General features: G+C 73.4%; 81 protein-coding genes, 1 pseudogene and 1 riboswitch. Of the genes and pseudogenes, 45 read left to right on the forward strand and 37 right to left on the reverse strand.

Annotated features, from left to right (window positions below; genetic code table 11):
* Positions 1–24: 24 nt before the first annotated feature.
* The 11 genes and pseudogenes from IE99_RS33745 to IE99_RS0126125 form a co-directional block, all read left to right on the forward strand.
* A pseudogene (locus IE99_RS33745) lies at positions 25–273 on the forward strand (AMP-binding protein); the annotation flags it as partial.
* 169 nt (positions 274–442) lie between these two features.
* Positions 443–1,645 (forward strand): thioesterase domain-containing protein, encoded by a 1,203-nt coding sequence (locus IE99_RS32825; protein ID WP_030176439.1) that lies wholly within the window; start codon positions 443–445, stop codon positions 1,643–1,645.
* A complete protein-coding gene (locus tag IE99_RS0126090; RefSeq protein WP_030176441.1) occupies positions 1,642–1,848 on the forward strand; it encodes an MbtH family protein in 207 nt (68 codons plus the stop codon). Before IE99_RS32825 ends, IE99_RS0126090 begins: the two co-directional genes overlap by 4 nt.
* Complete coding sequence (locus IE99_RS0126095) at positions 1,845–3,494, forward strand: ABC transporter ATP-binding protein (RefSeq protein WP_051713273.1); 1,650 nt, start codon at positions 1,845–1,847, stop codon at positions 3,492–3,494. The genes IE99_RS0126090 and IE99_RS0126095 overlap by 4 nt, the downstream gene beginning before the upstream one ends.
* Positions 3,487–5,217, forward strand: a complete 1,731-nt coding sequence (locus tag IE99_RS0126100) for an ABC transporter ATP-binding protein (protein ID WP_030176446.1) — start codon at positions 3,487–3,489, stop codon at positions 5,215–5,217. Before IE99_RS0126095 ends, IE99_RS0126100 begins: the two co-directional genes overlap by 8 nt.
* Positions 5,214–6,035: a siderophore-interacting protein gene (locus IE99_RS0126105; protein WP_051713276.1), complete on the forward strand. Its 822-nt coding sequence runs from the start codon at positions 5,214–5,216 to the stop codon at positions 6,033–6,035. Before IE99_RS0126100 ends, IE99_RS0126105 begins: the two co-directional genes overlap by 4 nt.
* Positions 6,035–7,048, forward strand: coding sequence for a FecCD family ABC transporter permease (locus tag IE99_RS0126110; RefSeq protein WP_051713278.1), 1,014 nt, complete (start codon positions 6,035–6,037; stop codon positions 7,046–7,048). The genes IE99_RS0126105 and IE99_RS0126110 overlap by 1 nt, the downstream gene beginning before the upstream one ends.
* Positions 7,045–8,076 (forward strand): FecCD family ABC transporter permease, encoded by a 1,032-nt coding sequence (locus tag IE99_RS0126115; RefSeq protein WP_051713280.1) that lies wholly within the window; start codon positions 7,045–7,047, stop codon positions 8,074–8,076. The genes IE99_RS0126110 and IE99_RS0126115 overlap by 4 nt, the downstream gene beginning before the upstream one ends.
* Complete coding sequence (locus IE99_RS0126120) at positions 8,069–8,884, forward strand: ABC transporter ATP-binding protein (protein WP_030176456.1); 816 nt, start codon at positions 8,069–8,071, stop codon at positions 8,882–8,884. The genes IE99_RS0126115 and IE99_RS0126120 overlap by 8 nt, the downstream gene beginning before the upstream one ends.
* A gap of 108 nt (positions 8,885–8,992) precedes the next feature.
* Positions 8,993–9,232, forward strand: coding sequence for an EF-hand domain-containing protein (locus IE99_RS31500; protein ID WP_169744484.1), 240 nt, complete (start codon positions 8,993–8,995; stop codon positions 9,230–9,232).
* 17 nt (positions 9,233–9,249) lie between these two features.
* Positions 9,250–9,771 carry a DUF488 domain-containing protein gene (locus tag IE99_RS0126125; protein ID WP_211258929.1) on the forward strand — a complete coding sequence of 174 codons (522 nt, stop codon included), beginning with the start codon at positions 9,250–9,252 and terminating at the stop codon, positions 9,769–9,771.
* Here IE99_RS0126125 and IE99_RS0126130 read toward each other — a convergent pair.
* The 4 genes from IE99_RS0126130 to IE99_RS0126145 all read right to left on the reverse strand — a co-directional run bounded on the left by IE99_RS0126130 (position 9,756) and on the right by IE99_RS0126145 (position 14,532).
* Complete coding sequence (locus IE99_RS0126130; RefSeq protein WP_030176468.1) at positions 9,756–10,886, reverse strand: FAD-dependent monooxygenase; 1,131 nt, start codon at positions 10,884–10,886, stop codon at positions 9,756–9,758. The two genes, IE99_RS0126125 and IE99_RS0126130, sit on opposite strands and share 16 nt — an antisense overlap.
* A gap of 83 nt (positions 10,887–10,969) precedes the next feature.
* Positions 10,970–11,995 (reverse strand): ABC transporter ATP-binding protein, encoded by a 1,026-nt coding sequence (locus tag IE99_RS0126135; protein ID WP_030176471.1) that lies wholly within the window; start codon positions 11,993–11,995, stop codon positions 10,970–10,972.
* On the reverse strand, positions 11,995–13,509 hold the full coding sequence (locus IE99_RS0126140; protein ID WP_030176474.1) for an ABC transporter permease: 1,515 nt from the start codon (positions 13,507–13,509) through the stop codon (positions 11,995–11,997). The genes IE99_RS0126135 and IE99_RS0126140 overlap by 1 nt, the downstream gene beginning before the upstream one ends.
* Before the next feature lie 6 nt (positions 13,510–13,515).
* Entirely contained in the window at positions 13,516–14,532 is a 1,017-nt protein-coding gene (locus tag IE99_RS0126145; RefSeq protein WP_030176478.1) for an iron ABC transporter substrate-binding protein, read from the reverse strand.
* A gap of 67 nt (positions 14,533–14,599) precedes the next feature.
* On the opposite strand from IE99_RS0126145, the gene IE99_RS0126150 reads away from it, so the two are divergent.
* The gene (locus tag IE99_RS0126150) at positions 14,600–17,107 is read left to right on the forward strand and encodes an AMP-binding protein (RefSeq protein ID WP_211258930.1); all 2,508 of its coding nucleotides are present in this window, start codon (positions 14,600–14,602) and stop codon (positions 17,105–17,107) included.
* 129 nt (positions 17,108–17,236) lie between these two features.
* On the opposite strand, the gene IE99_RS0126155 is transcribed toward IE99_RS0126150, so the two are convergent.
* From IE99_RS0126155 to IE99_RS0126165, 3 genes are all read right to left on the reverse strand, one after another.
* Positions 17,237–17,872: a DUF305 domain-containing protein gene (locus IE99_RS0126155; protein WP_051713287.1), complete on the reverse strand. Its 636-nt coding sequence runs from the start codon at positions 17,870–17,872 to the stop codon at positions 17,237–17,239.
* On the reverse strand, positions 17,869–19,335 hold the full coding sequence (locus IE99_RS0126160; RefSeq protein ID WP_030176489.1) for an LVIVD repeat-containing protein: 1,467 nt from the start codon (positions 19,333–19,335) through the stop codon (positions 17,869–17,871). Before IE99_RS0126160 ends, IE99_RS0126155 begins: the two co-directional genes overlap by 4 nt.
* 154 nt (positions 19,336–19,489) lie before the next feature.
* Positions 19,490–20,149: a TetR/AcrR family transcriptional regulator gene (locus IE99_RS0126165; RefSeq protein WP_030176492.1), complete on the reverse strand. Its 660-nt coding sequence runs from the start codon at positions 20,147–20,149 to the stop codon at positions 19,490–19,492.
* 156 nt (positions 20,150–20,305) lie between these two features.
* Between IE99_RS0126165 and IE99_RS0126170 the strand changes: the two genes are divergently transcribed.
* Positions 20,306–21,574, forward strand: coding sequence for a YncE family protein (locus IE99_RS0126170; protein WP_030176495.1), 1,269 nt, complete (start codon positions 20,306–20,308; stop codon positions 21,572–21,574).
* A 57-nt stretch (positions 21,575–21,631) separates the two neighbouring features.
* Here IE99_RS0126170 and IE99_RS0126175 read toward each other — a convergent pair whose 3' ends face one another.
* On the reverse strand, positions 21,632–22,051 hold the full coding sequence (locus IE99_RS0126175) for a pyridoxamine 5'-phosphate oxidase family protein (protein ID WP_030176498.1): 420 nt from the start codon (positions 22,049–22,051) through the stop codon (positions 21,632–21,634).
* Between the two features lie 244 nt (positions 22,052–22,295).
* Here IE99_RS0126175 and IE99_RS0126180 point away from each other — a divergent pair, with 244 nt between their 5' ends.
* A complete protein-coding gene (locus IE99_RS0126180; protein WP_030176501.1) occupies positions 22,296–22,826 on the forward strand; it encodes a hypothetical protein in 531 nt (176 codons plus the stop codon).
* Between the two features lie 12 nt (positions 22,827–22,838).
* Here the strand turns inward: IE99_RS0126180 and dacB are convergent, their stop codons facing one another.
* Together dacB and IE99_RS0126190 are read right to left on the reverse strand one after the other, a co-directional pair.
* Entirely contained in the window at positions 22,839–24,341 is a 1,503-nt protein-coding gene (dacB, locus tag IE99_RS0126185; protein WP_084219961.1) for a D-alanyl-D-alanine carboxypeptidase/D-alanyl-D-alanine endopeptidase, read from the reverse strand.
* A 171-nt stretch (positions 24,342–24,512) separates the two neighbouring features.
* Positions 24,513–25,142: a LysE family translocator gene (locus IE99_RS0126190; protein ID WP_030176505.1), complete on the reverse strand. Its 630-nt coding sequence runs from the start codon at positions 25,140–25,142 to the stop codon at positions 24,513–24,515.
* Positions 25,143–25,299: 157 nt separating this feature from the next.
* Here IE99_RS0126190 and IE99_RS0126195 point away from each other — a divergent pair, with 157 nt between their 5' ends.
* The 3 genes from IE99_RS0126195 to IE99_RS0126205 all read left to right on the forward strand — a co-directional run bounded on the left by IE99_RS0126195 (position 25,300) and on the right by IE99_RS0126205 (position 27,275).
* Positions 25,300–25,962, forward strand: a complete 663-nt coding sequence (locus tag IE99_RS0126195) for a DNA alkylation repair protein (RefSeq protein ID WP_030176508.1) — start codon at positions 25,300–25,302, stop codon at positions 25,960–25,962.
* Positions 25,963–26,131: 169 nt separating this feature from the next.
* Complete coding sequence (locus IE99_RS0126200) at positions 26,132–26,542, forward strand: putative zinc-binding protein (protein WP_030176510.1); 411 nt, start codon at positions 26,132–26,134, stop codon at positions 26,540–26,542.
* Entirely contained in the window at positions 26,511–27,275 is a 765-nt protein-coding gene (locus IE99_RS0126205; protein WP_030176512.1) for a YwiC-like family protein, read from the forward strand. The genes IE99_RS0126200 and IE99_RS0126205 overlap by 32 nt, the downstream gene beginning before the upstream one ends.
* Positions 27,276–27,296: 21 nt before the next feature.
* Here the strand turns inward: IE99_RS0126205 and IE99_RS0126210 are convergent, their stop codons facing one another.
* Positions 27,297–27,878: a hypothetical protein gene (locus tag IE99_RS0126210; RefSeq protein WP_030176515.1), complete on the reverse strand. Its 582-nt coding sequence runs from the start codon at positions 27,876–27,878 to the stop codon at positions 27,297–27,299.
* Positions 27,875–28,915 (reverse strand): PH domain-containing protein, encoded by a 1,041-nt coding sequence (locus tag IE99_RS32165; RefSeq protein ID WP_030176516.1) that lies wholly within the window; start codon positions 28,913–28,915, stop codon positions 27,875–27,877. The genes IE99_RS0126210 and IE99_RS32165 overlap by 4 nt, the downstream gene beginning before the upstream one ends.
* 263 nt (positions 28,916–29,178) lie before the next feature.
* Between IE99_RS32165 and IE99_RS30765 the strand changes: the two genes are divergently transcribed.
* Both IE99_RS30765 and IE99_RS0126225 read left to right on the forward strand, forming a co-directional pair.
* Entirely contained in the window at positions 29,179–29,835 is a 657-nt protein-coding gene (locus IE99_RS30765) for a hypothetical protein (protein WP_051713289.1), read from the forward strand.
* Position 29,836: 1 nt separating this feature from the next.
* Complete coding sequence (locus tag IE99_RS0126225) at positions 29,837–30,097, forward strand: hypothetical protein (protein ID WP_030176521.1); 261 nt, start codon at positions 29,837–29,839, stop codon at positions 30,095–30,097.
* 23 nt (positions 30,098–30,120) lie between these two features.
* On the opposite strand, the gene IE99_RS0126230 is transcribed toward IE99_RS0126225, so the two are convergent.
* The gene (locus tag IE99_RS0126230) at positions 30,121–31,062 is read right to left on the reverse strand and encodes a hypothetical protein (protein ID WP_211258931.1); all 942 of its coding nucleotides are present in this window, start codon (positions 31,060–31,062) and stop codon (positions 30,121–30,123) included.
* A gap of 214 nt (positions 31,063–31,276) precedes the next feature.
* On the opposite strand from IE99_RS0126230, the gene IE99_RS0126235 reads away from it, so the two are divergent.
* Complete coding sequence (locus IE99_RS0126235; protein WP_030176526.1) at positions 31,277–33,781, forward strand: hypothetical protein; 2,505 nt, start codon at positions 31,277–31,279, stop codon at positions 33,779–33,781.
* Here the strand turns inward: IE99_RS0126235 and IE99_RS0126240 are convergent, their stop codons facing one another.
* On the reverse strand, positions 33,782–34,318 hold the full coding sequence (locus tag IE99_RS0126240) for a cysteine hydrolase family protein (protein ID WP_030176528.1): 537 nt from the start codon (positions 34,316–34,318) through the stop codon (positions 33,782–33,784). It lies immediately after the preceding gene.
* Positions 34,319–34,499: 181 nt separating this feature from the next.
* Here IE99_RS0126240 and IE99_RS0126245 point away from each other — a divergent pair, with 181 nt between their 5' ends.
* Positions 34,500–35,279, forward strand: a complete 780-nt coding sequence (locus IE99_RS0126245; RefSeq protein WP_030176530.1) for an SAM-dependent methyltransferase — start codon at positions 34,500–34,502, stop codon at positions 35,277–35,279.
* 6 nt (positions 35,280–35,285) lie between these two features.
* Here the strand turns inward: IE99_RS0126245 and IE99_RS0126250 are convergent, their stop codons facing one another.
* Together IE99_RS0126250 and IE99_RS0126255 are read right to left on the reverse strand one after the other, a co-directional pair.
* Entirely contained in the window at positions 35,286–35,471 is a 186-nt protein-coding gene (locus IE99_RS0126250) for a DUF397 domain-containing protein (protein WP_030176532.1), read from the reverse strand.
* Entirely contained in the window at positions 35,468–36,349 is an 882-nt protein-coding gene (locus IE99_RS0126255; protein WP_030176534.1) for a helix-turn-helix domain-containing protein, read from the reverse strand. The genes IE99_RS0126250 and IE99_RS0126255 overlap by 4 nt, the downstream gene beginning before the upstream one ends.
* 315 nt (positions 36,350–36,664) lie before the next feature.
* Between IE99_RS0126255 and IE99_RS29795 the strand changes: the two genes are divergently transcribed.
* Entirely contained in the window at positions 36,665–37,087 is a 423-nt protein-coding gene (locus IE99_RS29795) for an ATP-binding protein (RefSeq protein ID WP_051713290.1), read from the forward strand.
* Between the two features lie 13 nt (positions 37,088–37,100).
* On the opposite strand, the gene IE99_RS0126265 is transcribed toward IE99_RS29795, so the two are convergent.
* The 5 genes from IE99_RS0126265 to cobF all read right to left on the reverse strand — a co-directional run bounded on the left by IE99_RS0126265 (position 37,101) and on the right by cobF (position 40,545).
* A complete protein-coding gene (locus IE99_RS0126265) occupies positions 37,101–37,619 on the reverse strand; it encodes a hypothetical protein (protein WP_030176537.1) in 519 nt (172 codons plus the stop codon).
* Between the two features lie 182 nt (positions 37,620–37,801).
* The gene (locus IE99_RS0126270) at positions 37,802–38,629 is read right to left on the reverse strand and encodes an SMP-30/gluconolactonase/LRE family protein (RefSeq protein ID WP_030176540.1); all 828 of its coding nucleotides are present in this window, start codon (positions 38,627–38,629) and stop codon (positions 37,802–37,804) included.
* Positions 38,630–38,659: 30 nt separating this feature from the next.
* Positions 38,660–39,265, reverse strand: coding sequence for a PIN domain-containing protein (locus IE99_RS31510; RefSeq protein ID WP_245623346.1), 606 nt, complete (start codon positions 39,263–39,265; stop codon positions 38,660–38,662).
* An 11-nt stretch (positions 39,266–39,276) separates the two neighbouring features.
* Complete coding sequence (locus tag IE99_RS0126280; protein ID WP_030176545.1) at positions 39,277–39,735, reverse strand: helix-turn-helix domain-containing protein; 459 nt, start codon at positions 39,733–39,735, stop codon at positions 39,277–39,279.
* 72 nt (positions 39,736–39,807) lie between these two features.
* On the reverse strand, positions 39,808–40,545 hold the full coding sequence (gene cobF, locus IE99_RS0126285; protein ID WP_030176547.1) for a precorrin-6A synthase (deacetylating): 738 nt from the start codon (positions 40,543–40,545) through the stop codon (positions 39,808–39,810).
* Between the two features lie 62 nt (positions 40,546–40,607).
* Between cobF and IE99_RS0126290 the strand changes: the two genes are divergently transcribed.
* From IE99_RS0126290 to IE99_RS0126300, 3 genes are read left to right on the forward strand one after another with little or no spacing between them, the layout of a single operon-like run.
* Positions 40,608–41,825: a bifunctional cobalt-precorrin-7 (C(5))-methyltransferase/cobalt-precorrin-6B (C(15))-methyltransferase gene (locus IE99_RS0126290; RefSeq protein ID WP_037560118.1), complete on the forward strand. Its 1,218-nt coding sequence runs from the start codon at positions 40,608–40,610 to the stop codon at positions 41,823–41,825.
* A complete protein-coding gene (gene cobM, locus IE99_RS0126295) occupies positions 41,822–42,577 on the forward strand; it encodes a precorrin-4 C(11)-methyltransferase (RefSeq protein ID WP_030176550.1) in 756 nt (251 codons plus the stop codon). The genes IE99_RS0126290 and cobM overlap by 4 nt, the downstream gene beginning before the upstream one ends.
* Entirely contained in the window at positions 42,562–43,287 is a 726-nt protein-coding gene (locus tag IE99_RS0126300; RefSeq protein ID WP_030176552.1) for a cobalt-precorrin-6A reductase, read from the forward strand. Before cobM ends, IE99_RS0126300 begins: the two co-directional genes overlap by 16 nt.
* On the opposite strand, the gene IE99_RS0126305 is transcribed toward IE99_RS0126300, so the two are convergent.
* The 3 genes from IE99_RS0126305 to IE99_RS0126315 are packed head-to-tail and all read right to left on the reverse strand — an operon-like array spanning position 43,278 to position 46,497.
* Positions 43,278–44,765 (reverse strand): precorrin-2 C(20)-methyltransferase, encoded by a 1,488-nt coding sequence (locus tag IE99_RS0126305; protein ID WP_030176554.1) that lies wholly within the window; start codon positions 44,763–44,765, stop codon positions 43,278–43,280. The genes IE99_RS0126300 and IE99_RS0126305 overlap by 10 nt on opposite strands.
* The gene (locus IE99_RS0126310; RefSeq protein ID WP_030176557.1) at positions 44,765–45,385 is read right to left on the reverse strand and encodes a precorrin-8X methylmutase; all 621 of its coding nucleotides are present in this window, start codon (positions 45,383–45,385) and stop codon (positions 44,765–44,767) included. The genes IE99_RS0126305 and IE99_RS0126310 overlap by 1 nt, the downstream gene beginning before the upstream one ends.
* Entirely contained in the window at positions 45,382–46,497 is a 1,116-nt protein-coding gene (locus IE99_RS0126315; protein WP_030176560.1) for a hypothetical protein, read from the reverse strand. Before IE99_RS0126315 ends, IE99_RS0126310 begins: the two co-directional genes overlap by 4 nt.
* A gap of 72 nt (positions 46,498–46,569) precedes the next feature.
* Positions 46,570–46,701, forward strand: a riboswitch (cobalamin riboswitch).
* Positions 46,702–46,754: 53 nt separating this feature from the next.
* Between IE99_RS0126315 and cobN the strand changes: the two genes are divergently transcribed.
* Positions 46,755–50,363, forward strand: coding sequence for a cobaltochelatase subunit CobN (gene cobN, locus IE99_RS0126320; protein WP_051713291.1), 3,609 nt, complete (start codon positions 46,755–46,757; stop codon positions 50,361–50,363).
* On the opposite strand, the gene IE99_RS0126325 is transcribed toward cobN, so the two are convergent.
* The 5 genes from IE99_RS0126325 to IE99_RS0126345 are packed head-to-tail and all read right to left on the reverse strand — an operon-like array spanning position 50,318 to position 55,318.
* Positions 50,318–51,691 carry a cobyrinic acid a,c-diamide synthase CobB gene (locus tag IE99_RS0126325; protein WP_211258934.1) on the reverse strand — a complete coding sequence of 458 codons (1,374 nt, stop codon included), beginning with the start codon at positions 51,689–51,691 and terminating at the stop codon, positions 50,318–50,320. The two genes, cobN and IE99_RS0126325, sit on opposite strands and share 46 nt — an antisense overlap.
* A complete protein-coding gene (gene cobO / locus IE99_RS0126330; protein WP_030176566.1) occupies positions 51,688–52,290 on the reverse strand; it encodes a cob(I)yrinic acid a,c-diamide adenosyltransferase in 603 nt (200 codons plus the stop codon). The genes IE99_RS0126325 and cobO overlap by 4 nt, the downstream gene beginning before the upstream one ends.
* Before the next feature lies 1 nt (position 52,291).
* Positions 52,292–54,352, reverse strand: coding sequence for a VWA domain-containing protein (locus tag IE99_RS0126335; RefSeq protein WP_030176569.1), 2,061 nt, complete (start codon positions 54,350–54,352; stop codon positions 52,292–52,294).
* Entirely contained in the window at positions 54,349–55,107 is a 759-nt protein-coding gene (locus tag IE99_RS0126340) for a CbtA family protein (RefSeq protein WP_030176572.1), read from the reverse strand. The genes IE99_RS0126335 and IE99_RS0126340 overlap by 4 nt, the downstream gene beginning before the upstream one ends.
* 10 nt (positions 55,108–55,117) lie before the next feature.
* Positions 55,118–55,318, reverse strand: coding sequence for a CbtB domain-containing protein (locus IE99_RS0126345; protein ID WP_030176575.1), 201 nt, complete (start codon positions 55,316–55,318; stop codon positions 55,118–55,120).
* Positions 55,319–55,781: 463 nt separating this feature from the next.
* Here IE99_RS0126345 and IE99_RS0126350 point away from each other — a divergent pair, with 463 nt between their 5' ends.
* From IE99_RS0126350 to IE99_RS0126390, 9 genes are read left to right on the forward strand one after another with little or no spacing between them, the layout of a single operon-like run.
* Positions 55,782–56,567 (forward strand): MlaE family ABC transporter permease, encoded by a 786-nt coding sequence (locus tag IE99_RS0126350; RefSeq protein WP_169744486.1) that lies wholly within the window; start codon positions 55,782–55,784, stop codon positions 56,565–56,567.
* A gap of 16 nt (positions 56,568–56,583) precedes the next feature.
* Positions 56,584–57,435 (forward strand): ABC transporter permease, encoded by an 852-nt coding sequence (locus tag IE99_RS0126355; RefSeq protein ID WP_030176581.1) that lies wholly within the window; start codon positions 56,584–56,586, stop codon positions 57,433–57,435.
* Positions 57,432–58,466 carry an MlaD family protein gene (locus IE99_RS0126360; RefSeq protein WP_030176584.1) on the forward strand — a complete coding sequence of 345 codons (1,035 nt, stop codon included), beginning with the start codon at positions 57,432–57,434 and terminating at the stop codon, positions 58,464–58,466. Before IE99_RS0126355 ends, IE99_RS0126360 begins: the two co-directional genes overlap by 4 nt.
* A 1-nt stretch (position 58,467) precedes the next feature.
* Positions 58,468–59,535 carry an MCE family protein gene (locus IE99_RS0126365; protein ID WP_030176587.1) on the forward strand — a complete coding sequence of 356 codons (1,068 nt, stop codon included), beginning with the start codon at positions 58,468–58,470 and terminating at the stop codon, positions 59,533–59,535.
* Positions 59,535–60,566: an MCE family protein gene (locus tag IE99_RS0126370; RefSeq protein WP_030176589.1), complete on the forward strand. Its 1,032-nt coding sequence runs from the start codon at positions 59,535–59,537 to the stop codon at positions 60,564–60,566. Before IE99_RS0126365 ends, IE99_RS0126370 begins: the two co-directional genes overlap by 1 nt.
* Positions 60,563–61,636 carry an MCE family protein gene (locus tag IE99_RS0126375; RefSeq protein ID WP_051713292.1) on the forward strand — a complete coding sequence of 358 codons (1,074 nt, stop codon included), beginning with the start codon at positions 60,563–60,565 and terminating at the stop codon, positions 61,634–61,636. The genes IE99_RS0126370 and IE99_RS0126375 overlap by 4 nt, the downstream gene beginning before the upstream one ends.
* Complete coding sequence (locus tag IE99_RS0126380; RefSeq protein WP_037560119.1) at positions 61,636–62,670, forward strand: MlaD family protein; 1,035 nt, start codon at positions 61,636–61,638, stop codon at positions 62,668–62,670. Before IE99_RS0126375 ends, IE99_RS0126380 begins: the two co-directional genes overlap by 1 nt.
* Complete coding sequence (locus tag IE99_RS0126385) at positions 62,667–63,716, forward strand: MCE family protein (protein ID WP_051713294.1); 1,050 nt, start codon at positions 62,667–62,669, stop codon at positions 63,714–63,716. Before IE99_RS0126380 ends, IE99_RS0126385 begins: the two co-directional genes overlap by 4 nt.
* Positions 63,717–63,741: 25 nt before the next feature.
* Complete coding sequence (locus IE99_RS0126390) at positions 63,742–64,599, forward strand: VirB8 family type IV secretion system protein (protein ID WP_030176602.1); 858 nt, start codon at positions 63,742–63,744, stop codon at positions 64,597–64,599.
* Here the strand turns inward: IE99_RS0126390 and IE99_RS0126395 are convergent.
* Positions 64,577–65,710, reverse strand: coding sequence for an AraC family transcriptional regulator (locus tag IE99_RS0126395; protein WP_051713297.1), 1,134 nt, complete (start codon positions 65,708–65,710; stop codon positions 64,577–64,579). The two genes, IE99_RS0126390 and IE99_RS0126395, sit on opposite strands and share 23 nt — an antisense overlap.
* Positions 65,711–65,799: 89 nt before the next feature.
* Between IE99_RS0126395 and IE99_RS0126400 the strand changes: the two genes are divergently transcribed.
* Positions 65,800–67,275 carry a flavin-containing monooxygenase gene (locus IE99_RS0126400; protein WP_030176608.1) on the forward strand — a complete coding sequence of 492 codons (1,476 nt, stop codon included), beginning with the start codon at positions 65,800–65,802 and terminating at the stop codon, positions 67,273–67,275.
* A gap of 113 nt (positions 67,276–67,388) precedes the next feature.
* On the opposite strand, the gene IE99_RS0126405 is transcribed toward IE99_RS0126400, so the two are convergent.
* The 3 genes from IE99_RS0126405 to IE99_RS0126415 form a co-directional block, all read right to left on the reverse strand.
* Positions 67,389–67,820 carry a pyridoxamine 5'-phosphate oxidase family protein gene (locus tag IE99_RS0126405; RefSeq protein WP_037560133.1) on the reverse strand — a complete coding sequence of 144 codons (432 nt, stop codon included), beginning with the start codon at positions 67,818–67,820 and terminating at the stop codon, positions 67,389–67,391.
* A 5-nt stretch (positions 67,821–67,825) separates the two neighbouring features.
* Entirely contained in the window at positions 67,826–68,479 is a 654-nt protein-coding gene (locus IE99_RS0126410) for a response regulator transcription factor (RefSeq protein WP_030176614.1), read from the reverse strand.
* 85 nt (positions 68,480–68,564) lie between these two features.
* A complete protein-coding gene (locus tag IE99_RS0126415; protein WP_030176617.1) occupies positions 68,565–69,167 on the reverse strand; it encodes a CBS domain-containing protein in 603 nt (200 codons plus the stop codon).
* A gap of 123 nt (positions 69,168–69,290) precedes the next feature.
* On the opposite strand from IE99_RS0126415, the gene IE99_RS33235 reads away from it, so the two are divergent.
* The 6 genes from IE99_RS33235 (at position 69,291) to narI (ending at position 77,255) form a co-directional block, all read left to right on the forward strand.
* Entirely contained in the window at positions 69,291–69,497 is a 207-nt protein-coding gene (locus IE99_RS33235; RefSeq protein WP_245623347.1) for a hypothetical protein, read from the forward strand.
* Positions 69,497–70,381 carry an MFS transporter gene (locus IE99_RS29800; RefSeq protein ID WP_245623348.1) on the forward strand — a complete coding sequence of 295 codons (885 nt, stop codon included), beginning with the start codon at positions 69,497–69,499 and terminating at the stop codon, positions 70,379–70,381. The genes IE99_RS33235 and IE99_RS29800 overlap by 1 nt, the downstream gene beginning before the upstream one ends.
* A gap of 70 nt (positions 70,382–70,451) precedes the next feature.
* Entirely contained in the window at positions 70,452–74,123 is a 3,672-nt protein-coding gene (locus IE99_RS0126425) for a nitrate reductase subunit alpha (RefSeq protein ID WP_030176620.1), read from the forward strand.
* Positions 74,123–75,832 (forward strand): nitrate reductase subunit beta, encoded by a 1,710-nt coding sequence (gene narH, locus IE99_RS0126430; RefSeq protein ID WP_030176623.1) that lies wholly within the window; start codon positions 74,123–74,125, stop codon positions 75,830–75,832. The genes IE99_RS0126425 and narH overlap by 1 nt, the downstream gene beginning before the upstream one ends.
* The gene (gene narJ / locus IE99_RS0126435; RefSeq protein WP_030176625.1) at positions 75,829–76,539 is read left to right on the forward strand and encodes a nitrate reductase molybdenum cofactor assembly chaperone; all 711 of its coding nucleotides are present in this window, start codon (positions 75,829–75,831) and stop codon (positions 76,537–76,539) included. Before narH ends, narJ begins: the two co-directional genes overlap by 4 nt.
* A complete protein-coding gene (gene narI, locus IE99_RS0126440; protein ID WP_030176626.1) occupies positions 76,536–77,255 on the forward strand; it encodes a respiratory nitrate reductase subunit gamma in 720 nt (239 codons plus the stop codon). Before narJ ends, narI begins: the two co-directional genes overlap by 4 nt.
* 13 nt (positions 77,256–77,268) lie before the next feature.
* Here the strand turns inward: narI and IE99_RS0126445 are convergent, their stop codons facing one another.
* Entirely contained in the window at positions 77,269–78,471 is a 1,203-nt protein-coding gene (locus IE99_RS0126445) for a globin domain-containing protein (protein ID WP_030176629.1), read from the reverse strand.
* A gap of 2 nt (positions 78,472–78,473) precedes the next feature.
* A complete protein-coding gene (locus IE99_RS0126450) occupies positions 78,474–78,929 on the reverse strand; it encodes a pyridoxamine 5'-phosphate oxidase family protein (RefSeq protein WP_051713303.1) in 456 nt (151 codons plus the stop codon).
* Positions 78,930–79,053: 124 nt separating this feature from the next.
* Between IE99_RS0126450 and IE99_RS0126455 the strand changes: the two genes are divergently transcribed.
* From IE99_RS0126455 to IE99_RS0126465, 3 genes are all read left to right on the forward strand, one after another.
* Positions 79,054–80,052, forward strand: a complete 999-nt coding sequence (locus IE99_RS0126455) for an Acg family FMN-binding oxidoreductase (RefSeq protein WP_030176632.1) — start codon at positions 79,054–79,056, stop codon at positions 80,050–80,052.
* 20 nt (positions 80,053–80,072) lie between these two features.
* The gene (locus tag IE99_RS0126460; RefSeq protein WP_030176634.1) at positions 80,073–81,785 is read left to right on the forward strand and encodes a sensor histidine kinase; all 1,713 of its coding nucleotides are present in this window, start codon (positions 80,073–80,075) and stop codon (positions 81,783–81,785) included.
* A 237-nt stretch (positions 81,786–82,022) separates the two neighbouring features.
* On the forward strand, positions 82,023–82,514 hold the full coding sequence (locus IE99_RS0126465; RefSeq protein ID WP_030176637.1) for a metallophosphoesterase family protein: 492 nt from the start codon (positions 82,023–82,025) through the stop codon (positions 82,512–82,514).
* 77 nt (positions 82,515–82,591) lie between these two features.
* Here IE99_RS0126465 and IE99_RS0126470 read toward each other — a convergent pair whose 3' ends face one another.
* Complete coding sequence (locus IE99_RS0126470) at positions 82,592–83,065, reverse strand: DUF2752 domain-containing protein (RefSeq protein WP_157610497.1); 474 nt, start codon at positions 83,063–83,065, stop codon at positions 82,592–82,594.
* 23 nt (positions 83,066–83,088) lie between these two features.
* Complete coding sequence (locus tag IE99_RS0126475; RefSeq protein WP_030176643.1) at positions 83,089–83,391, reverse strand: CD225/dispanin family protein; 303 nt, start codon at positions 83,389–83,391, stop codon at positions 83,089–83,091.
* Between the last annotated feature and the right edge of the window lie 579 nt (positions 83,392–83,970).

Here is an 83,970-nt window from a genome sequence, read left to right on the forward strand (position 1 = left end):
CACACGGTGTCGTTCTCGTTCGACATGTCGTGGGAAGAGCTGCTGTGGCTGGTCGAGGGCCATGAGGTCCACGTCCTGGACGAGGAACTGCGCCGCGACCCGGACGACCTCGTCCGGTACTGCCGCGACCACGGGATCGACGTCATCAACGTCACCCCGTCCTACGCCGGTGAGCTGGTCGACCGCGGCCTGCTCGCCGACCCCCGGCCGCCGCTCGTGCTGCTCGGCGGCGAGGCCGTTCCGGAAGCGCTGTGGACGGCGCTGCGCGAGACCGAGGGCGTTCTCGGCTACAACCTGTACGGGCCGACCGAGTACACGATCAACACGCTCGGCGGCGGCACCACCGACAGCGCCACCTCCACGGTCCGCGGCCCTGACCGCCGAACGGTTCGTCGCCAACCCCTTCGGCGAGCCCGGCGAGCGCCGCCTGGTCGCCTATCTCGTGCCCGCCGGGGACGCGGGCATCGACACCGCCGCCGTCCGCGCCGCGCTGGCCGTCCGGCTGCCGCGCCACATGGTGCCCGGCGCGTACGCCGTCCTGCCGCGCCTGCCGCTGACGGTCAACGGCAAGCTCGACCGGCGCGCCCTGCCCGACCCCGAGCCCGTCGCCGCGTCCCGGCCTCCGCGGACGCCCCTGGAGGCGTCGCTGTGCGGCGTCTTCGCGGACGTCCTCGGCGTCCCCGAGGTGGGCGCCGACGACGACTTCTTCGCGCTCGGCGGCCACTCGCTGCTGGCGATGCGCCTGGTCGGCCGGATCCGGACCGTGCTCGGCGTCCGGGTCGCCGTCGCCGACGTCCTCGCCGCCCCCACGGTGGCCGCCCTCGCGCCCGTCGTCGACGACGCGCCCGCCGACGCCGGGACCGGCACCGGCCCGTTCGACCCGGTGCTCGTGCTGCGTCCCGGCGACGGGACGCCGGTGTTCTGCCTGCCCGCCACGACCGGCCTGAGCTGGAACTACGCCGGGCTGGCCGAGCACCTGCCGGCGGACGTGCCGCTGTACGGGCTCCAGTCGCCGCGCCTCGGCGGCGCCGGCGTCCCCGCGGCGTCGGTCGCCGAACTCGGCCGCCGGTACGCCGCCCGGATCCGGGCCGTCCAGCCCGACGGCCCGTACCGCCTGCTCGGCTGGTCCTATGGCGGGCAGCTCGCCCACGCCGTCGCGACCGCGCTGCAGGCGGACGGCCGGGAGGTCGCCCTGCTCGCCCTGCTGGACGCCTACCCGCGGGACGACACCGACCCCGCCGACGTCACCGAGGCCGACGCGGCGCGGTTCCTGCTCCGGCTCGCCGGCCACGCCGGAGCCCCCGCCGCGTCCCTGGCGGACGCCGTCGCGGTCATCGCGGCGGGGGAGGGGCCGATGTCCGCGTTCGACGCCGCGACCCTGCGCCGGATCGCCGACACCGTGCACGAGTCCGTGACCCTGCCGCTCGACTTCGGCGTGTTCGACGGCGACGCCGTCTGCTTCACCGCCGCCGCCGAGTCCGCCGAAGGCGCCGACGCGGCGCTCAGCCCCTCCCTGTGGGCGCCCCACCTGACCGGAGCGGTCCGCGAACACCCGATCGACTGCCTGCACGACGACATGCTCGCCCCCGCGCCCCTGCGCGAGATCGGGGCCGTCGTCGCCGACCTTCTCGGAGGAGACCGATGAGCAACCCGTTCGACGACGCCGACGGCGTCTTCCTCGTCCTCGTCAACGACGAGGGCCAGCACTCGCTGTGGCCGTCGTTCGCCGAGGTCCCGGCCGGGTGGACCGCCGTGCACGGGCCGTCCGGCCGGGAGGACTGCCTCGACCACGTCCAGCGCTCCTGGACGGACCTGCGCCCGCTGAGCCTCCAGCAGGGACGGACGTGACCTCCGCACTCCTCCGTTCCTGCGTCCGCGACCAGTGGCGGCCGGTGTCGGCCGCCACGGCGGGCGGCCTCGTCCGGCAGGCGACGCTCCTCGCCGTCCCGTGGTGCGTCCAGCACGCCCTGGACGACGGCATCGTCGCCCGCGACACCGGTGCCGTCGCGGTGTGGGCGGGGGCCGCCGCCGCGCTCGCCGCCGTCCAGTTCCTCGCCCTCGCCCTCTGGCAGTGGCAGGCCCGCATGGCCGAGGCGCGGACCGGCGCGTCCCTCCGCGACCGGCTCACCGCCCACCTCGCCGGGCTCGACCGGGCCGCCCTCGCCGGATACGGGCACGGCGACCTCGCGATGCGCGCGACCCGCGACGTCGACCAGGTCCGCATGTGGGTCTACGGGCTCCCGGTGTGGGTCGTCATCGGCACGACCTTCGCGATCGTGCTGCCCGCCGTGGCCGCCCTCGACCTCGTGCTGCTCGCCGTCACGCTGCTGATGGTGCCGCTGCTCGCCGCCGTCAACCTCGCCTTCCCCGGCCCGTACGAGCGCGCCGGCGACCGGCTCTCCGACGCGCACGCCGCGCGCGCCGACGCCGTCGAGGACCTGCTGTCGTCCGGCGCCGCCGTGCGCGGCATCGGCGGCGCGCCCGTGCTGCTGGAGCGGCACCACGCCCACAGCGCCGAGGTCGAGAGGCTGACCTGGAACGTGGCGCGGATCCAGTCGGCGTGGGCGGCGCTCGCCCCCGCGGTCCCGCGCCTCGCGATCGCCGCCGGTGTCGGATTCGGGGGCTTCGCGGCCCTGGACGGCCGGATCACCGTCGGCGGGCTCGTCGCCTTCACCGTCTGGATGGGCACCTTCACCCTCGCCGTCACCGTCCTGGTCGACCGGCTCGTGGACCGCGGGAACGCGGCCGTCGCGGCCCGCCGCCTGGAGGAGATCCTGGCGCTGAGCCCGTCCGTCGCCGAGCCGGAGAACCCCGAGCCCGCCGCCGCGCGCGGCGTGCTCGCCGCGTCCGGGGTGGTGGTCCGGCACGAGGACCGCGACGTCCTCGGCCCGCTCGACCTCGAGGTGGCGCCCGGCGAGTTCGTCGCGGTGTCCGGCGCCACCGGCTCCGGCAAATCGTCGCTGCTGCGCCTGCTCGGCCGCCTCGACGACCCCGCCGAGGGCACTGTGACCTGGGCGGGCACCGACGTGCGCCGCCTGCACCTGGACGGCCTGCGCGCCGCGATCGTGCCGGTCCCGCAGCGGCCCGTCGTCCTGTCCGGGACGGTCGCCGACAACCTGCGCCTCGGCCGCGACATCCCCCAGGACGAGCTGGAGCGCGCCTGCCGGGACGCCTGCGTCCACGACGAGGTCGCCGCGCTCCCCGACGGCTACGGCACCGAACTCGGCGAGGGCGGCTCCACGCTGTCCGGCGGGCAGGTGCAGAGGCTCGCGCTCGCCCGCGCGCTGCTGCGGCCCGCCGCCGTCCTGCTGCTGGACGACGTGACGTCCGCGCTGGACCCGGGCACCGAGCGGCGGGTCCTCGACCGCCTCGCCGCCCGCGCCCCCGGCACGTCGATCGTGTTCGTCACGCACCGCGCCGCGGTGCTCGAGGCCGCCGACCGGGTCGTCGACCTGACCCCGGCCCGCGCCGGATCCGGAGGCGACCGTGGCTGAGACCGTGATGCTCGCCGAACGGGCACCGGAGAAGCGGATCTTCCGGCGCGCCCTGCCCTACCTGCGGCCGCACCGCGCCGCCCTCGCCGGGACGCTCCTCATCGTCCTCGCCTACGCCGGCGCCGTCGCCGCGATGCCGCCGCTGGTCGGCCTCGCCGCGGACGCCATCGTCGACGGGGACCGCGACCTCCTCACCGTCGCCGTCGCCGTCCTCGCCGCCGTCGTCGCCGCCCAGACCGTCCTCGCCCGGTACAGCGAGCTGCTGCTCATGCGCGCCGGCGAACGCGTCGTCCGGGACCTGCGGGAGAAGGCCGTGCACCGGCTCGCCCACGCCCCGCTGAGGTTCCTGGAGGCGCACCGGACCGGCGACCTGCTGCGCCGCACCACCGGCGAGGTCGCCGAGCTCGCCCAGTTCGTCCGGCGCGACCTGCCCAACCTCGTCGTCATCTCCGCGACGCTGCTGCTCACCACCGCGACGCTGATCGCCTACTCCTGGCTCCTCACACTGATCATCGCCGTGGTGTTCGTGCCGCCCGCCCTGCTCGCGATGCGGACGTTCCAGCGCGGCGCCGAGGAGGCGTTCGGCGGGCAGGCCGCCGCCGAGGCGACCGTCGCGGCCACCCTCGGCGAGACCCTCACCGCCCGGGAGCTGCTGCGGACCGGCGGCGCCCTGCCGTCCTGGCTCGGACGCGTCCGCGAGGAGAACCGCGACGTCGTCACCGCCGCCCGCAGGACCGCGCGGGTCGAGGTGAGCATCGAGACGGTCGGCCTCATCGAGGGCGTCACGCTCGCCGTCCTGCTCGGCCTCGGCGCGTGGCTCGCCACCGAGGACCGCATGAGCGTCGGCGCCGTCGTCGTGTTCGTCCTGGCCAGCCGCGCCCTCTTCGAAGGGCTCGGCGACGGCTCCCAGCTCATCGGCGAGCTCCAGGTCGCCCGGACGGGCCTCGCCCGCCTCCTCGACCTCCTCGAATCGCCCGGCGCCCGCGACATCCGCGGCGACGCCGGCGCGGACGACCTGCCCGCGCGCGGGGAGCTGCGCGTCGAGGGCGCGGCGTTCGGCTACCGCGAGGGGGAGACCGCCCTGGCCGACATCGACCTGCGGTTCCCGCCCGGCGACCGCGTCGCCGTCGTCGGCGTCACCGGATCCGGGAAGACCACCCTCGGCAAGCTGCTCTGCGGCCTCTACCCGCCGGACGCCGGACGCGTCACCTACTGCGGCACCGACCTGCGGGAGCTGTCCGGCACCGCGCTCAGCCGGCGCATCGCGCTGGTGCCGCAGGAGGTCCACATCGTCACCGGCACCGTCGCCGAGAACCTCGCCCTCGTGCCCGGCCCGCCCGGCCGCGACGAGATCGCGTCCGTGCTCGACCGGCTCGGGCTCCGTGCCTGGGCCGACGGCCTGCCCGACGGCCTCGACACCCGGGTCGGCGTCCGCGGCGAGCGGCTGTCGGCGGGCGAGCGCCAGCTCATCGGCCTCGCCCGCGCCGGCCTCATCGACCCGGCCGTCCTCGTCCTCGACGAGGCCACCGCCGACATCGACCCCGTCACCGCCGCATGGGCGGAGCGCGCCCTGGGCGAGCTCTGCGCGGAGCGCACCCTCATCGTCATCGCGCACCGGCCCGCGACGGTCGAACTGCTCGCGCGCACCGTCCGCGTCGCGGACGGCCGCATCGTCGAGGACTCCGCCCTCACCTCCCCCCGACAGGAAAGGTCCCTCCCGTGACGCTCGAAGACCGGCGGGTCCGCATCGTGGACCATCCCCTCGCCGCCCGCCTCACCGAGGTCGCGCGGGTCGAGCGGCTCACCCCCGCCATGGTCAGGGTCACCCTCTCCGGCCCCTCCCTGGAAGGGTTCCGCGAGGCCGCGCCCGCCGACCACGTGAAGCTGTACTTCGCGCAGGGCGACGACCCGGTCCCCGTCGCGCCGATCGTCAGGGACGACGGCCTGGACGACCCGCCTCCCGGCGCCCCCCGCCCGATCCTGCGCGACTACACGATCCGGTACTTCCGGCCGGACGTCCTCGAGCTCGACATCGACATGGTGCTGCACGGCGACGGCCCCGGCTCGTCCTTCGCCGCGAACGCGAAGCCCGGCGACCTCGTCGGCGTGCTCGGCCCGCGCGGCTCCGTGCTCGTCCCGTTCGCGTTCGACTGGTACATCCTCGGCTGCGACGAGACGGGGCTGCCCGCCCTCGGGCGCTGGCTGGAGGCGCTGCCCGCCGGATCCCGCGCGTTCGCCTACTGCGAGGTCGCCGACGCGTCCGAGGAGCAGGAGCTGCGCTCCGACGCCGGCGTGACCGTCACCTGGGTGCACCGCGACGGCGTCCCCGCCGGACGCTGCGACGCCTTGGAGAAGGCCGTCCGCGCGTTCACCCCGCCCGCCGGGGACGGGTTCGCCTGGTTCGGCGCCGAGGCCACGACCCTCAAGCCGATCCGCCGATTCCTCCGCAACGAGCTCGGCCTGCCCAAGGACCACGTGGACGTCGACGGCTACTGGAAGGCCGGGAAGGCCGACCACGACCACCACGACGGCCGGGACTGATGCCCGCGCCCCCCTCCGCGCGCTTCACCCGTCCGGTCACCGTGCTCGTCCTGATCGCGCTGCTCGCCGCCGTGGCCGTGCTGAGCCTCGCGGTCGGCGCCAAGTCGATCGCGCCGGGCGAGGTGTGGCGCGTCCTGCTGGACAACGACGGCTCCGACGACGCCGTCGTGATCTGGGACCGCCGCGTGCCGCGCACCCTGCTCGGCATCGCGGCGGGCGCAGCGCTCGGCCTCAGCGGCGCCCTCATGCAGGCGCTCAGCCGCAACCCGCTCGCCGACCCCGGCCTGCTCGGCGTCAACGCGGGCGCCGCGGCAGCCGTCGTCACCGCCGGGACGCTGATCCCCGCGGCCGGAGAAGGCACGACGATCTTGTTCGCGTGCGCCGGAGCGGGCCTCGCCACCGCGATCGTCTACACGATCGGCCGCGGCGGCGGACGCCGGGCCACCCCCGTCCGGCTCGTCCTGGCGGGGATGGCGACGTCCGCCGTGCTCGCCTCGTTCACCGCCGCGCTCACCCTCATCGACAACGACTCGGCCGACCGGCTGCGCTTCTGGATGGTCGGCTCCCTCGCCGCCGCCAAGGGCGACGAGGTCGTCCTCGTCGCACCGGTCATCGCACTGGCCGCCGCCGTGGGGATCGCGCTCGGCGCCCGCCTCAACGCCCTCGCCCTCGGCGACGAGGCCGGCCGGGCCCTCGGCGTCGACCCCGGCCGCGTCCGCCTCGTCACCCTCGTCGTCGTGACGGTGCTGTGCGGCGCGGCGACCGCCGCGATCGGCCCGATCACGTTCGTGGGCCTCATGGTGCCGCACGCCGTCCGCCTGTTCACCGGCCCCGACCAGCGCCGGCTCCTGCCGCTGTCGACGCTGCTCGCGCCGATCGTCCTGCTCGGCTGCGACGTCATCGGCCGGGTCGCCGCCCGCCCCGGCGAACTGGAGGCCGGCGTGGTGACGGCGTTCGTCGGCGCACCCCTGTTCATCCTTCTCGTCCGTCGGCGGAAGGTGGCCGACCTTTGACCGCCACCGCGCCGCCGAAGGCCCCGCGCCGCCGCAGGATCCGGCCGCGCGGCGTCACCGTCACGGCCGCGCTCGCCCTGCTGCTCGGCGCCGTGGTCGTCGTCGCGCTCGGCGTCGGCGACTACCCCCTCGCCCCCGGCGACGTCGTCGCCACCCTCCTCGGCGGCGGGCCGCCCGGCGCCGAGTTCATCGTCATGGAGCTGCGGCTGCCCCGCGTCCTGCTCGGCTGCGCCGTGGGCGCCGCGTTCGCGATGAGCGGCGCCGTCTTCCAGAGCCTCACCCGCAACCCGCTCGGCAGCCCCGACATCATCGGGTTCACGGTCGGCTCCGCGTCCGGCGGCATCGCCGTCATCATGGTGTTCGGCGGCGGCGCCGCGCAGATCGCCACCGGTGCCATCGGCGGCGGGCTGCTCACCGGCCTCGCCATGTACCTGCTCGCCTACCGGGGCGGCGTGCACGGCATCCGGCTCGTCCTCGTCGGCATCGGCATCAGCGCCATGCTCGAGGCCCTGAACGCCTTCCTGCTCAGCCGGGCCGAGGTGAACAAGGCGCAGAGCGCGTCGGCGTGGCTCGTCGGCAGCCTGAACGGGCGCGGCTGGGAGCACCTCCGCCCCCTCACGGCGGCGCTGGTCGTGCTCGTCCCGTGCGCGGCGCTCCTCGCCCGGAACCTGCGGATGCTGGAACTCGGCGACACCACCGCCACCGCGCTCGGCATCCCCGTCGAGAGGTCCCGGCTCGCCCTCATGACCGTCGGTGTCGGCCTCACCGCCGTCGCCACCGCCACCGCCGGCCCGGTCGCGTTCATCGCCCTGGCCGCCCCGCAGCTCGCCAAGCGCCTCACCCGCGCGCCCGGCCCGAACCTGCCCGCCGCCGCCCTCATGGGCGCGGTGCTCCTGTCCGTCAGCGACGTGGCCGCGCAGCGGCTGCTCGCCCCCACCCAGCTGCCCGTGGGCGTCATGACCGGTGTGGTCGGCGGCCTCTACCTGGGCTGGCTCATGCTCACCGAATGGAGGGCCGGACGTGCCTGAGCCCGAGAACCGCCTCGCGGCCCGCGGCCTCACCGTCGGCTACGACCGCCGCACCGTCATCGAGGACCTGGACCTCGACATCCCGGACGGGTCGATCACCGTCATCGTCGGCCCCAACGGGTGCGGCAAGTCGACGCTGCTGCACACCCTGGCCCGCGTCCTGAAGCCGCGGAGCGGGAGCGTCCTCCTCGACGGTGAGGACATCGCGCGCCTGCCGTCCAAGGAGGTGGCCCGCCGCCTCGGCCTGCTCACCCAGCAGCCCGTCACCCCCGACGCGATCACGGTCGGCGATCTGGTGTCCCGGGGCCGCCACCCGCACCGCCGGCTCCTGCGCGGCTGGTCCGCCGAGGACGAGGAGGCCGTGAACCGCGCCCTGGCCGCCACCGACACGGAGGACCTGGCCGACCGGGCCGTGGACGAGCTGTCCGGCGGCCAGCGCCAGCGCGTCTGGCTCGCGATGCTCCTCGCCCAGGACACCCCCATCATGCTCCTGGACGAGCCCACGACCTTCCTCGACATCGCCCACCAGATCGACATGCTCGACCTGTGCGCCACCCTCCACCGCGACCGGACGCGCACCCTGGTCATGGTGCTCCACGACCTGAACCACGCCTGCCGCTACGCCACCCACCTGATAGCCCTGAAGGACGGCGCGGTCGTCGCCCAGGGCCCCCCGGGAGAGATCGTCACCCCCGCCCTCATCGAGGACGTCTTCGGCCTGCCCTGCCAGGTCATCCCCGACCCCGTCACCGCGACCCCCTTGATCGTCCCCCTGTCCCGCTCCCACGACACGACCCCCACCGCCTGAGGCGCGACGGGCGGCTCCGTCCCGTGCCCGCCCGTCGCCGCCCCGCGGCCGATGGCCGCCGGGCGGAGTCGTTACGATCGGAAACACGATCATCTGGGGAGGAAGAGCATGTCCGAGAAGTACGAGGCCGTGTTCGCCCGGTTCGACACCGACGGCGACGGGCGGCTCGATGTGGACGAGGTGACCGCCGCGATCGCCGGTATGTTCCCGGCGGCCGAGGTGGACGACCTGTCGCCGCTCGTCGCGAAGCTGTTCGCCGAGTACGACGCCAACGGCGACGGTCTGCTGTCGGCCGCCGAGTTCGTGCCGCTGGCGGAGAACCTGCCCGAGCTCGGCGCCGACGACTGACACCTGAGGGGGGCGCCGTGCCGCCGCTGGTCACGTTCGGGCACGGGACCGCCGGACGTGAGGAGCTGGCCGCCCTGCTCCGCGGCGCCGGCGTCGCGTCCGTCGTGGACGTGCGGACGGCGCCCGGCAGCCGCCGCAACCCCGACGTCCACCGCGACGTCCTGGCGGAGTGGCTTCCCGCCGCGGGCATCGCCTACCGCTGGGAGAAGCGCCTCGGAGGGTTCCGCAGGCCCGCGCCGGACTCCCCGGACACGTTCTGGCGCAACGACTCCTTCCGCGGCTACGCCGGATACACCCGCGACCCCGCCTTCCTGAGCGCCATGGACGAACTGCTGGCCGAGGCCGAGGCGACGTCCACGGCGGTCATGTGCAGCGAGTCGGTGTGGTGGCGGTGCCATCGCCGGATCATCGCCGACTTCGCCGTGCTCATCCGGGGACGGCCCGCGCTGCATCTCGCCCATGACGGGCGCCTCGCGGAGCATCCGCCCACGTCAGGGGCGCGGGTCCAGGACGGGCTGCTGGTCTACGACGGCGATTGAGCCGCCTCGGGCCTGCCGATGGCGCGGTGCAGGGCGGTGAACGCGGCCGTCATCAGGCGGTCCGGGACGGCCGCGCTCATGCGCATCGGCGTCTCGCGCTGCATCAGCGTCTGCGGGCCGGTGAGGGCCAGGGCCCGGCTCGCGAACCGGGACGCGCGGACGGCGCGGCGGCGGCGCGCGCGGCTGTAGGCGCGCACGGCCGTCGCGGGGTCGTCCGCAAGGGCGTCGCGCAGCGCCCGCACGTCCTCCAGGGCCTGGTTGGCGCCCAGGCCGAGGACGGGCGGCATCGCGTGGGCCGCGTCGCCCAGCAGGACGGTCCTCCTCCGGCCCCATTCGCGCGGTATCCGGTGGCGGTGGTGCGGGTACGCGCGCACCTCCGCGGAGGCGAGGGCGTCGAGGAGCTCCGGGATCGGGGAGGCGAACCCGCCGTACCGCTCCTTCAGCATGATCACGGGGTCGGCCGCGGGGTCGGCGAGCGGCCAGGGGACGTCCAGGAACCACTGGGTGAGCCCGCCGCTGGCGGGGCTCAGGCCGGCGTAGCCGGAGGCGCCCACGATCAGGACGCCCCGGGCGCCGAGGTCGACCGGGGCGTGGACCAGGCCCTGGAAGCTGGCGACGCCCGTGAACGGCTCCGGCTCCGCGCCGAACAGGGCGGCGCGGATCGCCGAATGCACCCCGTCGGCGCCGATGAGCAGGTCGGCGGTGTGCTCGCCGCCGTCGCCCGTCCAGACCCGGACGTGGTCGCGGTGCTCCTCGAAGCGGGTGACGCCCGCCGCGAAGCGGAGCGTCCCCGCGGGCAGGCCGGCGGTGAGGACGTCCAGCAGCCGGTCCCTCGTGATCTGGACGAGGGCGCCGCCCCGCTCCACGTCGACCGTCATCACGAGTCGTCCCGAGGCCGTCCTGGTCTCCACGGCGGTCAGCCGGTGACCCGCACCCGCGACGTCGACGCCGAGGCCGGCGAGGACGGCGAGGCCGTTGCTCCAGAGCGAGACCGAGCCCCCGCCCCGGCGCGGAGCGGGCGCCTTCTCCAGCACCGTCACCTCGTGGCCGGCGCCGAGCATCGCCCGCGCCGCCGCCAGGCCGCCGATCCCCGCACCCGCGATGAGCACCCGCATCCGGACTCCCCACGACGTCGTGTAGTACTACAAGTTGTAGTACATGAGGGAGGCGGTGGGAAGGCCCGTCTCCGGCACGATCCTCAGTGGGGGGTGCCTCGCCCGGTCACGTGGATGCCGGTGCGGTCGCCCAGGCGGAGCCGGACCTCGCCGCTCACGCGGATGTCGACCGGGGCGTCCAGGCCGTCGACGGCGACGGTCACCATGGCGTCGTGGCCGTAGTAGCGGACGTCGGTGACCGTGCCGGCGGGACCCGCCTCACCGGGGTCGGTGAGGCGCAGCTGCTCGGGGCGCAGGATCACCGTGCCGGCGGGGGACGCGGCGGGCTTGCTCAGCTCGATCGTGCCGAGGGGCGTCTCGGCCGTCCCGTTCGCGGCCGACGCCGGGAGCAGGACGGCGTCGCCCACGAAGCCCGCGACCCACGGGTCGGCGGGACGGCCGTAGACGTCCTGCGGGGTGCCGCACTGGGCGATCCGGCCGTCGCGGACGACGGCGACGAGGTCGGCGGTCGACAGCGCCTCCTGCTGGTCGTGCGTGACGAGGAGCGCCGTGGCGCCGATGGCGCGGAGGGCGGCGCGGACGTCGGCGCGCACCCCCGCCCGAAGCGCGCTGTCCAGGGCGTTGAACGGCTCGTCGAGCAGAACGAGCGCGGGCTCGGGGGCGAGCGCGCGGGCCAGCGCGATCCGCTGCTGCTGCCCGCCGGACAGCTCGTGCGGCATCCGGTCGCCGTATCCGGACAGCCCGACGAGGTCGAGCATCTCCTCGGCGCGGCGGCGCCGGGTGGAGCGGTCCGTCAGGCCGAACGCGACGTTTCGGGCGACGCTGAGGTGCGGGAACAGCGCGCCCTCCTGGGGCACGATGCCGACCCGGCGGCGCTCCGGCGGGACGTGCGTCCCGGGCCCGGTGAGGACGCGCCCGCCCACGGTGACGGTCCCGGCGTCGGCGCGCAGGAACCCCGCGACGACGCGCAGCAGGGTGGTCTTCCCGCAGCCGGACGGGCCGAGCACGGCGGCCAGGGAGCCGCTGGGGACGGTGAGGTCCAGCCCGTCGAGGACGGTCGCGTCCGGGCCGTACGCCTTGGTGAGGCCCTCGATCCGCAGGTCGGTCATCAGCGCTTCCTCCCGAGGAGGTACGAGGGGACGGCCGCGAGCAGGATCAGCGCGGCCGCGTACGGGGCGGCGTCGGCGTAGGACGCGACGCCGGTCTCGGTCCACAGGCGGGTGGCGAGGGTGTCCATGCCGGTGGGCCGCAGCAGGAGGGTGGCGGGGAGCTCCTTCATGCAGACGACGAACGTCAGGGCGGCGCCCGCCGCGACGCCGGGGGCGGCGAGCGGCACCGTGACGGTCCGCAGGACGTTGAGCGGGCCGCGGCCGAGGGAGCGGGCGACGTCCTCCAGGACGGGCGGCGACTGCAGGACGGCCGCGCGGGTGGCGGCGACGGCGAGCGGCAGGAACAGCACCGCGTACGCGCAGACCAGCAGGGGCAGCTCCTGGTAGAGCGGGGTGGCGTAGCGGACGGCGAAGAACACCATCGACAGCGCGACGGTGATGCCGGGCAGGGCGTGCCCCGCGTAGGCGGCCTGCTCGAGGAGGCCGGCGGCGCGGCCCCGGTGGCGGGCGGCGACCACCCCGACGGGCAGGGCGAGGACGGTGGTCAGCGCGGCTCCGGCGGCGGCGACGCCGAGGGTGGTCAGCGCGGTGCCGAAGAGCCCGGCGGGGTCCCATGTGGAGCGGTTGCCGGTCGCGAGCCAGTAGCCGAGCGTGCCGAGGGGGAAGGCGACGGCGGCCGCGAAGACCGCCGCGGCCCAGGCCAGGGCGGGGGCCGTCCAGCGGCCGAGCCGCGCGGGCACGGCGGGGCGGGCGGTGCCGGTGCCCGTACGGGCGTGGCCGCGCCGCCCGCGCGTCCGAGTCTCCAGCGCGACGAGCCCGACGGTCATCGCCACGAGGACGACGCTGAGCGCGGCGGCCGGCGTGCGGTCGAAACTCGCCTGGTAGGACGTGTAGATGCCGCGTGTGAACGTGTCGTACCGCATCAGCGACACCGCGCCGAAGTCCGACAGGACGTACAGCGCGACGAGCAGCGCCCCGCCCGCCGCCGCCGGGCGGAGCTGGGGGAGGACGACGCGCAGGAACGTCCGGGACGGGCCCACCCCCAGGGACCGGGACGCCTCCTCCTGCGCGGGGTCGATCCCGCGCAGCGCGGCGGCGACCGGCAGGTAGACGTACGGGTAGCTGACCAGGGTGAGCGCGACCGCCGATCCGGTGAACCCGGAGAGGCCCGGGACCGCCGACAGCCACGCGAACGCGGCGACGTAGCTGGGCACGGCCAGCGGCAGGGTGACCGCCACCGACCAGGCGCGCCCGCCGGGCAGGGCGGTGCGGACGGTGAGCCAGGCGAGCGAGATCCCGAGGACGAGGCAGGCCGCCACCACGGCGGCGGCGAGCGCGAGGCTGCGCCCGAGGAGCTGGGCGGTGCCCTCGGTCGTCATGACGCTCCAGGCGAAGCCGGGCCCCCGCTCCAGCGCGCGCACGGCGAGGTAGCCGAGCGGCAGCAGGGCGAGGGCCCCGGCCAGGCACGCCGGTCCGAGCAGGATCCGGGGCGCGCGGGTCGTGGCTGTGGCCATCCGGGGTCAGACCATCCCGGCTTCCCGCAGCATCGCCAGCGTCTGCTCCAGCGACTCCAGCCTGCCGAGGTCGATCTCGGGGGACTTCAGCGAGTCCAGCGGGGGCAGGCCGGGGACGGTGCTGGTGACGCCGGAGGCGAGCGGGTACTCCTTCGTCTCGTCGCTGAAGTACGTCTGGGCCTCCTCGGCGAGGAGGTAGTCGACGGCCTTGAGCGCCGCCGCGTGGTGCTTCGCGCCCTTGAGGACGCCCACGCCCGCCACGTTGATCAGAGCCCCGGGGTCGGCGCCGGGCAGGTAGTGCAGCTTCGCGGTGACCTTGGCCTCGCCCTTCTCGGCGACCCGCTCGTACCAGTAGTAGTGGTTGATCAGCCCGAGCCCGACCTCGCCCTTGTCCACGGCGTCGAGGACGGCGATGTTGTTGTCGTACGCCTTCACGCCGTTGGCCTTGAGGCCCTTGAGCCAGGCGCGGGTGGCGGCGTCGCCGTCGAGGACGCGCATGCCGGTGACGAACGCCTGGAAGGACGCGTTGGTCGGCGCGTAGCCGATCTTGCCCTTCCACTCCGGCCTGACGAGGTCCCGGACGCTGTTCGGCGGCTTGGGGACCGAGGCCGGGTGGTAGGCCAGCACGCGGACGCGGCCGGAGACGCCGACCCAGTCGCCGCCGCCGCCGCGGAACTTCGCGTCCACCTTGTCCAGGGTCGGCTGCGGCAGTTTGTCGAGGCGGCCCTTGCCGGCGAGGGCCCCGAGCGCGCCGGCGTCCTGGGAGAGGAACAGGTCCGCCTTGGTCTTGGAGCCCTCCTCCAGCAGCTGCGCGGACAGTTCGGCGCTGGTGCCGTACCGGACCTCGACGTCGGTGCCGAGGTGCTTCTCGAGCTTCTCGAGGATCGGCTTGACGAGGCCCTCGTTGCGGCCGGAGTAGATGACGAGCCCGGCGTCGGACCCGAAGCCGCAGGCCGCGGCGAGGGGGAGGACCAAAGCCGCCGAGGCGAGGACGGAGGTGATACGGCGCAAGGGGTGTCGCATGGGTTCCTCGTGACGCGGGTTTTGAGGTGCTTTTGGTTGATAGGTTAGCCTTACTTAATATATAGGCGTGAGCAACCCCCACCCAAGCCCGCGGGCCGTTCCGTTCGCCCGTGACCTGGCCGGACACGCCGACCGGACGGCGGTCGTCACCGCCTCCGGCGCGCTGACCTACCGGGAGCTGGCCGCCCGGGTCGCGTCGGCCGCCCGGCGCCTCGGCCCCGAGCGGCGGCTGGTCCTGCTCGCGGCGGGCAACACGGTCGACGCGCTCGTCGTCTACCTGGCTGCGCTGGCGGGGGGCCATCCCGTTCTCCTCGGCCCCGCCGACCGCCCCGAGGCGCTGCGGTCGCTGGCCGCCGCCTACGACCCCGACGTCGTGGCGGGCCCGGACGGCACGCTCGACGAGCGGCGCGACGTCTCCGCTCACACCCTGCACCCCGATCTGGCGCTGCTGCTGAGCACGTCCGGGACCACCGGTGCCCCGAAGCTCGTCCGGCTGTCGCACGAGAACCTGCAGGCGAACGCCGCGTCCATCGCCGAGTACCTGGGAATCGGGGACGGCGACCGCGCCGCCACGACCCTGCCGATGTCGTACTGCTACGGGCTGTCGGTGATCAACAGTCACCTGCTGCGCGGGGCGGCGCTCGTCCTGACCGACCTCTCGGTGACCGACGACCGCTTCTGGACCCTGTTCCGCGACGCGCGGGCCACGACCCTGGCGGGCGTCCCTTACACGTTCGACCTGCTGGACCGGGTGGGCTTCGCCGACATGCGGCTCCCGCACCTGCGCTACGTCACGCAGGCCGGCGGCCGGCTCGGCGCCGACCGGGTGGCGCGCTACGCGGCGCTCGGGCGGCGGCGCGGCTGGGACCTGGTCGTCATGTACGGCCAGACCGAGGCGACCGCCCGGATGGCGTACCTGCCGCCCGACCTCGCCGAGGCGCATCCGCAGGCGATCGGCGTCCCGGTCCCGGGCGGGTCCTTCCGGCTCGAGCCGCTGCCCGACCGGCCCGGCCAGGACACCGGGGAACTCGTCTACTCGGGGCCGAACGTCATGCTGGGCTACGCCGAGGCCCCCGCCGACCTGGCCCTCGGCCGGACCGTCGAGGAACTGCGCACCGGCGACGTCGCGCGGCTCCTGCCGGGCGGCCTGTACGAGATCGTCGGGCGGCGCGGCCGGTTCGTGAAGCTGTTCGGCCTGCGGATCGACCCCGAGCGCGTCGAGGCGATGCTCGGCGAGCACGGCCTGGACGCCTGCTGCGCCGGCGACGACCAGGGCCTCGTCGTGGCCGTGGCGGGGGAGGGAGCCGACGCCGGGCGCGTCCGGCGGCTCGTCGCGGCCGAGTGCGGCCTGCCCGCCCGAGTGATCGCCGTCAGCACGCCGCCCGAGCTGCCCCGGCTGCCCACGGGCAAGCCCGACTATCGGGCCGTCCTGCGGTCGGGGCGGCCCGCGCACGCGTCCACGACCGACCTCTGCCGGCTGTACGCGGAGATCCTGGACCGCTCGGACGTCACGGAGGACAGCAGCTTCGTCGGCCTGGGCGGCGACTCCCTGTCCTACGTGGAGATGTCGATCAAGCTGGAGGAGGCGCTCGGGCCGCTCCCCCCGGACTGGCACACGCGTCCCATCCGCGACCTGCGCCGCCCGGCGCCGCGCGCCCGGCGGCGGACCCTGGAGACGGGCATCGCCCTGCGCGCCGCCGCGATCGTCCTCGTCGTCGGATCGCACATCGGCGTCTTCCAGCTGCGGGGCGGCGCGCACGTCCTGCTCGCGGTGGCGGGCTACAACTTCGCCCGCTTCCACCTCACGCCCGCCGGACGCCCCGAACGCCGCGCGCACGTCCTGAGCGCCCTGGCGAGGATCGCCGTGCCGAGCGTCGCGTGGATCGCCGTGGCGGCGCTTTTCACCGCCGACTACCACCTCGTGGACGCCCTCCTGCTCAAGAGCGCGACCGGGCACGACAGCAACTACTGGTTCATCGAGGCCATCGTCTACATCCTGCTCGCCATGGCCGCGTGGCTGAGCGTCCCCGCGCTGGACCGGGCGGAGCGCCGGGCTCCCTTCCGCTTCGCCTGCGGCCTCCTGCTCGCGGGCCTGCTCGTCCGGTACGACTTCGGCGGGCTCACCGCCCTGCCGGACGCGATCACCGCGTTCTGGATGTTCCCCCTCGGCTGGGCGGCGGCCAAGGCGGAGGGCGCCGCCGGGCGGCTGCTGGTGACCGGCGCGGCGCTCGCCAGCGTCCCCGGCTACTTCGGCGGGGGCGAGCTGGCGCGGGAGGTCCTCGTCATCGCCGCCCTGGCGCTGCTGGTCTGGGTCCCGGCGCTGCCGAGCGCGCGCCCGCTCAACCGGCTCGCCGGCGTGCTGGCCGGCGCCTCCCTCTACATCTACCTCGTCCACTGGCAGATCTACCCGCTGCTGGAGGACCGCTCGGAAACCCTGGCGCTGCCGGCGTCCCTGGCGGGCGGCGTCCTGTACGCCGCCGTCTACGCGGCCGCGGCCGCCAGGGCCGCGCGCTGGGCGGCCTCCGGGCCTCTCACCGCGGCGCGCTCCCGCTCGTCCCCGGCGACAGGCGCGTGAAAGGCGCCCTCCCGATAGAACCGCGCGACACCGCTGGACGGCCGGGGTCAGGTCCGGATCGCGCTGGAGACGGAGTTCAACTTCGTGCTGGAGGCGCGGCCCTGAACGCCGGAGCGGACCGGGGCGCGCTCACCCTCGCCCGTTCCCTGGTGGCGAGCCTCTGAGCGCGGCGAGGAGGCCGGTCATCACGGCGGTCTCCTTGCGCTGGTCGGAGATCATGAGGGTGGCGGTCGCCCGGACGTGGGGGACCGCGGCGCGGGCGACGGCGGCGGCCGCCATGGGGATCGCGCCCTCATGGTGGCGGATCATCAGCTCCAGGAACCGGATGTCGAGGCGCCTCCCCGTGGCCTCGCCCAGGGACGCGATCTCCTGCTGCGAGGCCATGCCCGGCATCTCCCCGTTCCCGTGCCCGTGGTGGCCGTCCCTCATCCAGGTCATCGGCGGGCCGGACGGGACCTGCGGCGCCCTCCACAGCGCCAGCCAGCCCTGCATGTGCCCGATCTCCCGGGTCTGGTTCAGCTCGATCGACAGGGCGAGCTGCGCCACTTGCGGGCTCGTCCGGCCCCGCACCGCCTGCGCCATCGTGACCGCCTGCTGATGGTGGACGACCATGTCCTGCGCGAACCCGATGTCGGCGGGGGAGGGCGACGCCGCCGCCGACGCCGGGGCGGGCCGGTCGTCGGGCAGCAGCATCACCGTCCCCCCGCCGAGCACGAGGAACGCGACGGCGGACAGGACGCGTCCGGCGCGTGGCCGCTCGGTCACCGCAGCGGGTAGGCGCCGTTGCGGAACCTCAGCAGCAGCGCGCCGTTGTCGTCGCACGACACCCACAGCCTGTCGCGGTCGAAGCGGGGCGGCGACATGCACCAGTCGGCGGTCATGTCCATGGGGCCGGTGTAGATGGGCTGGTCCGCGCCGTTCGCGATGTCGGAGAACGATGCCCCGAACGGGACGAACGCGTGCGCCGAGTTCACGAGCCGCTTCTGCCGCCCGACCTGCCCGCCCGGGTTGAAGTAGGCGATCTCGCGGGGCCGCTTCAGGTCCCGGACGTCGAAGACGCGGATCCCCGACTGCACCCAGCCGCAGGCGAGGGCCGTGGGATCGGTGTCGCGGTCGAGGGTGCAGTAGTGCGAGTCGTAGCCGAAGATCCCGTTCCTCGCGGTGTCCGGCGCGCGCACCTTCACGTTCTCCGGGCGGTTGATCTCCAGCTTGAGCTGCCGGACGACCTTCGGGCGCCGCTCGTCGGAGACGTCGACGATGCGGGCGCCGCCGGAACCGAGCTCGTCGACCACGACGAGGTAGGGCCGGCCCCGGTCGGTGAACGGGATCGCGTGCTGGGTGGCGAGTCCGTCCGGCCAGGTGAGCTCGCTGATCCGGCGCAGTTGCGGCCTGGCCTTGCGGCGCTGGACGTCGGTGGCGTCGAACGTGATGATGCCGTTGGGCATGTTCGCGACGTAGATCCGGTTCCCGTCGCGGCTGACGCCGAAGCCGTGGTTCACCAGGCCGGTCGTCCCGTTGTAGAGGACGCGGGGCTTCGCCGGGTCGGTCATGTCGAGGGCGGCGATGGTGCCGCCGACGGTCCCGGTCGTCCAGTAGGTGCGGCCGTCGGGGGACCAGCCCGCCTCGTGGCCGGGGAACAGGCCCGGCACGGTCAGCTGCGTGCCCCGCACCGCGTTGAGCAGGCGGGGGCGCGCGCAGTCGGTCTTCACGTCGTACACCGAGACGAAGAACCCGCCGCTCAGGGCGCCGACCGACACGGCCGCGAGCAGCCCGCGGCCCTCGTGGACCTTGAGCGTCTCCCACGTCCCGCCGACGGTCGCGGGGCTGACGAGGGAGCCGGCCAGGCGGGGGCGGCGCGGGTCCTCGAAGTCGATGACGTTGACGCCCTTGTTCGTCGCGGTCAGCGCGCTCGGCAGGATCGTCCCGAGGTACTGGCAGGTGCCGTAGGACGCGCCGACCGTGCCCTGGCCCTGCCCCTGGTACCGGCCGACCAGCTCCAGGTTGCAGCTGTAGGCGCGCCGGCTGCGCCCGCTCTGCCGGTCGGCGAGGGGGACCTGCCCCTGCAGGCCGGTCTCCGGCGCGGAACCGGGGCCGCACACGGCGCGGTCCACGCGGCTGTCGAGGGGGGCGGCCGCGGCGGCGTCGGCGACGGGCGCGGACAGCAGCGCGGCGGACAGCACCGCCGCCCCCGCGAGCCGAGGTCCGGTCGCCTTGCTCGGTCGGGTCATGACGGCTCCTGGGGGGTGGGGCGTCAGCAAGTGCCTTCTGACTAAAACAGGACTCTAGAAGTGGATTCAATAGCCGGTTAGTCAGCCGGATGAGCGATCGTGGACCGATCTTGTGGGTCCGCGGCACAAGACGTGCGCGGGCGATGACGGTACGTCAGGACGGCCCGTCCAGCGGGGGCGCCTGCAACCGCCCCAGGAGCATCTGCAGGAGCTCCTCGATGACCTCGTCGAGCGTGGCGTCGACCCAGCCGACGGACCAGTCGTGCATGAGGCCGTTGACGGAGCCGATGAACGCGGCGGCCGTGACGCGGAAGTCCCGGGCGGCGATCTCCCCGCGCGCGGCGGCGGCGTCCAGCTCCCCGCACAGGAACGAGATCCACCGTGACCGGCGTTCCAGGCGCTGCCGGTCGAGCCGCGGGCTCACCCCGATGATCTCGACGAACGCGATCCGGGTGTGCCGCGGGTCGCCGGTCGCGCCCCGCGCGTAGGCGCGGAACAGGTGGGCGCAGCGGTCGACGGGGTCGAGGTCCGCCGCGCCGGGGAGGGCGGCCAGGACCGTCCCCTCGGCGGCGTCGTTCACCCGCAGGTGCAGCGCGGCGAGGACGTCCTCCAGCGTCTGGAACTCCTCGTAGAACTGGCGGGTCGACAGCCCGGCCGCCCGGCTCAGATCGGTGACCTTCGTGGCGCGGTAGCCGGGCCCGGCGCCGAACAGCTCCAGGCCGGCGGCGAGGAACCGCTCGCGGCGCTCGGCGCGGCGCTCGGCCGCGGGGCGTCCGCCGTACCGGCCCGCCGCCGGTGTGATCCTGCCCGCCACGTTCCTCCCTCGTCCGGTGGTCTCCGATTTTCCCCTGGATGGGTCTTGTGGCGGTGCGGTTGTTGTCCTACCGTCCAGTAGCCCGAGGTTTGAATATTGGCGTATTCAAACCAGCCGCGGTCTTTCCGCCCATCCCCCCACCCCTGGAGGAAGGCCATGCGCCCGAACCCCTTACGGCGCCTCCCGCTCCGCTCGCGGCGGCTCGCCGCCCTGGCCGTGCCCGCCCTCGCCGCCGCCGCGGTGGTCGCCGCACCCGCCGCTCCCGCGAACGCCGCCGCGCCGCTCCGGCAGGTGATGTTCGTCGGCAACAACTGGGACGGCACCGCCGACGTGATCGAGGCGAGCGGTACGTTCGCCAAGATCGGCCGCGTCAACGTCGTCCCCGACAAGGACGAGCGCCTCCGCGAGATCTACACCAACCCCGTCAAGCTGGTCTACTTCCTGGGCGTCCGGGAGACCGCGGGCGAGGGCCACGACCAGTTCGTGGACGACATGTACTCCACGCCCGACGGCACCGCGATGGTCGTCTCCCGGCCGAGCTTCGCCGACGTCGTGTCGATCGACCTGGCCACCGGTCGGATCAAGTGGCGGTTCCCCGTCTCCGGGTACCGCGCCGACCACATGGCGATCTCCCCGGACGGCACCCGCGTCGCCGTCTCGGCGTCCACGTCCAACACCGTCCACGTCCTCGACATCACCACCGGCCGCCAGGTCGGCTCCTTCGCCACCGGCGACAAGCCGCACGAGAACGTCTTCACCTCCGACGGCAAGCTGTGGAACATGTCGATCGGCGAGGTCAACAACGACCTCGACGCCCCCTGGCTCGACTTCGCCAAGGGCGACCGACGCATCACCGTCGTCGACGCCGCGACGTTCCAGCAGTCGAGGATCATCGACATGCGCCAGCGGCTGGACGCGTTCGGCCGCAAGGACCTGTCGGACTCGGTGCGTCCCGTCGCGTTCACCCCGGACGAGAAGAAGCTGTACTTCCAGGTGTCGTTCTTCAACGGGTTCCTGGAGTACGACGTCCCCTCCGACAAGATCACCCGGCTGAAGGAGCTGCCGAAGAACCCCGCCACCGACGACGAGCGGACCACGTTCGTCAACGACTCCCGGCACCACGGCATGTCGATGAGCCCCGACGGCGCGAAGCTCTGCGTCGCCGGGACCATGGACGACTACGCCACCGTCGTGGACCGCGCCACCCTGCAGCAGGGCCCGCTCGTGACCGCGTCCAAGCCGTACTGGGCGACGGTCAGCGGCGACGGCCGCTCCTGCGTCATCTCCGAGAGCGGCACGGACCGGGTCACCGCGATCAGCTTCGCCACCGGCCAGAAGATCGTCTCGGTGCCGGTCGGCGACCACCCGCAGCGCGTGCGCCTCGCCCGCGTCCCCGCCGGCTGGACCTCCCCGTCCGGCGGCTGACGCCCGGACCCCGGTACCGGGGCACCCCCCTGCCCCGGTACCGGCCTCCGTCCCCGGTCACGCGGCGGCGGGCGCCAGGATCCGCCCCGTCACCTGGCGGCACCCGATGCGGATGAACGCGTCCCGCCGTCCGGGCGCCCACGGCCCCGGCAGCAGCCGCATCAGCCGGTCGATCTCGGCCTCCTGCGTCACCGCCCTGGCCGGGCCGACAACGGTGACGGACCAGCCCGCCCGGGTGGCCGGATCGATCTCATCGATCTCGAACGCGACGATCGCGCCGCGCAGCGCCGCGTTCAGCTTCGAGCCGGGCGCCGTACGGATGACGAGCGCGCGGTCGCCGTCCATCGCGTAGTTGACGGGCTGGATCGCGGGCAGCGCCTGGTCGGTGTACACGACGCGGCCGACCGCGGCCGTCCGCAGCAGTTCCAGGCACTCGGCACCGCCGAGGGTCAGCGGGTCGATCGCATCGGGAGTCATACGTCCAGGGTCGGCCGCGGCGCCGCCGCCGGGCAGAGGCGAACGTCCCCGGCGCGCCCCTCGCCGCCCGCCCGGACGTCCCGCCGCGGATGGGCCCTTGGACCCACGCGCCCGCCACCTGGGCATTCCAGGGCACCGGCCCCGGTCGGGCGGGACAACCGGGTCGATACCGTACGCGCCGGGAACCCGCCGGCGACGCGGCGCGTCGGAGCAGGCGGCTCCCACCGAACACGAGGGGGGTCCCATGTCACGGTCGGCCGGTGCGAAGGCGGAGAGAACGAGCCCGACGGGCCTCATCGTCATGATGGCGATGTGGCTGGCTGTCGGCCTCCTGCCCATCGGGTTCTCCGTCGGCGACGTGCGCCTGGCGTTCGGCCTGACCGGCGAGCCGGGCAGGGCCACCGTCGAGCTGTGCGTCGAGACCGGCGGCGGCAAGGGCTCCGGCACCGACTGCCGGGGCACGTTCCGGCCGGACGCCCCCGGCGCCGCCCCCGTGGGGAACGTCCACCTCCCGCCCGAGTCCGACGAGGGCGAGACCTTCACGGCCCGCCTCCGCCCGGACGGCGAGCACGCCGTCCCCACCGGCCTCAAGGGGCGGCTGGCGTCCCTCGCGCTGCCCGCGCTGGGCTTGTTCTTCCTGCTGCCGATGCCGATCGCCCTGCGCTACCTGATCTCCGACCGGCGGGCCGGCCGCGTGTCCCTGTACGCCCTGGTCGCCTCGATGGCCGGGGCGGCCGTCCTGTGCATCACGGGACTGGTCGCCTCCGGCCTCTGACCGCCGCGCCCGTCAGCGCTCCCGCGCGACGAGCCGGGACGCGGCCTCGGTCCACGAGCGCTCGAGGTCGCCGTCGCTGCGGGGGGCCAGCCGGACGTCGCGTCCGGACGCCAGCCGGATCGCGATGCGGTCCTCGATGTCCGACGGCTTGCCCCCGGAGTGCCCGTTGATGAGGATCGAGAAGATCAGCCTGCGGCCGCGCGCGTCGGTGACGTACCCGGACAGCGCCGTCACGCCGTTGATCGTCCCGGTCTTGGCCCGGACGTTCCCGGCCGCGGCGGTGCCCCGCATCCGGCCCGCCAGGGTGCCGCCCGTCAGGCCGGGGCGCCCGGCGACCGGGAACGAGCTGCGCCACGCACCGAACCACGGCTCCCTGCGGGCGTTCCGCAGCAGGGTGGCGAGCTGCGCGGCCGACGTCCGGTTCCCGTGCGATAGGCCCGACCCGTCCGTCATCCGGACGCCGACGCCGAGCCGCCGCAGGTACCTCGTCGCGGCCGGAAGGCCGGCCTCCCACGAGCCCCGCCCGCGGACCTTCCGCCCGATCGCCTTGATGAGCGTCTCCGACATGACGTTGTTGCTCAGCTTCATCAGCGGCACCACGAGCTGCGACAGCGGCATCGACGTCCGCGTCGCCAGCAGGCGGGCGCCCCCCGGCGTGGAGCCGTGCCGCGGCCGCCCGCCCACCTGGACGCCCCTGTCGCGCAGCGCCCGCTGGAACACGTCCGCCGCGTACAGCGCCGGGTCCTGCACCGAGCGCAGCACCTGCACGCCCACCCGCCCGGCGGGCAGCGACCCGCGGATTACGAGCACGTTCCCGGGACGCCGCTCCACCGCCAGCGTGCGCGCCGACCCGGGCCGCCCGGTGACGGCCCGGTTCCGGATCTTCATCACGCCCGTGCGGGGCGTCAGCCGGACCCGGACCCTCTCCCCCCGCCCGCGCGGCGTCACCGACACGCGCACCGCCCCCGCGTTGAGCATCGGGTCCGGCGCCACCGTGAGCGCCGACGTCTCCGAGCCGAAGTGGTACTGCAGGTCGGCCGCGAACCAGTCGGAGGGGATCCGCCTCCGGTCGAACCAGGTGTCGTCGGCGACGAGCCCGGTCACGCTCCGCACCCCGGTCTTCGCGACCTGCGCGGCGAGCCACCGGTACTCCTGGACGCGCATCGTGGTGTCGCCCGTCCCCTCGAGGTAGAGGCGCCCGCCCGCCTCGTACACCCGCGTCCGGAACCGGTAGTCGGGCCCGAGCAGCCCGAGGGCGGCCGCCGTCGTCTGCATTTTGTTGTTGGACGCGGGCTTCAGCCGCCGTCCCGCGTTCCGGCTGTAGAGCGTCCGGCCCGACCGGACGTCGCGCACGACGACCCCGACCTGCGCCCCCCGGAGCCGCGAATCCCGAAGGACCCGATCCAGATCCCCCCGCAGCCCTCCCGGAGCCTCGTCGGCCAGGGCGGCACTCACACCCCCCTGAGCCGCTGTCAGCACACCGACCAGGGACACGACACCGATGACACGAAGCATGGGACCGGATACTAAGAGTGACGTCCTGTGCGCGTAGCCTCCCACGCCGCACAGCCCGAAATCACCCGCCGCAGCCGCCGCTGGTGCACCGCACCCGCGTCTACGGTCTCGGCCGCATCATGAGGGGACCGATCGGCCATGTGGCGATACGGATCGTGCCCATTCAGGGGGTCAGCGTTCGGCGGCGAGCTTGACGCCCAGGCCGATGAACACGGTTCCGGTCGCGGCGTCGATACGGCGGCGCACCGCGCGGCGGGCGCGCAGGACGGTGCCGATGCGCCCGGCCAGCACGCCGACCGTCCCGTCCGCCACGAACTCCAGGACGATCAGGATGCCGCCCAGGATGGCGAACTGCAGCCAGACCGGTCCCGCGGCCGGATCGACGAACTGGGGCAGGAAGGCGACCATGAAGGTGAACGTCTGCGGGTTGGCCATGGCGGACACCACCCCGTTGAGGTAGGCGCGCCGCCCCGTCATCCCGCCGCCGGCGGCATCGTCGGCCCGGGCGTCGTCGCGGTTCCGGATCATCTGGACGCCGAGGTAGATCAGGTAGGCGGCGCCGGCGATCCGGATCATCGTGAACACGATCGGGAACGCCGTCAGCAGCACGGCGAGCCCGGCGGCCGCCGCGGCGATGAACAGCGCGTCACCCGTGATCACGCCCACGGTGGCCAGCAGCCCGGCGCGGGCACCGCCCCGCACGCCGCATCCGAGCACGAACAGCATGTCGGGGCCGGGAGTGATGAGGGCGATGATCGTGGTCACGGTGAACACGGCGAGCACGTGCGCGTCGATCGGCATCCGAAGATCGTTGCACCGGTCGGCTCCGGTGCGCCATCGGTTAAGGAGCCGGCCGTCAGCATCGGGTCGTCGATGCCGGCGACCACCCGGCCCGTCCGGTGGGGCGTTCCGTCATAGTCTGAGTCCGGGCGCGAAAGGGGAGGTCGAGGTGGCCGAGATGACGCTGGCCGAGGTGATGGCCGAGCTGGCCGCGCTCGAGGATCCCAAGGTCCGCGCGGTGAACGAGAGGCACGGCGACGATCATGGCGTGAACCTCGGCGGGCTGCGCGCGCTGGCGAAACGGCTGAAGACCCGGCACGAACTCGCGCAGCGGCTCTGGCGGACGGGTGACACCGCGGCGCGGCTCCTGGCGCTCCTGATCTGCCGCCCGAAGGCGTTCGAGCGCGACGAGCTGGACGCGATGATGCGCGAGGCGCGCGCACCCAAGGTGCACGACTGGCTCGTCAACTACGTGGTGAAGAGGAACCCGCACGCGGAGGAGCTGCGCCTGGCCTGGTCGTCCGATCCGGACCCGGTGGTCGCGAGCGCGGGCTGGGCGCTGACCGCCGAACGCGTGGTGAAGAGGCCCGAGGGCCTCGATCTCGCGGGGCTCCTCGACGTCATCGAGGCGCGGATGCAGGACGCCCCCGATCGCCTGCAGTGGGCGATGAACACCTGCCTGGCCCACATCGGCATCGAGCACGCCGAGCACCGCGCCCGCGCCATCGACATAGGTGAGCGCCTGGAGGTGCTCAAGGACCATCCGACGTCCCCGGGCTGCACCTCTCCGTTCGCACCCATCTGGATCACCGAAATGGTCCGCCGCCGACACGAGAAGTAAGGGACTCCTACAGGGCCGTATCGCGCTCTCCCTCGCCGCGGCACAGCAGAGGGCGGGGCTTGCTGAGACCGAGGGATTGGGGCCGAAGGTCCCGGTACAGCCGTAGATCATCGATGTACGCTGAAGCGTAGTTTTTACATTTGCGATCGTATTTATTCGAGGAGGCGCGATGGTGCGGCGCAAGGACCTGCCGCTCGTCTACTCCTGTTCCGGGTGTTCGAGCGCGGCGCAGATGACCAACTGGATCGCCGTCCAGCTCGACCGCAGGGGCGTCGCGGAGATGTCCTGCATCGCGGGCGTCGGCGGGGACGTGCCGAGCCTCGTCCGCAAGGCGACCAGTGGACGCCCCGTCATCGCCATCGACGGGTGCGTCCTGACCTGCGCCAAGAGCTGCCTCGCCCGGCACGACGTGACGCCGGCCGTCCACCATCTGCTCAGTGAGGACGGCGTCCGCAAGCGGCTGGGGGAGGACTTCGACCCCGAGCAGGCCGAGGAGGTCCTCGCCGGCATCCTCGACCGCGTCGCGGCCGAGCTCGGAGACGGTTCCGATGGTGCAGACCGCGCGGCCGCCGGCGTCTGAGAGGCGCCGCGCGCCGTCCGGACGCAGGCGCCGGTGGGTCCCGCCGCAGCACGGGGCCTGGGCGATGCTGCTCGTCCCCTACCTGGCGGGGCTCCTCATCGTGGGCTTCTCCTGGCCCGCCCTGCCGCTGCTCGTCGCCTGGATCGCCGGATACCTCCTGTCGTACTACGCGCTCCTCGCCGTCAAGGTCCGCCGGTTCGGCAGGTTCCGTCCGCAGATCCTCGCGTACGGGACGGCGGTGCCGGCCGCCGGGACGACGGTGCTCGCGGCCCGCCCGGAGGTCCTGCTCTTCGCGCCGGTCTTCGGGGCGGTGCTCCTGGTCAACGGCGCGTTCGCGGCCCGGCACGACGACCGGGCCCTGCTGAACGGGCTGGTGTCGGCGGCCGCCGCGACCGCCGTCCTGCCCGTGGTCGCCGTGGTCGCGGGGGAGTCGCCCCGGCGCACCGGCGAGGCGGTCCTGGTGACGTTCCTCTACTTCGCCGGGACGGTGCTGTTCGTCAAGACGTGCATCCGCGAGCGCGACAACACGGCGCTGTTCGCGGTGTCGGCCGGTTTCCACGCCGCCGCGCTCGCCGTGGTCACCTGGCTGAGCTGGGTGTACACCGGCCCGTTCGCCTGGTACCTGGTCCGGGCGGTGGTGCTGCGCCGGCGCGGCCTCCCGGCGAAGAAGATCGGGATGATCGAGGTCGCGTCGTCGATCGTCCTGCTCGTCGCCCTCGCCATCGCGGCCTGAGCGGTTTCACCGGACGCCCGGTCAGCGGCCCTTGGGGGGCAGGAGGCGGAGCAGTTCGGTGGCGGCTTGCCGGGCCTTGCCGGCGACGTCCGCCTCCTTGCCCGGTGCGCGGTAGGTGACCTGGACGACGAGGAGCCCGTCGCGGACGAGGATGCGCGCCTCGGTATCGTCCGCCCTCTTCCGGACGACCATCGTGCTGGTCTCGCCGAGCCCCGCCGAGCTCAGCGTGCCGTCGGAGGACGTCGGCCGCCGGGCGTCGTAGAACTGCCGGAGGTCCTCGGCCTCCTTCCCGGGCGTGAGCGCGCCGGTGGGGCGGTAGGCGCTCAGGCTGAGCGTGGTGCGCTCGTCGGCGCTGCTCCAGTCGCACTGCATCTCGCCGTAGAAGATGGCCTGCGACCTGGGCTTGCGCGCGTCGGGAACCAGCTCCGCGGCCAGGGGGCGGGGGAACCAGATGCACAGGTCGACCAGCGGGGTCCGCCGCGGGACGTACTCGCCGCGGTCGGTGCCCAGGGCGGTCTTGAGCCAGAGGAACGGCGCCCACAAGGCTGCCGACATCAGCAGCATGCCCACCAGCAGCCCGGTCTCGCGCCCGTTCAGTCTCATGCCCGCCCCGCCAGGTTCGCCGTGACCGCGCGGAGCACGTCGCCGGCCGCGCGTTCGGCGTCCCGCGCGGACGCCGTCCGCCTGCTGTGCAGCGCGACCATCACCAGGTAGCCCTTCACGTGGGCCCTGCCGTGCGCGGTGAACCCCCACGCGTCCCGCCAGGCCACGGTGTAGGCGTCCCCGTCACGGAAGAAGCGCGGCGCGCGTCCGGCGGCACGCACCGCCCCCAGCGTCTCCCGGTAGGACCGCTCGGCGTCGAGCGGTGCCCAGGAGGTGACGTGGAAGTCGATCCAGGTGCCGTTCTCGGCGGGCGTCGCGGTGCTCCACCGGCAGGCCGCCTGGTTGCCGTATCCCTGGACGGCTCCGTCCGGCAGCACCCGGGCGGCCGCCTGCCGGGGAACCAGGTCGCACGCGGTGACGGCGTCGGGGGCGGTCATCGCCCTGCTGTTCGTGACCAGCCATGTCACCAGCCCGATCGCGCTGACGACGGGGAGAACCGCCGCCAGCACCCGCACCGGTACGCGCACCCTGCGCCATGGAAGCGGAACCCGGTCGACCCTCGGCAGCGTTCCGTCGCAGGCGGCCAGGTGCCGCCACCGCATCAGCTCGACGGCATTCTGCACCGCCCGGTCGCCCCGGCGGCCGGAGGGATGCCGGAGGACGACCCGGCTCCCGTCCGTGAGATGGAGCACGACGAAGGAGCGAAGCCCTCGCTGCCGCGCATCGACCGACGCGATCGCCGTCCAGGGGATGAACTCCCGCCGCAACACGGGTACCGCCGCCACCGGGTGGCAGCGGATCCCGTCCGGGGTCACCCCGGTCGGCGGGAGCACCCGCCCGCTGAGCCCGGCGATCATCACCGGGGCGAGCGGAAGCACGGGCAGCAGCGCGATCAGGGCGCTCCTCGGCACGAGGAGGGCCGTCGCCGTCACGCCGCCGAGCAGCAGGACGGAGAAGACCGCCCATGCCCCGCGCCGCGCCGCCCCCGGCCCGTACTCGGCCGTCTCCGGCCAGGCCGTCACCTCGTCCCCCTGCATGATCCGGCATTATCGGCCACCCGACCCACCCGCCGCGACCCCGCGTCACGTGCGAAGAGCTTCTCGCGCGTGCGCTGGACCATTTTCCATCGCCGCGCCTTTTTGCTGCGACGCGCGGACCACTGGAACTCCGTTGGCCACTTCCGTCACACGAAACGCAGTATTTCGAGGCGGCGGCCGGTCATGGCCGAAATATTTTATGGCGTCACCGTCGGCAGTCTGTCAGCATCTCTTGCAGATGCCGGGTGACCCGAGGTGAGCGGATGCCGAGTCTCCACGAACCAACGCCCCTGGGATACGCGGAGGCCGCCAAGGAACTGCGGGCGGTCGCCGCGCCCCTGCTGACCGCGGCGGCGCTGGCCCTGGCCGGAGTGGTGGCCGGTACCGATAACAAGGATAATTTCCGCTGGCCGGGGCTGACTCTCCTGATCCTCGTGGTCTCTTCATTGCTTTTCATAGCCAGTCTTCAGCTGCACTACAACGCTCGCCGGTATCTCTATTCATATGCCGAGATAGAGAACTGGTACGGTTCGGACATCGCCGAACGGCAGCCCCACATCTTCGCTGCTCTGTGCGCTCAGCAGCGCAGGGATTTTCGGACTTGGGAGATGTACGGCAACAACTCGACCCATAGCTTCAACGTGGGATCGCTGTTGCTCATGGGGGGAGTGGCCCTTGCGCTCATCCCACAAGACGGGAAAGAGATGGCGTGGCGATGGGGCGCCGTCGTGGTGATCGCGATCTGTGCCGCGGCGGACCTGGTGTGGACGGTTCTCCTGTACCGCGGTGGAGCCAAGGAAGAGACACAACGCAACGCTCGAATGAAGGATGTTCCCATTCATATCGAATCGGACAAGGGAGGCGGCAATGAATGCCGATGTGACGACGCTTCCGGGCTTTCCGGCGACGCCGGGAAGTAGGGTGCGCTGCGAGGGAGACTACTGCGGCGTTAAGATCGTCAAGCCGCTCGGCGGGGACACGGTCGGATCGTGGCAGTCGACTCTCAAGCGCGGCCGGGACGCGGTGGTGGCGTACCTGGAGACGTACAACTCCGGGGTCGGCCACAGGACCGACTGCAGATTCCGCAATCTTCCGCCCTCGGTACACCACCAGGCCCGAACCTACGACGACATCGACCGAGAGGCGCGGCACCTGCAGAGCATGGGCTACGACCTGCCCTAGCCCGCGGCTGATCGACCGATCCGTCATGAGGAGCCGTCGGTCCCGTCCGATGACGACTGGCCGTGGTCGTACGGGAGGTTCACAGGATGGCCGGCGAGGGCATCTGAGATACGTCGAAAGAGGGCCCATTCCTCCTCGCGCCCCGGCAACCGATAGTGCAACGCCCGGACGAGGTCGAAGCGGTGGAGGTCGTAGACCACGTGCATGAGCCGGGCGTACGCCTGCGCGGCCGTCACCGCCCCCTTGTACGCCACGGTCGCGGCGCAGAGTGAGGCGGTGGGGAGCCACCACATTTCGGGCTCGTCGTACACGGCGGCGGCCGAGGCGACCGCGCATGCGAGGAAGCTGTAGCAAAGGTTGACGGAGGAGTCCAAGGTGTCGCGGGCGGATTCCAGTGCCCCGGCCAGAGGGCGGGAGACCTGCGGGTAGATGCGCGGCCAGGACGCGAGCGTCGTCACGCCGTAGCGTTCGCCGGCGCCGAGTTCTCCCGCGCGCAGGGCGTTGCCGAGGGCTGTGGGGAGCAGGACGTCGACCGGCGGGAGCGCCGCCAGCCGGTGGGACGCGTCGGCGCGCGTCCGATCCCGGGCGGAGACCAGATCATGTGTCTCCTCGGGACCGCCGGTCCCACTCTCACGGTTCCGCTCCCGGCCGCCGCGGGCGATCGCGTCGGTGGCCCGCCACCTCCGTCGCTGATACGCCATGAGGAGGTCGGCGAGGCGGGCGGTGGGCGTCCACCGGTCCCAATAGCCCTCGAGCATGCGGACGGCCCGGACTTGAAACGGGTGGAGGAGCAGGCCGAGGACCGCGGCGCAGCCGCAGACACCGAGCACGGTACCCGCGACCCCGGCCGGAGTGCGCGGGACGCTGTCCGCCCACTGGCCGGGGCCGGAGAAGGCGTTCGCCCGGACCAATCCCCAGAGGCCGGCGACGAAGATCACGTGGGGGGCGAATCCCACGGACAGCATCCGTCGCACGAACACCTTCCTTCCCTGCGGTCACAGCGAAGACAAGTATGGCCACGGGTGATCACCCCGCAAGAGCGCGTTCCGGAAGGGTGGCCGCCATGGCCGTCTTCGCCGTTGGTGGTGCGGCGGCGGATCGGCGACGGCGTTCACGGGGGTTCTCGCGATTTGGGGCAAGACCGGCGGATCGCGGTGTTCTCCCGGAAGGATGGGCGTCATGACCCCCGAGGAGACCGAGGACAAGGAAGAGCTGGAGTCGCGCGTCCACCGATGCCTGCGGGACAGGCGGCTCGCACCCTATGTCGCGCGGAGCCTCGTGTTTCCGGACGAGGTCGCCGACGCGGTCAGGACGCGCGGTGTCTTCGACTCCGCGAAGGAGCTCGATTCCTACGGCCGGTACACCGATTCCCGGACCCTCACCGAGGACGCCCGGCGGGAGGTCAGAGGGCTGTGGGACGAGCGCGTCATCAACGTGCGCACCGTGACGATCGCCCTTCTGGTGGTCGCGACCGCGGTGATGCTCATCGAGGGCATCGTCTTTTCTCCGCAAGAGGACGATGACGTCGCGTATTCCCTCGCGCTGGTTCCGGCGGCGCTGTTCACGATTATCGGCGGCGGCCTGCTCTGGGCCGCCGCGGCCGGACGGATTTCGCGGCTGCATCTCCTTTCCGGTGTGCTCCTCACCGCTGTCGGCGCGGTCCCTTTGCTGACCCCGGTCGAGCGGCTGCTCGGGTGGGATAGCCAGCCCGCCCAGGCTCCTGTGGTGTTCATCGCCTCTTTCGTCGCCGGCCTCGGCCTGGGAAGGCCGGAGACGATCCGGCAGTTCGTCGACGCGCGCGACGTCCTCAACCGGCTGATTGATGCGCCGTGGACCGAGCGGACCTGGACTGATCTCAGGCGGGCGTGGCTGAGGGACGCCGAGGAGAAGGTCCTGATGCCGGTGGTCACCCTGGTGGTCAACGACTTCCTGGGAGAGGACTCCGACAAGCTGCTGGTCGAGCAGGACTCCGAGGGCCTGAAGCGGCTCCACGATCTGGGGCTGGCCATTCCGACCCGTTCGGAGAAACGCGTCCTCGGGACGATGGACCGGGTCGACGGCGGGAGCATCGCGATCGCGGGCCCGCGCGGCGCCGGGAAGTCCACTCTTCTCCGGGTCATCTGCGGGGGCCGCGACACCGACGCCTCGGAGACGGGACTCACCGTGTACGCGAGCGCGCCCGCCGAATACGTTCCGCGCGATTTCCTCATCGAGCTGTTCCAGCGGGTCTGCGAGACCTACATCACTGAGCAGGGCCATTCCGTCGACCGGAGCGCCGCACAGCGGTACGTGCTGCGCAAGAGGACCGCCTGGGTGATCCGGGACGGGCTCTGGACGCTGTCCCGCTTCGCGCTCTCCCTGGCATTGCTGGCATTGGCCGCATGGACTCTCCGGGACGGCGTGGCCGGGCTGATCGAACCCGTCCGGCAGGAGATCAGCGCGGATCTGGACGAATTCGGAAGGGAAGTGGAGGACGTCTGGAACGACTACCGCTGGGCATTCCAGCTGGCGCTGGTCGCCGCCGCCGCTCTGGTGTGGCCACGGCCCCGCGTGTGGCGGGCACTGCGCTGGCACATCGAACCCTCCCTGGTGACCCGGGCCCGCGAGCATCTGCTGCGCCTCCAGGTGGAGCGCACCACCACCTGGGGCCTCACCGCCAACCTGCCCGGGGTCCGCGGCGTCACGATGGGCCTCACCAAGGGAGGGTCGCTGAAGTACCTGCCCTGGTCCTATCCCGAACTCGTCGGCAATTTCCGCGATTTCATGACGGCGATCGCCAGGGAGGCCGGGCAGGGCGGCGGCCGGGTCGTCGTCGCCATCGACGAGGTCGACCGCATCGGGTCGGTGGAGAAGGCCGAGCGCTTCATCAGCGAGATCAAGGCCGTCTTCGGGATCCAGAACTGCTTCTACATCGTCTCCGTCGCCGAGGACGTCGGATCGGTCTTCGCGCGCCGGGCGGTCATCGGCCGCTCCGTCTTCGAGAACGCCTTCGACGACGTCGTGGTCATCGAGCCGCTCCTGCTCACCGAATCCCGCGACCTCCTGCTGCGCCGCGTGCCCGGGTTCACCGATTCGTTCGCGTTCCTCGTCCATTCCCTTTCCGGTGGAGTTCCCAGGGAACTACTCCGGGTGACGCGTCGCCTGGTCGAGATCAACCTCGAGGAGAGCCGGAACACCTGGCCGCACCCCCAGCTGGCCGATCTCGCGGCGGCTCTCGTCAAAGAGGAGATGACCGAGACCCTGACCGGCACCAGGACACAACTGCCGCCGACGCCCGAGGGAGTCGACCTCGGCGACATCTTCGACTCCATGCGCGGACTGCTCGGCATCATGCGGAGCACGGAGCCGTCCAATATGATCCCGGCGCTCCCGCATCTGGAGGAATTCGCGCGCCTCGACGTGGCCCCGCTCCCGCCCGAGATGCCGGAGCTGGCGCCCGTCCGCGCCACCCTCGTCCAGCTCTCGGCCTTCGCCCTTTTCTGCCTCACGGTCGTGGAGGTGTTCGACGAGAACGTCTTCACTTTCGAGCGCGCCGCCGAGTGGAGTTTCGGATCCTTCCACGCCCCCTTTCCCGGCTCCTTCGAGGAACTGGCCGCCGCGCGGCGAGAACTGAGCGTCTCCCCGTCCAGTTGCCGCGCCGCCCTCACCCGCTTCCGCGCGGCCTGGGACCTCCCGCCCCTGTGATCAGAGGCAGGCGGCGGCGGTGGTGATGTTCGCGCTCATGTTGAGCTCCATCATGCGGAGGGTCGCGTCGCGGAGGTCGGGGTGGATGTGGGCCACCGCGTCCCGGGGCACGGTGACACGGAAGTCGCGGACGTAGGCGTCCAGGGCGCTGTAGAGGACGCACTGCTCGGTGACCTGGCCGGTGATGACGACCTCGTCGATGCCGGCGGCGGTGAGCAGGTACTCCAGGGGCGTGCCGTAGAAGGCGCTGTGCCTGACCTTGGGGAGGAACGCGCAGTCGTCCGGCGGGACGACGGGCTCGACCAGATCGGGGCGCCGTCCGGCGAGGGCGCGGGTGACGAGGTCGTCGCGGGACGCGGCGAAGTCGCCGTGGTTGTCGTTGACGTAGAGCATCCGCACGTCGTCGCGGCGGGAGGCCGCGTCGAGCAGGGAGCGCAGCGGCTCGATCATCTGCTCGACGCCGGCGGTGAGCCGGTCGGCGTCCTTGTGGTCGTACGGGTTCAGCATGTCGACGACGATGAGTGCGCGGATGCTCATGAGGCGCCTGTGCCCGCCGTCACCGACCGTACACGAGGGAGGTGGGACGGGCTCTTCGTCGGAGCGGATCCGGTGCGGTCCGCGGGCGGATCGCCGGAATGCGCCGCTGAAGGGCGATGACCGATCTATGTTGGTGGTGTCGCACGATCCAGAGCGGTTCCTTCAGGAAGGGACACCCCCCATGGCCGAGTCCAACGCCATCGACACCTCCGTCCCGCACGCGGCGCGGATGTGGAACTACTGGATGGGCGGCAAGGACAACTACGAGTCCGACCGGGCCGCCGGCGAGGCCGTCGCGGACGTGTACCCGCACATCGTCACGATGGCGCGGCAGTCGCGGCGGTTCCTGATCCGGATCGTGCGGCACCTGGCCGCCGACGCCGGCATCCGGCAGTTCATCGACGTCGGGACGGGCCTGCCGACGATGCAGAACACCCACGAGGTCGCCCAGTCCATCGCCCCCGAGTCCAAGATCGTGTACGTGGACAACGATCCGCTGGTGCTGGCGCACGCGCGGGCGCTGCTGGGCAGCCTCACGTCCGAGGGCGCGACCCGGTACGTGCACGCCGACTACCACGACCCGGAGAAGATCATCGAGGCCGCCCGCGAGGTCCTCGACTTCCGCGAGCCGATCGCGGTCATGTTCATGGGCGTCCTCGGCTACGAACCGGACCTCAAGGTCGTCCGGTCGATCGTGGAGCGGATGATGGAGCCCACCGTGCCCGGCAGCCACCTCGTGCTGTGGGACGGCACCAACACCGACCCCGCCGTGGTCGAGGGCGCGGAGAAGCTCGTCGAGAGCGGCGGCGTCCCCTACATCCTGCGCAGCCCCGACGAGCTCGCCGGGTGCTTCGAGGGCCTCGATCTGCTCCCGCCCGGCCTCGTCCGGATCACCGAATGGCGCCCGGACGGCGACACCGTGCCGATCGACGCCTATGGCGCCGTCGCCCGCAAGCCCTGAACCGGCCTACGGACGGACGGCCTCGAGGAACGCCGCCCATTCCTGACGGGTGAACCGCAGGACGGGGCCGCCGGCTCCCGCCTTGGAATCGCGCACGCCGATCATGCGGTCGGGAGAGCCGCCGACCTCGACGCAGTCGCCGTTGGGGGCGCTGTGGCTGGATTTCCGCCAGCGTTCGAATCGGGCCATCATGCTGACGATTCTGTCAGGTCGTCCAGTTCCCGGGCAGCCTCTTCCAGGAGCGACAGGCTCCTGACGGAGGAAAGGGAGGCTTCTCGAAGCCTTTTGTACAGTTCGATGTACCGGCCGACCTCGGCTTCTTTCGTATGGACGATGTCGCTGTTCACCGTGTCGGCAATGGCCATGGGCGGATCCTGTGGATGGGGGAAGCTGTAGATCGCGAACGTCGACCGGGCCAGGAAGCCCCCTTTGATCCTGGCGTCGATGGGCAGGACGTGGATCGTCAAGCGGGGTTCCGACACCGCCGTTTCTACAAGATGCAGAAGCTGCCTGCTCATGACGGCGGGAGCGACCGACAGGCGGCGCAGGACGAACTCGTCCAGGATGAGTTCGTACTTCAGGCGTCCCGCGCCGAAGGTGGTCTCCCGACGCAGTCGCCTGGCCTCCAGCATGCGATCCGGCTCATAGGTGAGCGGCCCGTCCGCCTTGTCCAGTTCGACCAGTGCGAGGGAGAACTCGGGAGTCTGCAGGATGCCGGGTACACCGAACTGGTTGTACCCGCAGATGGAGTCGGCGCCGGACTCGATGTCGGCGTACAGGCGCTGCCGAGGCCCCATGGCGTCGCCGAAGGAGTCCCACCATCCGTAGTCGGCGGCTTCTCGGGCGATGGCGATGATCTCCTGGTATCTGTCGGGCGGGACGTCCAGGGCGTCCAGGATGTTCATGACCACGCCGATGTTGGGGCGGCAGCGGGCGTTCTCCAGTTTCGAGATCGACATGCGGGAGCGGTACACGCGCTGGGACAGCTCGTCGGCGGTGAGGCCGCGTTCCTCCCGGAGTGCGCGGATTTCGGCGCCGAGGCGTCGGCGGCGGACGAAGGGGCTGGTCACCGGGGACCTCCCGGGGGATGGAGGACGGCGCCGATCCGGTCGGCCTGTCCACTCTGTGTTAGCACGCGGACTCCGAGGGTGTCCGGCGGATCGGTGGCACGGTCGAACGTGCGGCCGAATGATTCCGGCTCCCGCGGTAGCGTTCGCGCGGCGAACGCGTCGGTGGCTTTACGTAAAGCGCGGTGAGCGCGAATCCCGGGACCGTGCGGACCGCCGGGACCGGGTGCCGGAGAGGGGACGCGAGGCATCCGGGACGGCACGCACCGTGACGATGGAACGGCTCGAAGGCACAGGTTCCGACTCGTGAGGTGATCGATGCTGCTCGCCGTCCCCGCCCCCGCCGAAGCCGACGCGCCCATGTTCTGGCGCCGCGCGTTCCCCGGGCGGACCGATCAGGTGCGGGTCGTCCGCGCCTTCGCCGCGCACCTCCTCGCGGGCTTCCCGCACCTGGACGACGTCCTGCTCGTCCTGGACGAGCTCGCCGTGAACGCGCTCACGCACACCCGCTCGGGATGGGACGGCGGCCGGTTCACCGTCGACGTCCGCATGGACGTGGCGGGCGTCATCGTCCGGGTGATGGACGAGGGCGGCGCCGGCGAACCCTGCCTCGGGGACGCCGACGAACTGGCGGAGAACGGCCGAGGTCTCCTCACCGTCGCGGCCCTGGCCGCCACCTGGTCCTGGAAGGGCGACACCCGCGGCCGCACCGTCCGCGCCACCTTCCCCACCCCGACCTGACCGCGGCGTCGCCTCAGTGGGTGAACGGCTCCAGGCAGGTGCCTTCCCTCGTCGTTCCCTCGACTTCTATGAGGAGCCTGCTGGGACGGATGTCGCCGTGCACGCAAGCGCGGGTTCCGACGAGTACCACGAACACGACCCCTGGCGCGGGAGCGGTCCCCGATGCACCGGTGCGGAAGGACTGCACCTGGACGCGGTCACGTGCGTATCCCAGACCGAGCAGGGTCCGCTCAACGGACGTGACGGCGAAGTCGTGCCTCTCACGTAGCCGGGACAGTGCCGGACGGACCTTGGCCTCTGCGGCGCGCCCCAGACGCTCGTCCTCGGCGGAGAGAGGGGCGCGGTTCTTCCAGGCGTTGTTCTCCCCTTGGTGGGGAGCCGAATCCCCTCCATTGCGGGTCGCCTCGTCGTAGGGCGACCGCGCCGGGACGGCGGAGGCCGGCTCGCCGCCCGAGCCGGCCGCCTCCGTGCCGCAGCCGCAGGCCAGGATCGCGAGCGCGGCGGCAAGGCTCGCTCGGCGCGGAAGTCTCATCGACCGATTGTCGCAGCCGGATCCGTGCGGGACACGCCCCGGGCTCAGCGTCGCGCACGCCTGAGCGGAGACGCCGGGAGTGATGCAATTAAGAACGCAGGTGGCGGCTCCGAGTCCTTGTGGCCGTACGGGTCCAGCACGTCGATCACTATCAGCACCCCGTCCCACAACCCTGACGGTGATCAGGGGCGCCCGGCGCCGGGGGCCGGGGCCGGGAAGGCCACGACCTGTCCCGTCGGTTCCGTGGCCTGCGCGTCGCCGTACTCCTGTCCGACGACGTACAGGTGCGGGTAGTCATCGCGGCTCAGCGCGCAGGCGAAGGCTCCGCGATCCAGCTTCACCGTGTCGAGGACCTCGCCGCCCTCCCGTACCCGGACGCAGTGGCGCTCGCCCACGTCGGCGTACCAGACGGCGCCGTCGGAGTCGGCGCAGATGCCGTCGGGGTGGCCGTCTCCGAGGTCCGCCCATGTCCTCCGGTCGCCGAGGGAACCGTCGGGACCGATGGGGAAGGCGGTGAGCCGGCCGCCATGGGACTCGGCGACGATCAGCGTGGTGCCGTCCGCGGTGATGGCCATGCCGTTGGGGAAGGCGAGATCTCCGGCGACCGGTCGGGCCGTTCCGTCCGGCGTGACGAGCGCGACGATGCCCGGGGCCGGCTCTCCGCCGGGGAAGTCGAAGCCGATGTTGTTGACGTAGGCGTTGCCGCGCGCGTCGACCACGATGTCGTTCCACGGCTTACCGGAGATGGCGGCCAGATCGGCATGGGCGACCATCGACCCATCGGGGTCGCGGCGCAGCAGCCGCCGCCGCGCCGAGTCCACGACGAGCAGGCGCCCGTCCGGCAGGAAGTCGATGCACATCGGGAACGACGGGACGCTGACCACCACCTCGTGGCCGCCCGCGGGGCCGAGCGCGATCACCTGGCCGGCTCCCCAGTCGGAGAACCAGAGCCGTCCGTCGTGCCAGCGCGGGGACTCGCCGAACACGATCCCGTCCATCAGTACCGTCATGAGAAGGCGGACTCCGCGCCGCCCCGAGACTCATCGGTGTGCGCGACACCGGCGGCGTGGAGGTCGAGGAAGCGGATCTTCGGCGGATGGGGGCCGCCGACGATCCGAACAGTCCCGGAGTGCTGCGGCCGATTCGACCAGGCCGGCCCGTTCGAGGGCATCGAGTATGGCGGCATAGGTCTTGGGTGGCCGGGTTCGGCTGACCGCGATCTGGTGAACACAATCTCGGACGATGTTCTCGTCGAGGTGGAGCTGGTCGAGGACGAAGTCGTCAGGACCTTTCGCTTCGACACCGAACCCCGAGAGCGCGTCGGTGGGAAAGTCCTTGAGGTTCGAGGTGACGATGACCTCGGCGCCGGCCCTGATCGCGGCGGCCAGGACGTGACGGTCGTCGGCGTCGGGGAGTTTGAGTCCTTCGAAGTTCTCGACCAACGCGCCTGGAATCGCGGCGTTCATGCGTTCGCGGAGCCGCGAGAGCTTGTCCGAGGAGATATCGGGCTGATTGGCGGTGAGGTTCCGGCACACTTCGTCGAGGATCCGGTTCGTCCAGCGCGCTTGCACCAGGCCGGACATGGCGAGTCGTATCACCAGGTCGCGGACCTCGTTGCCGTACAGCACGTTCGCGTCATGGACCACGACGAATGGTATTAGTACAGGTCCAGTTCCTCGCTGAGTGCCACGAGATCGTCGGCGGCCTTGCGGCTGGCGGCGTCGCTCCGTTCCTTGTAGGCCATGAGGTCTTCGAACAGGATGCGCCGGTGACGCCCCACGAGGCGGCAGGGAATTTCGCCGGCATCGATCAGGCCGATGAGATAGGGCCTGGAAACATTCAGGATGTCGGCGGCCTGCCGTGTGGTCAGCTCGGCATGGTTGGGCATCGCCGTCACTCCACGGCCCTCGGCGAGCTGGGTGAGCATGTAGGCGAGCATGGTGACGACGTCACGTGGCAGGACCAGTGCTCCGTCGCCTGTCAGTTCGCCGGTGACGCGAATGTCATCAGCGCCGGGGTGTGCTGCGAGGTAGTCCTTGATCCGTCGTAGGGCGCGGGCTGCCTCTTGGGCGTTCACTTGCCCCGGTTCCAGGGACTTCGGGGTACGCGCGGTCATGGCAGCTCCTCCTACATGCAGTATGTGCAGTAGAAGCAATTAAAGCAACTGGATCCTGCAGTGTTCGGCGGCTCAGTCCTCGCGGCGGAGGAGGTAGGTGTCCATGATCCAGCCCTTGCGGGCTCGGGCGTCGGCGCGGGCGGCGCGGATGTCGTCGGCGACCTCCGAGACCGGGCCGGAGATCAGGATCTCGTCGGGGGTGCCCAGGTAGGCGCCCCAGTAGATGTGGTGGCCGGGCGCCGCGCCGGCGAACGAGTTGTGGGCGTCCAGCATGACGAGGACGTCGTCGGCGGTGGGGCCCTCGGCGGCGAGGCGGCGGCCCGTCGTGATGTGGACGGGGCGTCCGACGCGGGTCAGGCCGACGCGGTGGCGGGCCGTGAGCGCCGCGATGCTCGTGATGCCGGGGATCACCTCGTGCTCGAACTCGGCGTCGATCTCGGCGAGGGCGGCGAGGGTGCTGTCGTAGACGCCCGGGTCGCCCCAGACGAGCAGGGCGCCGGTCTCGCCGTCGGCCAGCTCGTCCCGGACGAACCGCTCGTAGATCTCGGCGCGGCGGGACCGCCACGTCTCGACGGCGGCCGTGTAGGCGGGGGTGGTGCGGTCGCGTTCGGGGTCGTCCTCCTCGACGATCCGGTACGGGGGGGTGCCGTGCGCGGCGATCATGTCGTGCCGCAGGCGGGACAGGTCGCTCTTCGCCGTGCCCTTGTCCACCAGCAGGAACGCGTCGGCGGCGGCGATGGCCTTCGCGGCCTGGAACGTCAGGTGGTCGGGGTCGCCCGCGCCGATGCCGATGATCAGAAGCCGCTTCACCCGGAGGATTCTGCCAGAAGGGCAGGGATAGGGTTGTCGTCGCATTTCACCTGAGGAGGCCCGTGGACGCTCGTGTCATCACCGTCGTGGGGATCGGCGCGGACGGGTGGGACGGGCTCCCGGCCGCCTCGCGCGCGGCGATCGCCGAGGCGGACGTGCTGCTCGGCGGCCGCAGGCAGCTCGATCTTGTGCCGGGCGGCGCGGAGCGCGTCGCGTGGCCGTCGCCGCTGGTGCCCGCACTGCCGGGGCTGATCGAGAAGCATGCGGGGCGCCGGATCGTCGTGCTGGCCAGCGGCGACCCCATGTTCTACGGGATCGGGTCGACGCTGGTGCGGCTGGCCGGCTCCGGGCGGGTGAGGGTCCTGCCGCATCCGTCGTCGGTGTCGCTGGCGTGCGCGCGGCTCGGGTGGCCTTCCGAGGACGTCGATGTCGTGAGCCTGGTCGGGCGTCCGGCGGGAACCCTGAACGCGGTCGTCGCCCCAGGGCGGCGGGTCCTCGTGCTCGGTTCGGGACGCGAGGCCCCCGCGGTCGTCGCGGCGCTGCTGGCCGGACGCGGATTCGGGCCGAGCCGGATGACCGTCCTGTCCGATCTGGGCGCCGGGACCGAGGTGCTGCGGGACGGCGTCGCCGGGGAGTGGACGGACGAGGCGGACTCCGCGCTGAACATCGTCGCCGTCGAGTGCCTGCCCGGCCCCGGCGCGGTGGTCCTTCCCCGGACGCCGGGGCTGCCCGACGACGTGTTCGAGCATGACGGGCAGCTGACCAAGAGCGAGGTCCGCGCGGTGACGCTGTCGCGGCTCGGGCCGCTGCCGGGCGAGCTGCTCTGGGACGTGGGCGCCGGGGCCGGGAGCATCGCGATCGAGTGGGCGCGGGCGCATCCGTCGTGCCGGGCCGTCGCGGTCGAGAGCCACCCCGAGCGCGTGGCGCGGATCGGGTCGAACGCGGCGGCGCTCGGTGTCCCGGCGGCCGTGGAGGTCGTGGCCGGGCGGGCGCCCGGCGCCCTCGGCGGCCTGCCGGAACCCGACGCGGTGTTCATCGGCGGCGGCCTCACCTCGCCCGGCGTCCTGGAGCGCTGCTGGGACGCCCTCAAGCCCGGCGGGCGGCTGGTCGCCGCCGCCGTCACCCTCGAATCCGAGGTGAAGGTCGCGGAGGGCCGCCGGACGCGCGGCGGCGATCTCGTCCGCGTCGGGATCGAGCGCGCCGCGCCGCTCGGCGGGTTCACCGCCTGGCGCCCCGCCATGACCGTCACCCTCTGGACCGTTCGAAAGGACGCCCCTTGACCGTCTTCTTCGTCGGGGCCGGCCCCGGCGCCGCCGACCTCGTCACCGTGCGGGGGCTCCGCGTCCTGGAGGCCGCGCCCGTGTGCCTGTACGCGGGGTCGCTCGTCCCGCGCGAGCTGCTGGACGCCTGCCCGCCCGGCGCCCGCCTGGTCGACACCGCGAACTTGACCCTGGACGAGATCGTCGCCGAGCTCGTCGCGGCGCACGAGGCCGGGCGGGACGTGGCGCGGCTGCACTCGGGAGACCCGTCGGTGTTCAGCGCGGTCGCCGAGCAGATGCGGCGGCTCGACGCGGCGGGCGTCCCGTACGAGGTCGTGCCGGGCGTCCCGGCGTTCGCGGCGGCGGCGGCGTCGCTCGGCCGGGAGCTGACCGTGCCGGGCGTCGGCCAGACCGTGATCCTCACCCGGACGGCCGTGCGCGCCACGCCCATGCCGCCCGGCGAGGACCTCGCGACGCTCGGCGCGAGCGGCGCCACGATGGTGCTGCACCTCGCCGTCCAGCGGATCGGGGAGGTCGCGGCGGAGCTGGTCCCGCGCTACGGCGCCGACTGCCCGGTGGCGGTGGTCGCCCGCGCGAGCCGCCCCGACGAGGTGATCCTGCGCGGGACGCTCGACGACATCGCCGGGCTGGTGGAGGACGCGGGCGTGAAGCGCACCGCTGTGATCGTCGTGGGCCGGGTGCTGACCGCGTCGGCGTTCCCCGACAGCCACCTCTACAGCTCCGACCGGGACCGGCCGTGCGGCGCGTCCTGATCCTCGGCGGGACGGCCGAGGCGCGGGCGCTGGCCGCCCTCCTCGCCGGCGTCCCCGGCCTGCGCGTCGTGTCGTCCCTCGCGGGGCGCGTCACCGACCCGCGCCTGCCCGAGGGAGAGGTGCGCATCGGCGGGTTCGGCGGCGCCGACGGGCTCGCCGCGTGGCTCCGCGAGCACCGCGTCGACCGGTTCGTGGACGCCACCCACCCGTTCGCGGAGCGGATGAGCGCGTCGGCGGCGCGGGCCTCGGCGCTGACCGGCGTGCCGCTCCTCGCATTGCGTCGTCCCGGCTGGGATGCGGACGACGGCTGGCAGAGGGTCTCGTCTCTCCCGGAGGCCGCCGCGTCCCTGCCGCCGGGCGCGCGCGTGTTCCTCACGACCGGACGCCGCAGCATCCCCGTGTTCGCGGAGAGGACCGACGCCTGGTTCCTCGCCCGCTCCGTCGACCCGCCCGAGCCGCCCGTCCCGGGCAACGTGCACGTCCTCCTGGCGCGCGGCCCCTACACGATCGACGGTGAGCGCGCGCTGATCGACGAGCACCGCCTGGACGTCCTGGTCACCAAGGACAGCGGCGGCGCCATGACCCGCGCGAAGCTCACCGCCGCCCGCGAGGACGGGCTGGCCGTCGTCATGGTCGACCGCCCGCCGCTGCCGGACGGCGTCCGGGCGACGGGCGATCCCGCCGAGGCGGCCGCCTGGGCTCAGGGGTAGCGGCGGGGCGTGTAGACCACGCCGCGGTCGGTGACGCGGGTCGCGGACGACCCGACGATGAGCAGGCACCGCATGTCGACCCGCTCGGGGTCGAGGTCGCCGAGCGTCGTCACCGTGACGCTCTCCTCGGGGCCACCGACGTCGCGTCCGATGACGACGGGGGTGTCGGGGGAGCGGTGCTCCAGCAGCAGGTCGCGGGCCGCGGGGAGCTGCCACTTCCGGCGGCTGGACGACGGGTTGTAGAACGCCATGACCAGGTCGGCCTCCGCGGCGGCGGTGATGCGGCGCGCGACCGCCTCCCACGGCTTGAGGATGTCCGACAGCGACAGCACGCAGAAGTCGTGCCCGAGGGGCGCGCCCGCCCTGCTCGCGACGGCCTGCGCGGCGGTCAGGCCGGGGACGACCCGCACCGGGACGTCGGCGAACTCCTCCTCGTCGGCGACCTCGAGGACGGCCGTCGCCATGGCGAACACCCCCGGGTCGCCGGAGGAGACGACCGCGACGCGCGCCCCGTCCCGCGCCAGCTTGAGGGCGTGCCGCGCGCGGTCGGCCTCGACCCGGTTCCCGGACACGTGGCGCCGCTGGCGCGCATTCGGCGGCACCCGGTCCACGTAGGGTCCGTAGCCGACGAGGTCGGTCGCGGCGGCGAGGGCGTCCTGCGCCTCCGGGGTCAGCCAGGGGCGTCCCGCCGGTCCGAGGCCGACGACCGCGACGGAGCCCTCGCCGTCCGGGCGGGCCGGCGCGGGCGCGGTGAACGACGTGCCGGCGGGGCTCGTCAGCAGGGCGAGGGACATGTACGGGACGTCCGCCGGGTCGACCTCGCCCAGCGGCAGCACCCGTTCCGCGTCGGAGGCGGCGCGCTCCACGTAGTGCGCGTCCGCCAGCCGGCCGGCGTCGTCGAGGGCCTGCCTGACCTTGGGGAACGTCCGGCCGAGCTTGAGGACGGCGGCGGCGTCGGTGTCCCGGAGCCGCCGCGCCAGCTCGTCGGCCGGCAGCGTCCCCGGCAGGACGGTCAGGACCTCGTCGCGCTCCACCAGCGGGAGCCCGGCGGCGGCCGACGCCGCGCTCAGCGACGTCACCCCCGGGACGACCTCCGTCGGGTAGTGGGGCGCCAGCCGCTTGTGGAGGTGCATGTACGACCCGTAGAACAGCGGATCGCCCTCGCTCAGCACGACGACCGTGCGGCCCGCGTCCAGGTGCTCGGCGAGGCGGGCGGCGCAGTCGGCGTAGAAGTCGTCCAGCGCGCCCTGGTAGCCGCCGGGATGGCCGGTCGTCTCCGTCGTCACGGGGTAGACGAGCGGTTCCTCGACCTGCCCCTCCCGCAGGTAGGGCGCGGCGATCCGGCGCGCGATGCTGCGGCCGTGGCGGGCGGAGTGGTACGCGACCACGTCCGCCTCCGCGATGAGCCGCGCGGTCTTCACCGTCACCAGTTCGGGGTCGCCGGGCCCGACGCCCACCCCGTACAGCCGTCCCGACATCACTCCGCCTCACTCGCGATGGCGTTGACCGCCGCCGCCGTCATCGCGCTGCCGCCGCGCCGCCCCCGCACCACCAGGTGCGGCAGGTCGCTCGCGGCGAGCGCGTCCTTGGACTCCGCCGCCCCGATGAACCCGACCGGGATCCCGAGCACCGCCGCCGGGCGCGGCGCGCCCGCCTCGACGAGCTCCAGCAGCCGGAACAGCGAGGTCGGCGCGTTCCCGATCGCGACGACGGCGCCGCCGAGGCGGTCCAGCCACCGGTCGAGCGCCGCCGCGCTGCGCGTGGTCCCGAGCCGTTCCGCCAGCTCCGGGACGCCGGGGTCGCCCAGCGTGCACACGATCTCGTTGCCGGCGGGCAGCCGCCCGCGGGTGATGCCGGACGCGACCATCTGCGCGTCGCACAGCACGGGCGCGCCCGCCAGCAGCGCCGCCCGCGCCCGCTCCACCACCCCCGGCGCGTACGCCAGGTCCTTCACCAGGTCCGTCATCCCGCACGCGTGGATCATCCGGACGGCGACGCGCGCCACGTCCGGCGGCAGGCCCGCCAGATCCGTCTCGGCGCGGATGGTGGCGAACGACCGCCGGTAGATCTCGGCGCCGTCCCGCACGTAATCGATCACTGCCGTTCCTCCGTCGCCGTTCCGGCCGTCCGCAGGACGACCGGGCCGCGGGGCGTCCCGCAGCGTCGTTCACAGCCCGCCCAGTGGACGGGGACGTCCGGTGGCCCGTCCAGCCCGGCCACCCAGGCCCGCGCCTCGGCCTGGACGTCGGCCCGCGACCTCGCGCAGCCGGGGCTGCCCGTGCACGCCGACACCCCGACCCACGGCGAGGACGCCTCGGTGGCGAACCCGGCCGCCGCCAGCCGCGCCGCGACGCCTCCCGCCTCGTCCCGCGCCAGGTCGCGCAGGACGACGCTCCGCCACGGGGTGAACCGCACCTCGTCCGCGACGTCCGCGAGGGCCTCCAGCTGCGCGCCCGACATGCGGCCGAGCGGCGGGACGGCCTCCAGCGCGACCCGCCCGTCGCGCTGCTCGATCACGCCGGCGCGCGGGGGCCGGGGGGCTGCGGGCGGGGTCTCCAGGAGGGTGCCGCCGAGGTGCCGGGCGACGCGCCCGGGACCGTCCGGGACCTCCGCGAGGCGCCATTCCGTGCCGCGGACGCCGAGGAACGCCCCGGCCGCCGCGAGCATGGCCGCCACCGGGTCCGGAACCGGCAGGTCCAGGTCCCGGCCCGCGAGCCTCAGCCCCGACGGTGTCGCGGTGACGTCCGCCTCCACCGGGGTGATGTCACCCGTGCCGTCGTCGAAGGCGAACAGGAACCGGCCCGGCAGGGCGGCGAGCGCCGGGTCGGCGCACAGCGCCTCGTCCAGGGCCGTGACCAGGCCGTCCGTGGCCAGGACGCCGTGCTCCCCCCGGCCTCCCAGAGGCGACGCGGCGATGTTGCGCACCCGCTCGTGGGCCGGTGACGGAAGCAGCCCGGCGGCCGCCGCGCGGCGCGCCAGCCCGGCCGGATCCCGCACGCCGCGCAGCTGCACGTTGGCGCGCGACGTGAGTTCGATCACGTCGGTGCCGAGCTCCCGCGCGGCGGCGCCGAGGACCCGCAGCCGCGCGGCGGTCAGCGCGCCGCCCGGGGTGCGGACGCGGGCGAGGGCGCCGTCGGCGGCGGTATGCGTCTGGAGGGTTCCGGGGCAGGCGTCGGCACGCGGCCGTCCCGCCGCGTTGACATTCGGCACGAGGAGGATGTTAACCACAGTTTGCGCCGGGGCCGCGCTGCCGTAGGCTGCTCCCGAGGCGATGGCAAAGGGAGGAAGCCGGTGTGAATCCGGCGCGGTCCCGCCACTGTGACCGGGGAGCGAACCCCGCCGAAGGCCACTGTCCGGCCCGTTGAGGGCACGCGGGAAGGCCGGGGCGAGCGTCGATCCGGGAGCCAGGAGACTCCTGCCGTCGTGACACCCGCGACCGGGGCGAGGACCCCAGGGGAGGACCACCCGTGCCTGCTGACACGCCCGCTCGGACGCGCACCGTTCTGCTGCTCTCGACGTCCGACACCGATCTGCTGAGCGCCCGCGCGTCCGGGGCCGCGTACCGCCTGGGGAACCCCTCCCGCCTCACCGCGGGCGACCTGCCCGCGCTGGCCGAGGGCACCGACCTCGTCGTGGTGCGGCTGCTCGGCGGGCGCCGGGCCTGGGAGGACGGGCTCGACGCGCTCCTCGCCGGGCCGCGCCCCGTGGTGGTGCTCGGCGGCGAGCAGGCCCCGGACGCCGAGCTGATGGAGCTGTCGACCGTCAGCGGGGGCGTCTGCGCCGACGCGCACGCCTACCTCGCGCACGGCGGCCCCGCGAACCTGCGGGAGCTGCACGCGTTCCTGTCCGACACGGTGCTGCTCACCGGGTTCGGCTTCGCGCCGCCCGCGGCCACGCCGACATGGGGCCGGCTGGAGCGGGACGCGCGGCCCGTCCAGGGCCCCGTGATCGGCGTCCTGTACTACCGGGCGCACCACATGGCGGGGAACACCGGCTTCGTCGAGACGCTCTGCGCCGCCGTCGAGGACGCGGGCGGCCGGCCGCTGCCGGTGTTCTGCTCGTCGCTGCGCACCGCCGAGCCCGAGCTGCTCGCGACGCTGCGGGAGTGCGACGCGCTGGTCGTGACCGTCCTCGCGGCGGGCGGGTCGCGGCCGGCCACGGCCGGGGCCGGCGGCGACGACGAGGCGTGGGACGTGGGCGCCCTCGCCGAACTGGACGTCCCGATCCTGCAGGGGCTGTGCCTGACCACGAGCCGGGACGCCTGGGAGGGCAGCGACGACGGGCTGTCCCCCCTGGACGCCGCGTCGCAGGTCGCGATCCCCGAGTTCGACGGGCGCATCATCGCGGTCCCGTTCTCGTTCAAGGAGATCGACGCCGACGGCCTCACCGTCTACGCGGCCGACCCGGAGCGGGCGGCGCGCGTCGCGGGCATCGCCGTCCGGCACGGCCGGCTCCGGCACACCCCGCCCGGGGACCGCCGCGTCGTCGTGATGCTGTCGGCGTACCCGACGAAGCACTCGCGCGTCGGGAACGCGGTCGGGCTCGACACCCCGGCGAGCACGGTGACGCTCCTGTCCCGGCTCGCGGAGGCCGGATACGACCTCGGCGACGGCTTCCCCGGCGTCGCGGAGGGCGACGGCGACGCGCTCATCCACGCGCTCATCGCGGTGGGCGGCCAGGACGAGGACTGGCTCACCGAGGAGCAGCTCGCGGGCAACCCCGTCCGGATCTCCGCCGAGGCGTACGGGCGCTGGTTCGCCACCCTGCCCGCCGACCTGCGCGAGGCGATGGAGCGGCACTGGGGGCCGCCGCCCGGCGAGCTGTTCGTCCAGGACGGCGACATCGTCCTCGCCGCCCTGCGCGCCGGGAACGTGGTCGTCATGGTGCAGCCGCCGCGCGGCTTCGGGCAGAACCCCATAGCGATCTACCACGACCCCGACCTGCCGCCCAGCCACCACTACCTCGCCGCGTACCGGTGGCTGTCGGACGAGTTCGGCGCGCACGCGATCGTGCACGTCGGCAAGCACGGCAACCTCGAGTGGCTGCCCGGCAAGGCGGCGGGCATGTCGGCGTCCTGCGGCACCGACGCGGCGCTCGGCGACGTCCCGCTGATCTACCCGTTCCTCGTCAACGACCCCGGCGAGGGGACGCAGGCGAAGCGGCGCGCGCACGCCGTCCTCGTCGACCACATGGTGCCGCCGATGGCGCGCGCCGAGACCTACGGCGACATCTCCCGGCTGGAGCAGCTCCTCGACGAGCACGCCACGATCGCCGCGATGGACCCGGCGAAGCTGCCCGCGATCCGCGCGCAGATCTGGACGCTGATCCAGGCCGCGAAGCTCGACCACGACCTCGGGCTGGACGACCGTCCGCACGACACCGAGTTCGACGACTTCCTCCTGCACGTCGACGGCTGGCTGTGCGAGGTGAAGGACGCGCAGATCCGCGACGGCCTGCACGTCCTCGGCGCCGCCCCGGAAGGCCGCAACCGCGTCGACCTGGTCCTCGCGATGCTGCGGGCGCGGCAGATGTGGGCCGGCCGGGAGACGCTGCCCGGCCTGCGGGAGGCCCTCGGGCTCCGCGAGGACGGGTCCGCGGCCCTCGGCGAGGTCGACGCCGCCGAGGCCGCCGCGCGCGACCTCGTCCAGGCGATGGAGGACGCGGGCTGGGCGGCGGACGCGGCGGCCCGCGCCGCCCTGCGGGTCCCGGCGGAGCGGCGCGACGCCGTCGAGGCGGTGCTCGCGTTCGCCGCGGCGGAGGTCGTCCCGCGCCTGGCCCGGACGACCGACGAGCTCGACCACGTCCTGCACGCCCTCGGCGGGGGATACGTCCCGGCGGGGCCGAGCGGGTCGCCGCTGCGGGGCCTCATCAACGTCCTGCCGACCGGCCGCAACTTCTACTCCGTGGACCCGCGCGCCGTCCCGAGCCGCCTCGCGTGGGAGACCGGGCAGGCGATGGCGGACTCGCTGCTCGAGCGCTACCGCGCCGACCACGGCGCGTGGCCGCGCTCGGTGGGCCTGTCGGTGTGGGGGACCAGCGCGATGCGCACGGCCGGGGACGACGTCGCGGAGGTCCTCGCGCTGCTCGGCGTCCGGCCCCGCTGGGACGAGGCGTCCCGCCGCGTCACCGCCCTCGACCCGGTCCCGGTCGCGGAGCTTGGCCGCCCCCGCGTCGACGTGACGGTCCGCATCAGCGGCTTCTTCCGGGACGCGTTCCCGCACGTCGTCGCGATGCTGGACGACGCCGTCCGGCTCGTCGCCGGCCTGGACGAACCCGACGAGGACAACTACGTCCGCGCCCACGTCCGGGCCGACGAGGCGCGGCACGGGGACGGGCGGCGCGCCACCCTCCGCGTCTTCGGGTCCGCGCCCGGCGCGTACGGGGCGGGCCTGCTGCCGCTCATCGACAGCCGCAACTGGCGGGACGACGCCGACCTCGCCGAGGTCTACGCCGTCTGGGGCGGCCACGCCTACGGCCGCGACCTCGACGGCGTCCCGGCCCGCGCCGACATGGAGAGCGCCTACCGGCGGATCGCGGTCGCCGCGAAGAACATCGACACCCGCGAGCACGACATCGCCGACTCCGACGACTACTTCCAGTACCACGGCGGGATGGTCGCGACCGTCCGCGCTTTGACCGGGAAGGCGCCCGAGGCGTACGTCGGCGACAGCACCCGGCCGGACGCGGTCCGCACCCGCACGCTCTCGGAGGAGACCTCGCGGATCTTCCGGGCCCGGGTCGTCAACCCGAACTGGCTCGCGGCGATGCGGCGGCACGGCTACAAGGGCGCGTTCGAGCTGGCCGCGACCGTCGACTACCTCTTCGGCTACGACGCCACGACCGGCGTGATGGCCGACTGGATGTACGACAAGCTCACCGAGACCTACGTCCTGGACGAGGAGAACCGCTCCTTCATGGCGAAGTCGAACCCGTGGGCGCTGCACGGCATCGCCGAGCGGCTCCTGGAGGCGGCCGAGCGCGGCATGTGGGAGCACCCCGACCCCGCGGTCCTGCGGGGCCTCCAGGAGGTCTACCTCAAGACGGAGGGCGACCTGGAGGACGACACCAGCCGCTGAGCGGCCTCCGGGTACCCGGCCCAGTGCAGGTGCAGATAGGACGCGGCGACGTGCGCGTCGCCGTACCCGTCGGCGCCGTCCCGCCACCGGAACAGGGGCGGGCCGCCGCCGTCGAGGGCCGTCCGATGGAACTCGTGACCCTGGAATCGTTCGCCCGGACGGGTCAAGGGTGACGAATCGACGGCCACGGCATCCCGGTAGCCGAGGGTGAGGCGGGACGTCATGCGGGCCCGCCCCGGGACCCGCCCGCACATCTTCCGGCCGTCCAGCTCCTCGCAGAGATAGAGGAGCCCCGCGCACTCGGCCGCGATCGGCCCGCCGAACGCCGCGACCTCCGCCCGCAGCCGCTCGTTCGCGGCCAGTTCGGCGGCGTGCACCTCCGGGAACCCGCCGCCGATCACGAGCGCCGCCGCCCCCTCGGGCAGCGCCTCGTCGCGCAGCGGATCGAACACCGCCACGTCGGCCCCCGCCGCCCGCAGCAACTCGACGTGCTCCGCGTAGGAGAAGGTGAACGCAGGCCCCCCGGCGACCGCCACCACAGGCCGGGCGGGCACCGGCGCGGCGTCCTCGGCCCGGCCGTCCCCGATGCCCCGGACGCGCTCGATCTCCGCCGCCGCGTCCCAGGACGGGCCGGGCAGCGGGGGAGCGGTCGACGCGAGGCGCAGCAGGGCGTCCAGGTCGCACGAGCGGGCGATCAGGGCGCCGAGGCGCTCGACGGCCGCGACCGCGTCCGCCTCCCGCTCCGCCGCCGGGATCAGCCCGAGATGCCGCGACGGCGTCACCACCGCGTCGTCGCGGCGCAGCGCCCCCAGCACCGGCACGCCGGTCGCCTCCAGCGCGGACCGGCACAGCTCCTCGTGCCGCTGCGACCCCACCCGGTTCAGGATGACGCCGCCGAGCCGCACGCCCGGCTCGAACGTCGCGAAGCCGTGCACCAGCGCGGCGACCGACCGGCTCTGCCGCGCCGCGTCCACCACCAGCACCACCGGCGCCGCGAGCAGCGCCGCGATGTGCGCGGTGGACGCGAAGCCGGTGTCGCCGCGCCCGTCGAACAGCCCCATCACGCCCTCGACCACGGCGACGTCGCACCCGGCGGCGCCATGCCGGAGCAGCGGCGCGATCCGGTCCTCGCCGGTCAGCCAGGGATCGAGGTTGCGGCCGGGGCGGCCGGCGGCCAGCGCGTGGTAGCCGGGGTCGATGTAGTCGGGCCCGACCTTGTGCGGGGACACGGCCAGGCCGCGCGCCCGCAGCGCGGCGATGAGGCCCGTCGCGACCGTCGTCTTCCCGCAGCCCGACGACGGCGCGGCGACGACGAGGCGGGGGATCACCACTCGATGCCCCGCTGCCCCTTCTGCCCCGCGTCCATCGGGTGCTTCACCTTGCCCATCTCGGTGACCAGGTCGGCGGCCTCGATCAGCCGTCGCGGCGCGTCCCGGCCGGTGACGACGACGTGCTGGGAGCCCGGACGGGACGCCAGCGTCGCGACGACGTCGTCCAGGTCGAGCCATCCCCACTTGATCGGGTAGGTGAACTCGTCCAGCACGTAGAAGCGGTACGTCTCGGCGGCGAGGTCGCGCTTGATCTGCTCCCAGCCCTCGCGGGCGTCGGCGGCGTGGTCCTCCTCGGAACCGGGCCGCTGGATCCACGACCAGCCCTCGCCCATCTTGTGCCAGGCGACCGGGCCGCCCTCGCCGCTCGCGCCGAGGACCCGCAGCGCACGCTCCTCGCCGATGCGCCACTTCGCCGACTTGACGAACTGGAACACGCCGACCGGCCAGCCCTGGTTCCAGGCGCGCAGCGCCATCCCGAACGCGGCGGTCGACTTGCCCTTCCCGGGCCCGGTGTGGACGATCAGCAGCGGCCGGGTGCGGCGCTGCCGGGTGGTCAGGCCGTCGTCGGGGACGGAGACCGGCTGTCCCTGGGGCATGTCAGGCCGCCTTCCGGTGGTCGCGGACGATTCCGTCGAGATCCGTGAGCGGGACGAGCCGGGCGCCGAGCCGGACCGCGAGGTCGCCGGCGAGGCCGAGCCGCACCGGCCCGGACTCGCAGTCGACGACGATCCCGGCCGTCCCGGCGAGCAGCCCGGCGGCACGTCCGACGTCGCCGCCCGCGGTGGCGCGGCCGTCGGTGACGACCACCAGCAGGGGCCGCCGCGCCGGGTCGCGGAGCCGCTCGGCGCGCAGCACCTCGGCCGCCCGCACCAGCCCCGCCGCCAGGGGCGTCCGGCCGCCGGTCGGCAGCGCCCTCAGCCGCGCCGCGCCCGCCTCCACCGACGACGTCGGGGGCAGCACGAGCTCGGCCGTCCGGCCCCGGAACGTGATGAGGCCGACCTTGTCGCGGCGCTGGTAGGCGTCCCGCAGAAGGCTCAGCACGGCGGTCTTCACCGTGGTCATGCGCCGCCGCGCCGCCATCGACCCGCTCGCGTCCACGACGAACAGCACGAGGTTCCCCTCGCGCCCTTCGCGGACCGCCTCCCGCAGGTCGCCCGGCCGCAGCACCAGGCCGGGCCCGGACCGGCCCCGCGCCCCCTGATGCGGGGCCGCGGCGAGCAGCGTCGCCGCCACGTGCGGATCGCGGACCTGCTCGCGGGGTCGCCGCGCGCCCGTGACCCGCCCGCGCGCGGTCCGGGCGCGGGACCGCCGCCCCGCCGCGCCGTCGCCCACGCCGGGCACCTCCAGCCGGGCCACCGCGTACGGCGCGGCGACCCCCGCGACGCTCACCCGCCCGGACCCGTCGCCCGTGCCGGGCTCGTGGCCCGGAGGGCCGTCCCCGCCGGGGGCTCGGCCGTCGCCCGCGCTCTCGTGCCGATCCCGGCCGGCGCGGTCGTCCTGCCCGGCCCCGGCGTCGCCCTCTGCGGGGGTCTGATCACCGGTGTCGGAGCCGCCGTCCGCGCCGCCGTCCGTACCGGCGCCGTCATCCGGTCCGTCGCCGGACGGGGGGCGGGCGCCGCCGCCGTCCGGGGGCGGGTCGTCGTCGGGGGCGGAGTCCCGCAGGAGGTCGTCGAGGAGCGACTCGTCGAGGCCGGGGGCGTCGAACGGGTCGCGGCGGCGGCGGTGCGGGAGCGCCAGGCGGGCGGCGGCGCGGACGTCCTCCGCCGTCACCTCGTCCCGGCCGTGCCAGGCGGCGTGGGCGAGGGCGCCGTTGGCGGTGACGATGTCGGCGCGCAGGCCGTCCACCTCGAAGCCGGCGCACACCGCCGCGATCTGCTCCAGCCGCGCGTCCGGCAGGCGGACGCCCGGGAGGCGGTCGCGGGCCGCTGCGATTCGGTCCGCGAGGACGGCCTCGGCGGCGGTCCACCGGGCGGCGAAGCCGGACGGGTCGGCGTCGAACGCCAGGCGGCGGCGGACGACCTCCGCGCGTTCGCGGGGATCGCGGGACGCGGCGACCTCGACGGTGAGGCCGAACCGGTCGAGGAGCTGCGGGCGCAGCTCCCCCTCCTCCGGGTTCATGGTGCCGACCAGAAGGAAGCGGGCCGCGTGCCGGACCGACAGCGACTCCCGCTCCACGTGGCACACCCCGGACGCCGCCGCGTCCAGCAGCAGGTCGACGAGGTGGTCGTGCAGCAGGTTGACCTCGTCCACGTACAGGACGCCGCGGTGCGCGGCGGCGAGCAGGCCCGGTTCGAACGCCTTCACGCCCTCGGTGAGGGCGCGCTCCACGTCGAGGGAGCCGGCGAGCCGGTCCTCCGACGCGCCGACCGGCAGCTCCACCAGCGCGGCGGGCCGCCGGCCGGCCGGGTCGCCGGGGGCGTGCGGGCCGTCCGGGCACGCGGCGTCGGGCGCGGACGGATCGCAGGCGAACCGGCAGCCCGCCACGGTGTCCACCGCGGGCAGCTGGGCGGCCAGGGCCCGGACGATCGTCGACTTCGCGGTGCCCTTCTCGCCCCGCACCAGCACGCCGCCGACGCGGGGCGACACGGCGTTGAGGAGCAGGGCGAGCTTCAGGTCGTCCAGGCCGACGACGGCGCTGAACGGGTACGCGGCGGTCAAGCGGGGACCCCCCGGGAGCGGCCCGCCGCCCGGTCGCAGGCCCAGCCGAACAGCGTCCCGAACACGGCCCAGAACACCGCCTGCGTGCCGAGGGACGTGAGCCGGAACTCCCACAGCAGCGTGGCGGGGAACCCGTCCGGGACCTCGTCGACGGACGGCAGCAGCACGATCGCGACCGTCACCGGGACCGCGAACGCGAGTGCGGTGGCGGGCCACCGCGCCCACGGCCCGCCGGGAACGCGCCGCCCGGCGGTCACCGCGATCGCGGTGGCGAGCAGCCCGATCCCGATCATGGAGAGGTAGAGGACCGTCCGGTCGTTGATGGTCTCCGGGTCCCCGACGGCCGGGGGATTGGCCGGGTACTTCAGGAACGGGACGAGGATGACGGCGGTGAACGCGGTCGCGGCGGCGGCCAGGGCGAGCGCCCCGTCCGAGCGCGGGCCGACGCGGCCGCGCAGCCCGGCGTAGGCGAGCGCGAACACGCCGCCGACGGCGAGCCCGTAGAGCGCGGTGGCGAGGAACAGCCCGGCCTTCTGCGTGCCGCGGCCCACCTCTTCACCGTGCTCGTGGGCGTTCCCGCCGCCATGGGAGTGGCCGGCCCCGTGGGAGTGCCCGGCCTCGGTGGACGCGGTCGCCTGTTCGAGCGCGATCGCCTTGTCGATGTGGGGCTCGCCGACGACGAACGCGAACGCGCCCGCGGCGAACCCGGCCAGGAGCCCGTACAGCAGGCCCCTGACCAGCAGGGTGCGGATCATGTCGGGGTGCTCAGTGGCAGGGCACGCCGAGCAGGTGCCGGCCGTCGTGCATCAGCTCGTGGAGGTACGCGCCGGTCTGCGAGACGGCCCCGTTGTCCATGAGGACGAGGTAGCCGAGCAGCATGAGCGCGGGAACCGCGAGCAGCGACCAGAGGGCGACCCGGGAGAGGGGGGCCGGCGAGGAAGAAGAGGGAGCGGACAGTGTGCTCACGGTAGTGCCTCCACAGGGGATCTAGCGCGTCCCGGACAATGAGGTCGCGGTTGCCCAAGTGACCTGGCTCCCGGGGACAGGGCCCCGGATACAGTGGCGCGTCCGCACCGGCATCTCACCGGATTTCCCTCGGACAACCGTGAATCACGGGAAACGTACGGTGTCCCCGCAGCCCTGTCAATCCGCGCCGCTTCCGCCACGCCCCGCGACCTCTCCAGAATGGCGTTCGGAACCTCTTGTTGGCACCGTGCCAATTAGGTTATTGTCGGGCCGTCAACAAGCCTCCGGGTCCCCACGTGACCCATGTCCCCCACCGCTCCCCGGCCGACGGGGGCATGACGCGGTACCGGCCGTCCACTCCCACGGGCGCGCGGGTACCGACGGCCGGCGGTCCCGCGCATCGTCTTCGCGCCAGACGCCCGCGGGACCGCCGGCACCTTCACCCCCGAAAGAACGGATCAACGTGTCGTCCATCCCCATCCCCGGCCGCGTGCACGGGCTGCTCGGCGAGATCGGCGAGCTGTTCGTCATCGCGCTGGAGGCGGTCCGGCGGACCTGGGACGTCCGCTCCTGGGCCTGGGAGTTCGCCGAACAGGCGGTGTTCCTCGCCCGCGTCACGAGCCTGCCCGTGATCCTCGTTTCGCTGCCGCTCGGCGCGACCGTCGCGCTCCAGGTCGGCCAGCTCGCCGCGCAGCTCGGCGCCCAGTCCGCCACCGGCGGCGCGGTCGTCGTCGGGCTCGTCCGGGAGGTCGCGCCGATCGCCGCCGCGCTCATCATCGCCGGCGCCGGCGGGTCCGCGATGACGGCCGACATGGGCGCCCGCCGCATCCGCGACGAGCTGTCCGCGATGGAGACGATGGCGGTGAACCCGATCCACCGGCTCGTCACGCCCCGGCTGTGGGCGGCGAGCCTCGTGTCGACGCTGCTCGCCTCCCTCGTCATCGTGTCCGGCGCCGCCGGCGGGTTCGTGTTCAACGTCCTGCTGCAGGACGTGACGCCCGGCGCCTACTTCGACGGCGCCACCTCGCTGCTGCGGACCTCGGACCTGCTCGTGACCCTGCTGAAGTCGTGGCTGTTCGGCGTGATCGCCGCGGTCGTCGCCTGCTACATGGGCATGAACTGCGCGGCCAGCCCCGTGGGGGTGGGGCGCGCCGTGAACCGCGCGATCGTCGTCGCGTTCCTGCTCGTGTTCGCCCTCAACTACGTGATCACGACGGTGTACTTCGTCGCGTTCCCGCCGCGGATCTGATGGGGGGCGTCTGACCATGGCCGGCATCAGCGTGCCGCGCGCCGTCCGGGCCGGGACGGCGACGATCGAGCGCACGAGCGAGTCCGCCAAGTGGCCGGTGTTCGTCTACCGGATCCTGCTCTACACCGTCCGGGACCTGATCCTGCGGCGCAAGTACACCAAGACGATCGCCCGGCACGTCAGCGACGTCGTCGTGGGCGTCGGCGCCAGCGTCGTCGGCGGCGGCATGATCTTCGTCATCTTCACGATGGCGTTCTTCGTGGGGACCGAGGTCGGGCTGCAGGGCTACACCGGCCTGCGGTCGATCGGCGCCCAGTCGTTCATGGGCCTGGTCGGGTCGTTCGCGAACGTCCGGGAGATCACCCCCGTGATCGCGGCGACGGCGCTCGCCGCGCAGTGCGGGTCGGCCTTCACCGCCGAACTCGGCGCGATGCGGATCTCCGAGGAGATCGACGCGCTGGAGGTCATGGGCATCGGGTCGTTCGCGTACCTGGTCTGCACCCGCGTGGTGGCGGCGCTGATCGCGCTCGTCCCGCTCTACCTGATCGCGCTGTTCGCCAGCTTCTTCGCGACCCGCCTGATCAGCACCGGGTTCTTCGATCTGGCGCCCGGCGTCTACGACTACTACTTCCGGCTCTATCTGCCCACCATCGACCTTGTCTACAGCGCCATCAAGGTGGGCGTGTTCGCCTTCGCCGTGATCACCATCCACTGCTACTACGGCTACTACGCCTCCGGCGGGCCGGCGGGGGTGGGCCGCGCGGCGGGCCGCGCGATCCGGCTGTCCATCATCGTGATCGTCACCCTGAACCTGCTGCTGTCGTACGTGTTCTGGGGTGACGGCGAGACCGTGAGGCTCACCGGATGAGCTATGACGAGATGTCCCTGCCGACCCGCCTGCTGATCACCCTGGTCACGCTGACGGTCCTCGCGTCCGGGCTGTACGTGCTGGTCGCCCGCCCGTTCGAGGACGACGGGACGATCCTGACGGCGGAGTTCGGCCGCGCCGGGCAGGGCCTCGGCGAGGGCACGCAGGTGAAGGTGCACGGCGTGACGGTCGGCTCCGTGAAGCGGGTCGAGCTGACCGGCGGCGGCCGGGCACGGCTCGTCCTGGAGGTGGAGCCGGGCACCCGCGTGCCCGACACCGTCACCGCCTCGATCGAACCGGCGTCCGCGTTCGGGCCGAAGTACGTCGACCTGGTCCCCGGCGCGCACGCCTCGTCCGGGCCGTTCCTCGCCTCCGGCGGGCGGATCGTGCGGACTTCCGACCCCCGCGACCTCGCCGACCTGCTCGGCGCCGCCGACGCCGGGCTCGGCGCGATCGACCCCAAGGAGGTCTACACGATCGTGCACACCACGGCCGAGGGGCTGCGGGGCAACGGCGCGCGGCTGCGGGAGACCATCGACCAGACCGGCGTGCTGGTCGGCGTCGCGTACCGGCAGCGCGCCAACGCGCGGCGGTTCGTCGGCGACGCGGCCGACCTGTCGGCGGTGCTCGGCTCCCGGGGCGACGAGCTCGTCGGGATCACCGGGGACACGAACGCGCTCATCGAGACGGCCGCGCGCGGCGACGGCCGGCTGGCCGGCTTCGCGAACGGGTTGTCGGGCCTGTCGTTCCTCGTCGCGCACGGGTTCGGGAAGCGCGGCGGGCAGCTGGGCGCGGCCTTCCGGTCGTCGGAGCGCACCGCCCGGATCATCTACGCGCAGCTCGGCCTGGTCGGCGACGCCGTCCGGACGGGCAACCGACTGCTGCCGCTCTACGCGCAGCTCACCTCGCTGCAAGGGCCCGAAGGCAAGAACTACATCCGCTCCCAGGGACTGCTGCCGACGGATCCGTGCCGGCTGATCCTCGGCCTGTGCGGCCCGTACGAGCTTCCGGCGAAGACGGGGGGACGCTGACATGGCGCGCTCTCTGTCGAAGCAGGCGCGCGCCCGCGCCGGGACCCTCGTCCGGCTCGTCTCGTTCGTCGCGGTGACCGGCCTGCTCACGGTGTTCATCGGCTTGCAGATCGCCCGCGTCGACATCGGCGGCGGCTGGAAGGTGTCGGCGACCTTCGACGACGCCAGCGGCCTCGCCGCCGGCGACGAGGTGAAGATCGCGGGTGCGCCGGTCGGCCGGGTCGACGAGGTGAAGGTCGTGGACGGACGGGCGCGGGTCCGGATGACGGTGGAGGACACCGTCGAGGTTCCCGCCGACAGCGAGGCCGCGATCCGCTGGCGCGACGCCATGGGGCGCCGGGTCGTCTACCTGATCCCCGGCACGGCGCAGCAGAAGATGCGGTCCGGCGCGCACATCGCGCGGACCCGGTCGGTCGTGGACGGCGGCGCCCTGCTCGACCAGCTCGCCCCGCTCGTCCGCAGCATCGACCCGGGGCGCGTCAACGACGTGCTCGTGGCGCTCGCGCAGGCGCTCGACGGCAACGCCGGGAGCATCGACCGGCTGGTCGCCGACGTCGACCGGCTGTCGTCCACGATCGCCGCGCGGCGCGGCACGCTCAAGCAGATGCTGGACGACTACGCCGCCATCACGGCGATCATCGCGCGCCGCGACCGGCAGATCGCGACCGCCGTGGACGACCTCGTCAGCCTCAGCGAGGCGTTCACCGGGAACCGCAGGCTCATCGACGACGCGCTGGTCCAGCTCGCCGCGATGACCCGGACGTCCGACAAGCTCATCGCGGGCAACGCGCGGGAGCTGGAGCGGGTCGTCCAGCGGCTGTCGGTGTTCGCGGCGGGCGTCGACCGGAACCGGGCGGCGGTCCTCGACGTGCTGCGGTCCGCGACGCCGAAACTCCAGAAGATCTTCGCGGCCTCCGACAACGGGCAGTACGTCGAGGCCGCCATCCCGTGCCTCACGCTGACCGCGCCGCCGTGCCCGTATCCGACCCGGCTGCCGGGCCCGCGCGAGCCGAGCGCCCGCGTCGACTCGCCCGGCGAGCTGCAGGACCTGATCGTCGGGGGGAACTGATGGCGCTGAAGTCGTTCCGCGACCGGAACCGGATCACCGTGGGGCTCGTGTCCGCGGCGGCGCTGATGGCGCTCGTCGTCGCCGTGTACCTCGTCGGCACCCGCGGCCTCCTCCAGGACCGCTACACCGTCACCGGGGTGTTCGCCGAGACCGGCAACCTCCGCGCCGGCGACGAGGTGCGGGTCGCGGGCGTCCGGGTCGGCGAGGTCACCGCGGTGGAACCGGACCACCGCCGCGGCCACGTCCTCGTGACGTGGAAGGTCGAGTCCGAGGTCGCGCTCGGCCCCGCCACCCGCGCGGACATCGAGGTCGCGAACGTGCTCGGAGGCCGGTTCCTGCGGCTGTCCGGCACCGTCACCAGACCGCACCTGAAGGACCTGCCGGACGACAGGCGCCGCATACCGATCGAGCGGACCCGGTCCCCGGAGACGATCAACGACGTGCTCGGCACGTCCACCCGCACCGTCGCCAGACTGGACACCCGCGCCATCAACACGATCATCGCGGAGCTGAACGGGGTCGGGAGGAACGACCGGGGGCGGCTCGGTCGCGCCCTCGGCAACCTGGCGAAGCTCGCCGACACCGTGCACGAGTCCGAACCGCAGATCAAGCGGCTCCTCGCGGACGGCGAGAAGGTCGTCGCGCTCGCCCGGTCCAAGAACACCGAGCTGTCGCGGCTGCTGACCAACATCCAGGTGATGCTGGACGAGCTGCAGAAGCGCCGCGACGAGCTGTCGGCGTTCCTCGGCTCCAGCGACCGCACCGTCCAGTCCCTCACCCGGCTCATCGACACCCAGCAGGCGCGGCTGCTGTCGGTCATCGCCGACCTGCGCGGGACCCTCGGCGCGCTCCGCCCCGTGACGGGCGACTTCAACAACCTGCTCGCCTGGGCCGGGCCCACGCTCAGCGGGCTGGCCGGCGCGGGCGGACACGGACCGTGGCTGGAGGTCCTCGGCACCGGCCTCGGCCCCCTGTCGCCGCGGGACCTCGCCGAACTGTCCAGGATCGCGCCGAAGGAGGCACGCAGATGATCAGGCGTCCCGTCGCGGCCGCCGCCGTGCTGGCGCTCACGGCCGCGCTCGGCGGCTGCTCCGCCCTTCCCGGCGGGGACGGCACCTACCGGATGACCCTCTACTTCGCGAAGGCGCCGTCCCTCTACCCGAAGTCGCAGGTGAAGGTCATGGGCGCGGACGCCGGGACCATCGTCGCGGTGAAGGGGGAGCGGGGCCGGGTCCGGGTCGACATCGACGTCCGCGACGACGTGCCCGTCCCGGCCGGCGCGAAGGCCGTGATCACCGCGGCGGACGCGCTCGGGGAGCGGTTCATCGCCCTGCACCCCGTGTGGAGGCCCGGCATGCCGAAGGCGGCGCCCGGTGCGGTGATCCCGCAGGAGCGCACCGAGGTGCCCGTCGAGATCGACGAGGCCCTCGACGCGTTCGCCAAGCTCAACCGGTCCATCGACGCGGGCGCGCTCGGCCCCGCGATCCACCGCGCCGCGAAGGGCGTCGAGGGCCACGGCGACGGGATCAACGCGGCGCTGCACGACACCACCGCGCTCACCCGCGGCCTCGCCGCGCAGGACAAGCGGATCGCGGAGCTGGCGAAGGGCCTGCACGAGCTCGCCGCCGAGCTCAACGCCCGCGACCAGCGGCTCAAGGGCGTGCTCGGGTCGTTCGCCACGACCAGCCGGACGCTCGCGGAGGAGCGCGCGCGGCTGCGGTCGTTCGTGGCGGGCCTCGCCGCCGCGATCCGCAGGAGCGACGTGCTGGTCACCGCGTACCGGGAGACGCTGCCCGACACGGTCGCCGACCTGTCCAACATCGTGCTCAGCCTCAAGGGCAACGCCACCGGCCTCACCCAGGCCATCGACGCGCTCGGCCGGTTCGCGGACGTCGCCGTCCAGGCGTGGGACCGCCGCAACCACGTCGTCACCATCCGCGTCGTCGTCCACGGCATGGTCCGCGAGTGGCTGCAGCCGCTGTTCACCGCCCTCGGCTGGGGCACCGTCCCGTGCCTGCGGGGCAACCCCGCGCTCGACGACTGCGGCGCGCCCCCCGGGGCGCCGCGGGGGAAACCGAAGCAGCCAGGAAAGAAGCCCTGATGATCCGTGTGCTCGCCGCCGTCGCCGCGGCGGTCCTGCTGGCCGGGTGCTCGCTGCAGACGGCCGGTGCGCCGCGCGGCGACATCACCCTCCACGCCGAGTTCGACGACGTGCAGAGCCTCGTCGTCGGGCACAGCGTCCAGGTCGCCGACATCCGGGTCGGCACCGTCACGCGCGTCCGCCTGGCCGGGTACCGCGCCCGCGTCACGATGTCGCTGCTGTCCGACCGGCGGGTGCCGCAGGGGACGACCGCGACCATCGCCCGCTCGTCGCTGCTCGGCGAGAACTACGTCCGGCTCGACCTGCCGCCCGGGGCCCGGCTGGACACCGGCCCGTTCCTGGCGTCCGGCGCGACCCTCTCCCGGACGGGCGTCCAGCCCGACCTGGAGCAGATCAGCGCCAAGGTCGGCCCGCTGCTGGCCGCGCTCGGCGGGCAGGACATCGCGACGATCGGCGACGAGTCCGCCACCGCCCTGCGCGGCAAGGGGACGAAGCTCAACACCCTCGTCAAGCAGGCCGCCGCGGTCGGCGACCAGTACGCCGCCGCCAGCGCCGACCTCGGCCGCGCCCTGGACGCGCTCGCGGGCCTCGGCCGGTCCCTGCGCAAGGGGAGCGGGCAGCTGGACCGGCTGCCCGCCGACGTCGCGCTCGCCACCCAGCGGCTCCAGAAGGACCGCGCGGAGCTGAAGAGGGCGGTCCAGGCGCTGCGGGCCCTCGCGGTCAACGTGAACGGCAGTGTGCAGCAGCGGCACGCGGCCCGGCTGGCCGCCGTCCTCCAGCGCGCCGACGCGCTCCTCGCCGCCGCGCTGCGGGGCCGCGACGACCTCAAGGCCCTCACCGGGACGGTCCTCGGCTTCCTGAAGGGGCCGTCGGTGTCGCACTCCGGCCAGGCCCTCCTGTTCCTCTGGATCAAGGGGTTCCTGCCGTATCCCGGTCCGGTCGACACCACGCCCGGCGGCGCCGCGCCGGTGTCCGCCGGTGCCGGCGACGGCGGCGGCAACCCCCTCGACGGCCTCCTGGAGCCGACCCCATGAGATTCCCCCGCATCGCCGTCAACCTGGTCTTCTTCGCGCTGCTCGGGGTGCTGTTGTCGGTGTGGGCCGTCCGCAGCCTCATCCACATCGACGCCCTGGAGCGGCCGTTCCCCATCACGGCGGACTTCGCGTCCACGCCCGGCCTGCACGGCGACCTGGAGGTCACCCACCTCGGCGTGCGGGTCGGCGAGGTCGGCGACGTCCGGCTCCGCGGGGACCACGTCGCGGTCCGGCTCGACCTGGACCGCGGCGTCAGCGTCCCGAACGACGTCGGCGCGCGGGTGCTGCGCAAGTCCGCGATCGGTGAGCCCTACATCGAGCTGACGCCCGCCGCGACGCCGTCGCGGTCCGCGCCGGCGCTGAGGAAGGGCGACCACATCCCGCTGTCGCGCACCGCCGGGGCGACCGACTACAAGCGGCTGTTCGCCGGGCTCAGCGCGACGCTCGACGCCGTCGACCCGCGCGACACCCGCACCCTCGTGCACGAGCTGGCCACCGGGCTGAACGGCCGCGGCACCGACCTGTCCGACCTCGTCGGCGACACGCACCGGCTGACCGGCACGCTCGCCGCGAACGCCGGCACGCTGGACGGCCTGTCCCGCGAGCTGACCCGGCTCACCGCGACGGTCGCCGGCCACCGGTTCCAGGTCGCGTCCGGCGTGGACGACCTGGCGCTGCTCACGGCGGAGCTGCGCCGCTCCGCCCGCGACCTCGACAGCGTCCTGACCCACGGTCCGGGGGCCTTGCGGAACATGAACCGCCTGCTGGAGGACGCACGCCCCGGCCTGGACTGCCTGCTCAACGCGGCCGCGACGCCCACCGTCCCGCTCCTCACCCCGGAGAACCAGAGAAAGATCAACCATGTGCTGCGGCAGGTGCCGACGCTTCAGGCCCTCGTCGCGGACGTGACGGCGCGCGAGCCGTCCGGGCCGTTCCTGCGGGTGTCGCCCGTCATCACGATCGCCGGCCCCGCCAAGGCCGCCACCCAGTACACCGCGCCGGTGCGGAAGCCGACCGCTCCGCGCCTGACGCTCTGCCGGCCCTGAGTGCCCTGACCATCGGAGGACCCCCGTGAGCAAGACCGACACCGACCCCGAGACCGCCGCCGGAGAGGCCGCGGAGGAGAAGGCCGAGGCCGAAGAGGTCGAGGACGAGAAGGCGGAGCAGGAGCCGGAGACCGCGGAGAAGGCGGAGCCCGGAGACAAGGCCGAGTCGGGAGTCAAGGCCGAGTCCGCGAAGAAGGCCGAGTCCGCGAAGAAGGCGGAGTCCGCGGAGAAGGCGGAGAGCGCGGAGAAGCCCGGAAAGGCGGAGGGGCCGGAGCGGGAGCCCCGGCCGCTCAGGGCCGGTGCCGCCGGGAAGGCGGCGCTGCGCGACCGGGGCGGGCCGCTGCGGATCGTCGTCGCGCTCGTGCTGGTCGCAGCCCTCGTCACGGCCGGTGTGCAGGGCTGGTCCGCGTACCAGGCCGGGAAGAAGGAGGACGAGCGCCGCGAGGTCCGCGCGACCGCCGCGGAGTTCGGGCGGGCGCTGCTCAGCTACGACCACACGAAGCTGCAGGCGGCCCGCGACCGGGTCCTCGCCATGGCCTCCGACGACTTCGCGAAGACCTACGACGAGGCGTTCACCGGCGGGCTGGAGGGCGTCATCACCCGGCTGAAGGCGAACGCGACGGCCACCGTCCGGTCCGTGTACCTCGGGGACATCACCGGCGGCACCGCCAAGGCCGTCGTGGTGATGGACTCGGAGGTCCGCAGCTCCGCCGGGACGCGCCGCGTCCTCGGCTCCTACCTCGACATCCGGATGGCCCGGCACGGCGACGGCTGGCGCGTCACCGACGTCACGTCCGTCGGGTCGGCCAACGAGAGCATGACCGACCCCGAGGGCAAGCAGACCCCCGCGAGCCCGGAGGTCAGCCCGTCCCCGTCGAAGTGAGGACGGGCGCGGCGGCGGTCTCCCGGGCGTAGCGTCCGGGGGTCGTGCCCGTCCAGCGCTTGAACGCGTGCGTGAAGCTGGACGCGCCGGAGAAGCCGAGCGCCGCCGCGACCTGCTCGACCGTCCGCCCGCCGGCCAGCAGCCGGCGGGCCGCCTCGGCGGCGGACGCGTCGGCGAGCGAGCTGTACCCGCTGCCCTCGGCGGCCAGGCCCCGGCGCAGCGACCGCTCGCTCATGTTCAGCCGGGCGGCGAGCCGCCGCTGCGGCAGCGCGCCCTCGCCCGCCGCCCACGCCTGCTCCAGCGCGGCCCGCACCATGCTCGTGAGGGACTCGCCGGCGGGGACGCGGGGCCGGGGCGGCTGCGGCGAGGGGCGGTACCTGGCCCGCTCCAGCCTGCACTGCCGGGCCGCGAGGTCGGCGGTCTCGGGGTCGGCCTGCGGCAGCCGGGACGCCAGCATCCGGCGCGACAGGACCCCGTAGGTGCGGCCTTCCCCGAAGGCCGGCCGCACCCCCAGCACCCGCGTGTAGGGCAGCAGCGACCGCGGCTCGGGGTCGGCGAACACGATGTGGTCGAGGCCGCGCCCCGACCCGGTGACGTCCCGGACGAACGTGACCACCGCCGCCACCTCCCGTTCGGCGAGGAACCGGGCGACGTCGTCGCCGAGCCCCTCCCGGATCGCGTGGTCGTCGAGGAACGTCCGCAGCGCGCCGGTGCCGAGCTGCGTCGTCGGCCGGAACGGCGAGAACATGAAGGTCAGGTCGGAGTACTCGAGGCCGAAGGCGACGGCCTCGCCGAGCGTCCCGCTGGTCAGCGCGGTGATCCCGAGCGTGCCGAACGTGCTGGCCGCCCGGTAGCGCCGCCCGGCCTCCAGGCCGAGCCCCGGATGGCGCGGGCCGAGCTCGGTGACGAGGTTGACGACGGCCCGCAGCTCCTGGGCGGCGGTGACGACGGCCTCCGGGGCGCGGAGCCCGGCCGCGGTCAGCCCGGTGCCGCGCAGGACCCGGGAGGGAGGCATGCCGTGCTCACCGGCAAGCCCGACCAGCAGTGCCGTGCTCGCCGCGCTGCGGGGACGTCCCGCGGCGGCGCCGAGCACCGTGTCCGCATCGCGCATGGTGTTTCTCCGTGGACGTTCGTAGTTTTCGGCGGGCGAGGGCTGCGGCGCGCCCCGGTTCGTGCGGCGCGCCGGCGGAGGGAGGACGGATGGGCGTCTCGGTCGCCATCGTCGGGAGCGGGTTCAGCGGCATCGGCCTGGCCATCAGGCTGCGGACGGCCGGAGTCACCGACGTGACGGTGTTCGAGCGGGCCGGCGACCTCGGCGGTGTCTGGCGGGACAACACCTATCCGGGCGCCGCGTGCGACGCGCCGTCCCACCTGTACTCCTACTCGTTCGAGCCGAACCCGGACTGGTCGCGGCGCTTCGCGCCGCAGCCGGAGATCCTCGCCTATCTGCGGCGCTGCGCCGCCAAGCACGGGATCACCGACGACATCCGGTTCGGCACCGAGATCACCGGCGCGGAGTTCGACGCGGCGGCCGGCCGCTGGACCCTGCGCACCGCCGCGGGGGAGGAGCACACCGCCGACGTGCTGGTCGCGGCGTGCGGGCAGCTGAGCGACCCGTCCCGGCCCGCGATCCCGGGGCTGGACGGCTTCGCCGGGCGGGTGTTCCACTCCGCCGAGTGGGACCACGGCCACGACCTGACCGGACGTGACGTCGCGCTGATCGGGACGGGGGCGAGCGCGGTGCAGATCGTCCCGGAGATCGCGCCCGTCACCGGGTCGCTGCGGATCTTCCAGCGCGAACCGCACTGGATCGGCCAGAAGTGGGACCGGGAGTACCCGGGCTGGCGCCTGCGGCTGAACCGGCGCCTGCCGGTGCTGCCGAAGCTGTCGCGGTTCGGGGTGTTCGCGTGGTTCGAGCTGCTGCTCAACCCGATGCTGGTGTCGCGCCGGTTCCGGACCGCGCTGTCGGCGCACGTCCGCGCGATGTGCCGGACGAACCTGCGGAGGGTGCGGGACGCGGCGACCCGCCGGCGCCTGCTGCCGGACTACGAGCTCGGCTGCAAGCGCGTCCTGGTGTCCAGCGACTTCTACCCGGCGCTCAACCTGCCGGGCGTGGAGCTGGTCACCAGCCCGATCACCGAGGTCACCGCGGACGGGCCGCGCACCGCCGACGGACGCCTGCACCCCGCCGACACGATCGTCCTGGCGACCGGGTTCCGGTCGCACGACTTCGTCGCGCCGATGCGGGTCACCGGCCTGGACGGGCGGGACCTCGGCGACGCGTGGAAGGACGGCGCCCGCGCCTACCTCGGCCTGGCGGTGGCGGGGTTCCCGAACTTCTTCCTGCTGTACGGGCCGAACACCAACGTGGGGTCGGGCTCGATCGTCCACATGCTGGAGAGCCAGTTCGCCTACGTTTTGCAGGCGGTCCGGGCCCTCGCCCAGGACGGGGTGAGGTACATGGACGTGCGGGAGGACGTCCTGGACGACTTCGACCGCCGCACGATGGAGCGCCTGGACGGCACGGTCTGGAACGCGGGCGGCTGCGAGAGCTGGTACGTCCTGGAGGACGGCGGGCGGCGCCGCAACACCAACAACTGGCCCGGCTCCATGCTCGGCTACCGGCTCCGCACGCGCCGCCTGGACCGTGCCGATTTTCGGATCACGGCCGGGTGAACGCCCGACGACCGTAAGCATGTACTTACGATAAACCCTTTTTGGCGCCGCGCCAATAAGGGGGACGCGTGATTTCCGGGGAGGTCAGGCGGTCGGGCTTGCCGGGAGGCCGGTCAGATCCGGCGGCCGGAGACGATCTCGGGCCGGACGCTGATGAACCGGTCCCGCTCGCCGGGCGCCCACGTCCGCAGGCCGAGCGCCTCCAGCGCCGCGCTCTCCTCGGGGGCGGTCACCACGCGGGCGCGGCCCACGACCACGACCGACCAGCCGGTGCGCGCCGCGACGTCGAAGTCGTCGATCTCGAACGCCACCACGGTCCCGGCGGCGCCGGTCGACAGCCGCGACCCCGGCGACGTGCGGATCACGATGGTGCCCTCGTGGAGGGTGAAGTTCACCGGCTGGATCGCGGGCAGCGCCCGGTCGGTGAACACGATCCGCCCGATCTCGGCGGCGCCGAGCAGGGCGAGACACTCCTCCTCGCCCAGGATCTCCAGGCCGCTGTGGTCGACGGCCTTGCCCGCGGCGGCGCTCCGCTCTGCTCCCACGACGGTCATCCGCGCGGTTTCGGGTCGCCGGCCTTCAGTTTCGCGGCGAAGGCGGCCGCCTGCGTGCGGCGGCTCATGCCGAGCTTGCTGAAGATGCTGGAGATGTAGTTCTTCACCGTCTTCTCGGCGAGGAACAGCCGCTCGCCGATCTGCCGGTTCGTCAGGCCCTCCCCGATGAGCTCGAGGATCTTGCGCTCCTGCTCGGTCAGGCCCTTCAGCGGGTCCTGCCGCTCCTGCCGCTCCCGGAGCCGCTCCAGCATGCGGGCCGTGCTGCGCGGATCGAGCAGCGACTGCCCGGACGCGACGGTCCGCACCGCGCCGACCAGGTCGGAGCCGTGGATCTGCTTCAGGACGTACCCGGCCGCGCCCGCCATCACGGCGTCGAACAGGGCGTCCTCGTCGTCGAACGACGTCAGCATCAGGCAGGACAGCTCCGGCATCCTCGACCGCAGCTCGCGGCACACCGACACGCCGTCGCCGTCGGGCAGCCGCACGTCCAGGACGGCCACGTCCGGTTTCGCCGCGGGCACCCGGGCGAGGGCCTCCTCGGCCGTGCCGGCCTCGCCCACGACGTCGATGTCGTCCTCGGCCGACAGCAGCGCGGCCACGCCGCGTCGGACGACCTCGTGGTCGTCCATCAGGAACACGCGGATTGTCATGTACGTCACGCTACCCCGGGCGAGGCGCGCTCCACCAAGCGCGGAGGTCCCGCCCCGTCCGGGACCAAGGTCCCGAACCGGACGATCAGTCCGTGCCGCGCAGCGACACCCGGGTCACGCCCGGCACCGTCCGCGCGAGGACGTCGGCGATGCGCTGCGCGGACTCGTCGGCCGGGCCGCACAGCTCGACGGCGCCGTCATGGACCTCGACGTCCCACACCGTCCCGCCCGGCCCGAACTCGGTGATGGCGGCGAGGACGTCGTCGCGGATCCGGGCGTCACCCCGGGCCAGCACCGCGATGAGGTCGCGGCGGCTGAGAACGCCGACGATCGCGGTGCCGTCCAGCACCGGGACGCTCTTGATCCGGGCCTTCATCATCAGCGCGGCGATCTCCGCGACGTCGCCGGTCGGCCGCGTGGTGTGCACGTCCCGGGTCATGACCTCCGCGACCTCGCGCGGCGCGGGCGCGCCGGCGGGCGCGTGCGGCCGGGCGAACGCCCGCGGGTCGGCCTCGAACTCGCCGCGCAGCAGGTCGGCCTCGCTGACGATGCCGGCGAGCCGCCCGGCGTCGTCGACGACGGGCAGGGCGGTGATGTCGTGCTCGTGCAGGACGCGGATCGCCTGGCGGACCGTCGCGGTCGCCGGGATCGTCACGACGGGGGAGGTCATGGCCTCTCGGACCAGCATGGCGGGTACTCCTTCGCCGGGCAGGACCCCCATACTGACACGCGTCATCGTGATCTTGGTTTCGCCCTCCGGGACCCGGGGAAGTGCTTCGCGTGACCACGATGATCACAATGGGGGACGGTCATGGATGATGCTCCACCCGGACGCCGGGGCGGCGCGACGGCGGCCGTCCTGACCAGGCCGGGCGTCATGCTGGCGATGGCCACCCTCGGGTTCGCGGTGAACTTCTGGGCGTGGGCGCTGCTCAGCCCTCTCGGCCCCCGGTTCCGTGACGCGCTCGACCTCACCTCGTTCCAGCAGGGGGCCACGAGTCGCTCGCGACCCTGCTGATCGGCGGGTTCTTCCTCGGCGTCGCCGGAACCGCGTTCGCGGTCGGCGTCCCGTTCGTCAACGGCTGGTTCCCGCCGGAGCGGCGCGGCCTGGCCATCGGCGTGTTCGGCGCGGGCATGGGCGGCACCGCGATCAGCGCGCTCACCACCGTCCGGCTCGTCGACGCCCGCGGCACCGCGACCCCGTTCGTCATCACCGCCGCCCTGCTCGCGGTCTACGCGGCGGCCGCCTGGTTCGTCCTGCGCGAACCGCCCGGCCGGACCGCGCCCACCGAGCCGCTGTCCAAGCGGCTCGCCGCCACCGCCCGGCTCTCCGTCACCTGGCAGGCGGCCGCGCTGTACGCGGTCGCGTTCGGCGGCTATGTCGCGTTCTCGGTGTACCTGCCGGTCTACCTGAAGAACGAGTACCTCCTGACGCAGGCGGACGCCGCGAACCGGATGGCGGGCTTCGTGCTCGTCGCGGTGCTGATGCGCCCGCTCGGCGGCGCCCTGTCGGACCGGATCGGCGCCGTCCGGGTGCTGGCGGCCGGGCTCGGCGTCGTCGCCGTGTGCGCGGCGGTCCAGTCGACCGCGCCGTCGCTCGCGCCGCTCGGCACGATCGCGTTCCTGGTCATGGCCGCCGCGCTCGGCGCGGGCAGCGGCGCCACGTTCGCGCTGGTCGCCCAGCTCAGCCCGCCGAACAAGGTGGGCGCGGTCACCGGCGTCGTCGGCGCCGCGGGCGGCCTCGGCGGGTTCGTCCCGCCGCTGATCATGGGGACGATCTACAGCTCCCAGAACTCCTACGCGCTCGGGCTTCTCGCGCTCGCGGTGGTCGCGGCCGCCGCGATGTTCTTCACGCTGACCGCGGTGCGCAGCGCCGTGGACGCGCGGAGGGCGACCTCCTAGAAGGGACACCACAGTGACAACGGGTGACGGACACCAGGGCTCCCACGGCGCAGGGGCGGGGAAGGCCGCCATCGACGGCCCGCTGGCGGACGCCCTCGTCGGCACCCGCCGGTTCTTCTCCCGCGCGGAGGTGTCCGACGACGGGCGCACCCTGACGAGGAAGGGCGGGCGGCAGGCCGACGCGTTCTACCGCGACCGCTGGTCGCACGACAAGGTCGTCCGCTCCACCCACGGAGTGAACTGCACCGGGTCGTGCTCCTGGAAGGTGTACGTCAAGGACGGCATCATCACGTGGGAGGCGCAGCAGACGGACTACCCGTCCGTCGGCCCCGACCGGCCCGAGTACGAGCCCCGCGGCTGCCCGCGCGGCGCCGCGTTCTCCTGGTACACCTACTCGCCGACCCGGGTCCGCTACCCGTACGTCCGGGGGGTCCTGCTGGAGATGTACCGGGAGGCGCGCGCCCGCACCGGCGACCCGGTCGCGGCGTGGCGGGAGATCGTCTCCGATCCGGAGCGGTCCGCGCGGTACAAGTCGGCCCGCGGCCGGGGCGGCCTGGTACGGGCGACGTGGGACGAGGCCGCCGAGATCATCGCCGCCGCGCACGTCCACACGATCGCCGAGTACGGGCCCGACCGCGTCGCCGGGTTCTCCCCGATCCCCGCGATGTCGATGGTGTCGCACGCGGCCGGCGCCCGGTTCGTGTCGCTCATCGGCGGCACGATGCTGTCGTTCTACGACTGGTACGCCGACCTGCCCGTCGCGTCCCCGCAGATGTTCGGCGACCAGACCGACGTCCCCGAGTCGGGCGACTGGTGGGACGCCTCCTACCTCGTCATGTGGGGCTCGAACGTCCCGGTGACGCGCACCCCGGACGCGCACTGGATGACGGAGGCCCGCTACCGGGGCCAGAAGGTCGTCGTGGTGTCGCCCGACTACGCCGACAACGTCAAGTTCGCGGACGAGTGGCTCGCCGCGCACCCCGGCACCGACGCCGCCCTCGCGATGGCGATGGGCCACGTCGTCCTCAAGGAGTTCTTCGTCGACCGGCGGACCCCGTACTTCGACGGCTACGTCAAGAAGTACACCGACCTGCCGTTCCTGGTGAAGGTGGAGCGGCGCGGCGACGCCTACGTCCCCGGCAAGTTCCTGACCGCTGCCGACCTGCCGGGCGCGGAGGCGCAGGGCGAGAACGCCGCGTTCAAGACCGTCGTGCTCGACTCCGCGACCGGCCGGCCGCTCGTCCCGAACGGGTCGCTCGGGTTCCGCTTCGGGGAGGCGGGCGCCGGCCGCTGGAACCTCGACCTCGGCGGCGCCGACCCGCTCCTGTCGGCGGAGGGCGGACCCGACGGCGCGGTGGAGGTCGAGCTGCCCCGGTTCGACGGCCCCGGCGGCACACCGGGCGTGATCCGCCGCGGCGTCCCCGTCCGGGACGTGGGCGGCCAGCTCGTCACCACCGTCTACGACCTGCTCCTCGCCCAGTACGGGGTGGGCCGCCCGGACCTGCCCGGAACCTGGCCGTCCGGCTACGGCGACGCCGCCGACCCGTCCACCCCGGCCTGGCAGGAGACCATCACCGGCGTCCCCGCCGAGGCCGCCGCCCGCATCGGCCGGGAGTTCGCCGCGAACGCAGAGGAGTCGCGCGGCCGCTCGATGATCCTCATGGGGGCGGGCACCAACCACTGGTTCCACTCCGACACCATCTACCGGGCGTTCCTGACGCTCACCACCCTGACCGGCTGCCAGGGCGTCAACGGCGGCGGCTGGGCGCACTACGTCGGGCAGGAGAAGTGCCGCCCGGTCACGGGCTGGGCGCAGCTCGCGTTCGGCCTCGACTGGTCCCGGCCGCCCCGGCAGATGATCGGCACCGCGTTCTGGTACGTGAACACCGGCCAGTACCGCTACGACCAGTTCGGCGCTGACACCCTCTCCGCCGCCACGTCCGGCGGGCAGCTCGCCGGCAAGTCCACCGCCGACGTCATCGCGCAGTCGGCGCGGCTCGGCTGGATGCCGTCCTACCCGACGTTCGACCGCAACCCGCTGACGATCGCCGACGAGGCGCAGGCGTCCGGCCGGGCGGCCGGCGAGTACGTGGTCGACGAGCTGAAGGCGGGACGGCTCGAGTTCGCCTGCCAGAACCCGGAGGCGCCGCGGAACTTCCCCCGCGTCCTCACCGTGTGGCGCGCCAACCTGCTCGGGTCGTCCGCGAAGGGCAACGAGTACTTCCTCAAGCACCTGCTGGGCGCCGGCTCCTCGCTGCGCGCGGACGAGACCCCGCCCGACCGGCGGCCACGGGACGTCGAGTGGCCCGAAGAGGCGGCCACCGGCAAGCTCGACCTGCTGCTGTCGCTGGACTTCCGGATGACGAGCACCACCATCTACTCCGACGTCGTCCTGCCGGCCGCGACCTGGTACGAGAAGCACGACCTCAACACCACAGACATGCACCCGTTCGTGCACTCGTTCAACCCGGCGATCGCTCCGCCGTGGCAGACCCGCACCGACTGGGACGCCTTCCACACGATCGCGGGCGCGTTCAGCAGGCTCGCCGCCGACCGGCTGGGCGTCCGCTCGGACATCGTCGCGGTGCCGCTGCAGCACGACACGCCCGACGAGATGGCGACCCCGCACGGGCGCGTCGCCGACTGGGCGGCGGGGGAGTGCGAGCCGGTCCCCGGCGTCACGATGCCGAAGATCGTCACCGTCGAGCGCGACTACGGCGCGATCGCCGCGAAGATGGCCGCGCTCGGGCCGCTCGCCGACGAGCTCGGGGCGACCACCAAGGGCATCACCTACGACCTCAACCGGTCCGTCGAGTACCTGCGGGAGAAGAACGGCGCCGTCCGCGGCGGACCCGCCGCCGGGCGCCCGTCGCTGCGCCGCGACGTGCACGCCTGCGAGACGATCCTCGCGCTGTCCGGCACGACGAACGGGCACCTCGCCACCGAGGGCTTCAAGACGCTGGAGAAGCGGACCGGGACCCGGCTCGCCGACCTCGCCGCCGAGCACGAGGGCAAGCAGATCACCTTCGCCGACACGCAGGCGCGGCCCGTCCCCGTCATCACCTCGCCCGAATGGTCCGGATCGGAGACCGGCGGCCGCCGCTACTCCCCGTTCACCATCAACGTCGAGCGGCTCAAGCCGTGGCACACCCTCACCGGGCGCCAGCACTTCTACCTCGACCACGACTGGATGGCCGAGCTCGGCGAGCAGCTCCCGGTGTTCCGCCCGCCGCTCGACATGAACGCGCTGTTCGGCGAGCCGCGCATCGGGGAGACGGGCGAGCTCGGGCTGACCGTCCGGTACCTCACCCCGCACAACAAGTGGTCGATCCACTCCGAGTACCAGGACAACCTGTTCATGCTGTCGCTGTCGCGGGGCGGCCCCGTGATCTGGATGAGCGACCTGGACGCCGCGAAGATCGGCGTCTCCGACAACGACTGGATCGAGGCCGTCAACCGCAACGGCGTCGTCGTCGCCCGAGCGATCGTGTCGCACCGCATGCCCGAGGGCACCGTCTACATGCACCACGCGCAGGACCGCCTCATCGACGTCCCGCGCGCGGAGACCGGCGGACGGCGCGGCGGCATCCACAACTCGCTCACCCGGCTGCTGATCAAACCGAGCCACCTCATCGGCGGCTACGCGCAGCTCTCGTTCGCGTTCAACTACCTCGGCCCGACCGGTAACCAGCGCGACGAGGTCACCATGATCCGCCGCCGCTCCCAGGAGGTGGAGTACTGATGCGCGTCATGGCACAGATGGCCATGGTGATGAACCTCGACAAGTGCATCGGCTGCCATACCTGTTCGGTCACGTGCAAGCAGGCGTGGACGAACCGCACCGGCGTCGAGTACGTCTGGTTCAACAACGTGGAGACGCGCCCCGGCCAGGGATACCCGCGCCGCTACGAGGACCAGGAGCAGTGGCGCGGCGGCTGGACGCTGAACCGGCGCGGGCGGCTCTCGCTGAAGGCCGGCGGCCGGTTCCGCAAACTGCTGACGATCTTCGCCAACCCCAAGATGCCGGGGATGGACGACTACTACCAGCCCTGGACGTACGACTACGAGACCCTCACGAGCGCGCCGCTCCAGGAGCACACCCCGGTCGCCCGCCCGAAGTCGCTGCTGACCGGCAAGGACATGAAGATCACCTGGTCGGCGAACTGGGACGACGACCTCGGCGGCTCGCCGCAGCACATCGAGAAGGACGTCCTCGTCCGCGACCTGTCCGACAAGGTCAAGGCCGAGTTCGACAAGACGTTCATGTTCTACCTGCCGCGGATCTGCGAGCACTGCCTCAACCCGAGCTGCGCCGCGTCCTGCCCGTCCGGGGCCATCTACAAGCGGACCGAGGACGGCATCGTCCTCGTCGACCAGGACCGCTGCCGCGGCTGGCGCATGTGCGTCACCGGCTGCCCCTACAAGAAGATGTACTTCAACCACCGCACCGGCAAGGCGGAGAAGTGCACGTTCTGCTTCCCGCGCGTCGAGGTCGGCATCCCCACCGTCTGCTCCGAGACGTGCGTGGGGCGGCTCCGCTACATCGGCCTCGTCCTGTACGACGCCGACAAGGTGCTGGAGGCGGCGTCCACCCCGGACGACACCGGCCTGTACGAGGCGCAGCGCGAGGTCTTCCTCGACCCGTCCGACCCGCGCGTGGTCGCGGCGGCGGAGGCCGCCGGCATCCACCGCGACTGGATCGAGGCGGCGCAGCGGTCCCCGGTGTACGCGCTCATCAACACCTACAAGGTGGCGCTGCCGCTGCACCCGGAGTACCGGACGATGCCGATGGTCTGGTACATCCCGCCGCTGTCCCCGGTCGTCGACATCGTCCGCGACACCGGCCACGACGCCGAGAACGCCGGGAACCTGTTCGCCGCGATCGAGACGCTCCGGATCCCCGTCGAGTACCTCGCGGAACTGTTCACCGCCGGAGACACCAAGCCGGTCGAGGCCGTCCTGCGGCGCCTCGCCGCGATGCGCTCCTACATGCGCGACATCAACCTCGGCCGCGACGCCGATGAGTCGATACCCGGCCGGGTCGGGATGACCGGCGAGCTGATGTACGACATGTACCGGCTGCTGGCCCTCGCCAAGTACGAGGAGCGCTACGTCATCCCCACCGCGCACGAGGAGCAGGCCCACAAGCTGGAGGAGCTCGCCACCGAGTGCAGCCTCGACTACGAGGGCGGCCCCGGGATGGGCGGCTCCGGCCCGTTCGGCGAGTCGTCCGGCGGCGCCGCGCCGATCGCGGTGGAGAACTTCCACATGCTGCGGCAGCGGCAGACCTCCGACAGCCCCGTCGACCCCGCCGACAAGCACACCCGCGTCAACCTGCTGAACTGGGACGGCAAGGGCACCCCGTCCGGGCTGTTCCCGCCCGAGCCCGGCGGGCCCACCGGGAACCCGCCCGCCGACTCCGGCGCCGCCGAGACGGAGCCCAAGCCGTGAGGCCGCAGCGGACCGCCCGGCCCGCCGCGGGCCGGGCGGACGGGAAGCGGCCGGCCACCGCGCTGCTCGGCACCGCCTGGCAGGCGGCGTCGCTGCTGCTCGGCTACCCCGACGAGGAGCTCCTCGCCCGGCGGCCGCTGCTGCGCCGCGCCGCGGCCGAGGTCCCGCCGCCGGTGGGCGGGCCGCTGACCGCGTTCCTCGACCACCTCGACGCGACACCGCAGGGCGTCCTCGCCGCCGACTACGTCGCGACGTTCGACCACCGCAAGCGCTGCTGCCTCTACCTCACCTACTACGCGCACGGCGACACCCGCAAGCGCGGCATGGCGCTGCTCGGTTTCAAGGAGACCTACCGCGCGTCCGGGCTCGTCCTGGACGACGGGGAGCTGCCCGACCACCTCTCCGTCGTGCTCGAGTTCGGCGCCGCCGTGCCGGACGAGGGACTGCGGCTGCTCACCGAGCACCGCGCCGGGCTGGAACTGCTGCGCCTCGCCCTCACCGACGCCGGCTCGCCCTGGGCCGCCGTCCTGGACGCCGTCTCGGCGACACTGCCGCCGCTGACCGGCGACACCCGCAAGGCCGTCGCGCGGCTCGCCGCCGAAGGGCCGCCCGAGGAGGAGGTCGGTCTCACGCCCTACGGAGGGCTCACCCCGACCGGGGGAGGCCCCGTCTTCCTGCCCGACCCGGTGATCGGAGCCACCAGATGAAGGAAACGGTGCTGTGGGTGGTGCTGCCCTACGTCACCATCACGATCTTCGTGCTGGGACACGTCTGGCGGTACCGCTACGACAAGTTCGGCTGGACGACCCGCTCCTCCCAGCTCTACGAGAGCCGCCTGCTGCGGATCGGCAGCCCGCTGTTCCACTTCGGCGTGCTGTTCGTCCTGCTCGGCCACATCGGGGGCCTCGCGATCCCCGCGAGCTGGACGGAGGCCGCCGGGATCAGCGAGGACGCGTACCACGTGGTGGCCGTCGTGATCGGCACCCTCGCCGGGTTCTGCACCCTCGCCGGGCTCGCCATCCTCATCTACCGGCGCCGCACCACCGGCCCCGTGTTCTCCGCGACCACCGTCAACGACAAGATGATGTACCTGGTGCTGACGGCCGTCATCGTCATCGGCCTCGCCGCCACCGTCGCCGCCAACGTCGTCGATCACGGCTACAACTACCGCGAGACCGTCTCGCCCTGGTTCCGGTCGGTGTTCTACCTCAACCCCGCCCCCGACCTGATGCGGGACGTCCCGCCCCTGTTCCAGCTCCACGCGCTCAGCGCGCTGCTGCTGTTCTGCATCTGGCCGTTCACCCGGCTCGTCCACATGCTGACCGCGCCCGTCGGCTACCTGACCCGCCCCTACATCGTCTACCGCAGCCGCGACGCGCGGATGGGGGCGCTCCCCCCCCGGAGGGGATGGGAGCGCCCGTGACGCCCGCCCGACGCTACGCGGCGCCGTTCCACAGGTCGGGGCCGAACACCTCGTAGTGGATCCGCTCGGCGGACACGCCCGAGTCGAGCAGGCCGCGCCGCACGTCCCGCAGGAACGGGATCGGGCCGCACATGAACACCCGGGCCTTCGGCGGCAGCGGCAGCTCCGCCACGTCCACCAGGCCCTCGCGGACGTCCGCGCCCGCGGCGCCCTCGGCGTGCTCGTACCAGGTGATGCTGCGCAGGCCCGGCAGCGCCTCGGCGGCCCCCGCGATCTGCTCCCGCAGCGCGTGCGCGGCGGGCCGCCGGTCGGCGTGCACCAGCACGACCTCGCGCGAGGTGTCCTCCGCCGCCAGCCGGTCCACCATCGCGGCCGCCGGCGTGATCCCGATGCCCGCAGTGATCAGCACCACGGGGTCCGGTCCCTCGTCCAGCACGACGTCGCCGAACGGCTCGGACACCTCCAGCACGTCCCCGGCCGCGACGTTCTCGTGGAGGAAGGTCGACACGGCGCCCTCCGGCGCCCCGTCCGCGCCGCGCACCCGGCGCACCGTGATCTGCAGCGTCCGCCCGTCCGCCGCCCGTGACAGCGTGTACTGCCGCGGCTGCCGCAGCCCGTCCGGCAGCGTCACCGCCACCGTGACGTACTGGCCCGGCGCGTGCGGATGCACCACGCCGCCGTCCGCGGGCTCCAGCACGAACGACAGGACGTCCTCGGCCTCCTCCCGGCGCTCCACGACCCGCCACGGCCGGAACAGCGTGTCGGGGTCGCACGCCGCGTCCCGGTACAGCTTCGCCTCCTCCGCGACCAGCAACGTGGCGAACAGCCAGTACACCTCGTCCCACGCCGCCCGGACCTCCGGCGTCACCGCGTCCCCGAGCACCTTCCCGACCGCGTCCAGCAGATGCCGCCCGACGATCGTGTACTGCTCCGGACGGATCCCGAGCGACGCGTGCTTGTGCGCGATCCGCGCCAGCATGTGCTGGAACGGGATGTCGGACTCGTCGCTCACCAGATGCTGCGCGAACGCCGCCACCGACCCCGCGAGCGCCTGCTTCTGCTCGCCGTTCGCCTGGTTCCCCATGTTGAACGTGTTCCGCAGTTCCGGATGGGCGGCGAACATCGCCGAGTAGAACTCGCCGGTGATCGCGACGCCGTTGGCGGCGACGGCGGGAATCGTCGCGCGGACTATCTCGGCGCTGTCGGACGAGAGCATGGTCAACCTTCCTGTAGGGAGAGCGGCCCGGCTGCGGCCGGGGCGCCGCGGGACACCAGCCGGCGTCCTGCCACGGAGCGGAACACGATGCGGATGAACCCGTCCAGCGGTCCGGGGAGCCATGGCCGCAACGGTAGAGCCGCGAGCCGCTCCGCCTCCGGGCCCGCCGTCACCGCCTGCGCCCGGCCGACCGCCGTGACCGTCCAGCCGGTCAGGCCCGCCGGATCGATGGCGTCAGCCTCGAACGCCACGACCGCGCCGCGCAGCGCGGCGTCGAACTTCGACCCGGGCGCGGTCCGGACGACCACCGCCCGGTCGCCGTCCAGGACGAAGGCCACCGGACGGACGGCCGGCAGCGCGCGATCGGTGTACACCACGCGTCCGATCGGCACGGAGCGCAGCAGCATGAGGCATTCGGCGCGGCCGAGCGCCTCCTGGCGCGTTCCATCGTGCTCCATGTGATCAACCAAGCGGGCGGCGGCGGGCCACGGCAGGGCCGAAGGTCCCGTGCCGCCAGAGGTCCCCGTCACACCGGACCTTCGGCCCATGGCCCGCCCCGGCCGCCCGTGCTGCTCTGGAAGCATGAAGGCCACGACGACAGGCACGGCGCCGGCGACCGACATCCGCCGGGCCGTCGAGGACGCGATCTGGGCACCGTCGGTGCACAACACCCAGCCGTGGCGGTTCGGCGTCCGCGGGGCCCGTATCGCCCTGTGCGCCGACGGCGACCGCCGCCTCGACGCCTCCGACCCCGACGGCCGCGAGATGCTCATCAGCTGCGGCGCCGCCCTGCTCAACCTGCGGATCGCGCTGCACGCCCGCGGCCACGACACCACCGTCCGGATCCTCCCGGACCCCGACCGGCCGCACCTCCTCGCCGACGTCGAGGCCACTCCCGGTGCCCTCGCCGACGACGACGCGCTCTTCCTGCACGCGCAGATCCGGCGGCGGCGCAGCCATCGCGGCGGATTCCAGGCCGCCCCCGTCCCGCCCGGCCTGCTCGCCGCGTTCCGCGACGACGCCGGACGCGACGGCGCCCGGCTCATCCAGGCCGTCGACGCGAACGTCCAGGGGGCGCTCGCCGCCCTCACGAACGCCGCCGAGCACAGCCGCCGCCGCTCGCCCGCGCACACCGCCGAGACCGCCCGCTGGGCCCCCGCCCCCGGCACCCGCCGCACCGACGGCGTCCAGCAGGGCGCCTACCCCCGCGAGACCCCCCGCACCGCGCCGCACTTCGCGTCCCGCGACTTCGCCCGCGGCCACGGCTGGGGCCTCGCCGCCGCACCCGCCGAGGCCGCGCCCGGCGCCGTGCTCCTGCTCGTCACCCCGGCCGACGGCCCCGCGCACTGGCTCCGCACCGGGCAGGCCCTCCAGCGCGTCCTCCTGCGGGCCGCCGGCCACGGGCTCGCCGCCGCCTACCACTCGCAGGCCCTCCTCGTCCCGGAACTGCGGGCCTTCATCCGGACGACCTTCTGCGGCAACGCGTACCCGCAGCTCCTGCTGCGCCTGGGCGTCCCCGACGGCGAACCCCTGCAGAGCGTCCGGCGCCCAGTTGAGGAGGTGCTGTTCGACGACCGGTGACCGTGCCGCAGAATGGCAGAGTGCCCCACGAACCACGGTCCGGTGACGACCGCGCACGGCTGCTCCTGCCCCAGCTCCAGTTGGACGACCTGCTGAGCGAACTCCAGAGCAGGCTGGCGACGGCCCGCTCCACCCGCGACCGCGTGCACGCCCTGCTGGAGGCCGTCGTCTCCATCGGCAGCGAACTCGACCTCGACGCCGTCCTGCGGCGGATCACCGAGGCGGCGACCACCCTCGTCGACGCCCGCTACGGCGCCCTCGGCGTCATCGGCGAGGAGGGCGAGCGCCTCGTCCAGTTCTTCACGGTCGGCGTCACGGACGAGGAGATCGCCGCCATGGGGCACTGGCCCCACGGCCATGGCATCCTCGGCCTGCTGATCAAGGACCCCCGCCCGCTGCGCCTCGCCGACCTCGGCGAGCACCCCGAGTCCTACGGCTTCCCCGCGAACCACCCGCCGATGCGGACGTTCCTCGGCGTCCCCATCCGGGTCCGCGACGAAGTCTTCGGCAACCTCTACCTCACCGAGAAGGAGGGCGGCGGCGAGTTCGAGGACGAGGACGAGGCCGTCGTCACCGCGCTCGCCACCGCCGCCGGCGTCGCCATCGAGAACGCCCGCCTCTACGAGGAGGCCCGCCGCCGCGAACGCTGGCTCGAGGCGTCCGCGGAGATCTCCACCGCCCTGCTCTCCGGCGTCGCCCTCCACGACGTCACCACCCTCGTCGCCCGCCGCGCCCACGAGATCGCCGGCGCCGCCTTCGCCGCCGTCGCCCTCGCCGACGACGACCGCGAGGGGTTCGTCGTCGAGGCCGCCGACGGCGAGGACGCCGACCTCCTGACCGGCATCCGGCTCCCCGTCGGCCACTCCATCGCCGGGAAGGCCTACAACGACGGCGTCGCGTTCCGCGTCCCCGACGGCGCCGAGGCCGCCCGCGAGGCGGGCGTGCCCATGGAACTGCGGATCGGTCCCCTCCTCGTCGTCCCCCTCGGCGTCGGCGCGTCCGCCCGCGGCGTCATCGCCGTCGCCAACCCGCCCGGCGGCGCCGCCTTCTCCGATGTCGCCCAGCGCGTCCTCGAGGCGTTCGCCGGCCAGGCCGCCGTCGCCCTCGAACTCGCCGACCGGCGCCGCGACGTCGAGCGCCTCGCCGTCCTCGAAGACCGCGACCGCATCGCCAAGGACCTCCACGACACCGTCATCCAGCGCCTCTTCGCCACCGCCATGACGCTGATGAGCGCCGTCAAGATCACCGAAAAGCGGGACGTCGCCGTCCGCGTCCAGCGCGCCGTCGACGACCTCGACGACACCATCCGCCAGATCCGCTCCTCCATCTTCGCCCTCCAGACCGCCCCCGACGACGAGTCCCTCCGCAGCCGCGTCCACGCCATCGCCGACGCCGCCGCCGAGAACCTCGGCTTCGCCCCCTCCGTCCGCCTCGACGGCCTCCTCGACACCGAGGTCGACGACGCCGGCGGCGAACAGCTCCTCGCCGTCCTCCAGGAAGCCCTCTCCAACGTCGCCCGCCACGCCCGCGCCACCGAGACCACCGTCGTCATCACCGTCGGCGACGACCTCACCCTCCGCGTCGAGGACGACGGCGTCGGCATCCCCGAAGGCGGCCGCCGCAGCGGCCTCCGCAACCTCCGCGAACGCGCCGAGAGCCGCGGCGGCACCTTCAGCACCCGCCCCCGCGAAGGCGGCGGCACGATACTGGTCTGGCGCGTGCCGCTGCGTTGATTGCGTCGCCCTCGGCGTCAGGCGCTGGAGCGCCTTCCTTCCACGGGTGCCGCGGTGCGATCGCTGCATCGCTCCGACGCTCCTGGAGGCTCGCTGCGCGATCGGATCCTTGCTTCGCTCGGATCCGGCTTCGCTCGCGATCGCGACGGTCCGGGTCGTCGACGGTCGGGGCGCCCGTGAGGTTCGTGTTCGCGGTGTGGTGCGTTGGATGCGGCCGCGTCAGGGCACGAACGGGGGATGAGAGTGGTGGTGGTGTCCGACACGCACGCGCCGCGCCGGTGGAAGAGGTGCCCGTCTCGGGTCGCCGAGCATCTGCGGACCGCCGACGTGATCCTCCACGCCGGGGACGTATGCGTGGCGTCCGTCCTGGATGAACTGGCTGAATACGCACCGGTGCACGCTGTGCTGGGCAACAACGACGAACCGGATGTGGCCGCCTGGGGTGCTCCTGAACGGATCCGGCTCGACCTCGGGGGCCTCTCCGTCGCCATGGTCCACGACAGCGGCCAGGCTCAGGGCCGCACCCGCCGCCTGCGCCGCTGGTTCCCCTCCGCCGACCTCGTCGTCTTCGGCCATTCCCACATTCCTCTGGACGAGACCGGCGACGGTGTCCGCATCTTCAATCCGGGTTCCCCGACCGACCGCCGCAGCCAGCCGCACGGCACCCTGGGCCTTTTGGACGTCCGCGACGGCCACCTCGCCGAGGCCCGAATCGTGCCCGTCACCTGAGGGGCGCGCAGGGCAGGCGAGCTGGTTCGCGTATGGCGACCGCCCGGATGGGGCGGCGCGGACGGCCGCGCGCCTCGTCAGGCAGCGAGGAACGTGCCGAAGGGCAGGTTGCGCACCAGCCAGAAGAGCAGCACGACGGCGAGGAGCGCCCAGATCAGCCGTGGATCGCCCGCCCTGGTCCTGGCGGGGCGGTCCGCCGCGCGGGCGGCCGTCCAGCGGAGCCAGAAGAAGACGAGGACCGGCACCATCGCCACGGCGAGCGGGTTCAGCCCCGCCGCCGTGCGCAGCTCTCCGTGCGCGAGCGCGTGGACGGTCCGGAGCGAACCGCATCCGGGGCATTGGTAACCGGTGAGGGAGAGGAACGGGCACGTCGGATAGTGGCCGTCGTCGTTGGGATCGACGGCCGCGACGTACGCGACGGCGGAGGCGGCCAGGACGAGTACGGCCGCCGGCGCCAGCAGGCGGCGCGCCGCCGCAGCCGGGAATCGGCCGCGGGGCGCGTCGAAAGGCCGACCGGACGGTGGTGCGGCGGACCCGCGCTCCCCCCTCATCGGCGGCGACCCGCTCCCACGGCTCAGCTGTTGCCGCTGCTCGCGGCCACCACCGCGATCACGACGTAGACGCCGATGCCCAGCAGGCCGACGACCGCCGACACGATCGCCCACGTCTTGGCGTTCTTGGACGCGCTGATGGCACCCGCGTGGTCACCCGACTGCCACTTGGAGTTGACCTGCGCGGCGAACACGATCGAGACCACACCGGCCGGCAGGCAGCAGAACAGCGTCGTCAGGATCGCCCATACGAGATTGTTGGGCGGTGGCGGCGCGCTGGGGTAACCGCCGGGGCCGCCATGCTGCGGGGGCGGGTAGTAGCTCATGAGAACACCTCCATGCCGTGGGCAGCGTCATGCCCTGGAACGTCTCCAGCATGCCTGGTCCGGCAAGATCGGGTAAGAGGTGGGTGCCTCGTTTCGGCAGGACGCGGCGGGAGCGGCGGGTCCGGTGGGGTGCGGGCGCGGGCACGGGCGGAGTCCGGGTTTGACGACGGTCAGGGGAGTGGGTACAGTATCTCTTCGTCCCATCCGGATGCAGGACGCCCCACGAGCGGCGGCCGGCCGATGGGAACCTCCATCATCAACAAGACACGACCTTTGTCGTGCGCGTTGTGCTGTGGACGGAGTCGGGAAAAGCTCGAATTTGACATTCGAGCCGGATCTGATGAAATAGCTCCACCGCCGGAAAGGAATCGCGCAAGCGGAACCGAACAGCGGATCGGAAGCCCGGAATTGACAATCCAGGCGGAACCGATAAAGTAAATGAATCGCCCCGGGGCGAGACTCGCGGATGCGGGTCGAGCACGGTGGGTGTCCGTTTCTTGAGAACTCAACAGCGTGTTAAAAGCCAGTGCCTTTATCGATCCGGTCTTTTGGGGCCGGGTCGCCCCGTGGCCGGCAGGG

The sequence above is a fragment of the Spirillospora albida genome (assembly GCF_000718255.1).
GTDB classification, from domain to species: domain Bacteria; phylum Actinomycetota; class Actinomycetes; order Streptosporangiales; family Streptosporangiaceae; genus Spirillospora; species Spirillospora albida.

Bases quoted from the DNA above. Each gene is read 5' to 3' on its own strand.
- IE99_RS0126090 (WP_030176441.1), top strand. From the start codon at position 1,642: ATGAGCAACCCGTTCGACGACGCCGACGGCGTCTTCCTCGTCCTCGTC.
- IE99_RS0126110 (WP_051713278.1), top strand. From the start codon at position 6,035: ATGCCCGCGCCCCCCTCCGCGCGCTTCACCCGTCCGGTCACCGTGCTC.
- IE99_RS31500 (WP_169744484.1), top strand. From the start codon at position 8,993: ATGTCCGAGAAGTACGAGGCCGTGTTCGCCCGGTTCGACACCGACGGC.
- IE99_RS0126130 (WP_030176468.1), bottom strand. From the start codon at position 10,886: ATGCGGGTGCTCATCGCGGGTGCGGGGATCGGCGGCCTGGCGGCGGCG.
- IE99_RS0126135 (WP_030176471.1), bottom strand. From the start codon at position 11,995: ATGACCGACCTGCGGATCGAGGGCCTCACCAAGGCGTACGGCCCGGAC.
- IE99_RS0126140 (WP_030176474.1), bottom strand. From the start codon at position 13,509: ATGGCCACAGCCACGACCCGCGCGCCCCGGATCCTGCTCGGACCGGCG.
- IE99_RS0126145 (WP_030176478.1), bottom strand. From the start codon at position 14,532: ATGCGACACCCCTTGCGCCGTATCACCTCCGTCCTCGCCTCGGCGGCT.
- IE99_RS0126160 (WP_030176489.1), bottom strand. From the start codon at position 19,335: ATGACCCGACCGAGCAAGGCGACCGGACCTCGGCTCGCGGGGGCGGCG.
- IE99_RS0126170 (WP_030176495.1), top strand. From the start codon at position 20,306: ATGCGCCCGAACCCCTTACGGCGCCTCCCGCTCCGCTCGCGGCGGCTC.
- IE99_RS0126175 (WP_030176498.1), bottom strand. From the start codon at position 22,051: ATGACTCCCGATGCGATCGACCCGCTGACCCTCGGCGGTGCCGAGTGC.
- IE99_RS0126180 (WP_030176501.1), top strand. From the start codon at position 22,296: ATGTCACGGTCGGCCGGTGCGAAGGCGGAGAGAACGAGCCCGACGGGC.
- dacB (WP_084219961.1), bottom strand. From the start codon at position 24,341: ATGCTTCGTGTCATCGGTGTCGTGTCCCTGGTCGGTGTGCTGACAGCG.
- IE99_RS0126190 (WP_030176505.1), bottom strand. From the start codon at position 25,142: ATGCCGATCGACGCGCACGTGCTCGCCGTGTTCACCGTGACCACGATC.
- IE99_RS0126195 (WP_030176508.1), top strand. From the start codon at position 25,300: ATGACGCTGGCCGAGGTGATGGCCGAGCTGGCCGCGCTCGAGGATCCC.
- IE99_RS0126200 (WP_030176510.1), top strand. From the start codon at position 26,132: ATGGTGCGGCGCAAGGACCTGCCGCTCGTCTACTCCTGTTCCGGGTGT.
- IE99_RS0126205 (WP_030176512.1), top strand. From the start codon at position 26,511: ATGGTGCAGACCGCGCGGCCGCCGGCGTCTGAGAGGCGCCGCGCGCCG.
- IE99_RS0126210 (WP_030176515.1), bottom strand. From the start codon at position 27,878: ATGAGACTGAACGGGCGCGAGACCGGGCTGCTGGTGGGCATGCTGCTG.
- IE99_RS32165 (WP_030176516.1), bottom strand. From the start codon at position 28,915: ATGCAGGGGGACGAGGTGACGGCCTGGCCGGAGACGGCCGAGTACGGG.
- IE99_RS30765 (WP_051713289.1), top strand. From the start codon at position 29,179: ATGCCGAGTCTCCACGAACCAACGCCCCTGGGATACGCGGAGGCCGCC.
- IE99_RS0126230 (WP_211258931.1), bottom strand. From the start codon at position 31,062: ATGCTGTCCGTGGGATTCGCCCCCCACGTGATCTTCGTCGCCGGCCTC.
- IE99_RS0126235 (WP_030176526.1), top strand. From the start codon at position 31,277: ATGACCCCCGAGGAGACCGAGGACAAGGAAGAGCTGGAGTCGCGCGTC.
- IE99_RS0126240 (WP_030176528.1), bottom strand. From the start codon at position 34,318: ATGAGCATCCGCGCACTCATCGTCGTCGACATGCTGAACCCGTACGAC.
- IE99_RS0126245 (WP_030176530.1), top strand. From the start codon at position 34,500: ATGGCCGAGTCCAACGCCATCGACACCTCCGTCCCGCACGCGGCGCGG.
- IE99_RS0126250 (WP_030176532.1), bottom strand. From the start codon at position 35,471: ATGATGGCCCGATTCGAACGCTGGCGGAAATCCAGCCACAGCGCCCCC.
- IE99_RS29795 (WP_051713290.1), top strand. From the start codon at position 36,665: ATGCTGCTCGCCGTCCCCGCCCCCGCCGAAGCCGACGCGCCCATGTTC.
- IE99_RS0126265 (WP_030176537.1), bottom strand. From the start codon at position 37,619: ATGAGACTTCCGCGCCGAGCGAGCCTTGCCGCCGCGCTCGCGATCCTG.
- IE99_RS0126270 (WP_030176540.1), bottom strand. From the start codon at position 38,629: ATGACGGTACTGATGGACGGGATCGTGTTCGGCGAGTCCCCGCGCTGG.
- IE99_RS0126280 (WP_030176545.1), bottom strand. From the start codon at position 39,735: ATGACCGCGCGTACCCCGAAGTCCCTGGAACCGGGGCAAGTGAACGCC.
- IE99_RS0126305 (WP_030176554.1), bottom strand. From the start codon at position 44,765: ATGTCGGGACGGCTGTACGGGGTGGGCGTCGGGCCCGGCGACCCCGAA.
- cobO (WP_030176566.1), bottom strand. From the start codon at position 52,290: ATGCCCCAGGGACAGCCGGTCTCCGTCCCCGACGACGGCCTGACCACC.
- IE99_RS0126340 (WP_030176572.1), bottom strand. From the start codon at position 55,107: ATGATCCGCACCCTGCTGGTCAGGGGCCTGCTGTACGGGCTCCTGGCC.
- IE99_RS0126355 (WP_030176581.1), top strand. From the start codon at position 56,584: ATGGCCGGCATCAGCGTGCCGCGCGCCGTCCGGGCCGGGACGGCGACG.
- IE99_RS0126360 (WP_030176584.1), top strand. From the start codon at position 57,432: ATGAGCTATGACGAGATGTCCCTGCCGACCCGCCTGCTGATCACCCTG.
- IE99_RS0126365 (WP_030176587.1), top strand. From the start codon at position 58,468: ATGGCGCGCTCTCTGTCGAAGCAGGCGCGCGCCCGCGCCGGGACCCTC.
- IE99_RS0126370 (WP_030176589.1), top strand. From the start codon at position 59,535: ATGGCGCTGAAGTCGTTCCGCGACCGGAACCGGATCACCGTGGGGCTC.
- IE99_RS0126375 (WP_051713292.1), top strand. From the start codon at position 60,563: ATGATCAGGCGTCCCGTCGCGGCCGCCGCCGTGCTGGCGCTCACGGCC.
- IE99_RS0126380 (WP_037560119.1), top strand. From the start codon at position 61,636: ATGATCCGTGTGCTCGCCGCCGTCGCCGCGGCGGTCCTGCTGGCCGGG.
- IE99_RS0126385 (WP_051713294.1), top strand. From the start codon at position 62,667: ATGAGATTCCCCCGCATCGCCGTCAACCTGGTCTTCTTCGCGCTGCTC.
- IE99_RS0126395 (WP_051713297.1), bottom strand. From the start codon at position 65,710: ATGCGCGATGCGGACACGGTGCTCGGCGCCGCCGCGGGACGTCCCCGC.
- IE99_RS0126400 (WP_030176608.1), top strand. From the start codon at position 65,800: ATGGGCGTCTCGGTCGCCATCGTCGGGAGCGGGTTCAGCGGCATCGGC.
- IE99_RS0126410 (WP_030176614.1), bottom strand. From the start codon at position 68,479: ATGACAATCCGCGTGTTCCTGATGGACGACCACGAGGTCGTCCGACGC.
- IE99_RS0126415 (WP_030176617.1), bottom strand. From the start codon at position 69,167: ATGCTGGTCCGAGAGGCCATGACCTCCCCCGTCGTGACGATCCCGGCG.
- IE99_RS33235 (WP_245623347.1), top strand. From the start codon at position 69,291: ATGGATGATGCTCCACCCGGACGCCGGGGCGGCGCGACGGCGGCCGTC.
- narH (WP_030176623.1), top strand. From the start codon at position 74,123: ATGCGCGTCATGGCACAGATGGCCATGGTGATGAACCTCGACAAGTGC.
- narI (WP_030176626.1), top strand. From the start codon at position 76,536: ATGAAGGAAACGGTGCTGTGGGTGGTGCTGCCCTACGTCACCATCACG.
- IE99_RS0126445 (WP_030176629.1), bottom strand. From the start codon at position 78,471: ATGCTCTCGTCCGACAGCGCCGAGATAGTCCGCGCGACGATTCCCGCC.
- IE99_RS0126450 (WP_051713303.1), bottom strand. From the start codon at position 78,929: ATGGAGCACGATGGAACGCGCCAGGAGGCGCTCGGCCGCGCCGAATGC.
- IE99_RS0126455 (WP_030176632.1), top strand. From the start codon at position 79,054: ATGAAGGCCACGACGACAGGCACGGCGCCGGCGACCGACATCCGCCGG.
- IE99_RS0126465 (WP_030176637.1), top strand. From the start codon at position 82,023: ATGAGAGTGGTGGTGGTGTCCGACACGCACGCGCCGCGCCGGTGGAAG.
- IE99_RS0126470 (WP_157610497.1), bottom strand. From the start codon at position 83,065: ATGAGGGGGGAGCGCGGGTCCGCCGCACCACCGTCCGGTCGGCCTTTC.
- IE99_RS0126475 (WP_030176643.1), bottom strand. From the start codon at position 83,391: ATGAGCTACTACCCGCCCCCGCAGCATGGCGGCCCCGGCGGTTACCCC.